106 protein-coding genes and 1 pseudogene (2 of these 107 cut by a window edge) are annotated in these 115,343 nt (G+C 62.6%); 64 read left to right on the top strand and 43 right to left on the bottom strand.

The window, feature by feature from the left end:
- A protein-coding gene (gene capB / locus JHL16_RS18665) for a caprolactamase subunit beta (protein ID WP_200186359.1) crosses the window boundary here: on the bottom strand, positions 1–678 show its 5' end (the start). It extends 1,077 nt beyond the left edge of the window; the window shows 678 of its 1,755 coding nt (coding positions 1–678); the start codon lies at positions 676–678; the stop codon falls past the left edge of the window.
- A 242-nt stretch (positions 679–920) separates the two neighbouring features.
- Here capB and JHL16_RS18660 point away from each other — a divergent pair, with 242 nt between their 5' ends.
- Complete coding sequence (locus tag JHL16_RS18660) at positions 921–1,889, top strand: AraC-like ligand-binding domain-containing protein (RefSeq protein WP_200186358.1); 969 nt, start codon at positions 921–923, stop codon at positions 1,887–1,889.
- Here JHL16_RS18660 and JHL16_RS18655 read toward each other — a convergent pair whose 3' ends face one another.
- From JHL16_RS18655 to JHL16_RS18630, 6 genes are all read right to left on the bottom strand, one after another.
- The gene (locus JHL16_RS18655) at positions 1,890–2,861 is read right to left on the bottom strand and encodes a 5-oxoprolinase subunit C family protein (protein WP_200186357.1); all 972 of its coding nucleotides are present in this window, start codon (positions 2,859–2,861) and stop codon (positions 1,890–1,892) included.
- Positions 2,851–3,726 (bottom strand): 5-oxoprolinase subunit B family protein, encoded by an 876-nt coding sequence (locus JHL16_RS18650; RefSeq protein ID WP_200186356.1) that lies wholly within the window; start codon positions 3,724–3,726, stop codon positions 2,851–2,853. The genes JHL16_RS18655 and JHL16_RS18650 overlap by 11 nt, the downstream gene beginning before the upstream one ends.
- 113 nt (positions 3,727–3,839) lie before the next feature.
- Positions 3,840–5,204 carry an acetyl-CoA carboxylase biotin carboxylase subunit gene (locus tag JHL16_RS18645; protein WP_200186355.1) on the bottom strand — a complete coding sequence of 455 codons (1,365 nt, stop codon included), beginning with the start codon at positions 5,202–5,204 and terminating at the stop codon, positions 3,840–3,842.
- A gap of 202 nt (positions 5,205–5,406) precedes the next feature.
- A complete protein-coding gene (locus JHL16_RS18640; protein ID WP_200186354.1) occupies positions 5,407–5,643 on the bottom strand; it encodes an acetyl-CoA carboxylase in 237 nt (78 codons plus the stop codon).
- A 22-nt stretch (positions 5,644–5,665) separates the two neighbouring features.
- On the bottom strand, positions 5,666–6,394 hold the full coding sequence (locus JHL16_RS18635) for a LamB/YcsF family protein (RefSeq protein ID WP_348647235.1): 729 nt from the start codon (positions 6,392–6,394) through the stop codon (positions 5,666–5,668).
- Between the two features lie 118 nt (positions 6,395–6,512).
- Positions 6,513–8,894, bottom strand: coding sequence for a xanthine dehydrogenase family protein molybdopterin-binding subunit (locus JHL16_RS18630; RefSeq protein ID WP_200186353.1), 2,382 nt, complete (start codon positions 8,892–8,894; stop codon positions 6,513–6,515).
- A gap of 113 nt (positions 8,895–9,007) precedes the next feature.
- On the opposite strand from JHL16_RS18630, the gene JHL16_RS18625 reads away from it, so the two are divergent.
- The 9 genes from JHL16_RS18625 to JHL16_RS18585 all read left to right on the top strand — a co-directional run bounded on the left by JHL16_RS18625 (position 9,008) and on the right by JHL16_RS18585 (position 32,258).
- Entirely contained in the window at positions 9,008–9,919 is a 912-nt protein-coding gene (locus JHL16_RS18625) for a LysR substrate-binding domain-containing protein (RefSeq protein WP_200186352.1), read from the top strand.
- Positions 9,920–9,933: 14 nt separating this feature from the next.
- Positions 9,934–11,223: an autotransporter outer membrane beta-barrel domain-containing protein gene (locus JHL16_RS18620; protein ID WP_200187182.1), complete on the top strand. Its 1,290-nt coding sequence runs from the start codon at positions 9,934–9,936 to the stop codon at positions 11,221–11,223.
- A gap of 221 nt (positions 11,224–11,444) precedes the next feature.
- Positions 11,445–12,305, top strand: coding sequence for a FecR family protein (locus JHL16_RS18615; RefSeq protein ID WP_200186351.1), 861 nt, complete (start codon positions 11,445–11,447; stop codon positions 12,303–12,305).
- A 31-nt stretch (positions 12,306–12,336) separates the two neighbouring features.
- Complete coding sequence (locus JHL16_RS18610) at positions 12,337–16,452, top strand: autotransporter outer membrane beta-barrel domain-containing protein (RefSeq protein WP_200186350.1); 4,116 nt, start codon at positions 12,337–12,339, stop codon at positions 16,450–16,452.
- Positions 16,453–16,587: 135 nt separating this feature from the next.
- Positions 16,588–17,700: a TIGR03032 family protein gene (locus tag JHL16_RS18605; protein ID WP_246770973.1), complete on the top strand. Its 1,113-nt coding sequence runs from the start codon at positions 16,588–16,590 to the stop codon at positions 17,698–17,700.
- 232 nt (positions 17,701–17,932) lie between these two features.
- Positions 17,933–21,625: an autotransporter outer membrane beta-barrel domain-containing protein gene (locus tag JHL16_RS18600; RefSeq protein WP_200186349.1), complete on the top strand. Its 3,693-nt coding sequence runs from the start codon at positions 17,933–17,935 to the stop codon at positions 21,623–21,625.
- Positions 21,626–21,991: 366 nt separating this feature from the next.
- Positions 21,992–25,870 (top strand): autotransporter outer membrane beta-barrel domain-containing protein, encoded by a 3,879-nt coding sequence (locus tag JHL16_RS18595; protein WP_200186348.1) that lies wholly within the window; start codon positions 21,992–21,994, stop codon positions 25,868–25,870.
- A gap of 130 nt (positions 25,871–26,000) precedes the next feature.
- Positions 26,001–29,069, top strand: coding sequence for an autotransporter outer membrane beta-barrel domain-containing protein (locus tag JHL16_RS18590; RefSeq protein WP_200186347.1), 3,069 nt, complete (start codon positions 26,001–26,003; stop codon positions 29,067–29,069).
- A gap of 285 nt (positions 29,070–29,354) precedes the next feature.
- A complete protein-coding gene (locus tag JHL16_RS18585) occupies positions 29,355–32,258 on the top strand; it encodes an autotransporter outer membrane beta-barrel domain-containing protein (protein ID WP_200186346.1) in 2,904 nt (967 codons plus the stop codon).
- A gap of 62 nt (positions 32,259–32,320) precedes the next feature.
- On the opposite strand, the gene JHL16_RS18580 is transcribed toward JHL16_RS18585, so the two are convergent.
- The 10 genes from JHL16_RS18580 to JHL16_RS18535 form a co-directional block, all read right to left on the bottom strand.
- Positions 32,321–32,743 carry a DUF5681 domain-containing protein gene (locus JHL16_RS18580; RefSeq protein WP_200186345.1) on the bottom strand — a complete coding sequence of 141 codons (423 nt, stop codon included), beginning with the start codon at positions 32,741–32,743 and terminating at the stop codon, positions 32,321–32,323.
- 194 nt (positions 32,744–32,937) lie between these two features.
- Entirely contained in the window at positions 32,938–33,852 is a 915-nt protein-coding gene (speB, locus tag JHL16_RS18575; RefSeq protein ID WP_210346062.1) for an agmatinase, read from the bottom strand.
- Between the two features lie 324 nt (positions 33,853–34,176).
- A complete protein-coding gene (locus JHL16_RS18570) occupies positions 34,177–35,805 on the bottom strand; it encodes a GMC family oxidoreductase (RefSeq protein ID WP_200186343.1) in 1,629 nt (542 codons plus the stop codon).
- Positions 35,802–36,335, bottom strand: a complete 534-nt coding sequence (locus JHL16_RS18565) for a gluconate 2-dehydrogenase subunit 3 family protein (protein WP_200186342.1) — start codon at positions 36,333–36,335, stop codon at positions 35,802–35,804. Before JHL16_RS18565 ends, JHL16_RS18570 begins: the two co-directional genes overlap by 4 nt.
- Entirely contained in the window at positions 36,335–37,801 is a 1,467-nt protein-coding gene (locus JHL16_RS18560; RefSeq protein WP_200186341.1) for an aldehyde dehydrogenase family protein, read from the bottom strand. The genes JHL16_RS18565 and JHL16_RS18560 overlap by 1 nt, the downstream gene beginning before the upstream one ends.
- A gap of 11 nt (positions 37,802–37,812) precedes the next feature.
- Positions 37,813–38,952 (bottom strand): amidohydrolase/deacetylase family metallohydrolase, encoded by a 1,140-nt coding sequence (locus tag JHL16_RS18555; RefSeq protein WP_200186340.1) that lies wholly within the window; start codon positions 38,950–38,952, stop codon positions 37,813–37,815.
- Positions 38,953–38,962: 10 nt separating this feature from the next.
- Entirely contained in the window at positions 38,963–39,988 is a 1,026-nt protein-coding gene (locus tag JHL16_RS18550) for an ABC transporter ATP-binding protein (RefSeq protein WP_200186339.1), read from the bottom strand.
- 12 nt (positions 39,989–40,000) lie between these two features.
- The gene (locus JHL16_RS18545; protein ID WP_246770972.1) at positions 40,001–41,890 is read right to left on the bottom strand and encodes an ABC transporter permease; all 1,890 of its coding nucleotides are present in this window, start codon (positions 41,888–41,890) and stop codon (positions 40,001–40,003) included.
- A gap of 65 nt (positions 41,891–41,955) precedes the next feature.
- The gene (locus tag JHL16_RS18540) at positions 41,956–43,257 is read right to left on the bottom strand and encodes an ABC transporter substrate-binding protein (protein ID WP_200186337.1); all 1,302 of its coding nucleotides are present in this window, start codon (positions 43,255–43,257) and stop codon (positions 41,956–41,958) included.
- A 297-nt stretch (positions 43,258–43,554) separates the two neighbouring features.
- A complete protein-coding gene (locus JHL16_RS18535) occupies positions 43,555–44,487 on the bottom strand; it encodes a MurR/RpiR family transcriptional regulator (RefSeq protein ID WP_200186336.1) in 933 nt (310 codons plus the stop codon).
- A gap of 107 nt (positions 44,488–44,594) precedes the next feature.
- Here JHL16_RS18535 and JHL16_RS18530 point away from each other — a divergent pair, with 107 nt between their 5' ends.
- The 7 genes from JHL16_RS18530 to mmsB all read left to right on the top strand — a co-directional run bounded on the left by JHL16_RS18530 (position 44,595) and on the right by mmsB (position 54,375).
- Complete coding sequence (locus tag JHL16_RS18530; RefSeq protein WP_200186335.1) at positions 44,595–46,253, top strand: AMP-binding protein; 1,659 nt, start codon at positions 44,595–44,597, stop codon at positions 46,251–46,253.
- 17 nt (positions 46,254–46,270) lie between these two features.
- Positions 46,271–47,440, top strand: a complete 1,170-nt coding sequence (locus tag JHL16_RS18525; RefSeq protein WP_200186334.1) for an isovaleryl-CoA dehydrogenase — start codon at positions 46,271–46,273, stop codon at positions 47,438–47,440.
- A gap of 173 nt (positions 47,441–47,613) precedes the next feature.
- Positions 47,614–49,221 carry a carboxyl transferase domain-containing protein gene (locus tag JHL16_RS18520; protein ID WP_200186333.1) on the top strand — a complete coding sequence of 536 codons (1,608 nt, stop codon included), beginning with the start codon at positions 47,614–47,616 and terminating at the stop codon, positions 49,219–49,221.
- 3 nt (positions 49,222–49,224) lie between these two features.
- Positions 49,225–51,207 (top strand): acetyl/propionyl/methylcrotonyl-CoA carboxylase subunit alpha, encoded by a 1,983-nt coding sequence (locus tag JHL16_RS18515; RefSeq protein ID WP_200186332.1) that lies wholly within the window; start codon positions 49,225–49,227, stop codon positions 51,205–51,207.
- 78 nt (positions 51,208–51,285) lie between these two features.
- Positions 51,286–52,431, top strand: a complete 1,146-nt coding sequence (locus tag JHL16_RS18510; RefSeq protein ID WP_200186331.1) for an acyl-CoA dehydrogenase family protein — start codon at positions 51,286–51,288, stop codon at positions 52,429–52,431.
- A 6-nt stretch (positions 52,432–52,437) separates the two neighbouring features.
- Positions 52,438–53,475, top strand: a complete 1,038-nt coding sequence (locus JHL16_RS18505) for an enoyl-CoA hydratase/isomerase family protein (RefSeq protein WP_200186330.1) — start codon at positions 52,438–52,440, stop codon at positions 53,473–53,475.
- Positions 53,476–53,490: 15 nt separating this feature from the next.
- Positions 53,491–54,375 carry a 3-hydroxyisobutyrate dehydrogenase gene (gene mmsB / locus JHL16_RS18500; protein ID WP_200186329.1) on the top strand — a complete coding sequence of 295 codons (885 nt, stop codon included), beginning with the start codon at positions 53,491–53,493 and terminating at the stop codon, positions 54,373–54,375.
- Positions 54,376–54,378: 3 nt separating this feature from the next.
- Here the strand turns inward: mmsB and JHL16_RS18495 are convergent, their stop codons facing one another.
- The gene (locus JHL16_RS18495) at positions 54,379–54,987 is read right to left on the bottom strand and encodes a glutathione S-transferase family protein (protein WP_200186328.1); all 609 of its coding nucleotides are present in this window, start codon (positions 54,985–54,987) and stop codon (positions 54,379–54,381) included.
- A gap of 27 nt (positions 54,988–55,014) precedes the next feature.
- On the bottom strand, positions 55,015–55,473 hold the full coding sequence (locus JHL16_RS18490; RefSeq protein ID WP_200186327.1) for an SRPBCC family protein: 459 nt from the start codon (positions 55,471–55,473) through the stop codon (positions 55,015–55,017).
- A gap of 98 nt (positions 55,474–55,571) precedes the next feature.
- Here JHL16_RS18490 and JHL16_RS18485 point away from each other — a divergent pair, with 98 nt between their 5' ends.
- Positions 55,572–56,090 carry a winged helix-turn-helix transcriptional regulator gene (locus tag JHL16_RS18485; protein WP_200186326.1) on the top strand — a complete coding sequence of 173 codons (519 nt, stop codon included), beginning with the start codon at positions 55,572–55,574 and terminating at the stop codon, positions 56,088–56,090.
- Here the strand turns inward: JHL16_RS18485 and JHL16_RS18480 are convergent.
- The 8 genes from JHL16_RS18480 to JHL16_RS18445 all read right to left on the bottom strand — a co-directional run bounded on the left by JHL16_RS18480 (position 56,087) and on the right by JHL16_RS18445 (position 62,423).
- The gene (locus tag JHL16_RS18480) at positions 56,087–57,634 is read right to left on the bottom strand and encodes an MFS transporter (RefSeq protein WP_420884549.1); all 1,548 of its coding nucleotides are present in this window, start codon (positions 57,632–57,634) and stop codon (positions 56,087–56,089) included. The genes JHL16_RS18485 and JHL16_RS18480 overlap by 4 nt on opposite strands.
- 72 nt (positions 57,635–57,706) lie before the next feature.
- Complete coding sequence (locus JHL16_RS18475) at positions 57,707–58,498, bottom strand: SDR family NAD(P)-dependent oxidoreductase (protein ID WP_200186324.1); 792 nt, start codon at positions 58,496–58,498, stop codon at positions 57,707–57,709.
- A gap of 25 nt (positions 58,499–58,523) precedes the next feature.
- Positions 58,524–58,877: a DUF1428 domain-containing protein gene (locus tag JHL16_RS18470; protein WP_200186323.1), complete on the bottom strand. Its 354-nt coding sequence runs from the start codon at positions 58,875–58,877 to the stop codon at positions 58,524–58,526.
- A gap of 32 nt (positions 58,878–58,909) precedes the next feature.
- Entirely contained in the window at positions 58,910–60,175 is a 1,266-nt protein-coding gene (locus JHL16_RS18465) for an RNA polymerase sigma factor (protein ID WP_200186322.1), read from the bottom strand.
- A gap of 102 nt (positions 60,176–60,277) precedes the next feature.
- A complete protein-coding gene (locus JHL16_RS18460; protein ID WP_200186321.1) occupies positions 60,278–60,703 on the bottom strand; it encodes a YciI family protein in 426 nt (141 codons plus the stop codon).
- 21 nt (positions 60,704–60,724) lie between these two features.
- Complete coding sequence (locus JHL16_RS18455; RefSeq protein ID WP_200186320.1) at positions 60,725–61,165, bottom strand: VOC family protein; 441 nt, start codon at positions 61,163–61,165, stop codon at positions 60,725–60,727.
- A 27-nt stretch (positions 61,166–61,192) separates the two neighbouring features.
- On the bottom strand, positions 61,193–61,606 hold the full coding sequence (locus tag JHL16_RS18450) for a YciI family protein (RefSeq protein WP_200186319.1): 414 nt from the start codon (positions 61,604–61,606) through the stop codon (positions 61,193–61,195).
- A 133-nt stretch (positions 61,607–61,739) separates the two neighbouring features.
- Positions 61,740–62,423, bottom strand: coding sequence for a DUF899 domain-containing protein (locus tag JHL16_RS18445; RefSeq protein WP_200186318.1), 684 nt, complete (start codon positions 62,421–62,423; stop codon positions 61,740–61,742).
- A gap of 137 nt (positions 62,424–62,560) precedes the next feature.
- On the opposite strand from JHL16_RS18445, the gene JHL16_RS18440 reads away from it, so the two are divergent.
- Positions 62,561–63,007: a MarR family winged helix-turn-helix transcriptional regulator gene (locus tag JHL16_RS18440; protein ID WP_200186317.1), complete on the top strand. Its 447-nt coding sequence runs from the start codon at positions 62,561–62,563 to the stop codon at positions 63,005–63,007.
- A gap of 15 nt (positions 63,008–63,022) precedes the next feature.
- On the opposite strand, the gene JHL16_RS18435 is transcribed toward JHL16_RS18440, so the two are convergent.
- The 4 genes from JHL16_RS18435 to JHL16_RS18420 form a co-directional block, all read right to left on the bottom strand.
- Entirely contained in the window at positions 63,023–63,799 is a 777-nt protein-coding gene (locus JHL16_RS18435) for a DUF899 domain-containing protein (protein WP_200186316.1), read from the bottom strand.
- Positions 63,800–63,830: 31 nt separating this feature from the next.
- Positions 63,831–64,307 (bottom strand): SRPBCC domain-containing protein, encoded by a 477-nt coding sequence (locus tag JHL16_RS18430; protein WP_200186315.1) that lies wholly within the window; start codon positions 64,305–64,307, stop codon positions 63,831–63,833.
- Entirely contained in the window at positions 64,304–64,639 is a 336-nt protein-coding gene (locus JHL16_RS18425) for an ArsR/SmtB family transcription factor (RefSeq protein WP_200186314.1), read from the bottom strand. Before JHL16_RS18425 ends, JHL16_RS18430 begins: the two co-directional genes overlap by 4 nt.
- A gap of 89 nt (positions 64,640–64,728) precedes the next feature.
- Positions 64,729–65,037, bottom strand: a complete 309-nt coding sequence (locus JHL16_RS18420; protein ID WP_200186313.1) for a putative quinol monooxygenase — start codon at positions 65,035–65,037, stop codon at positions 64,729–64,731.
- Positions 65,038–65,183: 146 nt separating this feature from the next.
- Here JHL16_RS18420 and JHL16_RS18415 point away from each other — a divergent pair, with 146 nt between their 5' ends.
- Both JHL16_RS18415 and JHL16_RS18410 read left to right on the top strand, forming a co-directional pair.
- Positions 65,184–65,822 carry a TetR/AcrR family transcriptional regulator gene (locus tag JHL16_RS18415; protein WP_200186312.1) on the top strand — a complete coding sequence of 213 codons (639 nt, stop codon included), beginning with the start codon at positions 65,184–65,186 and terminating at the stop codon, positions 65,820–65,822.
- Positions 65,823–65,844: 22 nt separating this feature from the next.
- Entirely contained in the window at positions 65,845–66,165 is a 321-nt protein-coding gene (locus JHL16_RS18410; protein ID WP_200186311.1) for a response regulator transcription factor, read from the top strand.
- Positions 66,166–66,169: 4 nt separating this feature from the next.
- Here JHL16_RS18410 and JHL16_RS18405 read toward each other — a convergent pair whose 3' ends face one another.
- Positions 66,170–66,667, bottom strand: a complete 498-nt coding sequence (locus tag JHL16_RS18405; RefSeq protein WP_200186310.1) for a CGNR zinc finger domain-containing protein — start codon at positions 66,665–66,667, stop codon at positions 66,170–66,172.
- A 139-nt stretch (positions 66,668–66,806) separates the two neighbouring features.
- On the opposite strand from JHL16_RS18405, the gene JHL16_RS18400 reads away from it, so the two are divergent.
- The 3 genes from JHL16_RS18400 (at position 66,807) to JHL16_RS18390 (ending at position 73,138) form a co-directional block, all read left to right on the top strand.
- A complete protein-coding gene (locus JHL16_RS18400; RefSeq protein WP_200186309.1) occupies positions 66,807–67,733 on the top strand; it encodes a branched-chain amino acid ABC transporter permease in 927 nt (308 codons plus the stop codon).
- Between the two features lie 9 nt (positions 67,734–67,742).
- The gene (locus JHL16_RS18395) at positions 67,743–68,213 is read left to right on the top strand and encodes a hypothetical protein (RefSeq protein WP_200186308.1); all 471 of its coding nucleotides are present in this window, start codon (positions 67,743–67,745) and stop codon (positions 68,211–68,213) included.
- Positions 68,214–68,368: 155 nt separating this feature from the next.
- Entirely contained in the window at positions 68,369–73,138 is a 4,770-nt protein-coding gene (locus JHL16_RS18390) for an NAD-glutamate dehydrogenase (RefSeq protein WP_200186307.1), read from the top strand.
- A 39-nt stretch (positions 73,139–73,177) separates the two neighbouring features.
- On the opposite strand, the gene JHL16_RS18385 is transcribed toward JHL16_RS18390, so the two are convergent.
- Positions 73,178–73,498, bottom strand: a complete 321-nt coding sequence (locus JHL16_RS18385) for a heavy metal-binding domain-containing protein (RefSeq protein WP_200186306.1) — start codon at positions 73,496–73,498, stop codon at positions 73,178–73,180.
- 203 nt (positions 73,499–73,701) lie between these two features.
- Between JHL16_RS18385 and JHL16_RS35295 the strand changes: the two genes are divergently transcribed.
- From JHL16_RS35295 to JHL16_RS18300, 17 genes are all read left to right on the top strand, one after another.
- Complete coding sequence (locus JHL16_RS35295; protein WP_200186305.1) at positions 73,702–74,847, top strand: calcium-binding protein; 1,146 nt, start codon at positions 73,702–73,704, stop codon at positions 74,845–74,847.
- Between the two features lie 203 nt (positions 74,848–75,050).
- Positions 75,051–75,626 carry a ribosome maturation factor RimP gene (gene rimP / locus JHL16_RS18375; RefSeq protein WP_420884548.1) on the top strand — a complete coding sequence of 192 codons (576 nt, stop codon included), beginning with the start codon at positions 75,051–75,053 and terminating at the stop codon, positions 75,624–75,626.
- A 1-nt stretch (position 75,627) separates the two neighbouring features.
- A complete protein-coding gene (gene nusA, locus JHL16_RS18370; protein WP_200186303.1) occupies positions 75,628–77,232 on the top strand; it encodes a transcription termination factor NusA in 1,605 nt (534 codons plus the stop codon).
- Complete coding sequence (locus JHL16_RS18365; RefSeq protein ID WP_200186302.1) at positions 77,229–77,822, top strand: RNA-binding protein; 594 nt, start codon at positions 77,229–77,231, stop codon at positions 77,820–77,822. Before nusA ends, JHL16_RS18365 begins: the two co-directional genes overlap by 4 nt.
- A gap of 83 nt (positions 77,823–77,905) precedes the next feature.
- Complete coding sequence (gene infB, locus JHL16_RS18360; RefSeq protein ID WP_200186301.1) at positions 77,906–80,464, top strand: translation initiation factor IF-2; 2,559 nt, start codon at positions 77,906–77,908, stop codon at positions 80,462–80,464.
- A 114-nt stretch (positions 80,465–80,578) separates the two neighbouring features.
- A complete protein-coding gene (gene rbfA / locus JHL16_RS18355) occupies positions 80,579–80,965 on the top strand; it encodes a 30S ribosome-binding factor RbfA (protein WP_200186300.1) in 387 nt (128 codons plus the stop codon).
- Positions 80,962–81,873: a tRNA pseudouridine(55) synthase TruB gene (gene truB, locus JHL16_RS18350; RefSeq protein WP_200186299.1), complete on the top strand. Its 912-nt coding sequence runs from the start codon at positions 80,962–80,964 to the stop codon at positions 81,871–81,873. Before rbfA ends, truB begins: the two co-directional genes overlap by 4 nt.
- A 19-nt stretch (positions 81,874–81,892) precedes the next feature.
- A complete protein-coding gene (gene rpsO, locus JHL16_RS18345; RefSeq protein WP_137857519.1) occupies positions 81,893–82,162 on the top strand; it encodes a 30S ribosomal protein S15 in 270 nt (89 codons plus the stop codon).
- Between the two features lie 165 nt (positions 82,163–82,327).
- Positions 82,328–84,481 carry a polyribonucleotide nucleotidyltransferase gene (gene pnp, locus JHL16_RS18340; protein ID WP_200186298.1) on the top strand — a complete coding sequence of 718 codons (2,154 nt, stop codon included), beginning with the start codon at positions 82,328–82,330 and terminating at the stop codon, positions 84,479–84,481.
- A 210-nt stretch (positions 84,482–84,691) separates the two neighbouring features.
- Positions 84,692–87,298, top strand: a complete 2,607-nt coding sequence (locus tag JHL16_RS18335; protein WP_200186297.1) for a bifunctional diguanylate cyclase/phosphodiesterase — start codon at positions 84,692–84,694, stop codon at positions 87,296–87,298.
- A gap of 265 nt (positions 87,299–87,563) precedes the next feature.
- The gene (locus JHL16_RS18330; protein WP_200186296.1) at positions 87,564–88,256 is read left to right on the top strand and encodes an alpha/beta fold hydrolase; all 693 of its coding nucleotides are present in this window, start codon (positions 87,564–87,566) and stop codon (positions 88,254–88,256) included.
- Between the two features lie 31 nt (positions 88,257–88,287).
- Positions 88,288–88,761, top strand: coding sequence for a Fur family transcriptional regulator (locus JHL16_RS18325; RefSeq protein ID WP_200186295.1), 474 nt, complete (start codon positions 88,288–88,290; stop codon positions 88,759–88,761).
- A 3-nt stretch (positions 88,762–88,764) separates the two neighbouring features.
- Entirely contained in the window at positions 88,765–89,538 is a 774-nt protein-coding gene (locus tag JHL16_RS18320; protein ID WP_200186294.1) for an ATP-binding cassette domain-containing protein, read from the top strand.
- Positions 89,538–90,335: an iron chelate uptake ABC transporter family permease subunit gene (locus tag JHL16_RS18315; protein ID WP_200186293.1), complete on the top strand. Its 798-nt coding sequence runs from the start codon at positions 89,538–89,540 to the stop codon at positions 90,333–90,335. The genes JHL16_RS18320 and JHL16_RS18315 overlap by 1 nt, the downstream gene beginning before the upstream one ends.
- A 5-nt stretch (positions 90,336–90,340) precedes the next feature.
- Entirely contained in the window at positions 90,341–91,558 is a 1,218-nt protein-coding gene (ispG, locus tag JHL16_RS18310; RefSeq protein ID WP_200186292.1) for a flavodoxin-dependent (E)-4-hydroxy-3-methylbut-2-enyl-diphosphate synthase, read from the top strand.
- 91 nt (positions 91,559–91,649) lie between these two features.
- Entirely contained in the window at positions 91,650–91,865 is a 216-nt protein-coding gene (locus JHL16_RS18305) for a hypothetical protein (protein WP_137857528.1), read from the top strand.
- 8 nt (positions 91,866–91,873) lie between these two features.
- Positions 91,874–92,719, top strand: a complete 846-nt coding sequence (locus JHL16_RS18300; protein ID WP_200186291.1) for an aldo/keto reductase — start codon at positions 91,874–91,876, stop codon at positions 92,717–92,719.
- Here JHL16_RS18300 and JHL16_RS18295 read toward each other — a convergent pair whose 3' ends face one another.
- A complete protein-coding gene (locus JHL16_RS18295) occupies positions 92,720–93,625 on the bottom strand; it encodes a polyprenyl synthetase family protein (RefSeq protein WP_246770970.1) in 906 nt (301 codons plus the stop codon). It abuts the gene before it with no gap.
- Positions 93,626–93,725: 100 nt separating this feature from the next.
- On the opposite strand from JHL16_RS18295, the gene mtgA reads away from it, so the two are divergent.
- The 6 genes from mtgA to JHL16_RS18265 all read left to right on the top strand — a co-directional run bounded on the left by mtgA (position 93,726) and on the right by JHL16_RS18265 (position 99,080).
- Positions 93,726–94,547: a monofunctional biosynthetic peptidoglycan transglycosylase gene (mtgA, locus tag JHL16_RS18290; RefSeq protein WP_200186290.1), complete on the top strand. Its 822-nt coding sequence runs from the start codon at positions 93,726–93,728 to the stop codon at positions 94,545–94,547.
- A 75-nt stretch (positions 94,548–94,622) separates the two neighbouring features.
- Positions 94,623–94,808, top strand: coding sequence for a 50S ribosomal protein L32 (gene rpmF, locus JHL16_RS18285; protein WP_119388249.1), 186 nt, complete (start codon positions 94,623–94,625; stop codon positions 94,806–94,808).
- Positions 94,809–94,967: 159 nt separating this feature from the next.
- A complete protein-coding gene (locus tag JHL16_RS18280) occupies positions 94,968–95,585 on the top strand; it encodes a glutathione S-transferase family protein (protein ID WP_200187179.1) in 618 nt (205 codons plus the stop codon).
- An 83-nt stretch (positions 95,586–95,668) separates the two neighbouring features.
- On the top strand, positions 95,669–97,015 hold the full coding sequence (locus tag JHL16_RS18275) for a lipopolysaccharide biosynthesis protein (RefSeq protein WP_200186289.1): 1,347 nt from the start codon (positions 95,669–95,671) through the stop codon (positions 97,013–97,015).
- Positions 97,012–98,154, top strand: a complete 1,143-nt coding sequence (locus JHL16_RS18270) for a GNAT family N-acetyltransferase (protein ID WP_200186288.1) — start codon at positions 97,012–97,014, stop codon at positions 98,152–98,154. Before JHL16_RS18275 ends, JHL16_RS18270 begins: the two co-directional genes overlap by 4 nt.
- The gene (locus JHL16_RS18265; protein ID WP_137857533.1) at positions 98,151–99,080 is read left to right on the top strand and encodes a cupin-like domain-containing protein; all 930 of its coding nucleotides are present in this window, start codon (positions 98,151–98,153) and stop codon (positions 99,078–99,080) included. The genes JHL16_RS18270 and JHL16_RS18265 overlap by 4 nt, the downstream gene beginning before the upstream one ends.
- On the opposite strand, the gene JHL16_RS18260 is transcribed toward JHL16_RS18265, so the two are convergent.
- The 5 genes and pseudogenes from JHL16_RS18260 to JHL16_RS35540 all read right to left on the bottom strand — a co-directional run.
- Complete coding sequence (locus JHL16_RS18260; protein WP_200186287.1) at positions 99,081–100,181, bottom strand: helix-turn-helix transcriptional regulator; 1,101 nt, start codon at positions 100,179–100,181, stop codon at positions 99,081–99,083. It lies immediately after the preceding gene.
- Positions 100,182–100,343: 162 nt separating this feature from the next.
- The gene (locus JHL16_RS18255) at positions 100,344–101,054 is read right to left on the bottom strand and encodes an outer membrane protein (RefSeq protein ID WP_200186286.1); all 711 of its coding nucleotides are present in this window, start codon (positions 101,052–101,054) and stop codon (positions 100,344–100,346) included.
- 142 nt (positions 101,055–101,196) lie between these two features.
- Positions 101,197–102,045, bottom strand: a complete 849-nt coding sequence (locus JHL16_RS18250) for a cytochrome c (RefSeq protein ID WP_200186285.1) — start codon at positions 102,043–102,045, stop codon at positions 101,197–101,199.
- 69 nt (positions 102,046–102,114) lie between these two features.
- A complete protein-coding gene (locus JHL16_RS18245; protein WP_200186284.1) occupies positions 102,115–102,567 on the bottom strand; it encodes a c-type cytochrome in 453 nt (150 codons plus the stop codon).
- A gap of 211 nt (positions 102,568–102,778) precedes the next feature.
- Positions 102,779–102,826 (bottom strand): annotated as a pseudogene (locus JHL16_RS35540) (hypothetical protein); the annotation flags it as partial.
- Positions 102,827–102,835: 9 nt separating this feature from the next.
- Between JHL16_RS35540 and JHL16_RS18235 the strand changes: the two are divergent.
- A complete protein-coding gene (locus JHL16_RS18235; RefSeq protein WP_200186283.1) occupies positions 102,836–102,985 on the top strand; it encodes a hypothetical protein in 150 nt (49 codons plus the stop codon).
- 169 nt (positions 102,986–103,154) lie between these two features.
- Here JHL16_RS18235 and JHL16_RS18230 read toward each other — a convergent pair whose 3' ends face one another.
- Together JHL16_RS18230 and upp are read right to left on the bottom strand one after the other, a co-directional pair.
- Entirely contained in the window at positions 103,155–103,553 is a 399-nt protein-coding gene (locus tag JHL16_RS18230; RefSeq protein ID WP_200186282.1) for a response regulator, read from the bottom strand.
- A gap of 242 nt (positions 103,554–103,795) precedes the next feature.
- A complete protein-coding gene (gene upp, locus JHL16_RS18225; protein WP_200186281.1) occupies positions 103,796–104,443 on the bottom strand; it encodes a uracil phosphoribosyltransferase in 648 nt (215 codons plus the stop codon).
- A gap of 94 nt (positions 104,444–104,537) precedes the next feature.
- Here upp and JHL16_RS18220 point away from each other — a divergent pair, with 94 nt between their 5' ends.
- Positions 104,538–105,338 (top strand): DeoR/GlpR family DNA-binding transcription regulator, encoded by an 801-nt coding sequence (locus JHL16_RS18220; protein ID WP_200186280.1) that lies wholly within the window; start codon positions 104,538–104,540, stop codon positions 105,336–105,338.
- Positions 105,339–105,510: 172 nt separating this feature from the next.
- On the opposite strand, the gene JHL16_RS18215 is transcribed toward JHL16_RS18220, so the two are convergent.
- Positions 105,511–105,906, bottom strand: a complete 396-nt coding sequence (locus JHL16_RS18215) for a hypothetical protein (protein WP_200186279.1) — start codon at positions 105,904–105,906, stop codon at positions 105,511–105,513.
- Between the two features lie 551 nt (positions 105,907–106,457).
- Here JHL16_RS18215 and JHL16_RS18210 point away from each other — a divergent pair.
- Entirely contained in the window at positions 106,458–106,694 is a 237-nt protein-coding gene (locus JHL16_RS18210; protein WP_200186278.1) for a hypothetical protein, read from the top strand.
- 127 nt (positions 106,695–106,821) lie between these two features.
- Positions 106,822–107,130, top strand: coding sequence for a hypothetical protein (locus JHL16_RS18205; protein ID WP_200186277.1), 309 nt, complete (start codon positions 106,822–106,824; stop codon positions 107,128–107,130).
- 527 nt (positions 107,131–107,657) lie between these two features.
- Here JHL16_RS18205 and JHL16_RS18200 read toward each other — a convergent pair.
- Positions 107,658–108,059 carry a helix-turn-helix domain-containing protein gene (locus tag JHL16_RS18200; RefSeq protein ID WP_200186276.1) on the bottom strand — a complete coding sequence of 134 codons (402 nt, stop codon included), beginning with the start codon at positions 108,057–108,059 and terminating at the stop codon, positions 107,658–107,660.
- A 128-nt stretch (positions 108,060–108,187) separates the two neighbouring features.
- On the opposite strand from JHL16_RS18200, the gene JHL16_RS18195 reads away from it, so the two are divergent.
- The 13 genes from JHL16_RS18195 to JHL16_RS18135 all read left to right on the top strand — a co-directional run.
- The gene (locus tag JHL16_RS18195; RefSeq protein WP_200186275.1) at positions 108,188–108,508 is read left to right on the top strand and encodes a helix-turn-helix domain-containing protein; all 321 of its coding nucleotides are present in this window, start codon (positions 108,188–108,190) and stop codon (positions 108,506–108,508) included.
- Positions 108,505–109,380, top strand: coding sequence for a ParB N-terminal domain-containing protein (locus JHL16_RS18190; protein ID WP_200186274.1), 876 nt, complete (start codon positions 108,505–108,507; stop codon positions 109,378–109,380). Before JHL16_RS18195 ends, JHL16_RS18190 begins: the two co-directional genes overlap by 4 nt.
- Entirely contained in the window at positions 109,377–111,491 is a 2,115-nt protein-coding gene (locus JHL16_RS18185) for a DDE-type integrase/transposase/recombinase (protein WP_200186273.1), read from the top strand. The genes JHL16_RS18190 and JHL16_RS18185 overlap by 4 nt, the downstream gene beginning before the upstream one ends.
- 67 nt (positions 111,492–111,558) lie before the next feature.
- The gene (locus tag JHL16_RS18180; RefSeq protein ID WP_200186272.1) at positions 111,559–112,329 is read left to right on the top strand and encodes an AAA family ATPase; all 771 of its coding nucleotides are present in this window, start codon (positions 111,559–111,561) and stop codon (positions 112,327–112,329) included.
- Positions 112,326–112,985 carry a hypothetical protein gene (locus tag JHL16_RS18175; RefSeq protein ID WP_200186271.1) on the top strand — a complete coding sequence of 220 codons (660 nt, stop codon included), beginning with the start codon at positions 112,326–112,328 and terminating at the stop codon, positions 112,983–112,985. Before JHL16_RS18180 ends, JHL16_RS18175 begins: the two co-directional genes overlap by 4 nt.
- A 176-nt stretch (positions 112,986–113,161) precedes the next feature.
- Positions 113,162–113,416, top strand: a complete 255-nt coding sequence (locus tag JHL16_RS18170; RefSeq protein ID WP_246770969.1) for a hypothetical protein — start codon at positions 113,162–113,164, stop codon at positions 113,414–113,416.
- Positions 113,406–113,663 carry a hypothetical protein gene (locus JHL16_RS18165; protein ID WP_200186269.1) on the top strand — a complete coding sequence of 86 codons (258 nt, stop codon included), beginning with the start codon at positions 113,406–113,408 and terminating at the stop codon, positions 113,661–113,663. The genes JHL16_RS18170 and JHL16_RS18165 overlap by 11 nt, the downstream gene beginning before the upstream one ends.
- Entirely contained in the window at positions 113,660–113,947 is a 288-nt protein-coding gene (locus JHL16_RS18160) for a hypothetical protein (protein WP_200186268.1), read from the top strand. Before JHL16_RS18165 ends, JHL16_RS18160 begins: the two co-directional genes overlap by 4 nt.
- Positions 113,934–114,464, top strand: a complete 531-nt coding sequence (locus JHL16_RS18155; RefSeq protein ID WP_200186267.1) for a host-nuclease inhibitor Gam family protein — start codon at positions 113,934–113,936, stop codon at positions 114,462–114,464. Before JHL16_RS18160 ends, JHL16_RS18155 begins: the two co-directional genes overlap by 14 nt.
- A gap of 96 nt (positions 114,465–114,560) precedes the next feature.
- Positions 114,561–114,911 carry a hypothetical protein gene (locus tag JHL16_RS18150; RefSeq protein ID WP_200186266.1) on the top strand — a complete coding sequence of 117 codons (351 nt, stop codon included), beginning with the start codon at positions 114,561–114,563 and terminating at the stop codon, positions 114,909–114,911.
- Positions 114,908–115,105 (top strand): hypothetical protein, encoded by a 198-nt coding sequence (locus JHL16_RS18145; RefSeq protein ID WP_200186265.1) that lies wholly within the window; start codon positions 114,908–114,910, stop codon positions 115,103–115,105. Before JHL16_RS18150 ends, JHL16_RS18145 begins: the two co-directional genes overlap by 4 nt.
- Positions 115,102–115,281: a hypothetical protein gene (locus JHL16_RS18140; protein WP_200186264.1), complete on the top strand. Its 180-nt coding sequence runs from the start codon at positions 115,102–115,104 to the stop codon at positions 115,279–115,281. The genes JHL16_RS18145 and JHL16_RS18140 overlap by 4 nt, the downstream gene beginning before the upstream one ends.
- Positions 115,278–115,343: the start of a gp16 family protein gene (locus tag JHL16_RS18135; RefSeq protein ID WP_200186263.1), read on the top strand. The gene runs 636 nt beyond the window's last position; only the first 66 of its 702 coding nucleotides appear in the window; it begins with the start codon at positions 115,278–115,280; the stop codon falls past the right edge of the window. Before JHL16_RS18140 ends, JHL16_RS18135 begins: the two co-directional genes overlap by 4 nt.

The raw sequence follows: 115,343 nt of genomic DNA, 5'->3' as shown, positions 1-115,343 counted from the left end.
GTCGGCCATGTTCAATAGCTCATCGATGCAGGTGTCGACGGTGGCGGCGCCATATTTGTCGACTATGGCGAGGAGATTGCGCTCGCCCACCTGACAGGCGCCGATCAGCGCGTTGAAATCACCTTCCTGATCGCGCCTCGCCCGCATATTGGTGAAGATCATATTGAGGACATCGTTGCGCGGCTTGCCCTTGTCCCAGATCTTCACCGGCGGGATGCGCAGGCACTCCGCATAGATCTCCTTGGCATTGGGATTGTAGCCGGCCGGCACCGGGCCGCCGATATCGGTCAGATGGCCCTTGCAAACCGTCCAGTAGGCGAGCTTCCCTTTGTAGAAGACCGGCTTGTACATGCAGGTGTCGATGGCATGGCTGCCGCCGAAGGCCGGATCATTGTGGAGGATGAGGTCGCCGTCATGTATGTCGTCGCCGAAATATCTGGCCACCGCCTTCATCGCCGGGATGAGGGATCCCAGATGGATCGGGATGTCCTGGCCCTGCAGGATCATTTCCGGCTTGGCGTTGAAAAGGGCGGTCGAATAGTCATGCGCCAGGTTGAACACCGAGGAGCGCGCGGTTTTTTCGAGCGTCAGCGTCATTTCGCGCTGGGTCGTCTCCAGCACGCCTCTGACGACGGAAAGGGTGATCGGGTCAACTTTGGATTTGCGGCTCGGCTTCATCGGGTCCTCGCGGATCGCTGAACCACGCCGAAAGCCGAAATGGCCGTGCCTGAAGCCGGCGGCTGTTTCCTCACCCTCGGCATGGCGTCTATCGCACCATTGCGGAGCGGGAGCCTAAGTCGCGGTGAGGACAGGAGTCTTTGCTGCAGGTGAACCGGCTTTTGATTTCCCGTGCAGTCCGCCCGGTTTCCATTGCGTCCACGCGCCCTACGCCGTAACATTTTCCGTATGCGGAGTGCGCTATGAAGAGACGTATCTCGACCAGCAGCGTGGCGCTCCACGAGCGCAGCCGGCATTGGCATGAAACGATCGCCAGCGCCTATTTCCCGCTCGACCTCACTTTCCGCGACCCGGCCCATTTCTCGGGTGAGATCACCGACTGGCATCTGGGCGGCCTGTCCTTGTCCAGGCTCACTTCCGAAAGCCTGTGCTACCGCCGCCTGCCGCATCATTTTCGCGCCGAGCGCGACGAGCATTTCCTGATCACGGTGCCGGCGCTGAGCGAGGTGTTCTTCTCGCAATGCGGCAAGGACGTCTATTGTGCCCCCGGCTCCTTCATCCTCGAGCGCAGCCACGAGCCTTACGAATTCAGCCACAGCGAGGCGTCCGATCTCTGGGTCATGAAGGTCGAGGCCAAGGCGCTCGCCGGGCGCCTGCGCGGGCCCGACCGCTTCTGCTCGCTGCAATTCGACGCCGCCAATGGCGCCGGCGGCTTCTTCGCCGACATGTTGCATCTGATCCCGGACCGCTTCGATGAAATGAATGACGAGACGCGCGCCACGGTCGGCCAGCAGCTCATCGATCTTCTCGTCCTGGCGCTCAAGGCGGACGAGCGGACGTTGACTTCCGGCGGCTCGACCATGCGGGCGGCGCATCTGATGCGCATCGAGACCTTCGTGCGCAAGAACCTGCGCAACCCGGCGCTCGATCCCGAAATGATCGCGCGCCATTGCGGTATTTCGCTGCGCTATCTGCATGAGCTCTTCCGCGACACCAACCAGACGCTCAGCGCCTGGATCCGCGACCAGCGGCTCGACGCCTGCCGCATGGCGCTCTGCGACCGCAATGTCACGCAAAGCGTCGGCGAGATCGCCTATCACTGGGGCTTCGGCGATCAAGCTCAGTTCTCGCGGACATTCAAGGCTCATTTCGGTATGTCGCCCAAAGAGTACCGTGACGAGGCGCGCCTCAAAGCGCGCCTCGATGCGTGATCAGGAAAGAGCTTCCCTCACCTTGTGAAGCAGACCTTCGCGCTCGTGACGCGCTTTCAGTGCGGTGTCCAGATCGACGCCGACGAAACGGGCCTGAGTATGCGGCTGCAATTGGCCGATCAGGTCCATGTCGGCCGAGATCACGGTGCCGACCATGAAATAGCCGCCGCCCGACACCGCGTCGCGGTGCAGGACAATCGGCTCGGTACCGCCCGGCACCTGGATCGAGCCATAGGGATAACAGGCGTCGACGATGTTGGAGGGATCTGAGCCGGCGCCGAAAGGCTGCTGGCGCGGCACGAAGTCGAGCGGCCTTCCGCCCTTGAAGCGATAGCCGATACGGTCGGCCTCGGGCGCCACCTTCCAGGTGTCGGCAAAGAAGTGTTTGCCGGCTTCGTCGGTGATGCGGTGCCAGTAGAGCCCCGGCACCATGCGCAGCTCCGCCGGATTGCCCGGCGCACGGCGCAAATTGGCCGGCACGCTGCGGCCGTCCCTGGCGCCCTTGCCGTGGCCCACCGGCAACTCATCGCCGGCCTCGAGCTTGCGGCCCTTGAAGCCGCCGAGCGCGCCCAAAGCATAGGTCGAGCGTGAGCCGAGCACGACCGGCACGTCGATGCCACCCGACACGGCGATGTAAGCGCGCGCCCCTTTCTTGAGGAACTCGAAGGAGAGCACCTGGCCCTTCTTCACCGTGAAGGAGGTCCAGCTGTCGCGCGCTGCGCCATCGAGCTTGGGCGGCAGGTCGGCGCCGGTGACGGCGACCGTCGCATCGGCGGTGAATTCGAGCTCGGGGCCCATGAACACCGCCTCGAGGACGGCCGCACCTTCGTCATTGCCGACCAGCATATTGGCGGTCCTGGTAGCGAGCCGGTCCATGCCGCCCGACAGCGGGATGCCGATATTGTAATAGCCGGGCCGGCCCAGATCCTGGACGGTGGTGGCGAGGCCGGGTTTCAGAACCTTAATGGCCATGGAGCACCTCATTGAGCTTGCGGTTCGAGGCGTCGATGTCCTTATGGAAATCGGCGAGCGAGAAAGTGACATTGCGCATCAAGGGCGCGAACTTGCCGGCATCGACATCGGCGACCGTGGCATCATATTGGGCGCGGTCGATCGGCTTCCATTTGACGATGTCGCCCGGCTTGAACAGGCACATGAAGTCGCGCAGGTAGCTGATCTTCTGATTGGGATCGTAGATCGGCATCGGCGTGATGCCGAACATCTGGTAGCCGCCGGCGCCTCTCACCGAATAGATGCAGCCGAAACAGCCGCCATGGCCGATGGTGAGCTTCGGCGTGTCGGTGCGCGGGCGCAGATATTTCGGCGCCTCGATCTGCCGCTGGCGATCCACCATCTGATAGAGGAAGGGCAGGCCGGCCACGAAGCCCACCATGGAGACGAACCAGGGGGCTCCCGAATGCGCCTTGATGAAGCCGTCCGGACCATCGAGATTGTTGATGCGCGCGGCATATTCGATGTCGGTCGATTTCGGATCCTGGTGGCGCTCACGGAAGCGCATCAGCGTCTCATGCGTCCAGGGATCGTTGTAATAGACCGGAATCTCGATGATGCGCGTCTTGATGACGGGCTCGGCCTTCTCGGCGACGCTCTCGAACTTCTTGAGCTCGCTCAGCATGTCGGCGGGCTTGATCACATCGGGATCGAACTTGATCTGCATCGAGGCATTGGCCGGGCAGATCTCGGTGACGCCCTTGATCTTCGCGTCCCTGACCGCGTTGGTGATGAACAGGGCCTTGAAGAAGGCGTCGAGCGACATCTCCTCGTCCATCTCGACGAAGATATGCTCGTCACCGCCATAGGAATATCGGGTCTTCATCGAAGCGCCACCTCCCTTATTCTTGTTATGCGTCGTCCCGGCGCAAGCCGGTCTTGAATGGGTCCCGGCTTGCGCCGGGATGACGGAGAAAAGCGTGTGCGTTCTTCACGCCCTCACTCCGCCAATTTCGCTGCGTTGGCCTCGAGCCAGGGCTCGAGCCAGCGTGTATGGAACTGTCCCCGCCGCACGGCGGCGTCATCGGCGAGCAGTAGATGCAGCGGCTTGGTCGTCTTGAGGCCGCCGATCTCGAGCTCGCCCAGCGCGCGCTTCATGCGGTCGATCGCCCGCTCGCGGGTCTCGTCCCAGACAATGAGCTTGCCGAGCAGTGAATCATAAAAGGGCGGCACCTGGTAGCCGTCATAAAGCATCGTGTCGAAACGGGTGCCAGGCCCGCCCGGCACACGCAGGCCTTTGACCACGCCGGGGAAAGGCATGAAGTTTTTGGCCGGGTCCTCGGCGTTGATGCGCACTTCGATCGCGTGGCCTGAACGTTTGATGTCGTCCTGCCGGTGCTTCAGCCGCTCACCGCCGGCGATGAGGATCATCTCGCGCACGAGATCGAGGCCAGTGACGAACTCCGTCACTGGATGCTCGACCTGGATGCGGGTATTCATCTCGATGAAGTAGAAGTCGTGGCTCTCGTCGTCATAGAGATATTCGATCGTGCCGGCGCCCTTGTAATGGACCGCCTCGGCGAGAGCGACGGCGGAAGCGCATAGTTTCTGGCGCACATTGTCGGGCAGGACGGGCGAGGGGGCTTCCTCCCACAGCTTCTGGCGGCGGCGCTGCAGCGAGCATTCGCGCTCGAAGCAGTGGATGGCGCGCTCACCGTCGCCCAGCACCTGCACCTCGATATGGCGGGCCTTGGTGATGACTTTCTCTATATAGAGTCCGCCATCACCAAAGGCTGCCTGGGCCTCGCCTTGCGCCTGCGGCAGGAATTGCGCGAATTCCTCGGCCGTATTGGCAATGCGGATGCCCCGTCCGCCGCCCCCGGCCGCGGCTTTGATCATGATCGGAAAACCGATGCGCTCGGCGATCTGCGTGGTCTCGGTCAAATCTTCGATGCGCCCGCCGCTGCCCGGCACCACCGGCACGCCGGCTTTTTCCGCGGCGATGCGGGCGGAGACCTTGTCGCCCATGGTGCGGATCGCGTCACCGCTCGGGCCGACGAAAATCATGCCTGCCGCCACGACCGCGTCGGCGAAGCCGGCATTCTCAGCGAGGAAGCCATAACCCGGATGGATCGCGTCGGCGCCCGCCTTCCTGGCGGCCTCGATGATGACGGGGATGTTGAGATAGGATTTCGCCGCATGCGGCGGGCCGATATTGACGGCTTCATCCGCCATCTTCACGGCGAGCGAGTCGGCATCGGCGACGCTATAGGCCTGGATGGTGCGGATGCCCAATTCGCGCGCCGCGCGGATGATGCGCACCGCGATCTCGCCGCGATTGGCGATGAACAAGGATTTCAACATGAGGCGTCCTTGCAACCCTCGCCCCGCTTCAGCGGGGAGAGGGGAGGGCCCCGACGCAAAGCGGCGGGAGGGGTGAGGGGCTTGTTGAATGAGAAGGCATGGTCTTGATGCAGGCCCCTCACCCTCCCCATTGCTGTGCAATGGGTCCCCTCCCTCTCCCCGCTGAAGCGGGGCGAGGGCAACTGGGCGACGAGCTTCTCCATCAAGCGATTTCCACCAGAGCCTGGCCGGCCATCACCGGCTCTTCATTGTCGGCGAGGAATCTCACGATCTTGCCGGCGACTTCCGCCTTCACCTCGTTGAAGGACTTCATCACCTCGATGAGGCCGATGACGTCGCCGACCGCGACCTCGTCGCCTTCGTTCTTGTACAGAGGCTTGTCCGGCGCCGGCCGGCGATAGAAGGTTCCGGGAAGCGGCGAGAGAAGTTCATGGGGCATGGGCGCTCTCTTCTATTCTATGTCAGGCGGCGTCGAGATAAGGGGCGACCGCCTTGCGGACGGCTTCGGCGATGGCGACGGCATTTGGCGTGTCGGAATGGATGCAGATGGTGGCCGAGCCGACCGTCACTTCCTTGCCGTTGACGCTCGTCACCTTGCCTTCGGTCACGGCGCGCAGGCATTTGGCGGCGGCCTCGTCGGGATCCTTGGCGTCATGCTCGCGGGTGATGATGACGGTGCCGTCGTCGCGGTAATCGAGATCGGCATAGAATTCCGGAATGAAAGTGTGGCCGCGCGCTTTGTAGATCTCTTCATGCAGCGTGCCGACCATGCCGAAGAGCGGCACTCTGAAGATGTCGGCGACGTCGGCGACCGCCTGCGCCATCTCCTCCTGCCGCGCCGCCATGCCGTACAGCGCGCCATGCGGCTTGATGTGGTTGAGCTTCATGCCGGCGGCTTCGAGAAAACCTTTGAGCGCGCCGATCTGATAGATGAGGCAATTGGCGAGCTCGTCGCGCGCGATCTTCATCTCACGCCGGCCGAAGCCCTGGAGGTCGGGGAGCGATGGATGTGCGCCCACCTTCACGCCATGCTTCTTGGCGAGCTCGACGGTGGTGCGCATATGGTTGAAGTCGGAGCCGTGAAAGCCACAGGCCACATTGGCGACATCGATGAGCGGCATCAGGCCGGCATCGTCGCCCATCTTATAGAGGCCGAAAGCCTCACCCATGTCACAGTTGATGGCTGTCACACTCACTCCTCCCGATGCGCCACTGACGGGCGTTCTTGTTTACGAATGCAAATATTGGGTGGGGGAGCGGATATTGTAAAATCAGAAAATCCGCTCTCAGGTATTTGAAAAAGAGATATCACGATTTTTGGGCATCCTGGCAGGCGCGCCACACTTTTTCCGCCGTCACCGGCATGTCGATGCTGGTGACGCCCAAAGGCGACAAGGCGTCGAGCACCGCGCTCACCAGGGCCGCCGGTCCCGCAATGGCGCCCGCCTCGCCGCAGCCTTTGACGCCCAGCGGATTGTTGCGGCAGGCGGTCACCAGGCTTTCGATGCGCATCGATGGAAGGTCGTCGGCACGCGGCATGGCGTAATCCATGAAGGAGCCGGACAGAAGCTGGCCGGTTTCGGGATCGAAGGCGCAATGCTCCAACAGGGCTTGCCCCGAGCCCTGCGCCAGGCCGCCATGGATCTGGCCCTCGACGATCATCGGATTGACCTGGTTGCCGAAATCATCGACCGCGGCCAGCGCCACGATGTCGATCTTGCCGGTCTCGGGATCGACCTCGATCTCGCAGATGTGACATCCGTATGGAAAAGTGAAATCAGGCGGGTCGAACCAGGTCGTCTCCTCGAGCCCCGGCTCGAGCTTGTCGAGCGGATAATCGGCGGGGTTATAGGCGGCCGCCGCGATCTCCTTGAAACTCTTCGAGCGGTCGGTGCCGGCGATGCGGTAGTGGCCATGCTTGAACTCGATGTCGCGGTCATCCGCCTCGAGCAGATGGGCCGCGATCTTGCGGCCCTTCTCCACCACCTTGTCGAGCGACAGCTTCATTGCCGAGCCGCCGACGGCGAGCGAGCGCGAGCCATAGGTGCCGATGCCATAAGCGACGCGGTCGGTGTCGCCATGGACGATCTCGATCGCCTCGAAATCGACGCCCAGCGTATCGGCGACGATCTGCGCATAGACCGTCTCATGGCCCTGGCCATGGGTGTGGCTGCCGGTCAAAACGGTGACGCTGCCGGTCGGGTTGACGCGCACCTGGCCCACTTCGAACTGGCCGCCGAGACAGCCTTCGCGGGCAAGCAGCTTGGACGGACCCATGCCGCAGGCTTCCATATAGAAAGCGAAGCCCAAGCCGCGATAACGGCCGCGCGCCAGCGCTTCCCGCTTGCGTTCGGCGATGCCGGCAAAGGCACCGACCTCCGCCGCGCGATCGAGCAGCTTGTGGAACTCGCCGACGTCATAGGTCCACAGCAACGGTGTCTTATAGGGAAAGGCTTCGGCCGGAATCAGATTGCGCCGCCTGATCTCGACGCGGTCGATCTTCATCTCGCGGGCCGCCGCATCCATGGCGCGTTCCAGCACATAAGTGCATTCGGGCCGCCCGGCGCCGCGATAGGCATCGACCGGCATGGTGGTGGTGAAAGCGGCGCGGGTGCGCACATGCACGGCGCGCACCTTGTAAGGGCCGGGCATAGGATAAGCATAGAAGAAAGACGGGATCGCCGGCGCGAAAGTGGACAGATAGGCGCCCATATTGGCGATCGTGTCGACCTTCAGCCCCTGAACGATACCGTCGGCGTCGAGCGCCAGAGACACTGTCGTGACATGGTCCCGCGCATGCGTGTCGCAGATGAAGGCCTCGGAACGATCGGCGATCCATTTGACCGGGCGCTTCAGCCGGTGCGCGGCAAAGACGCTCAGCACCTCCTCGGCATAGTGATAGATCTTCATGCCGAAGCCGCCGCCGACATCGGGCGCCACCACGCGGATCTTCTCTTCCGAGATCTTCAGCGTCGCGATCGACAGCAGCACGCGGATCACATGCGGATTCTGGTTAGAGGTATAAAGCGTGTAGCGGTCGCTCGAGGGATCGTAATGACCGATCGTGCCGCGTGTCTCCATCGGCGAGGCATGCACGCGGTTGTTGATCAGCTTGACGGTGGTGACATGGGCGGCCGTGGCGAAGGCGCGCTCGGTCGCCGCTGCATCGCCGACTTCCCAGTCGTAACAGAGATTGCCGGGCGCCTCGGTCCAGATCTGATGTGTTTCAGGATCTAACGCGGTCGCGAGATCGGCTACCGGTGGCAGCCGCTCATAGTCGATCGCGATCATCCGCGCGGCCGAAACGGCTTCGGCGCGGCTTTCGGCGACGACGAAGGCGACGGGATCGCCGACATGGCGGACCCGCTCCGTGGCCAGTACCGGATGCGGTGGCTGCGCCATCGGCCCACCCTTGGTATGGGGCACGATCCAGCCGACCGGCAGGTTGCCGATCCCGGCCGCGGCGAGATCGGCGCCGGTGAAGATGGCGAGCACGCCCGGCATCGCCGAAGCCTGCCCGGTTTCGATGGATGTGATCCGCGCATGGGCGTGCGGTGAGCGCAGGACCGCCGCATGGGCCATGCCGGGCAAGGCGATGTCGTCGACATAACGCCCCTCGCCGGTGATGAAGCGGCGGTCTTCCTTGCGGTGAATCCGTTGGCCGATCAGCGGCTTGGCCGGTGCGTGCATGGTCGTTTCTCTCCCGGTGCCGTCTATTGCGGCTGCTTGAGTGCCAACTATTGAGGTTCGGCCCAGCTATTGTAAAATCAGAAAATCTGCTCAGCGTTATCGGGAATTCAGATATGCCACTCTCGATCAAGCAAGTGCGTTACTTTCTGGCCGCCGCCAATGCCGGGCAGGTGAGCCAGGCGGCGATCGAGCTCAATGTCTCGCAATCGGCGGTGACGGCGGCGATCAAGCAGCTCGAGGAGGATCTCGCCGTGCGCCTGTTCGACCGCCTACCGACCGGCGTGTCGCTCACCGCCGAGGGCACCCGCTTCCTGCAGCATGCGCGCATCATCATGGCGGCGGTGAACGAGGCGATGAGCGCGCCTCTGACCGAGGACACGGCGCATTCCGGCCATATCAGGGTCGGCGTCTCCTATACGGTGGCGGGCTATTTCATGCCGCGCCATTACGCCCGGTTCCTGCGCAACTATCCGCGCATCAGCGTCGAATTGCGCGAACTGCCGCGCGAGGCGATCGAACGCGGCATCGTCGACCGCACCCTCGATATCGCGGTGATGCTGGTCTCCAATCTCGCCGACACGGCGCGGATCGCGTCCGAAACCCTGCTCAGGTCCAGGCGGCGGTTGTGGCTGCCGGTCGAGCATCCGCTCCTCAACCGCGAGAACATCACGCTCGCCGAAGTGGCGGCCGAGCCCTATGTCATGCTCACCGTCGATGAGGCGATGCACACGGCCGGCAAATACTGGGTCAAGGCCGGGCTCGAGCCCAGGATGGTGGTGAAAACCTCCTCCGTCGAGGCGGTGCGCAGCATGGTCGCCGCCGGCATGGGCGTCACCGTTCTCTCCGACATGGTCTATAGGCCATGGTCGCTGGAAGGCCAGCGCATCGAGACCCGCAATGTGATCGGCGACATTCCCAGCATGGATGTCGGCCTCGCCTGGAATCGAGCGGTGCAACAGGGGCCCGCCACCCGCGTCTTCCATGACTTCATGAGCATGACCTTCTCGGGCGCCGCGGCGATGTAAGACGTTGTGGTAAAATTGCCGCAGTCGGCGGTAAATGCGGTTGCCTGTCGATCGACGCCTTCCTCGGCGGTGCGGGATCGCTGGCGGACGTGCTCGATGTCGGCGGCAATGTGACCGGCGTGACCCAAGTCTTCGTGACCGACACCAATGCCGGGCCGGGCGTTTACAACCCGACCGGCATCCTGGTGGCGCATGCGGCGGGCACCACGGCCGTCGGTGATTTCGTGCTCGCCAATGGACCGATCGACAAGGGGCTGTTCGCCTATGACCTCGTCTTCGACGCGGCGAATGGTGAGCATCGTCTCGTCGGCCTGCCCGACCGCGAGGCCTTCGAGCCTCTGGCGGCGGTGGCGGGCGCGCAAGCGATCTGGCGTGAATCAGCCGATGCCTGGTCGACGCGCCAGGAAAACCTGCGCGACATGCTCGCCACCAGCCACACGGTGACGGCGGTCGCCGATCCACCGGTCGAAGGCAGCGATGCGCCCACCGGCGGCCTATGGGCGAGCGTCCTCGGCAGCTGGTCGAAGCGCGACGACGATGCCTCCTTCTCGCTCCTCGATGCGAATCTCGACTTCGACATGAGCTACAAGCAGGACATCTATGGCGTGGTCGGCGGCGCCGATTTCCGCACCGGCCTGGGCGCGGGCGGCGGCAGCCTGCTGTTCGGCGTCATGGCGGGTTATGTCGATTCGACCCTCGATTTCGACGAAGGCTCGACCAGCATCGACAGCAAGGGCGCGACGCTCGGTGCCTATGCCGGCCTCTTGAGCAACGGCTTCTTCGCCACTGTGCTGGTCAAGGCCGACCTGCTCAAGATGGACTATCAGGTGGGCTCGCTGGCTGTGGACGACAATGACGATGCCGATGTCACCTCGCTCGGCGCCCGCGGCGATCTGGGTTACCGTTTCGGCGACACGCTGTTCGTCGAGCCGATGATCTCGGTGGACGGGTTCTCGACCAAGATCGACGACTTCTCGGTCGGCGGCGCCGACATCGATGCCGGCACCAATGAGAGCTACCGGGCTGGCGCCGGCCTCAGGGCCGGCTATGGCGGCGAGACGGTGCGGGCGTCGGCGACGGCCAGGGTGTGGGACGTGTTTTCGACCGACAATGAAGTCGATGTCCTGGCGGGGGTGCCGCTCGGCCTCTCGGATGACGACCTGGAGGGCGTCTATGGCGATGTCAGCGGCCAGGTCGACGTCACCCTGTCGGCCAATATGACGGCCTATCTGAAGGGTGGCAACCTGTTCAGCGACGACGTCACCAAGCCCAATGCGTCCGGCGGCTTTGCCTTCTCCTGGTAACCGGCCGACCCGTAACCGGTGGTTGCGGGCTGGTCCCCCGGCATCCAGAATATCTTGAAAGAGACCTCCCGATTTGCCCGCTTTTGAGGCATTCGGGGACGGGACTGTAGCCCATTCGCAACGGTCGCCCGGCAAATGATATTGTCGGACGTTTGCCGATTGTGTTTTTTCCCAAATCCGGCCAAAAAGATAACTCGGGGGAAAATTGGCGGGGAAATCTTATGGCGCGGTTCGCCCGAGTCCTTATTGCGGCTGCTCTGAGCGCTGTCGCTTTGGCAGGTCCGGCGGAAGCCGCCGACCCGATCGGGAAGGTCGTCGCTGCGGTGGGGTCGCCCACGGGTTCCGGCCGGGCGCTCAGCCCCGGCGTTCCCATATTTGAGAGCGACAAGGTCGTCACCGGCGGCGGCAACGTCCAGATCGTATTTATCGACGACACCAGGCTGGTCGTCGGGCCCAATTCCACCCTGGTGATCGACCGTTTCCTGATGCGCGGCGGCAATCGGGCGCAGAAATTCTCCGTCGACGCCTTGCGCGGCACCTTCCGCTTCATCAGCGGCAAATCGGCCAAAAACGCCTATGACATCAGGACGGCGAATGCGACCATCGGCATCCGCGGCACCGCTTTCGATTTCTCGTCCGGCCGTGAGACTTTGATCGCGGTGTTCGAAGGGGGCGTCCGGCTTTGCGCCTCGGGAACATGCGAAAGCATCCCCGAAGGCTGCGGCGTCGGGCGGGCGCGGCGCAACGATGTCGATCAATTGGGCGGCCGGTCCAAGGGCCAGGCGCTGCGGAGCCTGCCTTACATCGTCAATCAGGGCTCGCTCAACCGGTCCTTCCGGGTCAATACGCGCTCCTGCCGTTCGAGCCTCGGTCTGATCCTCGATTTCCAGAACAACAACCAGGGCAGCGGCCAGCAAGGATCCGGTCCGAGCGGAGATACCGGCGGGGGATCGCCGGGCGGCAATCCGGGCGGTGGCGGCAGCAATCCCGGTGGCGGCAATCCAGGCAGCGGCACGGGCGGTGGTGGTGGCGGTACCGGCGGCGGTGGCACCGGCGGCGGCCCGAGCGGGGGAGGCCCCTGATGTCGAGCAGGTCCGGACGAGGAGATAGATAATGGGACAGCCGTTCGATTGGATGCCGACCGGCGGTCACGGCAAACGAAGCGTAGGGCGCGTCTTGCGCAACCGCCTGGCGGTGACCACGATCCTGGCCGTGGCGCCGTTTCTGGGTTATGGGCGCCAGGCCTATGCGGCTTGTGAACCTGCCGCCGCTCCGCTCACGCATCTTTGCACCGACGCGAGTCCGGGTCAGTTCTTCTTCGTCAACAATGCCAATTTCGCGACGGGGACTCCCACCTATGTGACGACGGGTGGCCTTGGAATCGAAGGCCTCGGCAATCAGCGTTTCACCGACAATCAAGCCTCCACCAGCATCACCAACAGCAGCTATTACAGCCGCGGCCTCTCCGTCGTCTCCACGGGAGATCTCGGGGAAACCCCTGGTGCGGTGACCATTTTCACGGATGGCACGATCGGCGGCACGGCCCATGGCATCTACGCCCGCAATGAAGGCAGCGGCGATATCACCATCACGGCGAATGGCAGCGTCACCGGCACGGATTTCGGCGGTGACACCTATGTCAAGAATGATGGCATCTACGCCAAGAATTTCGGCGCCAATCTCACCGTCACCACGGGCATCGGCAGCACGATCACCGGCGAGCACAATGGCATCGATGCGCGCAATTATGGCTCTGGCAATCTGACGATCACCACCAATGGCGATGTCACCGGAGACAAGTTCGACGCCATCTACGCGGTCAATTCCGGTGACGCCCTGAGCGTCACCGTCAATGCCCAAAGCGTCGTCAAGGGCTTCGGCAACGGAATAGGCGCTTTCAACAATGGCAGCGGCGATCTCGCGATCAAGGTCGACGGTTCGGTCACCAGCGAGGGTTATGACGGCATTCACGCCCGCAACGAAGGCGCCAATCTCATCATCACCACCGGCGTGGGAAGCAGCATCCGCGGCGAAGGGCCCAGCCCGGAAAGCGAGGATGAAGACTCCAACGGTATCGACGCGGTCAACGAGGGCAGCGGCTATCTCAAGATCACCGCCGACGGCGAGGTGTTCGGCAATTTCAATGACGGCATCTATGCGAAGAACGAAGGCACCGACCTCATCATCGAGACCGGCACGCAGAGCGTCGTCAAAGGCGGCGGCAACGGCATCGGCGCCTATAATTACGGCAGCGGCAATCTCAGCATCAATGCGCAAGGCGTGGTCGGCGGCTACAGCCAGGCGGGCGACGGCATCAAGGCCTATAATTCAGCCGATGGCGGCTATCTGAAGATCGTCACCGGCACGCAGGCCGTCACCGGCGGCGATGACGGCATCCAGGCCGAAAACCTCGGCGACGGCGATCTCACCATCACCATCAATGGCGCCGTCACCGGCAAGAACGGCAACGGCATCACCGCGATCAACAACGGCGATGAATTCTACAACACCGAGACCGAGGAATGGGAACCGGCCTTCGGCCGCAACCTGACCATCACCACCAATGCGGCGGTGACCGGCAAGTTCTACGGTATCGAAGCCCTCAACCACGGCACCGGCGACCTCACCATCACCGCGAACGGCAACGTCACCGGTCAGGAAGAGGACGGTATCTACGCCTATAATTCGGAGATCGGGAGAGGCGCCTCGGTGACGACGGGTGCTGCCGCCAGCATCACCGGCAAATACGATGGCATCGACGCGCGCAATTACGGCGAGGGCAATCTCGAGATCACCGCCGATGGTAATGTCACCGGCCAGAATGGCGACGGCATCTTCGCGCGCAATGTCGAAGAGCGTCTGTATATTGGAGCCGATGAAGAGGTCGAGGGCAATGCTCTCGCTTTGACGATCACAACTGGCCCCGCGAGCGTCGTAACCGGCAAGCTCAACGGCATCTACGCCCAGGACACCGGCATGGGCAATTTCGAGATCACCGTCAACGGCCGGGTCACGGGTGAGACCCGCGACGGCATCTATGCCTTCGACGGCAGTGAGGGTTACGACACTCAAATCCTCGACGTGAATGAAGATGCCTACCACTTCTCCATCTTCACCGGCGCGGCGAGCATCGTCACCGGCAAGGAAAACGGCATCAATGCTCTCAATTTCGGCAATGGCGACCTGAATATCGAGGTCAACGGCCAAGTCACCGGCTCCTCCAGGGACGGCATCCATGCGATAAACAACCCGTTCGGCGTCCATGACCTGACGATCGGCACCGGGCTGGGAAGTGTGGTCATCGGAGCCAAAGACGGCATCGATGCCACGCAAGGTAGCGGGGGCTCATTCGAGATCACGGTGGACGGCACGGTCACCGGCCTGGGCGAGAGCTGTAAGGACAGCAAAGATAGCAAGGACAGCAAGGACGACTGCAAGGACAGCAAGGACGATTTCGGCTTCGGCATCAAGGCCTTCAACGACCAGGGCGACAGCGCCACCGAAATCGAGATCGGCGCCGCGGGCCTGGTGCAGGGCAAGGCTGCCGGCGTCTATGCAAGGTCGTGGGATGGTCAGGGCATCACCATCACCAATGCCGGCATCGTGCGGAATCTATCGCAGCTGCCCGGCGATCTCGCGATCGTGACGAACGGCGGCGCAGCCGAGATCGGCAATACCGGTGCGATCATCGGCACGGTGTCGCTCAGCTCATTCGACGACACGTTCAACAATGACGGCCTGTGGTCGACCACCGGTGCGAACGAGTTCGGCGACGGCGAAGAGGACGAGGTCAACAATAGCGGCGTCCTCGTTGCCGCGGTCACGCAGGGCACAAGCGAAAATCCGACCCTCACCGGCCTCGAGCGGTTCAACAATTCCGGCGCGATCTCGCTTATCGACGGCGGCGCGGAAGACACGCTCGAGATCACCGGCGTGCTCGCCGGCCAGACCGAATATAAGAGCGAAGGCGGCCTGCTGGGCGTCGATGCCATCCTCGGCCCCGAGGGGAAAGCGGACGAGCTCCAAATCAGCGGCAATGTCACCGGCGTAACCAAGGTCCATGTCAATGTCGTGGGCGCCACCGGCTTCAATGACGAAGGCATCGCGGTCGTGCGCGTCTTCAGCGGCACCACCGGCGATGGCGATTTCGTCCTCGACGGGCCGCTCAATGCCGGCTTCTACACCTGGGATATGCGCTACGACGATACGTTGAAACAGCATGAGCTGTTCTCCTCCGGCGTCGGCATAGGGGCTGAAGAATTCGCCGGCGGCATGACCGCCACCCAGGACCTGTGGTTCCAGACCTTAGGGACGCTGCTCGGCCGGCAGATGGATCTGAGATCCTTGATCGGCGGCACAAGCGTCACGCCGGTCGCCGATTTCGCCGAGCCGGTCTCGCCGACGCCCGTCGCCAGGGTCACGCCGGGCTTCTGGGTCTCCGGTCTCGGCGCCTATCTGAAACGCGACGACGAGCAGGACGGCTTCACCCTCGACCGCACGCAGACGATCTGGGGCGGGCTCGCCGGCTTCGACTTCGGCACCCAGGATGTCGGCGACGCGCTGCTGTTCGGCGTCTTCGGCGGCTACATGTCCTCGAAGCTCAAATTCGACGAGACCAACACCGAATGGAATTATGAAGGCCCGACGGTCGGTGCCTATGCCACCTATCTCGACCGCGCCTTCTTCGTCGATGTCACGGTCAAGGCCGACTTCCTCGATATCGAGATCGATCCGGAAGATTTGGCGCCCGACGCCGATGACGGCGATACCGACGCGCTCAATATCGGCGGGCGCATCGACACCGGCTACAAGTTCGGTGAGAGCATGTTCGTCGAGCCGCAAGCGTCGCTCGCGGTGGTGCACAGCGAGATCGACGATGTCGATGTGTTCGGCGGCACGGTCCAGTTCGACGACGAGACGAGTGTGCGCGGCAGGCTCGGCCTGCGCGTTGGTTTCGATCATCAGGCGAGCGACATGACGGTCTTCACGGGCGACGTGATCGCCAGCGTGTGGGAAGATTTCTCGGGCGACAACAACGCCACCATCGCCGATCCGGCCCTGCCGTCCTTCGGCGTGTCGGACGATCCGGGCTCCACCATGGGCGATATTTCGGTGGGCTTCGGCGTCGCGGCACCGGAAGGCTGGTCGGGCTTCCTGCGCGGGAACTACCAGTTCGCCAATGACTACGACGCCTATAGCGGCAATGCCGGGCTCAGATATTCCTGGTAGAACGACATTGATCGGATGCCTTGAAGCGCGCTAGGTCTTCCCGCGATTCATTGTCTCAGAGCGCTTCCCGCCAAAGTTGCTCGACTTTGGCGATATGGAAGCGCTCCAGATAGTATGTAATTCGGGAATATTGTCTTGCCTCCATCTGATCCAGCGCCTTCCACCGAAGCCCAAGCGCCAGCCGACGACAAGCCGGCGGCCGACAAGGCCCCCGCCGTCAACTATTCGATGTCGGGCGGCTTTCCGCGCCTGCTCGCCCGCCTCGATCTGTCGCTCGGCTTCACCTCCTACCAGTCGGGCAAGCTCTATCTCCTCGGCCGCAATCCCAAGGGCGGCGGGCTGATGGTGGACGAGCGGCTGTTTCCCAAGGCCATGGGCCTCTATGCCGAGGGCCACACGCTGGCGCTCGCCACGTTGTTTCAGATCCAGCGCTTCGAGAACGTCCTTGACGCCGGCCAGGCGATCAACCACACCCAGGACGCCTGCTATGTGCCGCGCATCACCTACACCACCGGCATTCTCGACGCGCATGACATCGGCCTGATGGCCGACGGGCAGATCGTCTTCGTCAACACGGCCTATAATTGTCTGGCGGTGCCGTCGGAGCGCCACAGCTTCACGCCGATCTGGATGCCGCCTTTCATTTCCGCTCTCGTCAATGAGGACCGCTGCCATCTGAACGGCCTCGCCATGGAAAACGGCAAGCCCCGTTATGTCACCGCCGTGTCGCGCTCGGACACGATCGACGGCTGGCGCGACCGCCGCGCCGAAGGCGGCATCGTCATCGATGTCGAGTCGGGCGAGATCGTCTGCACCGGGCTGTCGATGCCGCATTCGCCACGCCTCGTCGACGGGCGCCTGTGGCTGCTGAATTCCGGCACCGGCGAGCTCGGCGAGGTCGATCTCGCGACCAAGTCCTTCCGCCCGCATATGTTCTGCCCGGGCTTCGGCCGCGGCCTCGCCATCAAAGGCCGGCATGCTTTTGTCGGCCTGTCGAAGCCGCGCTACAAGCGCTTCGAGGGGCTGGCGCTCGACGACAAGCTGAAGGCCGCCGATTCCGAGCCCTGGTGCGGCATCCAGGTGATCGATCTCGACAAGAAGACCTGTGTCGAATGGTTCCGCATCGATGGTGCGGTGGCCGAGATCTATGACGTGGCGGTGCTGTCCGGCATCGCCTGTCCGATGTCGCTTGGTTTTGCCTCAAATGAGATCCGCAATCTCATCACCCATGATCCGCTGGTGCGTTAGATTTACATCCATAAGTTGTGGCGTCGGATCCTTGAAACAAACCTGACGAATCGACATTCGATCTAGGATTTTGATCCTGCAATTGACTGTTGCTAGAGCGCCACACTCTCGCGATCACTTTTGAATTACCGAGGGGAATCTGTGGCGACTGTCGCACCTGTCAGTTAAACTCGGCGTAATGTGCGGTGATTTGAAATGCCGCGACCAGGCTGGGGACCCCATGGAACGGCGCTTGAAATCGGTAAATCCTGTAACGCGTGTCCTGCGCAATAGGCTGGCTCTGACGACGATCCTGGCCGCGGCACCCTTCCTGGCCTATGGCCGCCAGGCCCTTGCCGCCTGTACCCCCAACCCCGTGGCGCCGACCTATTCCTGCAGCGGCGCCAGCGGGGCGCAGTCCTTCAACCTGGTCAACAACGCCTATATCACGACAGAGCCGGGCTTCAGCGTCACCGCCGGTGGCGGCGACAATGGCATCACCATCACCGGCGATGGCCATCTGCGTTATATCGACAATAACGCCTCGCCCGTCACCAGCGCGAACTTCACCGGCATCTATGTCCGCTCGGGCGGCGCGGTGACCATCAGCACCGGCGGTGCGATCACCGGCGGCACGAACGGCATCTATGCCCGCAATGACGGGCTTGGCCAGGTTTCGATCACCGCCGATGGCGCCGTTACGGGACAGTCGGGCGATGGCATCTATGCCGTCAATTACGGCGTCGATCTGACGGTCGTCACCGGCGCCGGCAGCGCGATCGAGGGGGGCGACGAGGGCATAAATGCGCTCAACGGCGGTGCCGGCAAGCTCGACATCACCGCCAATGGCGAGGTCACCGGCGCCAATGACGCCATCCACGCCTTCAACTCCATCGATGGCACCGATGTCGTCATCACGACCGGCGTGAGCAGTGCGATCGAGGGTGGCAGCAACGGCATCCATGCCGAAAATCAGGGGCGCGGAAGGCTCGAGATCATCGCCAACGGCTCGGTCGATGGCGGCACCGGCGATGGTATCTATGGCCGTAATCAAGGCGGTGATCTGATCATCACGGCCAATGCGGGAAGCGTGATCGAAGGCAGCGACGAGGGCATCGACGCAGTCAATATGGGCTCGGGCGAGCTCAGGGTGACCGCCGACGGCAAGGTTACAGGCACTCAGGATGACGGGCTCCGCGCCTTCAATTCCGGCAACGGCACCAATCTCAAGATCACGACGGGTGCTGCGAGCGATATCACGGGCGAGAATACCGGCATCTTCGCCGACAATTTCGGCACCGGCGATCTCGACATCAAGGCCTATGGCAAGGTCACGGGCGACGATGGCGATGGCATCTATGCACGCAATTCCTATGGCACCGACAATGGCGTCAATCTGAAGATCACCACCGGCGTTCAGAGCGACATCACCGGCTCGCGCTACGGCATCAAGGCGAAGAGCTACGGCAACGGTGACCTGATCATCACGGCGGATGGGCAGGTCACGGGTGAGAGCGAAGACGGTATCTTCGCACATGCCTATTACGGTCAGAATCTGACGATCACCACCGGTGCCGGAAGCGACGTCAGCGGCCTCGACGAAGGTATCGATGTCGAGAACACCGGCGTCGGCGATCTTACCGTCACGGTCGGCGGCAAGGTGACCGGGACGGAAGGCAACGGCATTGACGCCTTGAATGAAGGTGAAGATCTCACCATCACCGCCGAGGCCGGGAGTGTGATCAAGGCTGAGCAGGAAGGGATCTGGGGCCGGAACCGGGGCACCGGCAATCTCACCATCACCGCCAATGGCGCGATCAGGACCGAGAGCAGCGGCGGCAACGGCATCGGCGCCGAGAACGAGGAGGATGGCGGCGACCTGACGGTCACCACCGGCGCCGGAAGCTATATCTCCGCCGGCGATGACGGCATCTATGCCGAGAACAACGGCCGCGGCAATCTCACCATCCTTGCCGATGGAATGATCGAGGGGCGCGGCGATGATGGCATCTATGCCGAAAACGAGGGCGCCAATCTGAAGATCACCACGGTGGCGGGCAGCGTGGTCAAGGGCGCGGATGACGGTATAGACGCGCGCCATGAGGGCGGCGGGACCTTCGAGGTGACCGTGAACGGTTCGGTCAGTGCTACGGAGTTCTATGGCGTCAAGGCCGTCAATGACGGCAACGCGACCACCCGCATCACCGTGGGCGGCGCCGGTCTCGTCGAGGGCAACGTGGCCGGCATCTTTGCCAGATCGCTCGATGAGCAGAACATCGCCATTACCAATGACGGCATTGTGCGCAATCTCTCCGGAGAAGCAAACGCGCTCGCCATCGAGACCACCGGCGGCGCCACAGCGATCGACAACAACAATCAGCTTATCGGCACGGTGAAAACCGCGACCGGGTTCGACGCCAAGCTGACCAATAATGGTGTGTGGCGCACGCGCGGGTGGAGCTACTTCAACGGCGGCGACGACATCGTTTTCAACAACGGCACCTTGGTCGCCGCCGCCGACGCGGCGGCTGCTGAGGTCGTAACCCTCCACGATATCGAGACATTCAACAATGCCGGGCTGATTTCACTGGTGGATGGTCAGACCGGCGATCGGTTCAACTTGGTGGACGTCACTACTTTTCCGGGCACCCGCTATGTGGGTGACAATGGCCGGCTCGCCGTTGATGCGGTCCTGGCCGAGCCGGGAACCGGTGCATCGGATCGAATCGCCATTGCTGGCGTGACCGACGGCACGACCAAGGTCGTGGTGAATATCCTCGACGCCACCGGGCCCAACTATCAAGGCATCCAGGTGGTCGCGGCGGTGGCGACCGGCGAGGAAGATTTCGATCTCGAAGGTGGCCCCCTCAATGCCGGCTTCTTCACCTGGGATCTGGTCGCCCGGAACGTGCCGTTCCTCGGCCCGTCTCAGATCCTGGTCACGACCGGTATCGGCGCCGGCGCGCAAGAGATGGCGGCCGGCATCACCGGCGGCCAGGATTTCTGGCACCAGACGACCGCCACGCTGCTGCAGCGCCAGGCCGATCTCCGGGCCCTGCTGGCGGGGCCCCAGGTCACGCCGGTCGCCGATTATACGGAACCGGTCGCCCCCACGCCCGTGGCCAACGTCACCCCCGGCTTCTGGTTCAAAGGTGTCGGCGCCTGGCTCGAGCGCGATCAAGGCAATGGGCCGACAAGCACGGACCGCAAGCAGTCTATCTATGGCGCACTCGCCGGCTTCGACTTCGGCACCGAAAGTGCCGGCGAGACCTGGATGTTCGGCTTGTTCGGCGGTTATCTGACCTCCGACCTCGATTTCGACGTCACCGACACAGAATGGAAATACAAAGGCCCGTCGGCCGGCGCCTATGTCACCTATCTCAATCAGGCCTTCTATGCCGATCTGACGGTGAAGGCGGACTTCCTCGATGTCGATATAGATGCCGAGGAGATCGGCGGGATATCGGGTGAAGCCGACACGGATCTCTTCAATATCGGCGGCCAGATCGATGCCGGCTACAAGATCGGCTTCGGCCAGGGCGCCTTCATCGAGCCGCAGGCCTCGCTCGTCGTGCTCCATACCGAGATCGACGATATCGACGAGATCTTCGGCGGTTCGGTCGACTTCGAGGACGAGACGAGCGTGCGTGGCCGGCTGGGCATCCGTCTCGGCGCCGACTACGAACAGGGTGGCGTGATCCTGACGCCCGATGTGACGGCCAGCGTGTGGCAATCCTTCACCGGCGACAACACCGCGACGGTGTTCGCGCCGCTCACGCCGGCTTTCGATGTCTCGGACGATCCGGGCGAGACGGTGGGCGATGTGTCACTGGGCCTAGGCGTGATGGCGCCCGACGGCTGGTCCGGATTCCTGCGCGGCAATTACCAGTTCGCCGAGGATTTCGAAGCGGTCACCGGCAATGCCGGGGTGAGGTATAGCTGGTAAAGATCAGGCGACGGGGGGAACTACCCACGTTTCCCCCTCTCCCGTCCGCAGGATGGGAGAGGGTGCCCGATAGGGCGGGTGAGGGCTCTTCCGCTTAGCACCGTTCCATCAAGGTAAGAGCCCTCATCCGGCCTTCGGCTACCTTCTCCCATTGCTTCGCAACGGGCGAAGGGAAAGGCGGGAGGACTTCTGTTCTCACATAGTATCTATGCGATAGCTCTCCATGCTCCGCAGGCCTGTCGCAGCCCCAAAACCTCGCTGCAAAACCTCGTGATGTAAGCGCCGCACCCCTCAAATGGGAGGCCCGGAAATCCCCTGACCCTGTAATTGTTTAAGAAGAAACAGGCTGGGACGGACGGGGGTAGAATGAGTTCGCTGGGAACGCCGCAAAAGGGGCAAGGCGGCAAGTCGGGGACGCGGCAGTTGCGCAACCGACTGGCCCTGACGACCATCCTCACCGTGGCGCCGTTCTTCGGCTATGGCCGCACCGCCTATGCCGCCTGCGATCCGGCGCCGGCGTCGCCGACCTTCGTCTGCACCGGCAATGCCAATGTCGTGACGCAGGCCATCACCGCCGACAATGCCGATGTCTCGACGGCGCCGGGCTTCAGTGTCATCGCGCCCGTCGGCAACGGCATCACCATCACCGGCGACGGCCATCTGCGTTTCACCGACGAGAACGCTTCGATCATCACCGGCGACGAGGACGGGCTGAGCGTGAGCGCGGCCGGCGACGCCGGCTCCACCCCCGGCACCGTCACCGTCACCGTGAACAGCACGATCACCGGCGGCTTCAATGGCCTCCGCGCCCGCAATGACGGCACCGGCGACCTCGTGGTGACGGCGGACGGCAAGGTCACGGGCCAGAATGGCTCCGGCATACTCGCCGGTGCGGGCGCGAGCGGGCGCGATCTGACCGTGAACACCGGGGCCCAGAGCGACATCGCCGGGGACAGGTTCGGCATCGATGCCCGCAGCTCCAGCACCGGCGATCTCTTCGTCAATGCCAATGGCAAGGTCACGGCGATTGATGGGGACGGCATGCACGCCTTCACGACCGGCCGAGACCTGACCATCACCACGGGGGCGGACAGCGTCATCACCGGCAGCAGGTTCGGTATGATCGGCCGCAATGACGGTACGGGCGACCTCGCGATCACCGTGAACGGGGATGTCACCGGGATGGTCCGCGAAGGCGTCTATGCGCTCGGCAATTCCACCGCCAACAATGTGACCGTCACCATCGCCGCCGGAAGTGTCGTCAAAGGCGGTTATGATGGTGTCGAGGCGCGCAATATCGGCCGCGGCGCTCTCAATGTGAATGTCTATGGCGACGTCACGGGCACGGTCCAGAATGGTGTCTGGGTCGTCAATTATGCCGGCACCGGCGCCACGGTCACCACGGGTGCGCAGAGCAAGGTCACAGGCTATGACGGCATCGGTGGCCGGAATGACAGCGGCGATTTCACCATCACCGCCAATGGCGAGGTCACCGGGACGGATCGCAACGGCATCTATGCCCGCAATCTCTCGAGCGGCGATCTGAAGATCGCCACCGGCGCGGCGAGCGATGTCAAAGGCCAGCAGAATGGCATCGATAGCCGCATGATCGGCACCGGCGACATCGAGATCATCGCCAATGGCAAGGTCACCGGCACGGAAGGCATGGGTATCTACGCCTTGAGCGCCGCGGGTGGCGGCGATATGACGATCACCACGGGCGCCGGCAGCACCGTAGCCGGTTTCAATTTCGGCATCACCGGCATGAACAAGGGCGCGGGGGATCTCACGATCACGGCCAACGGCAATGTCACGGCCCAGAACGGGGGCGGCGTCGCCGTCTATGGCCGTAACTTCGGTGACGCCGGCGATATCACCATTACGACCGGTGCGGGCAGCTATCTCAAGGGAGATGGCGGCATCCGTCTTCTGAACAACGCGGCAGGTGACGCCAAGATCGATGTCGGCGGGCGGGTGAATGCACGCTTCTACGGAATCGATGCCGGCAATGGGCTGGCGAGCGACAGGCTCGAGATAACCACGCGGGCCGGCAGTGACGTTTCGGGAGCGTTCTACGGCATTCACGGCCGCAACGCCGGCGGTGATCTCATCATCTCGGTTGCCGGTGACGTCACGGCGAGCGCCGGCCATGCGATCATGGCGCGCAATCAAAACACGGCTGACGATCTCATCGTCACCGTCGAGGCCACGAGCACCGTCGAGGCCCAGAGCGGCGGCATCATCGCCACTAATCGCGGCACCGGCGTGACCGAGATCACTGTGCGCGGTGTCGTCGAAGGAATGGACGGCACCGGCATCCATGCCACCTCGACGACTGCCGGCGGCGGGGTCATGATCGCTACCTCGGCAGGAAGCCGGGTCACCGGTGGCCTAACCGGCATACAAGCCTTTGACGAGAATGATCTCGCCATCGACATCACGGTAGACGGCGACGTCCGCGGGGTGGACGAAAATGGTGTCTATGCCCGCAATTTTGGTTACGGAGGTGCCGACATCAAAGTCGGCGCGACCGGCCGCGTCCAAGGCATGGTGGCGGGCATCGATGTGGCCTCGACGGGCGGCAAGACGGTCGTCGACAATGCCGGCCTGATCACGGCCACCAATCTGATGGCGATCAATGTCAAAGGAGCGCCCGCGGAGATCACCAATATCGGCGTGATCAATGGTCGTGTCGATCTGACCGGTGGGGACGACAGGCTCGACAATCTGACGGGCGGCGTCTTCACGGCGTACAACTCCGACTTCGGCGCAGGCAATGATGTCGTGAACAATGCCGGCCTGGTGCAGGCGGCCCATGGCATCGCCGAATTTGAGAATACGACTCTCTGGAATCTCGAGGCCTTTAACAATTCGGGAACGATATCGCTGGTCGATGGCCTGCAGAATGATGGCTTCAGCGTTGGTCCAGCCGCCAAATATGTGGGCTATGGCGGACGGCTCGCCGTCGACGCCTTCCTGGCGCCGGGAGTGCCCGGCAAGTCGGATCTTCTCATCATCAACGGCGACGCAAGCGGAACGACAAATCTCGTCGTCAATCTCACCAATCCGATCGGCAGCGCCCCCAATATCGACGGTATTCGGGTGGTGATCGTGAGCGGCAATTCGCTCGAGGAGGACTTCAATATCGAAGGCGGTGTGCTCAATGCCGGCTTCTTCGCCTGGGACCTGCGCCGTGTCGAAGAGGGCGGCGATGTCGTCCATGAGCTCTACACCGCAGGCCTCGGCGCCGGCGCTTACGAATTCGCCGCCAGCATCACCGGCGCCCAGGATATGTGGCAGCAGACGACCGGCACGCTCCTGCAGCGCCAAGCCGATCTACGGCCGCTGCTGGGTGCCACACAGGTGACGCCGGTCGCCGATTTCGCCGATCCGGTCGACCCGACGCCGGTCGGGCGCGTGACACCCGGCCTGTGGTTCAAGGCGGTGGGCGGCTGGCTCAATCGCGACGGCGACACCGACAACAATGTCGTGCTCGACCGCAGGCAGACCGTGTTCGGCGGCATTGCCGGCTTCGATTTCGGCACCGAGAATGTGAGCGGGCAGGGCGACGCGCTGCTGTTCGGCCTGTTCGGCGGCTATCTCACCTCGAAGCTCACTTTCGACTCCACCAATACGGAGTGGAAGTATGACGGCCCGACGATCGGCGCCTATGCGACCTATCTGAAAGACGCCTTCTATGCCGATCTGGTGGTCAAGGCCGATTTCCTCGACATCGATATCGACGCCGATGACCTGGCGCCCGATGCGGAAGCCGACACGAATGCGACGAATATCGGAGGTCAGATCGATCTCGGCTACAAGATCGGCTTCGGCCATGGTGCCTTCATCGAGCCGCAGGCGTCACTGTCGGTGCTCCACACCGAGATCGACGATATCGACGACATCTTCGGTGGGTCGGTCGAATTCGAGGATGAGACGAGCGTACGCGGCCGCTTAGGCTTGCGTCTCGGCGCCGACTATGAGCATGACGGTCTGCTGCTGACGCCCGATGTGACGGCAAGCGTCTGGCAGTCCTTCAGCGGTGACAATAATGTTACCGTCTTGGCGCCGCTGACCCCGGCGAGCGATGTCTCCGACGATCCGGGCGAGACCATGGGCGACGTCTCGCTCGGCCTCGCGGTGACGGCGCCCGACGGCTGGACCGGCTTCCTGCGTGGCAATTACCAGTTCGCCGAGGATTTCGACGCCATCACCGGCGCCGCGGGCTTGCGCTACGCCTGGTGATCTGACCTGTGGTTGCATGAAAACGCTGGCCGTCTGACTATTTTTGGGGGCATTGCAACCCGTTCTTGAGCGAGGCGATTTGCCCGCGTTACCTCCTTGGCGGAAATCCGGAATCCGCCTGGGGGATAATGTGAAGTCGAAGAACCTGTTCCGCCGCCGTCTCGCCGTGACGACGTTCCTGACCGTAGCGCCGTTTTTCGGCTATGGCCGCATGGTCCATGCCGCCGGCTGCGACCCGGTGACCTTGCTGTGCTCCGGCGAGACGTCCGATACCCAGGATCTGTCCGGCATCGACAATGTCCATGTCGTCACGGCGCCCGGCTTCAAGCTGGAGGCTGAGAACGACGCTATCCTCCTCAATGGCTATGGCGACATGCGCTTCACCGACGAGAATGCGGCGCTTGTCGACGGCGGCTATAACGGCACGGGCCTCTCCATCCGCGTCAAGGGCGATAGCGAGGACATACAAGGCGCCATCACCATCACGACCGATGGCACGGTCAAAGGCCATCTGGGCGGCCTCAACGCCATCAATATGGGATCGGGTGATATCGTCATCACTGCCGACGGCGAGGTTTCCTCGACCGGTGGCAAGGCCATCTTTGCCCGCAACGCCGCTGCCGGCGGCAAGCTCGTCGTCACCACCGGGATTGGAAGCGAGATCAGCGGATATGCCATCGGCATCGATGCCCGCAATCAGGGCTCGGGCAATCTCGAGATCACCGCCAATGGCCAGGTGACGAGCGAGACGGCGACCGCGCTCCAGGGCATCCATACCGGCAAGGGCGACGGCAAGCTTATCATCGTGACCGGCGAGGGAAGCGAGATCACCGGCGCCCGCGGCATCTATGGCCAGAATTCGAGCGGCGGCGGGCTCGAGATCATCGCCAATGGCAAGGTCACCGGCAATGGCGACAGCGACCAGCAGGAGCGCGACGGCATCTTCGCTTATAACAGCGAGGGCTCGGCCACGATCACGACCGGCGTCAACAGCGAGGTCTCGGGCTCCGACGGCATCGTCGGCATCAACAAGGGCGCCGGTGGGCTCAGCATCACGGCCAATGGCAAGGTCTATGGCACCGGGCGCTCCGGTATCGTCGTCGAGAATCTCGAGGGCGGCGGCGGGGCCACCGTCACCACCGGGGCCGGAAGTCTCGTCAAAGGAAAATCCTACGGTATCAAGGGAAGCAATGAGGGCGATGGTGATTTCATCATCAACGTCCAGGGCGATGTCATCGGGGGCTGGCGCGGCATCGAAGTCCGGAACAGCTCCTATAGCGGCGCGCTCTCGATCACCAGCGCGGCGGGAACCTCGATCAAGGGGAAAGCCTCCGGTATCCATGCCTTACATGCGGGCTCGGGCGATCTCGAGATCACCGTCGGGGGCGAGGTCAGCGCGGAAAAATACTACGGCATATTCGCCTATAATGGCGGTCAGGGAGACACCGTCATAAGAGTCGGCAGCGGCGGCCTCGTGCAAGGCGGCTATACCGGCATTCTCGCCCGTTCGAATGACGGACAGTACATCGCGATCACCAATTACGGCGAGATCCGCAATTTCTCGGGCAAGTCCTATGATCGCGCCATCGAGGCGAGTGGCGGCCCCGCCAGGATCGACAATTTCGGCAAGATCATCGGCACGATCCAGTTCGACGACGAAGGTGATATTTTCACCAATCTGGGTGTGTGGGACACGAGCGGCAGCGTCGAAGGCTTCGACCGGAGCGATTTCCTCGGCGGGCATGACGTCTTGAACAACAAGGGCACGCTGATCGCCGCCAACAATGCCGCGGTCGAGGAGCGCTCCGAGATCGCTGATCTCGAAGTCCTCAACAATTCGGGACTGATCACGCTGGTCGACGGGCAGGCGGGCGACGCACTGCTCATCGGCTCCTATGACGGTCATGATTATGTCGGCCAGAATGGCCGCGTCGCTCTCGACGCAGCCCTCGGCGCCGGCGAAGACGGCAAAGCCGACCGCCTGTTCATCGCCGGTAATGTCAGCGGCGTGACGACGGTCTCCATCAATGTGACGGCGCTGGCCGGCGTCAATTATGACGGCATCGCGCTCATCACCGTGGGGGGCGATGCGACGGAGGGCAATTTCGTGCTCGAAGGCGGTGTGCTCAATGCCGGCTTCTTCGCCTGGGGCCTGCGCCTCGACGAATGCGGCTGCTCCAGCGTCTATGAGCTCTACACCAAGGGCATCGGCGCCGGCGCTCATGAGTTCGCCGCCGGCATCACCGGCGCCCAGGACATCTGGCAGCAGACGACCGGCACGCTGTTGCAGCGCCAGGCCGATCTGCGCGCGACGATCCAGGCGACGCAGGTGACGCCGGTCGCCGACTTCACCGAGCCGGTTTCGCCGACCGCCGCCGGCCGGGTCGGCCCGGGCTTCTGGTTAAAGGCGCTGGGCGGCTATCTCGAGCGCGACGCCGAGACGAACGGGTTTGCCCTCGACCGCAAGCAGACGGTGTTCGGTGGTCTCGCCGGCTTCGACGTCGCCACGGATACTCTCGGCGACACGGTGCTCCTGGGCCTGTTCGGCGGTTACCTCACCTCCGATCTCAAATTCAAATCCACCGGCACCGAATGGGACTTCGAGGGCCCCGCGCTCGGCGCCTATGCGACCTGGCTGAATGAAGCCTTCTATGCCGATCTCACCGTCAAGGCGGATTTCCTGTCGATCGACATCGATGCCGACGATCTGGGGCCGGGCCAGGCCGACACCAATGCGATCAATCTCGGTGGCCAGCTCGATATGGGCTACAAGATCGGCCTCGCGCATGGTCTCTTCGTCGAGCCGCAGGCCTCGCTGTCGGTTCTCCATACCGAGATCGACGATATCGATGACATCTTCGGCGGCGCGGTTGCCTTCGACGACGCCACCAGTGTCAAAGGGCGTCTCGGCCTGAGGCTTGGGCATAATTTCACCTCGGGTAATTCTGTTGTCTATTCATCGGATGTGACGGCGAGCGTCTGGCAGGATTTCTCGGGTGACAACAACGCCACCATCACGGCTATCGATTTTCCGGCGACGGAAGTGGCGGACGATCCCGGCCAGACGATCGGTGACCTGTCGCTCGGCTTCAGCATGACGGCGTCCGAGGGTTGGTCGGGCTTCCTGCGCGGCCACTACCAGTTCGCGCCGGATCTTGACGCGGTCGTCGGCAATGCCGGGTTGCGTTATGCGTGGTGAATAACTTCACCGCTGCAATGTTCTGCATCACAACCTCAGATACGTCCGATCGAATCAAGTGTGGGAATTCGCCAACGGAAATGTGATCGCTTCCGTGGCAAAATGGCGCGCGGACCCAAAATTTCTGTTGCAGTAATCCAATGTCAGTTTAATCCTGTCCGCCAATAGGCGCCGATTTGCGCCGCAGTGCATATTTTTGGGGGGCGGTACGTGATACGGAAAACCTGGACGGCATCTTCGGATGCTTCTCGCGCGCAACGTGCAAGCCGCGCATTTCGCAATCGATTGGCTCTGACGACGGTCCTGACCGTGGCGCCGCTCGTGAGCTATGGCCGCCAGGCCGAGGCGGCCTGCGCGCCCGACCCGGTGGCGTCGAGCTATTCCTGCAGTGGCGCCAATGCGACGCTGAGCTTTCTCAATATCGACAGCGCCGCCATCACGACGGTGGCCGGCTTCAGCGTAACCGCCACGGGGGTCGAGCACGGCATCATCATCACCGGCGACGGCCAGCTGAGCTATATCGACACCAACGCCTCGCCGATCACGAGCGAAAACGGCACCGGCCTCGTCGTCCATGCGACGGGCAATGTGGAAGGCGAGGTCGGCGAGGATGGCGGGATCGTCATCGATACGAACGGCGCCATCACCGGCGCCGCCGGCATCGATGCCCGCAATGACGGCGCCGGCGATGTCTCGGTGACGGTCAGCGGTGAGGTGACGGGGAGAACCAGTGACGGCATCTATGCGCGCAATTACGGACGCGATTTGACGATCGCCACCGGCGCGGGCAGCGTCACTGGCGGTAACGACGGCATCGAAGCCCGCAATGACGGCTCCGGGGATCTCGAGATCACCGCCGAAGGTGAAGTCACCGGCCGCAGCGGCGCTGGCATCGAGGCCGAGAACTCCTCCGACGGCGTCAATCTGACAATCATCACCGGCACGCAGAGCGTGATAACCGGCTCCGACAGCGGAATCTACGCGCGCAATCGCGGCGACGGCGATCTCGACATCACGGTCGATGGCCAGGCTACCGGGTTGGACAATGACGGAATATTTGCCGAGAACGGCAGCTATGACGGAAACGAATACAGTGTCAGGGGTGTCAATCTTACCGTCAGGACCGGCGCTGAGAGCGTGGTCGTCGGGGCCAGCGATGGCATCGACGCGGAGAACTATGGTCGTGGCAAGCTCGAGATCACCGTCAACGGCGCGGTGACCGGGATCGAGGACAACGGCATTGAAGCGGAAAATTCAAGTGACGGTACCCATCTCACGATCACCACAAATGCCGGCAGCGTTGTTCGCGGCGGCGATGACGGCATCAATGTCGAAAACAATGGCGACGGCGATCTCACCATCACCGTCAATGGCAGGGTAACCGGCGAGGAGGATGGCATTGACGCCGAGAATGACGGATCCGGCGACACGAGGATCACGATAGGAGAGAGCGGTGTCGTCGAGGGCAGATATTCCGCGATCGATGTTGATTCCGACGATAATCAGGATATCTGGATCACCAATTACGGCTCGGTCAGGACTCTGTCGGGCGATTCGACCGCCGTTGCCATCACGACCTATGGCGGCGATACGGTGATCGAGAATCACGGCATCATCACCGGTGTGCTGCGTTTCGCCGAAAACGACGATGATCTCGACAATTACGGCGTCTGGAACACCGCCGGCGGCCGCAATGAATTCGGCCTCGACACCGACCGCGTTTTCAATGAAGGCGTGCTGGTGGCGGCGAATGACGCGCAGGCCAATGAGACGACCGAGCTTCTCGATCTCGAGGAGTTCCACAATAACGGCGGCCTCGTCTGGCTGGCCGACGGCGCGGTCGGGGATACTCTCCGGATGCGCGGCGAGATCATGAACGAGTTCGATGACCCTCTGCGCTACTCTGGCGAGGATGGCTATCTGGCGGTCGACGCGGTGCTCGGCGCCGGCGTGGCCGGTGAATCGGACATCCTCGAGATCATCGGCAATGTCGATGAGGAAAGCTCCACCACCATCGCGGTCAATGTCGTCGGCGTGTCGGGCGTCAATCTGATCGGCATTCCGGTGGTCAAGGTCATCGACGGCGATACCGGCCCCGACAATTTCAGCCTCGATGGCCCGGTCCATGCCGGTCTCTTCGCCTGGGACTTGAGATTCAACGACGAAGAGAACTGGTACGAGCTCTTCACCTCAGGCATCGGCATCGGGGCCTATGAGATGGCGGCCGGTCTCTCGGGCGCCCAGGATATCTGGCACCAGACCACCGGTACGCTGGCGCAGCGCCAGGCCGATCTGCGCCCGCTGCTCAACGGCACGCAGGTGACGCCGGTCGCCGATTTCGCCGAACCGGTCGCGCCGACGGCCGCGGGCCGTGTCGGACCGGGCTTCTGGTTCAACGCGGTGGGTGGCTGGCTCGACCGTGATGCCGAGAGTGACGGCTATACGCTCGACCGCAAGCAGTCGATCTATGGCGGTCTCGCCGGCTTCGATTTCGCCGCGGACGGCGAGGGCAGTGGAACCTGGCTGTTCGGCCTGTTCGGCGGCTATCTCAGCTCGACGCTGAAGTTCAGCGAGACCAACAGCAAGTGGACCTATGACGGCCCGACCATCGGTGCTTACGCCACCTATCTGAACGATGCGTTCTATGCCGATGTGACCGTCAAGGCCGACTTCCTGTCGATCGACATCGAGCAGGATGACCTGGGTGCCGATGACAGCGATACCGACGGTATCAATCTCGGCGGCCGTATCGATGCCGGCTACAAGATCGGCGGCGGTGCGGGCGCCTTCGTCGAGCCGCAGGCCACCTTGGCTATCGTCAACGCCGATATCGACGACGCCGAAGTCGGCGGTGCCGATGTCGACTTCGACAGCGAGACCAGCGTCAAGGGCCGGCTCGGCCTGAAGCTCGGCTATGACCACACCGCCAGCAATGAGATGATCTTTTCGTCGGACCTGACGGCGAGCGTCTGGCAGGAGTTCAACGGCAGCAACGATGCGACGGTCTCGGCGGCGGGCCTCGGTGACTTCGGCGTGTCGGACGACACGATCGAGACGCTCGGCGACATCTCGCTGGGCTTCAGCGTCACCGCGACCGAAGGCTGGTCGGGCTTCCTGCGCGCCAACTACCAGTTCGCCGAGGATTTCGAGGCGATCACCGGCAATGCCGGGTTGCGGTACTCCTGGTAGAGCTGCCGCCGGCAAAATGATTCCCTCTCCCGCATGCGGGAGAGGGAAAGGATATTCAGTCACTATTTCGGCGGCACGGGATCGACGATCCTGAAGATCACCTCCCTCGGCTCCGAAGCGTCGGGTTCGAATGTGCCGAAGTCGTCCGTTCCGGATGCAGCATCTGTCTCGCTGTCGCTCACCATCTTGAGGAAGGCGGCCTGGGCGCGCAGGTCGCCTTTCGCCGCGGCGGCGATGAGCGATCTGATCACCGCGCGGGCGATTGGCATTGCGACGTCCCTGCCATCCTCATCGATGTCGATCAGGCGATAGGCTTCCTCGCTGACCAGCATGTCGAACGGCTTCTGTGGTTTTTCCTGTCGGGGCTTGTTCCGGCTGCCTTTGCGCCGTCCCGACGGATTGCCGGACTGGCCTTTCTGGAAACGCTTTCCAACTGGCGGCCGGCGATAGCCGATGCCCGGAGAGGAAGTTTTGTCGTCGCTCATCACACGCCTCCGAATTCTCTTCACTTCGTGGGCTTGTCTTGCCTATGAGTTCACGAAGTCAAGGCGGTGGCACGAAAGAGAAAGGGCTCCGCTGCTTTCAGGAGCGAAGCCCAAATCCCTGTAGATCCCTGCAGATCCGCTGCAAATCCCCTGCTGAGTCCGCTGCAAAAGAACAGCGGAACAACAGCGGAAGGTCAGGCCCGGCGCTTCACGCCCGGCAGCACGCAGAGCATCTCGAAGAGGAGATTGGCGCCGGTCAGCGCCGTGTTGCCGCTCGGATCGTAAGGCGGCGACACTTCGACGAGGTCGCCGCCGACGAGGTTGAGGCCGTAAGCGCCGCGGATGATCTCCAGGCCCTGGATGGTGGTGAGGCCGCCGATCTCCGGCGTGCCGGTGCCGGGCGCGAAGGCCGGGTCGAGGCTGTCGATGTCGTAGCTCAGATAGACCGGGCCATCGCCCATCTGCTTGCGCACTTCTTCCATCAGAGGGGTGAGCGACTTGTGCCAGCATTCCTCGGCCTGGACGACGCGGAAGCCCTGCTGGCGCGGCCAGTCGAAGTCATCGGCGGCGTAGCCCGTGGCCCTGAGGCCGATCTGGATGCAGCGCTTAGTGTCGAGCAGACTGTCCTCGACGGCGCGGCGGAACGGCGTGCCATGGGCGATCTTCTCGCCGAACATGTTCTCATTGATGTCGGCATGGGCATCGACATGGATGAGGCCGACGGGGCCGTATTTCTCGGCCATGGCGCGGAGGATCGGATAGGTCAGCGTATGGTCGCCGCCGAGCGTCAGAGGCTTACAGCCATTGGCAATGATGCCGCGATAGGCATCGGTGATGATGTCCATGCATTTCGGCAGGTTGAACGTGTCGATGGCGACATCGCCGATATCGGCCACCATCAGGCTGTCGAAGGGGGCGGCCCGCGTCGCCATGTTGTAGGGACGGATGAGGCAGGATTCGGCGCGGATCTGGCGCGGCCCGTAGCGCGTGCCGGCGCGGTTCGAGGCGCCGATATCCATGGGGATACCGACGAAGCAGGCATCGAGCCCCTCGGTGCCGACCTGTGTCGGCAGGCGCATCATGGTGGCCGGGCCACCGAAGCGCGGCATCTGATTGCCGCCCAAGGGCTGGTTCAATGTACGTGTCACTTTGGCACCTCTTTTAGGCTGGATTTCGGCCCACAGGTGACACGCCGGAGAGGCTTAGGCAAGAGCCCCCTACCAATATCCGCTACTGCAAAGGTTTTCCCTTCTCCCGCTTGCGGGAGAAGGTGGCCGAAGGCCGGATGAGGGTGTTTTCTCAGCTTCTATGATGCTGCAAGCACCGGGTGGCGTCGGGATTCCTGATGGGTTGTCGCAAAATTGAACCAACACCCTCATCCGCCCTTCGGGCACCTTCTCCCGCAGGCGGGAGAAGGGGGGATTTTCAGGCTGCTACGTCAGCTCCGCCGCCTTGGTCGTGCGCGTGAGCTCGGCAAAATTGTCACGGATATAAGCGGCCGAGCGCAATGCCAGCGCCGAGATGGTCGGCGTCGGGTTGACCACGCCGCCGGTCGCCAGCACGCTGCCGTCCATGATGAAGAGATTGGGCACGTCCCAGCTCTGATGCCATTTGTTGACGACCGAGGTCTCGGGATCGGCGCCCATCCGGCAGGTGCCGATCATGTGCCAGGCGGGCGTGCGGTAGACACCTTCCGCATCGCGATAGTCCTGCAGATGATATTCGAAGGCGCCCGCCGCCTTGAAGATGTCCTCGATGCGGTCGAGCATGTAGTTCATCATGCGCTTGTCGTTTTCACCCGGCGCATAATGCGTCTCGGCGGCCGGCACGCCGTCCTCGTCGGTCAGCGTCTTGTGCAGGCTCACGCGGTTGTTGGGATTGGGCAGGTCGTCACCAATGGCGAAGACCCCGATGCCATGGCCGAAATGGCGCTCGAACCATTTGTGATGGTCCTTGCCCCAGGGCGCCTTGGAGCTCGAGAACCAGCCGGCCGCGGTCTCGCCCGCCGAGCCGGTCGAGGTGATGCAGTTGAAGTTGAAGCCGTTGACGAAGCCGCGCGAGATGTCGGTCTCGGCGAATTCGCGCGAGATCATCGAAGCGACATAGCCGGTATGGCCGTCGACCGCCTCGTCGACGAACATCTCGCCCGCCACCAGCGTATGGTGGAGCAGGTTGCGGCCGACCTGGTCGGAGCTGTTGGCGAGATTGTCGGAAGCGAGCAGCATACGCGGCGTGCCGACGCCATTGGCGGCGACGAGCACGACACGCGCTTTCTGCATATGCGTGTGGCCGGTATTGCGGTCGATATAGAGCGCGCCTGTGGCGCGGCCGTCGGCACCCTTTTCGATCTTCAGCACGCGCGCATTGATGCGCAATTCGGTGCCGGCCTCGAGCGCCTTGGGAACGATCGACATCGAATATTTGCTCATCGAGCCGCGCGGGCAGCCGCTGCACGAGCCGCAGCCATTGCAGGCGGGACGGCCGTCATAGTCTTCCGAGATGACGCCGGCCTCGCATGGCCACCAATGCCAGCCGAGCCGGTCGAAGGCATCGCCAAGCCGCTTCGACACTTTCGACGGCGGCAAGGGGCCGGTGGGCGCAGGCGGGCGCGCCGGCATGGCGAGATCGCCATTGAGACCCGACACGCCGACCAGGCGGTCGGCTTCCTCATAGAAAGGCGCCAGGTCTTCGTAGCTCATCGGCCAATCGGGCTGCAGACCGTGCTCTGTGCCCTTGCGGAAATCGGACGGGCGGTAGCGCGGCCAGATCGCGCCATAGACATTGGTCGAGCCGCCGACGCCGTTCCACATCAGGATCTGCGACGAGTCCGACTTGACCGGATAGTCGTCGGGATGGCGCCTTTTGGCGACATCGGGATTCCAGATGGTGCGGCGCTGCCAGGCCCAGTCGGCATGGAGCTGGGGATGGTCCTTGGCTTCGACCCAGGAGCCCTGCTCGAGGCAGACGACATCGAGGCCGGCGCGGGAGAGGACGAGGGCTGCCAGCGAGCCGGTGGCGCCGGCGCCGATGATGAGGACGTCACAGACGCGTTGCGTGGTCATCTCTTGAGCCCCCAATTTTCGGTGCGGCTGGTGGCGAGATCGAGCGAGGAGATATCGATGCGTTTCACCCGGTCGGTCGGCACATAGGCGCCGCGCGCATGTTTCGGTCTGTCGCGCTCGATGTCGAAACGCTGGCGCGGATAGCCGCTTTTGTGCGGGCTCATCTGATAGGGCCGGCCCGACTGGCGGATCGCTTCGGCGACGATCGGGCTTTCATAATAGGCGAAGACCGCCGCGGAGCGGATGCGGTCGAAGAGATCGGGCTCCTGCGTCGCCAGTGCCTCGACGATGGCGCGGCGCTCAGCTTCGCTTTTGCCGGTGAAGGGGGCACCGGCGGCGAGGAGGGCTGCGGTGAGACGCAACACGTCCTTCTCGCCGTTCTCTTCCGCAAAGCGCAGCAGCATGATGCCCTGCACGCCGATGCTCGCGGCGGAGGGCCAGGTGTCATCGCCCGGTATCAATTCATCGGCCAGTTGGGCAAAAAGGGCCGCGAGCTCCCTGGGACTGGTCTGGGTCGCTTGGGCGGACATTATTTCGAGGCTCCGGATTTGTGGGTGATGGTGATCATCTTGAGCTCGGTCATGGCTTCGAGCGTATGCATGCCGCCGAGCCGGCCGATGCCGCTTTTGGTGCCGCTGCCACCGCCGAAGGGCAGGTGGATTTCCCAATAGGTGCTGCCGGCATTGATGTTGACGATGCCGGCGGGAATGGCTTTGGCAATCTCGATGCCTCGCGCGATGTCACGGGTGAAGATGCCGACGCTCAGTCCGTAATCGGTGTCGAGCGCGATCGACAGCGCCTCGTTCGCATCCTTGAAGGGGATCACCGGCACCACAGGGCCGAAGGTCTCCTCATGCGCGACGCGCATCTGCGGCGTGACGCCGGTCAGGATGGTCGGCTCGAAATAGAACTGACCACCAAGATCGGGCCGCGCTTTGCCGCCCGCCGCGGCGCGCGCCCCTTGGGCCACCGCGTCGTCGACATGTTCCTTCACCTTGGCCGCCACCTTGGCGTTGTTGAGCGGCCCCATGGTCGTGCCCTGGTGGAAGGGATCGCCCAGCACATGTTTCTTGGCGCGTTCGACCAGCATGTCGCCGAGCTTGTCGGCGATCGAGGCCTCGGCGAGAACGCGGCCCGTCGCGGCGCAGACCTGGCCGGCATTGAAGAAGGCGCCGCCCGCCGCGGCATCGGCCGCCAATTCGAGATCGGCATCGGCGAAGATGATCACCGGGCCGTTGCCGCCGAGCTCGAGCAGCAAGGGCTTGCCGGCGCCGCGCTCGGCGATGCGCCGGCCGGTGGCGGCGCTGCCGGTGAAGCCGATCGCCACGACATCGGGATGCGTCACGACCGCATCGCCGGCGGTGGCGCCTTCGCCGATCACCAGATTGACGACGCCCTTGGGCAGTCCCGCTTCCGCGATCACCGCCATCAATTCGGCGGCGACGAGCGATGTGGTCGGCGCCGGCACCCAGACGATGGTGTTGCCGGTGGCGATGCCGGGGGCGAGATATTCGACCGGGATATTGACTGGGAAGTTCCACGGCGTGATGACGCCATAGACGCCGCGGGCCTGGCGGATGGTCATGGCGAGCTTGGTCGGATCCTCGGTCGGCAGCGTCGAGCCGCCCATCTGCTTGACGAGCTCGGAAGCGAGACGGAAGCCGTCGGCGGCTTTCGTCACTTCACCTGTCGCCTCTTTGAGAATCTTGCCTTGCTCGAGCGACAGCGTGCGGGCGAGCCGGTCGCGATTGGCATCGATGGCCGACGCGATGGCGACGCACAAAGCGGCGCGCTGGAAAACCGGCACCTGCGCCCATGAACGGGCCGCTTTGGCGGCGGCGACGGCCTGGTTGACCTCTTCCGCGCTGGATTTGGGCAGGCTGGCAATGGCTTCCCCGGTCACGGGATTGATCGCCTTCATGGTCTCGCGTGCGGCGACCCATTCGCCGCCGATGAAGTTGCGCACCTGGCGCTGGTCCTGGCTTCTGTTGTCCATTTGATGTCCTCCTAGTTCGATGAAGGGCTTGCAACCGTCCGGCCATTGACGATCAGGCCCGCCGCAAAAAGCCGTTTGTCGGCGACGACCGTCTCGCCCCGCGAATCGGTGAGCGGGAAGGAGCCGTCGCGCAGCTCGAGAACGCTGGCATCGCCGGCCGAGCCGATCTTGAACGTGCCGAGATCGGGCCGCTTCAGCGCCTGCGCCGCATTTATGGTCGAGGCGGCGATGACCTCCTTCAGCGAGAAGCCGAGCTTCAGAAATTTCGACAGCGTCGTCACCTGGTCGAAGACCGGCCCGTCGAGATTGAGCGCATGAATGTCGGAGGAGATCGTGTCGGGGCGGAAGCCCTGCTTCAGCATCGCATAGGCGGTCTTCCAGCCGAAGGAGCCCATGCCATGGCCGACATCGAAGATGACGCCCCTCTGGCGCGCCGCCAGCACTTGCGGTTTCACCTTGCCGTCGGCCGTCACCGGCGCGTTGGGGAAGGGACGGCAGCAATGGGTTAGAATATCGCCGGGGCGCAGATGCTCGACAAGCTCTTCATAGGAAGGCGGCGGCTCGTCGATATGGGCCATCAAGGGCAGGCCGGTCTCGTCCGCCACCTGGAGCGCCACATGAAGCGGTGCGATACCGGCGGCGCCGCTCGCCTTGGCGCCGATCCTCACCTTGATGCCGATGATCACATCCTTGTTGGCATTGGCGACTTCGACCGCATCGCGAGCGCTCAACAGGCGCAGATCATGGCCTTCGCCCACCATGATATTGTGCGAGAAGGCATAGATGCCGGCGAAGGACACATGCAGATAGGCCAGAATGCGCACGTCGGAGCGTTCGATCACATGCTTGCGGAAACCGGGGAAATTGCCGGGGCCGGCGCTGCCGGTGTCGACGCAGGTCGCCACCGCGCTGGCGCGGCCGAAGGCATCAGGATCGACGCCGAGCGAAGTGCCGCCCCAATAAACATGGGTGTGGAGGTCGATGAGGCCGGGCGTCACGATGCGGCCCGACACGTCATAGCTCTCCTTGCCTTCGAGATCCTTGCCGATGGCGGCGACCTTGGCATCGGCGAAGGCGATGTCGGCGACGCGATCGAGATTCTGCGAAGGATCGAGCAGGCGGCCGTTCTTGAGGACGATATCGTATTGCATGGTCTCGTTTCTATTGTGGTTTGATGCGGTTGCCGCTTTGGGCGTCGAAGAAGCAGGCGGAACGGGGATCGGCGGTGAGTGTCAATTGCGCGCCGGGGGTGAGGCCGGAGGGATCGGCGCAGGCGCCCTTCACCATATGATCGCCCACCATCACTTCGAGGAAGTGGATGGGGCCGGCCGATTCGACGAAAGCCAGCTCGCCGGTGAGGCTGATGCCGTCGGCACGTCCAGCGGCAGCGGGGGAGAGGTCATGCGGGCGGATGCCGATGATCGTTCCACCATTGTCGTTGCGCCCGGCGAGGGCTGAGGGAAGGAAGTTCATCTGCGGACTGCCGATGAAGCTCGCCACGAACTGGTTGGCGGGCTCCTTGTAGACCGTCATCGGGGACGCGACCTGCTGGATGACGCCGTCCTTCATCACCGCGATCCGGTCGGAAAGCACCAGCGCCTCCTCCTGGTCATGGGTGACGAAGATCACCGTCATCTTCAATTCGCGCTGCAGGCGGCGGATCTCGGAGCGCATGCGCACCCGCAGGCTAGCATCGAGATTGGAGAGCGGCTCGTCCATCAAAAGCGCCGCCGGGTTGCGCACGATGGCGCGGCCGACCGCGACGCGCTGGCGCTGGCCGCCCGACAGCTCATTGGGCAACCGATCGAGCAGCGCCTCAAGGCCGAGCGTCTCGGCGGCCCAGTCGACCTGGCGGCGGATGAGGTCAGGCGTTACCTTCTGCTGGCGCAACGGGAAAGCGATATTGTCGCGCACTGCCATATGCGGATAAAGCGCGTAATCCTGGAAGACCAGCGCGATATTGCGCTCGCGCGGCGACAATTCCGTCATGTCCTGGCCATCGAAGGCGATGGTGCCGGTGTTGATGTCCTCGAGGCCGGAGATGCAATAGAGCAAGGTCGACTTGCCGCAGCCGGACGGGCCGAGGAAGGAAATGAACTCACCATCGGCGATCGAGAGGTCGAGCTGCTTCAGGATGTCGACCTTGCCGTAGCTCTTACCGATGCCGGAGAGGGTGATGGAAGCCATGTTTCCTGTGTCCTAACCTTTGACCGCGCCTGAGAGCGCGCCTTGCACCAGGTAGCGCTGGAAGAAGAAGGCTACCACGACCGGCGGAATGATCGAGAGCACGCTTGCGGCGAAGAGCGGGCCATATTCGTAGAATTGCGCCTGGTTCAGGAAACCCGAAATGACGACGGGAATGGTCTGCGCCTTGGGCGTCGAGGTGAGGATCAAAGCGAAGAGGAACTCGTTCCAGGACACGAGGAAGCAGAAGATGGCGGCGGCGATGACGCCCGGCCTGACCACCGGCAGCAGAACCTTGATCAGCATGGCGAAGCGCGAGCAGCCGTCGACGAGCGCGGCGCGGTCGAGACTTATCGGCACGCTTTCGAAGGTCGCCTTCATCATCCAGGCGCTCAATGGAAGAAGGAAGGACGAATAGGAGATGACGAGCGCCATGCGGGTGTCGAGCAGGCCCAGCGTCTTGAAGGTGATGAAGAAGGGCAGCACCAGGGTCAGGCCGGGGATCATGCGGGTCAGCATCAGCGCCCACAGCGAGCCGGCGAAGAAACGTTCCTTGGCGTGGCGCGCGAAGGCGTAGCCGGCAAGCGTGCCGAGCGCCACATTGATGACCGAGACGATGGCGCCGACGATGAAGCTGTTCATCAAGGACAGCGGCACACGCTTGGCCTGGGCGCTGGTGGTGTGGCCCTCGGCGGCGAGCACCGATATGAAGTTGTCGAAAGTGAGCGTCGTCGGGATGACGGTTGCCGGCGTGCGGATGAGATCGGCGGCGGGCGACAGGCTCATCAGGATGAGTGCCAGCACCGGCAGCACCGACCAGAGGAAGATCACGATGGCGACGAGGGCGAAGAGGGCGGGCGCCAGCACGCGGGTGACGCGGGCGGGCAGGAGGCTGTGCGGGCGATAGGCCGGCAGCGTCACCATGGCATTGCGCTGCGCCCGCTTGGCATGCCAGGCCATTTCCGAGGGTGTGGCTCCATCCATCATGTGCTCGGCGCTGCGGCGCTGGCGAAAGATGAAGAAGTAGATGATCGCCAAAGCGAGGCTCGCCAGCGTGAGGACATAGAGGATCGCCGCGCCCTCACCGAAGCGCAGGAACGAGAAGGATTGCAGATAGCCGAGCCAGGACAGGACCGTCGTGGCGGTTCCCGGTCCGCCGCGCGTCATGATGAGCAGGATGTCGAAGGTCATCAGGGCGTTGATGGTGGCGATGATGGCGATGAAGAGGTAGCTCGATTTGAGCCAGGGGAGCGTGATCGAGAAGAAGCGGCGGATGGGGCCGGCGCCGTCGAGGATCGCCGCCTTGTGCAGATTGCCGGGCATCGACTGGAGGCCGGACAGGATCATCAGCGCGGTGAGCGGTGCCTGGTTCCAGACATGGGTCAGCGCCACGAGGTTGAGGGCGCGGAAGCCGTCGCCGAGCCAGGCGGCGGTGAGAAAGCTGAGGCCCAGATCATTGAGAAGGCCGTTCAACAGGCCGAAGCTGCCGGCAAAGACGAAGGACCACAACACGCCGATCGCCACCGGCGCCATGGCCCAGGGCACCAGCACCGCGCTGCGCAACAGTCCGCGGCCGGGAAAGCGCTCATTGAGGACGAGAGCGATGATGGTGCCGAGAATGGTCGTGCCGGCGACGGAGATGACCGCAAAATAAGCGGTGCGGCCAAGCGCCCCCCAGAACTCGGCGTTGTCGAGGAGCTTGGCGTAGTTGCCCAGTCCCACAAACACCCAGCGCTTGGTGATGGGGTTGGTGGTGTTGAAGGAGAGATAGAGGCTGTAGAGCAGCGGCAGGCCCGCCACCAGGAAGACGATGAGCAAAGCGGGGGCGACCGCGCCATAGGAAAAGGCCGGTACGCGCCGCGTCTTGCGCCTGATGGTGACGGAGGTGTCGAGAGCCGTCGTCAATTTGTGCCCCGCAAAGACCATGAGAGGCCGGAGCCTATGAGGCTCCGGCCATGCTCATCTATGGATCACTGATACTGCTTCTGGAGCTCGGTCGCCTTGGCGCCGAGATCGGCGACCAGCTTGTCGATGGGCGAGCCGGAACGGAAGGTCTCCTGGGCCTGCTGCATCATGTAGAGATCCCATTCGGGGAACCAGATCGCCTTGCCGATCTTGCGAGCGGTGCCGTTCTCCACCTGCTTGCCCGAGATGGCAAGGTCGCGCCATTTGGAGAAGCTCTCGACCACTTCAGGGTCGCTCATCACTTCCTTGTAGGCGGAGCCGAGGCCGAATTCGAGCGCCCAGCGTTTGATCACATGATACTTGCCGTCCTTGGCCTTGCCGCCGAAGAACTGCAGCATGTTCCACACCCGATCGACATCGCTCGGCTGCGATCCCATCAGATAAGCGGCGGTCCACGCCATGGTCGAGTGGGTGGCGCCCGGCATCAGGGCGTTCTTCACCTTACCGGCGGCTTTCGATACGGCCGGGTCGTTGGTGACTTTCTGGTCGTAGTCATGCAACACCATGAAAGTGTGCCGGCCGGTGCAGTAGCTGGGCACGCCTTCGCCCGGCAGCGTCATGATGTCCTCGGCGACCAGCTTCTCCTGATAGAGCTTCTGGTGCACCTCGAGAACCTTGCGCAGAGCCGGCTCGTCGACGAAATTGCCGTCGGCGTCGAAGACCTTGGCGCCTTCCGAATACCAGCAAGAGAACAGGCTCCAGGATAGCTCGGCCCATTTCTGGCCCCAGGCCGAATTGTAAGGCGCATCCGAAATGCCGTCCTTCTTCAGCTTGCGGCAGGCTTCGAGCAACGCGTCCCAGCTCTCGGGCACGCCGATGCCGGCCTTGGAGAGATGTTCCTCATTGTAGATGAAGGAGTTGTGGCCGGCATAATAAGGCATGCCGGCGAGCTTGCCGTCATTGAGCGACAAGGATTCGATGCAGACCGGGAACATGCTGGCCTTGATTTCATCGACGCCGGCGAGGCCCTCGAGATCGCGGATCCATTCCGCCGCATGCCAGCGCGCGATGCGATCTTCCTCGGCATAGAGCATGTCGATCTTCTGGCCGCCGGTGAGCTTGGTCTCGGCGAGCGGATGATAATCGCCCGTCACCAGCTCATAGGTGACATTCTCATCATAGAGCTTGGAGAAGATCTTGACGTTCTCTTCGACGATCTGCGGCTGATACTGCCAGCCGACGAAGGTGATCGGCGTCGAAGGTGCTGCGAAAGCGCGTCCACCCAGCATCGTGCCGGCGGACAGTGCCGCGGCACCTTGCAGGACTCTGCGGCGGGACAAAAGATAGCGGTCGAGCGGCGATGTCATGGCAAGTTCCCTCCTCTGTTATTCGAGCGAGGTGTCTGGCTTCGGGCTCGACCGAACTCAGTCATGACGGACACGTGTTTGCGGCCGGCGCAAACCAAATCCAACGAACCCTCGACAGACGTGACGAATTCACCTCGCAGGATTTGTGTGTCTTGTTATGTGCGTGAGTATGCGCGCAATCCGAGTGAAGGCAATGAAATTTTCATTTTCTTGTCAAATCTGAAGATAAGCCTCAGAAAATTTGCATTTTGCCCCTGCAAATGATCCGGAAATAAAACTTTGGAGAAAATATCAGTTTCAGTCGCTCAAAGGCTGCGGCGTGTCCGTATCGGCGAAAGTGAGGACCTGCTGCTTGATGCGGCGTAATTTTTCGCGCGCCGCGCCGTTGCGATGGAGGGCGGAGCCGTAAGCCAGAATGTCGATGGCGATCATGAAGGCGTAACGCATCGAGGTCGGGCCCAATATGTCGCCGTCGTCGCGCGCCTTCACGCTGAGGGGCAGATCCACCGCCGCGGCGACCGGCGACTCGGCGCTGGTGAGGGCCAGCGTCGTCGCGCCATATTCGCGCGCTACGCCGATGGCGCGCAGCAGCTCCTGGTTGCGGCCGCTGAGCGAGATGCCGAGCACCACGTCGCCGCGCTCGACGGTGGCGGCGAGCATCATCTGCATCTGGTTGTCGGCGGAGGGCACGGTGCGCACGCCGAGGCGGAAGAAACGGTTCTGCACTTCGTCCACCAGCCAGGACGAGACGCCGCCGCTGCCGAAGGCATAAAGCGTGCGGCAGTTGCTGATCAGCTCGATGGCTTTTTCCGCGGCGACTAGATCGAAATGCTCGTGCGCATTGGCGATCGAATTCTGGGCCCGTTTCAGGACGCGTTCGGCCGCCTCGTTGAGCGCGGTGGCGGGTGTCGTCAATTCGAGATAACGCGGCCCGACCCGCATGGAGCCCATGATCTTGAGCTTCAGGTCGCGCAAGCCCTCGCAGTCGAGCGAACGGGCGAAACGGGTGATGGTGGGCGCCGAGACGCCCAACCAGCCGACCAGCTCCTCCACCGGCTTCTCGACGAAGCTGCGGGGCTCGCTGACGATCGCCTGGGCGATCTTGCGGTTGGTGCGTGACAAGGTCGGTTCGCGGTCGAGCACCACGGCGATGATGTCGGGCGAGGCCTGGCCGTTGCGCGGCGCTTGCGGCTTGCCCCGGTTCTGCGCGGTCGAAGAGAAGGACGCCATGATTTCAAGCTTGCGCCAGGTGGCAGGTCGGAGACAAGCTTAGACTTTCGGTCGCGCTGGTTGAAACTCGGCTCATATTCCTATTTGGTAACTTTATGAGAGGATCGATGGCCAGGCTGACACAAAGCTATGTGCACGGGGTCAGCGATATCCCGCTGATCGGCCAGACCGTCGGCGCGTTCTTCGACGCGGCGGCCCGGCGCTGGGCGAAAAGCGATGCCCTCATCGTGCGCCATCAGAAAGTGCGCTGGACCTATGCCGAGCTGAAGCGGAAGGTCGATGACTTCGCCGCGGGCCTCCTGGCGCTCGGATTCGTTCCCGGCGACCGGGTCGGCATCTGGTCGCCCAACAATGCCGAATGGGTGATCACCCAGCTCGCCACCGCCAAGGCCGGCCTGATCCTGGTCAATATCAACCCGGCCTATCGTCTCGCCGAGGCGGATTACGCGCTCAACAAGGTCGCCTGCAAGGCGCTCGTTACCGCCAGCCAGTTCAAGACCAGCGACTATGTCGGCATGCTCAACCAGCTCACAGCCGAAGGACGGCTGCCGCATCTTCAGACGATCATCCGGATCGGCGGCGCTGCATCCGGCATGCTGGGCTTCGACGATGTGCCGGGGCTCGCTGGCCCCGAGCATCACGAACGGCTCACCCAACTTGGCGAAGAGCTCCAGTTCGACGAACCGATCAATATCCAGTTCACCAGCGGCACCACCGGCTATCCGAAAGGCGCCACGCTCACCCATCACAATATCCTCAATAACGGCTTCTTCATCGGCGAGACGATGAAGCTCTCAGAGAAAGACCGCGTCTGCATCCCGGTGCCTCTGTATCATTGCTTCGGCATGGTGCTGGGCAATCTCGCCTGCATCACCCATGGCTCGGCCATGGTCTATCCGGGCGAAGGCTTCGATCCCCTGGCGGTGCTGGAAACCGTCGCTGAGGAGAAATGCACCGGGCTCTATGGCGTGCCGACGATGTTCATCGCCGAGCTCGGCCATGCCGACTTCAAGAAGTTTGATCTCTCGTCCCTGCGCACCGGCATCATGGCGGGGTCGCCCTGTCCGATCGAGGTGATGAAGCGGGTGGTGAGCGAGATGCATATGGAGGACGTCACCATCTGCTATGGCATGACGGAGACGAGCCCGGTGAGCTTCCAGACCTCGCCCGCCGACCCGCTCGAAAAACGCGTCGGCTCGGTCGGGCGCATTCATCCCCATGTCGAGGTCAAGATCGTCGATGCGGAGGGCCGTATCGTGCCGCCGGGCGAGACGGGCGAATTGTGCACGCGCGGCTATTCGGTGATGCGCGGCTATTGGGACGACGCCGAGAAGACCAGCGAGGCAATCGATGCCGCACGCTGGATGCATACCGGTGATCTCGCCAGGCTCGACGAAGAGGGCTATTGCAACATCGTCGGGCGCATCAAGGACATGGTGATCCGCGGCGGCGAGAACATCTATCCGCGCGAGATCGAGGAATTCCTCTACAGGCATCCGAAAGTGCAGGACGTGCAGGTGATCGGCGTGCCCGACCCGAAATATGGCGAGGAGCTCTGCGCCTGGATCAGGCTCAAGTCAGGTGCCGCCTGCACGGAAGAAGAGATACGTGGTTTCTGCCAGGGCCAGATCGCCCATTACAAGATCCCGCGTTATGTGAAATTCGTCGACGCCTTCCCGATGACGGTGACCGGCAAGATCCAGAAATATCTGATGCGCGAAGAGGCCCGCCGGGAGCTGGGCCTCGTGGAAGAGAAGACGGCATGATGGGAGTTGAGTGAGGCATGGCACAGAGCAATTTCGGCCTCGATTTCGACCTTGGCGAAACCGCCGAGATGATCCGCGACACGGTGTCGGTCTTCGCGCAGGCGGAGATCGCGCCCAGGGCGGCCGAGATCGACAAGAGCAATGAATTTCCGCGCGACCTGTGGCCGAGGATGGGCGAGCTCGGCCTCCATGGCATCACGGTCGAGGAGGAATTCGGTGGCTTGGGGCTCGGTTATCTCGATCATGCGGTGGCGGTCGAGGAAGTGAGCCGGGCCTCGGCCTCGGTGGCGCTCTCCTATGGCGCCCATTCCAATCTGTGCATCAACCAGATCCGCCGCAACGGCACCGATGACCAGAAACGGCGGTATTTGCCGAAGCTCATTTCGGGCGAGCATGTGGGGGCGCTTGCCATGTCGGAGCCGGGCTCGGGCTCGGACGTCGTCTCGATGCGCACCAAGGCCGAGAAAAAGGGCTCGAAATACATTCTCAACGGCAACAAGATGTGGATCACCAACGGTCCCATCGCCGACACGTTGTTCGTCTATGCCAAGACCGATCCTGCCGCCGGGGCCAAGGGCATCACCAGCTTCCTGATCGAAAAAGGCTTCAAAGGCTTCCGCACCGCGCAGAAGCTCGACAAGCTCGGCATGCGCGGCTCCGATACCGGTGAGCTCATCTTCGAGGACTGCGAAGTGCCGGAGGAGAATGTCGTCGGCGAGGTCAACAAGGGCGTGCGCGTCCTGATGTCGGGGCTCGATTATGAGCGCGCCGTGCTTGCCGCCGGCGCCGTCGGCATCATGCGCACCGCGCTCGATGTCGTGCTGCCTTATGTGCATGACCGCAAGCAGTTCGGCCAGCCGATCGGCACGTTCCAATTGGTGCAGGGCAAGCTCGCCGACATGTATGTGCTGATGAATGCGGCGCGCTCTTACGTCTATACGGTGTGCAAGGCCTGCGATCAGGGCCGTGTCACCCGCGAGGATGCGGCGGGCGCCATCCTCTTCGCCGCCGAGAAAGCAACACAAGTGGCGCTCGATTCGATCCAGCTTCTGGGCGGCAATGGCTATATCAACGACTTCCCGACCGGGCGGCTGCTGCGCGACGCCAAGCTCTATGAGATCGGCGCCGGCACCAGCGAAATCCGCCGCATGCTGATCGGGCGGGAATTGTTCGAGAAGTCGGTCTAGGGGATGAGGACTCGGATGAATCCATTGGCGCCGGCGGATTTCCCTCACCCTTGTGGGGAGGGATTAAGGGTGGGGGTCGGAAGATCTTTCCGGGTAGACCACCCGACCCCCACCCCAGCCCCTCCCCACAAGGGGGAGGGGAAAGAAGTCTGTGCGTTTCGGAAGCACTCTCCATGACCCATCTCAAAAGCGATATCGATCCCGGCTCCGACAAGTTCCAGCGCAATACCGAGCATATGCAGAGTCTCGTCGAGGACCTGCGCAAGGTGTCCGGCCATATCATGCAAGGCGGGCCCAAGGCGTCGCGCGACAAGCACGAAGCGCGTGGCAAGCTGCTCCCCCGGGAACGTGTGCTCAGGCTGCTCGACCGCGGCTCGCCCTTCCTCGAGGTAGGTCATCTTGCGGCGCATAAGATGTATCACGGCGAAGTGCCCTCGGCCGGTCTCATCGCCGGCATCGGGCGGGTCTCGGGCCGCGAATGCATGATCGTGTGCAATGACGCGACGGTGAAGGGGGGCACTTACTACCCGCTCACCGTCAAGAAGCATCTTCGCGCCCAGGAGATCGCCGAGCAGAACCGGCTCACTTGCGTCTATCTGGTCGATTCCGGCGGCGCCAATCTGCCCAATCAGGACGAGGTGTTTCCCGATCGCGACCATTTCGGCCGCATCTTCTTCAACCAGGCCAATATGTCGGCCAAGGGCATCCATCAGATCGCGGTGGTGATGGGCTCCTGCACGGCGGGCGGTGCCTATGTGCCGGCGATGGCGGATCAGAGCATCATCGTGCGCGAGCAGGGCACGATCTTTTTAGGCGGCCCTCCTTTGGTGAAGGCGGCGACCGGCGAAGTGGTGAGTGCTGAGGATCTGGGCGGCGCCGATGTCCATACACGACTTTCGGGCGTCGCCGATCATCTGGCGCAGAATGACGAGCACGCGCTTCTGCTCGCCCGGCGCGCCGTCGCCAATCTGCAGATCCGCAAGCCCGGCGATCTCGTGCTGCGCGAGGCGAAACCGCCGCAGTATGATCCTGCCGAGCTCTATGGCGTCATGCCGCCGACCTCGCGCGAGCCCTTCGATGTGCGCGAGGTGATCGCGCGCCTCGTCGATGACAGTGCGTTCGATGAGTTCAAGGCGCTTTATGGTAAGACTCTGGTCTGCGGCTTTGCGCATATCGCCGGCATGCCCGTCGGCATACTCGCCAATGACGGCATCCTGTTCTCGGAATCGGCGGTCAAGGGTGCGCATTTCATCGAGATCTGCTGCCAGCAGCGCATCCCGCTTCTGTTCCTGCAGAACATCACCGGCTTCATGGTCGGGCGCAAATATGAAAATGAAGGCATCGCCAAACATGGCGCCAAGCTCGTGACCGCGGTGGCGACCGCGCAGGTGCCGAAGGTCACGGTGATCATCGGCGGCAGCTTCGGCGCTGGCAATTACGGCATGTGCGGCCGGGCCTATTCACCACGCTTCTTATGGATGTGGCCTAATGCGCGCATCTCGGTGATGGGCGGCGACCAGGCTGCCAATGTGCTGGCCACCGTCAAGCGCGACGGCTTTGCGGCGAAAGGCGAAAGCTGGAGCGCCGAGGACGAGGAAGCTTTCAAGGCGCCGATCCGCGAGCAATATGAACATCAGGGCCACCCCTATTTCGCCTCGGCGCGCCTGTGGGACGATGGCGTCATCGATCCCGCCGAGACGCGCCGGGTGATTGCGCTCAGCCTGTCGGCCGCGCTCAATGCACCGATCCCCGAAACCCGCTTCGGCATTTTCAGGATGTAGCCCATGCTGAAGTCAGTTCTCATAGCCAATCGCGGCGAGATCGCCTGCCGGGTCATCAAAACGGCGAAGCGCCTGGGCTTGCGCACCATCGCGGTCTACTCGGATGCCGACGCCGATGCGCTGCATGTCGCCCTGGCCGACGAGGCGGTGCGGATCGGCGGGCCTTTGGCGCGCGACAGCTATCTCAAGATCGATGCCGTCATCCAGGCGGCGAAACAGACCGGCGCGCAAGCCATTCATCCGGGCTATGGTTTCCTCTCCGAGAACGCAAAATTCGCCGAGGCTTGCGCCGAGGCGAAGATCGCCTTTGTCGGGCCGCCGGCCTCGGCCATCCGCGCGATGGGCGGCAAGAGCGAGGCCAAAGCGCTGATGGCCAAAGCGGGCGTGCCTCTGGTGCCCGGCTATCACGGTGAAGATCAGGATCCGGCGACGCTCGAGGCGGCCGCCGACAAGATCGGCTACCCCGTGCTGATCAAAGCCTCGGCCGGCGGTGGCGGCAAAGGCATGAAGGTGGCTGAGAGCAAGGGCGAGTTTCGTGACCAGCTCGCTTCAGCCAAACGTGAGGCGCTGAATTCCTTCAGCGACGATCGCGTTCTCGTCGAGAAGTACTTGGCGCGGCCGCGCCATGTGGAGATCCAGGTCTTCGCCGACAGCCATGGCAATTGCGTCTATCTGTTTGAGCGCGATTGCTCGATCCAGCGTAGGCATCAGAAGGTGATCGAGGAGGCCCCGGCTCCCGGCATGACGGCGGCGCTGCGCCAGCGCATGGGCGAGGCTGCGGTCACGGCGGCGAAATCGATTGGTTATGCCGGCGCCGGCACGGTCGAGTTCCTGCTCGACGTGGACGGTTCCTTCTATTTCATGGAGATGAATACGCGCCTCCAGGTCGAGCATCCGGTGACTGAGTTCATCACCGGCCTCGATCTCGTCGAATGGCAGCTGCGGGTGGCCTCCGGGGAAAAACTGCCGCTCGCGCAGGATCAACTCGTCCTCACCGGACATGCGCTCGAAGTGCGGCTCTATGCCGAGGATCCCGACCGTGAATTCCTGCCGCAGACCGGACGCATCAGCCATCTGCGCTTCCCCACCGAAAATGCGCATGTGCGTGTCGATACCGGCATCACCGAAGGCAAGGCGATCAGTACTTACTACGACCCGATGATCGCCAAGCTCATCGTCTGGGACCACGACCGCGACGCGGCGTTGGCGCAATTACGCCGGGCGTTGGGAGAGACCGAGATTGCCGGCCTCGTCACCAACACCGCTTTCCTCATGCGGCTCGCTGCGAATAAATCCTTTGCCAAGGCCGAACTCGATACCGGCTTCATCGGCCGGCATGAGAAAGAGCTTCTGCCCAGCGTGCCGCCGGCGGGCGATGAGGTGCTGATGCTCGCCGCCACCGGCCTTTTGCTGAGCGAACGAACCGATTCCGCTGACGACCCCTGGTCGCAAAGGGACGGCTGGCGGCATTATGGCGGCAGCCAGGACCATCTGAATCTCATCGATGTGAGCGGCGGCCAAGCGATCCACAAGGTCGTCTTCGACTATGCCAAAGACGGCTTCGTCTTCCATTTCAAAAAGGCGACTGTCGCGGTGAAAGCCACGCTGTCGTCCGAAGGCCGTCTCATTGCCGATCTCGGTGGGCGCCGTCTAGCCGCCGGCTTCGCCCGTAAGGACGATGACATCACGCTTTTCCTCGATGGCGTGAGCTATCGGCTGAAACAGGCGCCGATCGCCATCGAAGAAGAAAGTGGCGAGGCGACGGCCCTCAAGATCACCGCCCCCATGCCCGGCCGAATCATCGCCGTCCATGTGGCGGCGGGCACACAGGTCGAGAAAGGGGCGCCCCTCATCGTCCTGGAAGCGATGAAAATGGAGCATGTGCTGAAGGCAGGACATGCCGGCAGGATCGAAACCATCGGCTGCAAGCCGGGCGATCAAATTCGCGAGGGCCAGGAGCTTGTACGCTTTGCTGCGCCGGCCTGAGGCTGACATGAGCGTCAGGCACATCGGATGATCGAAAAGCGCTTCGCACTTTTCATTCCGATGCTCTAAGGTCGACCTATGGATTTCGCGCTGACAGACGATCAGGCCCAGATCAGGGACATGGTGCGGGGGTTCGCGGCCGAGAAGATCGCTCCTTACGCCGCGCAATGGGAAAACGAAAAGGCCATTCCACGCCAGATCCTCAAGGAGGCGGCGGAGCTGGGCCTTGCGGCGATCACGGTCCGCGAGGAAAGCGGCGGCTCCGGCCTGTCGCGGGTCGAGTCGGTCCTCATTTTCGAAGAACTTTCCTATGCCGATCCGGTGGTGGCGAGCTTTCTCTCCATCCACAATATGTGCGCCTGGATGATCGACAGCTATGGGTCGACCGAGCAACGTCAGGTCTGGTTGCCCAAGCTTTGCGCCATGGAGCAGGTGGCGAGCTATTGCCTGACCGAGCCCAGCTCGGGCTCCGATGCGGCGGCGCTCAAGACGAAAGCGGTCAAGGACGGCAACAGCCATTACCGCCTCACCGGCTCAAAGGCCTTCATTTCGGGTGGCGGCTATTCCGATCTCTATCTGGTCATGTGCCGCACCGGCGAAGAGGGGCCCAAGGGCATCTCCTGCATCCTCGTCGAGACCGGCACCGAGGGTCTAAGCTTCGGCGCCAATGAGAGAAAAATGGGCTGGCATGCCCAAGCGACGGCGATGGTCAATCTCGATCAGGCGCGCGTCCCGGCGACCCATCTGATCGGGGCCGAAGGCCAGGGCTTCTCGATCGCCATGAACGGGCTCAATGGCGGCAGGCTCAATATCGCCGCCTGCAGCCTCGGCGCAGCGCAGTCCGCCCTCGACAAGGCGCTCGCCTATATGAAGGAGCGCAAGGCCTTCGGCCGCAATCTGGCGCAATTCCAGGCCCTGCAGTTCAAAATCGCCGATATGGAGACGGAATTACAGGCGGCGCGCGTCTTTCTCTATCATGCCGCCTGGAAACTCAGCACCAATGCTCCCGATGCGCGGAAATTCTGCGCCATGGCCAAACGTTTGGTTACCGACACGGGCTTCCGGGTCGCCAATGAGGCGCTGCAGATCCACGGTGGCTATGGCTATCTTGCCGATTTCGGCATCGAAAAGATCGTGCGCGACCTGCGCGTCCATCAAATCCTCGAGGGCACCAATGAGATCATGCGGCTTATCGTTGCGCGCGACATGCTGGGTGGTGATTAGCCCGCGATGACAGCCGATATCATTGCCCGCGTCGACGGCGCCGCCGGACGCATCACCCTGAACCGGCCCCGAGCGCTCAACGCCCTCAATCATCCGATGGTGCGCGCCATTACGGCGGCGCTCACCGAATGGCGGGACGACGACCGGGTCAAGCATGTCGTCATCGACGGCGAGGGCGAGCGGGCTTTCTGCGCCGGCGGGGACATCCGCGCCGTCTATGAAATGATCCCGACCGCCCCCGACGCGGCACGCCAATTCTGGCGTGAGGAATATCAGCTCAATGCGATGATCGCGCGTTATCCCAAGCCCTATGTGGCGATCATGGATGGCTTCTGTCTCGGCGGCGGTGTGGGACTGTCCGGCCACGGATCGCACCGTATCGTCACCGAGCGCTCGGTGGTCGGCATGCCGGAAACGGCGATCGGCTTCACGCCGGATGTCGGCGGCTCGCTGTTGCTGGCGCGGGCGCCCGGCCATGCCGGTGAATATATGGCGGCGACTGCCTATCGGATGACCGCGGCGGACGCGATCTATGCCGGTTTCGCCGATACTTTGATCTCCGGCGCCGACCGGGTGGGCCTCACCGCGCAGCTTTGCGAGGGACGCGCCGCCGATGAGGCCCTCGCCGCGGCCGCCATCTATTCGGGCTTGAGCGATCTCGCCGCGCGGCAGGCGCGGATCGACCGCGCCTTTGGCGCAGCCACGGTCCAGGAGGCGGTCCGCCGTCTCGAGGAAATGGCAGAGCCCTGGGAGCAGGAAGCGCTCAAGAAGGTCGCCGTACATTCGCCGACGGCACTCGCGGCGGCACATGTCTCGGTGCGGCAGGCCCGCAATTTCACGACCATCGAACAAGCGCTCGATCATGAATATCGCTATGCCTATCGCGCCGTCGATCTGCATGATTTCCGCGAAGGGGTGCGGGCGCTGATCGTCGACAAGGACGGCAAGCCCGACTGGCGTCCGCCGCGGCTTGCCGATATATCGATGCATGATATCGAAGCCCTGTTCGCGCCGATCGGCGACAACGAATTGGGGCTCGCTTAGGGGAGTTGCTTCGCCATGAGGATAGCATTCATCGGTCTCGGCAATATGGGTGGACCCATGGCGGCGAATCTCGCCGCCAAGGGATTCGCGGTGAAAGGCTTCGACATCGTGGCGGCCAATCTCGACAAGGTCGCCGAGCAGGGCGTGGTGGCGGCGCGCAGCGCGGTTTCCGCGGTCAAGGATGCCGAGGTCGTGATCACCATGGTGCCGGCCGGGCAGCATGTGCTCGATCTCTATCGCGCCATCCTGCTGCCGGCGCCACGCGGGGCGCTGTTCATCGACTGCTCGACCATCGATGTGGCGAGTGCGCGCGAGGCGCATGCGATGGCGAAAGGCGCCGGCATGCAGAGCCTCGACGCACCCGTGTCGGGCGGCACCGCGGGTGCTGCCGCGGCGACCCTTACTTTCATGGCAGGCGGCGATGCCGAGGCCTTCGAGCGTGGCAATCCCGTTCTGGCGGCGATGGGCAAACGTATCGTCCATTGCGGCGGTCCGGGCGCCGGCCAGGCGGCGAAGATCTGCAACAACATGATCCTCGGCATATCGATGATCGCGGTGTCCGAGGCCTTCGTGCTGGCGGAGAAACTCGGTCTCGAGGCGCAGGCGCTTTACGACGTCGCCTCGGCCGCGTCCGGCCAGTGCTGGTCGCTCACCACTTATTGCCCGGTGCCGGGTGTCGGGCCCGCATCGCCTGCCGACAATGGCTACAAGCCCGGTTTTGCCGCCGCCCTCATGCTGAAGGACCTGGCGCTCGCCCAGCAGGCGGCGGAGGCCTCGGGGGCGGCGACGCCGCTCGGCGCCCATGCCGAGCAGCTTTATCGTGAATTCAACACGGCCGGCGGCGGGGAGAAGGACTTCTCAGCCATCATCCGTCATCTCGCCGCGGCGCCGCGGAGCTAAGTCTCAGGCGTTCCAGCTTGGACGCTCATGCAGGCTCTTGCTCCAGCGCTGCACATGCGACAGCGTTGCCGGAACCTCGAAGTCGAAGACCTCGGCTATCCACAGCGTGACCATGCCGCTGATATCGGCCATCGAGAATTCATCGCCGGCGAGATAGGGCCGGCCGTCGCTCATTTCGCGGTCGAGCCAGGCCCATTTCACCGGGATCGCCTGGCGCTGCGCCTCGGCGAAGGCCGGGACCTGGGTTTGGCGCTCCTTGAAGAATTCATCGGTGTGGAGGACGACATTGCCCATGGTGGCGAATACTTCCTGCTCCATGCGGCGGTTCCACATCTCGACCTTGCCCTGGCTCTTGGCGTCGGCGCCGAACAGCGATGGCGTGGGATGGAGGGCTTCCAGAAACCGGCAGATGGCGACGCTTTCGGTGACGACGTCGCCGTCATCGAGCTCGAGCACCGGTACCTGGCCCAGTGAATTGAGCTTCAGAAATTCCGGCGATTTGTGCTCGCGCGTGCCGAAATCGATCGGAACGATCGGCAGCTCGATGCCTTTCTCGGCCATAAAAATGCGGACGCGATAGGAATTGGGGCCGGGGGCCGAATAGAGCTTCATGTCTTCCTCCTTTGAAATTTAAGCAGATCACTGCTGCGTGAGAACGCGGCCGAGCGTGTCGAGCAAATAGCTGCAACCCTCCTCGCGGCTTTTGCAGGTGTCGGCGCCATCGAGAAAGGACGCCTGCTCGGTATAGATGAGCTTTGTGCCCTGGCCGTCAGGCAGGAATTCGACTGTGGCAAGAGAGGCCGAAATCCGCTTGCCGTCGATGATCATGCAATAGGACAGGACGAGGCGCTTGTCCGGCACGACGTCGAGATAGATCGTCTCGTTGCGTATGGGCGCGCCACCTTCGAAGCGGAAGGTGCCTTCCTCTCGGCCGCCTTCGCGGACATCGAGCGTGTAGCTGTCGGTGGTCCAGCCTTCGCCCTCGGCGAACCAGCGGCGCTTGATGTCGATATCGGTGAAGGCCTGGAAAACCTGGGCCGGCGCTTGGTAAAAGCTACGCTCGAGGGTGAAAGTCGCGGGTTCGACGGTGCGGTTCATGCTGAAAATCCCCTGTTAACCAGTTGTGAAAAGCAACTGGTTGCAAGATATCTAAACTGGTGAGATAATGCAACCGGTTTTTTGGAGATTTTCATTTCATGAGCGCTGATCACCGGTCTGACTGTCCCATCAATCTCACTCTCGAAGTGCTGGGCGACAGATGGAGCCTGCTGATCATCCGCGACATCATCTTCGGCAATAAGCGGCACTTCCGCGAGCTGCTCACCCAGTCGATCGAGGGCATCGCGTCGAACATCCTGGCCGACCGGCTGAAGCGTCTGGTCGAGGAGGGCGTGCTCAGCAAGGCGGATGATCCGAGCCATAAGCAGAAGGCGGTCTACAGCCTCACCGAAAAAGGCATCCAGCTTCTGCCGGTGCTGGCGCAGATGGCGGTCTGGGGCCGCAAGCATATGCCGGCGAGCGAGGAGCTCGCGATCCGGGCGCAGCTTCTCGATGAAGGCGGCCCGCCGCTGTGGGCCGACTTCATGAAGGAATTGCGCGAGCGTCATCTGGGCATCCCGTTGAAGGCGCCGCGCGGCTATGTCCCTGTGTTCCAGCGGCTGCAGGCGGCCTATGAAGAAGTGGTCGCCCGCCAGAAAGCCATGCAGCGAAGCTAGTTATGATGCGCGGCGGGCTCTACCCGGCGCAGCATGAAGGCGGCGAGCAAAGCGGCGGTGAGCGCAATAACGGCGCAGATCACCGCGGTGATCACCAAAGCTTCGGTGAAAGCCGTGCGCGCCGCGGCGAGGATGAGGGCGCCCGTTTCTCCCGGCAGTTCAGCCGCGACGGCGACGGCGCCGCCGAGTGTGCCTAAGGCTGCTTCCGCCGCTTCATGCGGCAGGTCGGCTGGAATCACTTTGCTCATGGCGCCGCGATAGATCGCCGTCATGATGCTGCCCAGGACCGCGATGCCGAGCGCGCCGCCGAATTCGGCGCTGGTCTCGGAAATCGCCGCCGCCGCGCCGGCGCGTTCGGGCGGTGCCGCATTCACCACCAGATCGGTGGTGAGGGTGAAAGCGGGGGCGAGGCCCAGCGACATCAGGATGAAGCCCGCGATCAGGATGGCAAGCCCGTAAGTGCTGTCGATCTGGGTGAGCAGCAGGCAGGCGAGGCCGGCAATGGCGAGGCCGCCCGCCATGACATAAGCGGGGTGGAAGCTGCGCACGATCTTCGGCGCCAGCATCGAGCCCAATATGAAGGAGAGGCCGGAGGGCAGCATCCACAGGCTCGCCTCGAGCGGCCGCATGGCGAGGACGAGCTGGAGATATTGCGAGATGAACAGGAAGAAGCCGAAGGCGACCAGCACGCCCAGCATATAGACGGTGAGCGAGGCGCTGAAGGCCGGCTTGCGGAAAAGCGTGAAATCGATCAACGGGTGGCTGAGCTGCCGCTGGCGCCTGGCGAAGAGGAGGGCGACGGCAACGCCGACGATGACCGACAGGGCAGGCTGCCAGCCCATACCATGCTCGGCGAATTGCTTGAGGCCGTAGATGACCGCCAGGACCGCGATGAGCGACATGGCGGCGCTCGCAATGTCGAGTGGCGTGGCGGTCTCGTCGCGGAATTCCGGCAGCAGGACCGGGGCCACGGCGAGCAGCAGGATCATGATCGGCACATTCACCAGGAAGACCGATCCCCACCAGAAATGCTCGAGCAGCACACCGCCGAAAAGCGGCCCGATGGCGCCACCGACGGAGAAGGCGGCGACCCAGATGCCGATGGCGGTGGTGCGCTCGCGCGGGTCATGGAACATGTTGCGGATGAGCGAAAGCGTCGAGGGCGCCAGCGTCGCGCCGGCGATGCCGAGGATGGCGCGGGCGATGATGAGCGTCACGGCATCGGAGGCAAAGGCGGCGAAGATCGAGGCCAGGCCGAAAGCGACAGCGCCGATCATCAGCAATTTGCGTCGGCCGATGCGATCGCCGAGATTGCCCATGATGATGAGTGAGCCGGCGACGAAGAAGCCGTAGATGTCGATGATCCACAGAAGCTGCGATGCCGAGGGCTTGAGCTGCTCACTCAGCTGCGGCACCGCCAGGTTGAGGACGGTGAGATCCATCGAATAGATGACGCATGGCAAGGCCAGCACGGCAAGGCCGATCCATTCGCGGTTGCCGGCCTTGGCCGGTGCTTCGGTCGTCGTGGTCATCGGTATTTCCAATAGGCTCGTTCGTGAGCGGGCAGTCTAGATAGCGGCTCGCCCGGCACTTGTCAGGAGGCTCGTGTTGCGATTTTAATCCACTAGCGCTCCGCAGGTGAGATTGGCGACGGTGCCGGTCATCGCGCCGGCGCGGTCGGAGGCCATGAAGGCGGCGGTCTGGGCCACCTCGGCAAGCGTCGGATAACGTTTCAGCAATGTCTGCGCCGGCCCGGCCAGCATCTGATCGACCGTGATGCCGGCCTGATCGGCCGAAGGTTGGAATACCGCGCGGGCATGCGACTGGAGCGCCAGCGCTTCCGGCAAGGCATGCGGGCGCAGGCAGACGACGCGGATGCCGGACGGCGCCAATTCGCAGGCGAGAAGGCGCGAAAAGCCTTCGACGGCGGCGCAGGCGGTGCCGAAACCCAGATAGCCGGTGCCGGCGAGACGGCTGCCTGGCGTCGACAAAGTGAGGATCACGCCTGATTTCCGCTGCGCCATGTGCCAGGCGACCGCCTTGGCGGTGATAAAGTTCATCTGCGCGTAAGCCGTAATCGGAAAGGCGAAGTCATCGAGGGAGAGATCGGTGAAGCTCTTGCCCTGGACGTGAAACAGGCCCACTGCGTTGAGCGCGATGTCGATCGCGCCGGCCTTGGCGGCCACGTCATCGGCATGCGCCTTGACCGCTTCCTCGTCCATGACGTCCAGCACCGTGATCTCAGGCCTGCCGCCCTTGGCGGAAATATCGTCTGCCACCTTTTCGAGCTTGGCGAGATTGCGTCCGGCGAGAAAGACCGAAGCACCTTCCGTTGCGAAAGCACGCGCCACGGCGCCGCCCACAGCTCCTCCGCCGCCATAGATGATGGCGGTTTTGCCCTTCAACATGGGATTCCCTCTCTTGAGTCGTCGTCTAGATTTCGAGAAAAGCTTTGAACCCGCCATAGATCAGGCGTTTGCCGTCGAAGGGCAGGTTCTTGTTGTCCATCTGCAGGCGGGGATCCGCCATCACCTTCTTGACGATCCGGTTGCGTTCGGCCCGCGACTTGTAGGTGACCCATGAGAAGATCACCGTTTCGTCGGGCTTCTGCTTCACGCTGCGCGGGAAGGACGTGACCTTGCCCATCGGCACATCGTCGGCGATGCATTCGACATAGCTGACGGCGCCGTGCTCGCGCCACACCTTGCCGGCGCGTTTCGCCATCTTGCGATATTGGGCCATGTTCTTCTTCGGAACGGCAACAATGAATCCATCGACATAGGTCATGTCCAGTCTCCTTCAGATCGGATTGTGATCGGTTATGAATGCCGGCAGGCGTCGGCGCGTCTGAGCAGCAAGGAACGCTCGCGGGCATTCTGCGTCAACGCTGCGGCATGGCGGAACTCCGCCTCGGCCTCGGCGTGGCGGCCGAGCTTCATGAGAAAGTCGCCCCTGACGCTCGGCAACAGATGATAGTTCTTGAGCGTTTCCTCGCCGACAAGCGCATCCACCAGATCGAGCCCGGCTTGCGGTCCGCTCCTCATGGAATGCGCGACGGCACGGTTGAGTTCCACCACCGGCGAGGCTTCGCGCGCCGCCATGATGTCGTAGAGGGCCGCAATGCGTCCCCAATCGGTATCGGATGCCTTGGCGGCGCGGGCGTGACAGGCGACGATCGCCGCCTGAAGGCCATAGCGGCCAAGCTCGGGGTCCAGCGCTTCGGCGCGCGCCAATGCGGCAAGGCCGCGCCGGATGAGAAGCTGGTCCCACAAGGCTCGATCCTGGTCGAGCAGCAGGATCGGCTCGCCGTCGGGTCCGCTGCGCGCATTGAGGCGCGAGGCCTGGATCTCCATCAGCGCCACCAGGCCATGTACCTCGGATTCTTCCGGCATGAGCCCGGCCAGGATACGGCCCAGCCGCAAGGCTTCCTCGCAAAGCTGCGGGCGCATCCAGTCGTCGCCCTGCGTCGCCGCGTAACCTTCGTTGAAGATGAGATAGAGCACCATGAGAACTGAATCGCGGCGTGCCAGCAGCTCGGCGCCGCGCGGCAATTCGTAAGCCACCTGCTTCTCGGCAAGGGTGCGCTTGGCGCGCACAATGCGCTGCGCGATGGTCGTTTCCGTCTGCAGGAAGGCGCGCGCGATCTCCTCGGTGGTGAGGCCGCCGATGAGACGCAAGGTCAAGGCGGTGCGGGCTTCGGTGCTCAGCACCGGATGACAGGAAATGAAAATGAGGCGCAGGAGATCGTCGCCGATCGTGTCGTCGAGGGCCGCGTCCAGTGCTTCGAGCGCTTCCTCCTGCTCGGCATCGCGGCTGCGGCCGATCTCGGCATGTTTGCTGTCGGCCAGCTTCGCCTTGCGGATCTTGTCGATGGCGCGGTTCTTGGCGGCCGTCATCAGCCAGGCGCCGGGTTTTTCCGGAATGCCAGATTTCGGCCATTGCTCGAGCGCCGTCAGCAACGCTTCCTGGGCCAGCTCCTCGGCTTGGCCGATATCGCGGGTGAAGCGCGTCAGGCTGGCGATGAGCTTCGCCTGCTCGATCCTCCAGACGGCGTCGATCGCGCGATGAGTGTCGGACATTGACATGATGCCCGATCAGACCATCTTCGCTCCGATATCGCAAGTTTCGCTTCATTACCAACGCCTTGGGGTTGCCGCCCGCGGCCGGAGCCACGGGCGGATCTTGCGTCACGACTTGGCGAGCTTGTGGGCTTCGGACATGAGCCTTTCCTCCTGCGCCCGAAGCTCGGGCGTGAAGGCCTCGCCGAAATCGTCGGCCTCGAAGACCTGGCGGATTTCAAGCTCAACACCATCGCTCATCGGGCAGCGCTTGACCCATTCGACGGCTTCCGCCATCGACTTCACGCGCCACATCCAGAAGCCGGCAATGAGCTCCTTGGTCTCGGCGAAGGGGCCATCCGTGACCTTGGGCTCGGCTTTGGTGAATTTCACCCGCTTGCCCTTGGAACTCGGATGCAGACCGTCACCAGCCAGCATGATGCCCGCCTTGACCAGCTCCTCGTTGTAATTGCCCATAGCGGCAAGTTCCTCGGTCGTCGGCATGATGCCGGCTTCCGTGTCCTTGTTGGCCTTGACGATCACCATGACTTTCATTCTGCTATTCCTTCTCAATAATCAGGGGGTGGCCGCGGCGACGATCATCCAGCCCACGCCGAACTTGTCGGCGACCATGCCGAAGCTGGTGGCGAAGAAGGTCTTGATCAGCGGCTGCTGCACTTGGCCGCCGGCGCTCAAAGCGTCGAACAGCCGTTTTGCTTCTGCGTCATCCTTGGCCTGAAGGGCCAGCGAGATGCCGGTGAAGCTGGTCTTGCCGGAGCACATGCCGTCGGTCGCCATGATCAGCGTATCGCCGACCTTGAACTCCGAATGCATGATCTTGTCGCCGGGCGGCATGGCGCCCATGTCGGCGCAGCCTTTATCCATTTCCATGGGCTCCATCGGCGGCGCCTCCTGGAAGCGCATCTTCACGCCGACCTTGGCGCCGATCGCCCTGGCGTAGAAATCGAGCGCTTCGTCGGCGCGGCCTTCGAAAGACAAATAGGGTTGGACCTGCATCTTCATACTCCTCTTGCTACGTGATTGTTAATTTCGGGCGCCGCCCACTTCCATCGCGCGGAAACGTTCGATGGCCTCGCCTGGGGTAAAATCCTCAAGCTCGAATAGTTGGCGGATTTCGATTTCACCGTCCTCATTGTGCGGATTGGGGAAACGGCGGGCCCATTCGAGCGCTTCTTCGCGCGACTTCACCTGGATGATGGTGTAGCCGGCGATGAGCTCCTTAGTTTCCGAGAAGGGACCATCGACGACGCGACGCTTGCCGCCTTCATATTTGATGCGGAAGCCTTGCGCCGTCGGATGCAGCCCATTGGCATCGAGCAGGATGCCCGCTTTGGCGAGCTCGGCGTGATAATCCGCCATGGCGCTGAGGAGGGACTCCTCGGGCATGACGCCCGCTTCCGAATCCTTGCTGGCCTTGACGATGATCATGAAACGCATGGGTCTAGATCTCCTGTTCCGGTGAGGGAGCCTTGCCGGCTCTACCTCCACGACGTGCGAGGTTCGACGAAATCGACAGGCGGGCAAAGAAAATCAAAAGATTTTTTTTCGGCCTGCGGAAGTCTTTGAATTTTCAGGCGCCTTGGCGTCCGAGCGGTGTCAAATCGAGATAATGCAGCACCGGGACGACAGGTTCCACGCCACGCGCATAGGTCGAGTAGGTGTGGAAGATCTCATCGCCTTCGCGCAGGAAGACGCTGATGCCGTGATGCTCGCCATCGGCGAACCACGGCTCGTTGTTGGCGATGTGCTCGGCGCGCGGACGGTAGTTGTATTCGGAGGGCGCCACCTTCTCGTCGGTCGTCGCCTGGAAATCGTAATTGAAATCACCGCCGAAGGACGAATAGAGCGGGATGTCCCAGCCTTTCGCTTGCGCATAGGCCTTGAGCTTCGCCTGCGGGGCGCGCGCGATGACGGCGAGCGAGGTGTCACGCTCATGCAGTCCCTTCAGAACCGGGAGGTCGTCGACGAAACCGGTGCAGCCGGAGCAGGCCTTTTCCCAGTCGGGATCGTACATGAAGTGGTAGACGATGAGCTGGCGGCGGCCGTCGAACAAATCGAGGAGGGAGGCCTTGGCGTCCGGACCGTCGAAGACATAGTCCTTGTCGAGTTTGACCATCGGCAACCGGCGGCGCGCCTCGTTGAGCGCATCACGCTCACGGGTCAGCTGCTTTTCCTGGTCGAGCAGCGCCTTGCGGGCGGCAAGCCATTCGGAACGCGATACGGTCTTCGGCAGTGCTTTCGGAGTCTCAAGCATACAAACCTCCCTGGTTCCCGGTTAGTGGGCGGAAGCCCGCCGGGCCATTACGTCCGACATAATCGATGCGACGATGCGTCCCTGATCGCGCGGTTCAATTACCTTGACAAATAGGTTGATATCAACATAATTAGCGCATGTCAACTCGGCTGGGCCCGTCTCTCGAAGAAACTCTTCACGTCCGTGATCATTGCCTGTGTCTCCATGTGCAAAGGGCGGCGCGAGCGCTGGCGCGGCGTTTCGACGACGCCTTGCGCCCGCTCGGCATCAATCAGGGACAATTCTCGCTGCTGATGTCGCTCAACCGTCCGGACGCGCCGACGATCAGCCGGGTGGCGGCCTTTCTGGCGATGGATCGCACCACGCTCACCGCCGTCCTCAAGCCGCTGGAGCGGCGCGGTCTCCTGACGATGGCGGTCGACACGGAGGACCGTCGCAACCGGCGGCTGACCCTGACCGACGCCGGACGCAAGCTGCTGCGCGACGCGCTGCCGATCTGGACGAAGACACATGCCGCGGTCGACGCGATGCTTGTCGAACAGAAATCCGACAATCTGCGCGGCGTGCTCGCGCTCCTGGCCTGAGGCGCGCGCCATCGCTCAGGCGCCCGTCGAGCCGCAGCAGCCTCCCGCCTTGGCGGCGGAATTCTTCTCACCAGTCAGACCTTCCGGTTCATAGCGGTCATGCCGCCTCACCCAATCGGTGAGGTTGTAATTGGGGCCGGTCTCATTGCGGCCTTTGGGAGTCATATCCAGAAACATATAGGCGCCGAGGATCTCCTCGCCGCCGCGCCCGAAGGTCGAGTAGGTGTGGAAGATCTCGCCTTCTAGCGTCTTGTAGAAAACGCTCAGGCCGGAAAGATCCTCGATGCCGACATCGGTCGTCTCGTAATTGTAATAGGCCTTGCCCGAGGCGACCTCATCCTGGGTGAAGGATACGTTGAAGTCGTAATTGAAGTCATTGGCATGCGAGGACACGAAAGGGAAATTCCAGCCCATGCGCCGCCGATAGGCTTCGATTTCGGCAATCGGCGCGCGGGCCACCGAGGCGAAGGCGACATCATGGTGGCGGAAATGCAGGAGCGCGCCCGCGACATGGTCGACCTCGAAGGAGCAGCCGACGCAGCCTTCCTTCTGTCCGGGAGCCAGCATGAAATGCTTGATGATGAGCTGGCTCTTGCCCTCGAAGAGATCGGCCAGCGTGCATCTTCCCTGCGGCGTGTCGAAGACATAGGTCTTGTCGATCCTCACCCAAGGCAGCTCGCGCCGCGCGGCGCTGAGCTTGTCGCGCAAATGGGTGAATTCCTTCTCCTTTTGGAGAAAGGCTTTGCGGGCGGTGGTCCACTGATCGCGGCCGACGACTTCATGCTCGATCATGGGGCTCTCCTTTTCGATTTACAGAAAGGGTTCAGGCCGCCTCGGCGGTGACCACATAGGCGGTGAGCTTGTCGAAGGCTTCGCTCCAGCCGCCCTCGTGACCATCGCGTTCCTCGACAGACTGGAAGGGCGCCTGCTTGAAGGTCATGCGGGTTTTGCCGTTCTCTTCGGTGAAGGTGATGGTGATCAGATTTTCCAGGCCGCGCTCGCCGTCCTCTTCCCAAGCGAAAGTGAAGACGAGGCGTTTGTTCTCGACAACCTCGCGATAGACGCCGTGGAACCAGTAGTCCTTGCCTTCGGGAGAGCGGATCAAGGCGCGGTACTGGCCGCCCTCGCGCACATCGAGCTTCGCCGACGGGGCGGTGAAGCCCTTGGGGCCCATCCAGCGCACCATGTGCTCAGGCTCGGTCCATACTTTGTAGACAAGCATCGGCGGCGCATCGAGCACGCGGGTGATCACCAGTTCGAGCCGGTCTTCCCGCACGTCCTTGTTGTTCACGAGATTCATGACGTGCCTCCCTTGGATTGCAGGTCCTGCAGATAGGTTTCGAGACGGTCGAAGCTCGCCTCCCAGAAGCGGCGGTAATGCTCGAGCCAATCCGCCGCTTCCTTCAGCGGGCCGGGCTCGAGGCGGCGCGGCCGCCATTGTTTCTCGCGGCTCTGGGCGATCATGCCGGCCTTCTCCAGCACTTTGAGGTGCTTGGAGATTGCCGGCAGGCTCATCTCGAACGGCTCGGCGAGCTCGGTGACCGAAGCCTCGCCCAAAGCCAGCCGGGCCAGAATGGCGCGCCGGGTCGGATCGGCGAGAGCAGCGAAGGCGGTGCTGAGGCGGTCGGTCATTTACTGAACCAGTCAGTTAATTAATCATTTGGTTAAATAATGGGAGTGACTACTCTTGTCAAGGCTGACGCTGGGTTGGGGAAGGCTGGTTAGTGCGCGCCTTCGCGTGGCAGGCCGAAACCGCCGACGGGCTCGGTCCGGGTGGCGCTGTCGAAGCCGGCGATCATCGGCATGGCTTCGGTGATCGCCGCCCGCACCTGCGGCAGGCTCAAAGAGCCCTTGTGGCTCGCCTCGCTGTCCCAGACTTCGGTGATCCAGATCGCGTCGGCATCGGCCGGGTCCTTGGCGATAATGTAATTCAGGCAGCCAGGCATCTTATCGGTGCCACGCAACAGAATGGCGAGCAAATCATCGCGTTTACCGGGCTTTGCCCGCATTTTTCCGATCAGACCAAACATCGAGAACTCCTTATGCCCGGATCATGTCGGGTGCGACGGGCGCTGTCGAGCCGCTCATGTTTAGAAACAAACGCTTGTTTGTTTAATCGAGTGTGCTAAGATCCGCTCAAGGACGGGGAAAACCCGCAAAGACAAAGGGAGGACTGATGGCTCGGACCCGTGGATCGGTCGGCGCCGAAACCGAAAAGGCAATCCGCAAGGCCGCCGTCGAGCTCATCGCCAAACATGGCTTCGAGGCCATGACGCTGCGCGACCTCGCCGAGCATGTGGGCCTGCAGCCGGGCTCGATCTACCGCTACATCGCCACCAAGGACCAATTGCTGGTCGACATCATGGCCGAGCATATGGAGACGCTGATCGCCGCCTGGCGCGCCGCCGACCGTCCCGATGCCGATCCGCGTCTCAGGCTCGAGGGCTTCGTCGACTTTCACATCCGCTACCATTTCCAGCGGCAGAAGGAAGTGGTCATCGCCAATCTCGAATTGCGCAGCCTGACGCCCGATGCGCGGCGCGCCTGCGTAGGCTTGCGCAAGACCTATGAAGGCGAGCTGCGCGGCATCCTCGAAGCCGGCATCACACAAGGTTTCTTCTCGCCGACCGACAGCGGCATCGCCACCAATGCGATCATCTCCATGCTGACCGGCGTGTGCTTCTGGTACAGCCCGAAAGGCAAGCTTTCGGCCGACGACATCATCGCCATTCACAAACGCCTGGTGCTCGGTGGACTCTCCGGCACACCGCGCGGCGAAGCAAAGATCATTCCCCTGGCAGCAGGACGCAACTGACATGAAGGACGAGGAGGCGATCATGGATCATTTGGTAACGGACGCGCATCACGCCGCTCTTTCACTCGATGATTTTCATGCGGTGCCCAAATTGCGCCGCCGGCTCAGTGAGATCCGCACCTATGGTTACCGCCCGACGCCGGCGCGGCTGACCGGCCAGCAATTGCTGATCGCCCAGCTCACCGCGTTGGGTCTCGCCAACAAGGAGATCGCCTATCTCGCCGATATTTCGGAAACGACGGTGAAGGCGCATATCAGCGCCGCCTTGCGCAGCCTCAATCTGAAACGGCGCACCCAGCTCTGCCGCTACATCTTCGAAGCCGGACTGCTCGCAGCCGAGTAACGCGTCACGTCGATGCGCTGATCCGTTCCTTCTTGCGCGCATAGTAACGCCGCGCCTTGGCGCGGCTGCCGCAGACGCCGGTGATGCACCAGCGCTTATTGGCGTTGCGGGTGCGGTCGATGAACAGCCAGCCGCAATTGCCGCACACCCGCACACGTTTCGCATCGGGGGAGAAGGCGAGCGTCATCGCCTGATGCAGGATGGTGGTGAGGAACGTATCGCGGTTTTCGGTCAGGGTCTCGGCATAAAGAGTGGCGAGAGCCGGCCAGCCGGCGCCCGAGCGGAAATAGCCGTCGATCGCCTCGCGGGCCGCTACGCAACGGTCGACCGAGGACATTGGCGGGCTCAGCCCGGCAAAAACGGCCCAGCCGGCCAGATTTTCGGCTGATCCCCCGCGATCCTCCTCGCGGCCGGGCTGGCCGCGCCAGACCACCATATTCGCGAAATCGAGCGCCGGCTGACGGTTGATGAAATGATGGTCGTGCCAGTGGAAGCCGGTCATGGTTGCAATTGACAGGGAGAAGTCCCAGCGTCATTCTTACTAGCAAACCATGGTTAGCCCGTCAAAATGGATTGTCATTCTCCTCTCCGGGGCAGGGGCATGCCTCCTTTTGGCGGAGCCCGCCGCTGCCGAGAGCGCAATGCGCTCCACCGGCTATGTGATCCAGCAGATGGTCAATGCCAGCCTGGTCGGGGCGCTCTACAGCCTGCTCGCCGTCGCCTATGCCCTCCTTCACGGCATCACCAACCGCATCGTGCTCTCCTTCGGCGACATCGCGACCTTTGGCGCCTTCAGCACGATCTATATGATGCTGCTCATGCTGGCTTCGAACTGGCAGGTCGGACTCGCCATCGGCATGGTTTTCGTGATCGCGGTGGTGTCGACCGCGGCCTTCAGCGCCATGCTGCAGAAGCATGTGTTCTCGCCTTTGGTGCGCTCGCCGACCCAGGCGATCATGATCGCCTCCATCGGCGTGTCCATCGCGCTGCAAGAGGGCTTGCGGGTGAAGTCGTCGGGGCGCGAGCAATGGCTGTCGCCGATCTTCGCGAGCTCTGTGGTCAATGTCGATTTCGATGGCTTCACTCTCCATGTCACCGGCATGCAGTTGCTCATTCTCGCCATCGCGGCGACATTGCTGAGCGGCCTCACTTTGGTGCTGACGCGCAGCCAGGCGGGCAGGCTGTGGCGGGCCTGCTCGCAGAATATCGCACTGGCCCAGCTCTGCGGTATCGACACCAGCCGCGTGCTCACCTGGACAGGCGCCACGGCAGGCGCTTTCGCCGCCGTCTCCGGCTGGATCATCGCCGTCGGGTATGGCGGGGTGAGCTTCTATATGGGGCTGGTGCTGGGCCTCAAGGCGCTGTTCGCCACCATCATCGGCGGCTTCGGCACGATTGGCGGCGCCATCGTGGGAGGCTTCCTGCTCGCCGCCATCGAGACCTTGTGGAGCGCCTATTTCCCGATCGTCTATCGCGATGTCGCGGTGTTTTCGATCGTCATTTTGATCTTCATCATCAAACCCGACGGGTTGCTGAGCGTCGATCTCCGGCGCGACAGTGAAGTGTGAGGTAATGCCATGATACCGCGTAAGATTATTGGCCTGGCCGCCGCTCTCTTCCTCACCGCCTGCGGCGAGGATCCGAATGCGCCCTACCTGAATTTCGCCGGCGGTGGGTTCGTCTTCAACTATCGCAATGCGGAGGCGTTTTACGGCTTCGTCGCCAAGCCGGTGCGGACCCTTCCGGAAGGCGGATCGATCGAGGCGCAGTTCGAGGTGCCGGGCAGTGCCGAACCGGCGACGGTGACGGAAAAGGTCGTCGCCGGCCAGGTCCAGTATTCATTCAAGTCGCCCAATCTCACCGGCATCCAGCCCAAGCATGATTACAAGGCGGTGATGCGCCTGCTCGATTCCGCAGGTAAGGAAGTTGCGCGCTATGAGCAAAATTTTCATACCGATGTCGACCAGTCGACCATGCCCAATCAGCCGCTGGTCGTCGGGCCGGGTTACGAAAAGAATCCGGATCTGAAGCCTGGGACTCTCAACTGACGAGGGCTCGCGGCAACTAAAATGTTTGTCGGGCCTGCATTAAGCGTTTTGATCAAAAGAATGGGGCGCTTTCGACGCGCCTTATTCCTGTAGCTCTTCTGTCGCAATGCTCCTAAAGGATGGCGTCGATTACCGCCTTCTTATGGAGTTTCGCGATGTCGCCGCATGATCCCCTGGTCGCCCTGATACGCACGACGGAGGGAAAGGTTAAGGGCGAACGGGAAAAGCTGCTGGCGCGCCTGCTTCTGGAGAAGGCGCCGCCCGAGGACCTGCAGAATCATCCGGCCGACGACCTGGGCCAATTGGTGTCCGGCCGCATGGCGTTTCTGGCCGATCGCAAGCCCGGGCGCACCAAGATCGCCGTCACCAATCCGGAAGGACCCTTCGGCGCCGTCACATTGGTCGACATCCTCAATGACGACATGCCGTTCCTGGTCGATTCGACGATCAGCCTCCTCACCGAGCGCGGTTATGACGTTCGCCTCGCTCTGCATCCCGTCCTGTCGGTGAAGCGCGACGGCGACGGCAAGCTCACGGCGCTCGAGGCGAAGCCCAGCTCCGATGCGCATACGATGCGCGAGAGCTTCATGCATTTCCATCTGGCGCGCATCAATGCCGACGAGGCATGGGCGCTGGAAGAAGACCTCAAGGCCATCTTCGCCGATGTGCGCGTCGCGGTGCTGGACTGGCGCGCCATGCAGCAGCGTCTGCGCGAAGCGATCACCAGCTACCAGAAGAATCCGCCGCCCTTGCCGATCGAGGAGCTTACTGAATCGATCGCCTTCCTGCAGTGGCTGCTGGACAATCATTTCACCTTCCTCGGCATGCGCGAATACAAATTCGAAGGCGGCGCCAAGAAGGGCGTGCTCGAGCCGATCGCCGAGACGGGGCTCGGCATATTGCGCCAGCCGGAAATGGAAGTTCTCCGGCGCGGCAATGAGAAGGTCGCGATCTCGCCGCAGATCCGCGAATTCCTGATGCAGCCCGCAGCGCTGGTGATCACCAAGTCCGACATGCGCGCCAATGTCCATCGCCGTTCGGCCATGGACTATATCGGCGTCAAGCTGTTCGACGCCGAAGGCGAGCTCTCGGGCGAATTGCGCGCCATCGGCCTCTTCACTTCATCAGCCTATACGCAGAACCCCAACGAGATCCCGCTTCTGCGCAAGAAGCTTCAACAGGTCGTCCAGGCCTCGGGCTTCTCGCCATCCGGCCATTCCGGCAAGGCGCTAGTCGCGGTGCTGGAAGGATTCCCCCGCGACGAGCTGTTCCAGATCGATGCCGACGTGCTCGCCGACATGGCGGCCGGCATATTGCGGCTCGAGGAGCGTCCGCGCACGCGCCTGTTCGTCAGGCGCGACAAGTTCGACCGCTTCGTCTCGGCCTTCGTCTTCATTCCGCGCGATCGGTTCGATTCGGACGTACGCCGCAAGGTCGGCGACATGCTGGCGGAAGCCTTCGACGGACGGGTGGCGAGCTTCGCGCCGTCCTTCGGCGAAGGAACGCTGGTGCGCGTGCATTTCATCATCCTGCGCAATCTCGGCAAGGATCCCAAGCCCGATCTCGCTTCGCTCGAGCAGCGCATCGTCGAAGTGGTGCGCAACTGGGACGATCGCCTCGAAAGCGCGCTCGTCGCCAAGGGCGCCGATCAGGCGACGATCGCGCGCTGGCGCGGCGCCTTCCTGCCGGGCTATCGCGATTCGACCGATCCCGCGTCCTCGCTCAAGGATATCGAGGAGATCGATGCGCTCGCCGAGAATGAGAGCATCGGCGTCGAGTTCATTCGAACGGAAGGCGACGGCCCGCGCGAGCTGCATTCGCGTCTCTATCATCAGGGCGACGCCATCGCACTTGGCCGCCGGCTGCCCATCCTCGAAAATCTGGGGCTTCAGGCCATTTCGGAAACGACCCATATTCTCTCGCCGGGCTCGTCCGCAGGCCGCACGCGCGCCGTCATCCATGACGTGCTGCTGCAGGCGCCCGCCAATGCCACGATCGACGATCCGGCAACGCTCAAGGCGCTGGAAGAGGCGTTTCTCGCGGTGTGGACCGGCATGGCCGAAAATGACGGCTTCAATGCGCTCACCTTGCGCGAGGGCCTCGGCTGGCGTGACGTCTCGCTGCTCCGGGCACTGGGGCGCTACATCCGCCAGTCGGCGGCGTCCTTCTCACCCGATTACATGGCGCAGACGCTGGTCAAATATTCGCCGATCGCGCGCCAGCTGGTGACCTTGTTCTACGCGCTGTTCGATCCCAGGTCGCCGGACGAGAAGGCCGCGGACACCGCCAAGGAGAAGATCGAGAAGGCGCTCGTCGATGTCTACAATCTCGATGAGGACCGCATCATCCGGCGCTATGTGAATCTCGTCAGCGCCGTGCTGCGCACCAATTTCTTCCAGCCGGCCAAGGCCGACGGCGAACCGCCGCTCATCAACTTCAAGATCAGCTCCAAGCTGGTGGAGGGCATTCCCGAGCCCAAGCCCTTCGCCGAGATCTTCGTCTATGCGCCCGATGTCGAGGCGGTGCATTTGCGCGCCGGCCCGATCGCGCGCGGCGGCATCCGATGGTCGGACCGGCCGGAAGATTTCCGCACCGAGGTTCTGGGGCTCGCCAAGGCGCAGAACGTCAAGAATGCGGTGATCGTGCCGGTCGGCGCCAAAGGCGGTTTCGTGCCGAAGCGCCTCAAGATCGGCGACAGCCGCGAGGCGATCCAGGCGGAAGGGGTGCGCGCCTATAAACGTTTCATCTCGAGCCTGCTCGACATCACCGACAATCTGAAGGGCGACAAAGTGGTGGCGCCCATCGATGTGGTGCGGCGCGACAAGGACGATCCCTATCTGGTCGTCGCCGCCGACAAGGGCACGGCGACCTTCTCCGATACCGCCAATGGCATATCGGCCAGCCACGGCTTCTGGCTCGACGACGCTTTCGCCTCAGGCGGATCGGCCGGGTATGACCACAAGAAGATGGGCATCACCGCCAGGGGCGCCTGGGAGGCCGTGAAACGGCATTTCCGCGAGATCGACGTCGACATTCAGACGACGCCCTTCAGCGTGATCGGAGTCGGCGACATGTCGGGCGACGTGTTCGGCAACGGCATGCTGCTCTCGCGCGAGATCAGGCTCCTCGCCGCTTTCGATCACCGCGACATCTTCATCGATCCCGAACCCGACACCGAAAAGTCGTTCAAGGAACGCGAGCGGATGTTCGCGCTGCCGCGCTCGAGCTGGCAGGATTACGACAAGGCGCTGATCAGCAAAGGCGGCGGCGTGTTCTCGCGCTCGCTCAAGGCCATCCCGCTCAGCCCGGAGATGAAGAAGCTCACCGGGCTCGCCGGCGACAAGGCGACACCACAGGAGCTGATGCGGGCACTGCTGCTCGTTTCCGCCGATCTGTTGTGGTTCGGTGGCATCGGCACCTATGTGAAGGCGTCGAACGAGACGCAGGCCGATGCCGGCGATCGCGCCAATGACGCGCTGCGCGTCGATGCCGATGAGCTCAAGGTGAAGGTCATCGGCGAGGGCGCCAATCTCGGCGTGACGCAGAGAGGCCGCATCGAATTCGGGCTCAATAGCGGGCGCATCAATACCGATGCGGTGGACAATTCCGCCGGCGTCAACTCCTCCGACATCGAGGTGAACATCAAGATCGGCCTGTCGCGGGCCGAAGCGCAGGGGCGGCTCAAGCGCGAGGCTCGCAACGAGCTCCTGGCCGACATGACCGAGGATGTCGCCGGTCTCGTGCTGCGCAACAACTATCTGCAGACGCTCTGTCTCTCGCTGGCGCTGGAGCAGGGCACGACGGAAAACTCCTACGCCATTCAGCTCATGCAGCGGCTGGAGAAATCAGGCGAGCTCGACCGCAAGCTCGAGGCGCTGCCGACCGACACGGTCGTCATCGAACGCGACCTCAAGGGCGGCGGCCTGACCCGGCCCGAGCTCGCGGTGCTCATGGCCTATGCCAAGATCTCGCTGTTCGGCGAAATCGTCGCCAGCGACGTGCCCGACGATCCCTATCTGTCGCGCGAGCTCAAGCGCTATTTCCCCAAGGCGATGCAGGAACGTTTCGCCGACGATATCGAGCACCACAAGCTGCGCCGTGAGATCATCGCCACCATGCTGGCCAACAGCATGATCAATCGCGGCGGCCCGAGCTTCATCGCCTATGTGCTGGGCGAAAGCAGCGCCGGGCCCGCCGATATCGCCGCTGCCTATGCGGCGGCGCGCGACAGCTTCGATTTCCTCGAGCTCAACACGATGATCGACGGGCTCGACGCGAAAGTACCGGGCACTCTCCAGAACAAGCTCTATGCGGGGCTGCAGCGTCTGCTGCGCTGGAGCACGGTATGGTTCCTGCGCCATGAGAAGCTCGATGACGGCCTGCAGCAGCTCATCGAACGTTATCGCGACGGGCTCGCCAAGGTCGAAGCGGTTTTGGCCAAGACGGTGCCGGCGGCCGATCTCGAGCAGATGAAGGCGCGGCAGAGCGAGCTCGAAAAGCAGGGCGTGCCGGCGAAGCTCGCCGCCAAGCTCGCCAGCCACCGCTTCCTGCAGCGAGCGCCTGACATCGTGAAGATCGCCGAGCGCACCGGCGCCGGCATCGATGCGGTCGCCGCGGTGCTGTTCGCCACCGCATCGGAACTGGGTGTCGAAAGACTGATCGAGGAAGGCAACGCGCTGCGGGCCCGCGACCTGCTGGAACGTCAGGCGATCAACCGGCTCAGGGCGCAGGTCTTCGAGAACCATCGCGGCATCGTCACCCGCATCGTCGAAAGCAAGACGAGCTGGGCCGACTGGCGGGCGAAGAACGAGGCGCGCGCTGCGGCCGTAATCGAAAACATGGATACGATCCTGGCGAGCAAGCCCTTCGACATCGCCCGCTATGCGGTGGCGCAGGGTACGCTGGCCGATCTGGCGATCAGATAGAAAACTCCCTCCACCGCCGAAGGCGGGGAGGGTGGTTCTTTACTCGATCCGGACCGCGGTGCCTGCCGCGGTCACCATCAGCATGCTGCCATTGGAGCCGATCGTCTCGTAATCGAGATCGACGCCGATCACCGCATTGGCGCCCAAGGCGGCGGCCTTGTCGGTCATCTCGCCGACGGCGGTCTGGCGCGCATCGTTCAGCACCTTCTCATAGGAGCCGGAGCGACCGCCGACGATGTCGCGGATCGAGGCGAAGATATCGCGGAACAGATTGGCGCCGAGGATCGCCTCGCCGGCCACCAGGCCCTTATATTCGAGGATACGACGGCCTTCGATGGCGTTGGTCGTGGTGACAAGCATGGCGATTTCTCCTCCTGACGAAATTCACACGAGCACGACGGCTCGGATGTCAAATGTGATCTTCGCCGCCAGTTGCAAGTTTTTTCGAAATGCAACCGATGAGGCACGACGGCGGCTGAATAGAGGCTGAACGAAGACCGCCGCTCAGGTTCAGCCGATCGGAATTATTCTGCCGTTTTCAGAGCAATGTCATGGAGGCGCATATGGGTATCGACAAGGGCGATCCAGGTACGACCAATCCATACCGCTTGATCAAAGGAACACGCGTCGATGATGTTCTCGTCGGCGGCAGTGGCCAGGATCATATCATTGGCTACAGCGGAAATGACCGGCTTTATGGCCAGGATGGCGATGACATGTGCGATCCCGGCCTCGGTATTGATCTTGTTTCCGGTGGCGCCGGCAATGATACTGTTACTTACGCTAACGCCGAGGGTGGGGTGTCCGTTTTTCTCGATCAGGGATATGGCGGCCGTTCATCGCTCGATGCGGCCGACAAGGACAGCCTGTTCAGCATCGAGAACGCTATCGGCTCGGCCTATGACGATTATCTCATCGGCAATGGCGAGGCCAATATTCTGCGCGGTGGCGGCGGCGCCGATGTGCTGTTCGGCAATGGCGGCAATGACCGTCTCTTCGGCGAAACCGGCGATGACCGCATCGAAGGTGGCTCAGGCCATGACATGATCGATGGTGGAAGCGGTGTGGACCGGGCCGGCTACACGGTCGAGACCGGCGGGATGACGGTCGATCTCGAACAAGGCCGGGCCTACAAGACAGCACTTGGCTTCGACAACGATCCCGACGCCGACACCCTTGCCAATATCGAGGATGTCGCGGGCTCGGCCTATGCCGACATTCTCAGAGGCGACGGCAACGCCAATCTCCTGATCGGTAATGGCGGCAATGATACGTTGCTCGGGCGCGGTGGCAATGACGTTCTCCTCGGCGCCAACGGTGATGACGAACTCGTCGGCGGCGACGGTGACGACCGGCTCGAGGGTGGCCGGGGCAACGACATGCTGTCGGGTGGCGCCGGCACCGACACGATGACGGGCGGCGATGGCAATGACCTGTTCTATTTCTTCGCCAGCGCCGATGCGCCGCTCGGCTATGACGTGATCACCGACTTCACTGACGGCGACAAGATTTCGATCGAGACCTATGAGGGCTTGAGCTTCATCGGCATGGCGGGCTTTTCCGGGTCCGGACAGGGTGAAGTCAGCTATACCCATGCCCATGACGGGCGGACGGTGATCGTCATCGATGTGGATGGCGATGCCATGGGCGACCAGACGATCTGGCTCAGCCGGACGATGAATCTGCAGGCGGACGACTTCGTCCTGTAGTGGCCCGCCCGGCCGGAATCGGTGCCCGCCACCAGCCTCCTGGCGGCGGCTTGCCTTTTCCCAGGGGGAGGCCTATATGAGGCCAACTTAGGTTCATCCACATAGCTAGAGTTATGAGGGTGGGTCCCAGCCGGGGCCCGCCATTTTTGTTACCTGAAATGAACGATCAGAGACTGACACGTGAGACAGGACCCGCTTTACGGGTGGCTAAACTGGTCGAGCCGGTGCTCGACGGGCTCGGCTTCCGCTTAGTGCGCGTCAAGTTGAGCGGCTCGACCTTGCAGATCATGGCGGAGCGCCCGGATGGCAGCTTCACCATCGACGATTGCGAGCAGGCGAGCCGCGCCATCTCGCCGATCCTCGATGTCGAGGACGTCATTTCAAACCGTTATTTCCTCGAAATGTCCTCACCCGGCATCGACCGGCCGCTGGTGCGCTCGGAGGATTTCGAGCGCTGGGCCGGGCATGAGGCGAAGATCGAGATGGTCGTGCCGCAGGCTGGCCGCAAGCGCTTCCGCGGCGCGCTCGAGGGTTATGCCGATGGCGAGGTGCGCCTCTTCGTCGACAATCCGGAAGGCGGCGCGGAGAAGTTACTGATCGGCGTGCCCTTCGCCGATATCGGCGACGCTAAACTGGTCCTCACCGACGCCCTGATCGCGGCGGCGAAGGAGCGCAAGGCCGGCCAGGCGATGGCCGACGGCAGCGACTGGACCGAAGACACCGAGAACGACGACCCAGCAGATTCAAAGACAACGGATTTGGACGACAGGAGACACTGACATGGCCGAAGCCGCCGTTAGCGCCAACAGGCTCGAACTTCTACAGATTGCCGACGCCGTCGCGCGCGAGAAATCCATCGACAAGTCGGTGGTGCTGGCCGCCATGGCGGAAGCCATCCAGCGTGCCGCGAAGTCGCGCTATGGGGCCGAGAACAACATCCAGGCCGAGATCGATCCGCGCACCGGCGAGACGCGTCTCAACCGGCTCCTGGACGTGGTCGAGAAGGTCGAGAACGAGGCGACCGAGATCAGCCTCAATGAAGCCCAGCGGCGCAATCCGGCCGCGGCCATCGGCGATCAGATCGCCGATCCCCTGCCGCCGATCGAGTTCGGCCGCATCGCCGCCACCAACGCCAAGCAGGTGATCGTGCAGAAGGTGCGCGATGCCGAGCGCGAGCGCATGTATGACGAATACAAGGACCGCATCGGCGAGATCGTGCACGGCTCGGTCAAGCGCGTCGAATATGGCAATGTGATCGTTGATCTGGGCCGCGGCGAAGCGATCGTCCGGCGCGACGAGACGCTGCCGCGCGAGACTTTCCGCCCCGGCGACCGCATCCGCGCTTATGTTTATGACGTGCGGCGCGAGCAGCGTGGCCCGCAGATCTTCCTGTCGCGCACCCATCCCGAATTCATGTCCCGTCTGTTCGGCCAGGAAGTGCCGGAAATCTATGACGGCGTGGTCGAGGTCGTCTCGGTCGCCCGCGATCCGGGCTCGCGCGCCAAGATCGCGGTGCGCTCGAAGGACGGCTCGATCGATCCGGTCGGCGCCTGCGTCGGCATGCGCGGCAGCCGCGTCCAAGCTGTGGTCAACGAGCTCCAGGGCGAGAAGATCGACATCATCCCGTGGTCGGCCGACGTCGCCAATTTCGTCGTCAACGCGCTCGCCCCCGCCGAAGTGGCGAAGGTCGTGCTCGATGAAGAGGCCGAGCGCATCGAGGTCGTCGTTCCCGACGAGCAGCTCTCGCTGGCCATCGGCCGGCGCGGCCAGAATGTGCGCCTCGCTTCGCAACTTACCGGATGGGATATCGATATCATGACTGAGGCCGAGGAATCGGAGCGCCGCCAGAAGGAATTCGCCGAGCGCACCCAGCGCTTCGTCGAGGCGCTCGATGTCGACGAGATTCTGGCGCAGCTGCTCGCTTCCGAGGGCTTCGCTACCGTGGAAGAGATCGCCTATGCCGACTCCCAGGAAATTTCGAGCCTGGAAGGCCTCGACGAGAATACCGCGCAGGAACTGCAGACCCGGGCGCGCGATTATCTCGACAAGATCACCGCCGAGCAGGATCAGCGGCGCAAGGATCTGGGCGTCGCCGATGACGTCGCCGAGGTTGAAGGCGTGACGTTGCCGATCATGGTGGCGCTGGGCGAAGCCGGCATCAAGACGGTCGAAGACCTGGCGGACTGCGCCACCGACGATCTGACCGGCTGGACCGAGCGCAAGCCGGGCGAGACGGTCAAGCACAAAGGCGCCTTCTCCGATCTCGATGTGTCGGCGGCGGAAGCCGAGGCCATCATCATGGCGGCCCGCGTCAAGATGGGCTGGATCGAGAAGGTGGAAGAGGTAAGCGCCGAACAGGCTGGCGAGGAGGCGCAGGACGCTTGAGCCAAACCGGGACCGAGGCAGAGGAGATTGTGGCCGAGCGCATGTGCATCGTGACCAGAGAGGTCATGGATGAGGCGCAGCTCATTCGCTTCGTACGCGGTCCCGACGGTTCGGTGGTTCCTGATCTCAACCGGAAGTTGCCGGGCCGTGGTGTCTGGGTCGGCCTCAAGCGGACCCGGGTCGCCGAGGCGGTGAAGCGTCGGGCCTTCTCGCGAGGGCTCGGTGAAGGAAGCGTCGCTAGGGAAGAACTTCCCGATCAGATCGGGGGGCTTCTCCGCAAGGCGGCGCTCGCTTATATATCCTTGGCAAAAAAGGCTGGCGGAGCGGTAGCCGGAGCCGCTAAGGTCGAGGAAATGTTGGCAGCCGGGCGGGCGCGGCTTGTCATTCATGCAGTAGAAGCAGCCCAAAATGGCCGGCAGAAGATCGACGCTCATTCGGGGCCAGGTGTGGAAACCCTGGGTTTCTTCACCTCGAACGAATTGGATTTGGCCTTTGGCCGGACAAATGTGATACATGCGGCAGTGGCCAAGGGGGCGCTCGCGGAAAAGCTCCTTCAGGCCGTGCATCGCATAGAAGCTTACGAAGGCTAGAGCGCTTTGCGAGCCTTTTCCGCCCGGGTCGGCTTGACCCGGGCGGAAAAGGCTTTAAAGCCGACCGCAAACTGGCAGGACGAATGACGGATACGAACGATACCAATGATCGCAAGCTCGGTGGCGCCGGACAACAAGGCCGGACCTTGAGCATGCGCCGCCCGGTCGAGCAAAGCCGGGTGAAACAGAATTTCTCCCATGGCCGCACCAAGACCGTGGTCGTCGAGACGCGCCGCAAGCGTCCAGGCGGCCCTGGCGGCAAGGACGAGGAACAGCAGCAGCGTCCGGCTCAAGAGGCGGCCAAGCCGCAGTTCCAGGCGCAGCCACGCGTCGCTCCGACGCATGCCGACAGGCCGCGCCAGAACGAGCAGCAGCGCTCCGGCGTCGTGCTGCGCACGCTCACCCCCGAAGAAAAGGAAGCCCGCGACCGGGCGCTCGCCGATGCGCGTCTGCGCGAGGCCGACGAGCGCAAGCGCCAGGAAGCCGAAGCGCTGCGCCGGCGCGAGCAGGAAGACCGTGAGCGCAAGGAACGTGAGGCCGCCGAGCGCCGCAAGGCGGATGACGATGCGCGCCACCGTTCCGAGGAAGAGGGCCGCAAGAAAGCCGAGGAAGCAGCCAAGAAGCTTCCCACCCAGCGTCCCGTCCAGACATCGGATGAGGATGAAGCCAAGACCAAGCCGCGCCCGGGCCTCAGCGTCAAACGCGAAGTCAAGGTTCCGGCACCGACGCGCACCAAGGGCGATGCCGATAAGCGCCGTGGCAAGCTGACGCTCTCCAATGCGCTGGACGAGAACGACGACCGTTCGCGTTCCATCGCCGCCTTCCGGCGCCGCACCGAGCGCCAGAAGAAGCAGGCGCAAGGCTTCCAGATGCCGACCGAGAAGATGGTGCGCGACGTCACCATCCCCGAGGCGATCACCATTCAGGAACTGGCCAACCGCATGTCGGAACGGGCCGTGGACCTGATCAAGCTTTTGATGAAGCAAGGCCAGATGCATACGATCAATGACGTGATCGATGCCGATACGGCCCAGATCATCACCGAGGAAATGGGCCATCGGGTCCGTCGCGTCGCCGAAGCCGACGTGGTCGAGGGCCTGGCCGGCGATACCGATGCCGCGGAGACGCTCAAGCCGCGCGCTCCGGTCGTCACCATCATGGGCCATGTCGATCACGGCAAGACGTCGCTGCTCGACGCGATCCGCAAGACCAATGTGGTCGCCGGCGAAGCGGGCGGCATCACCCAGCATATCGGCGCCTATCAGGTCGAGACCAAGAATGGTCTCGTGACCTTCATCGACACGCCGGGCCACGAGGCCTTCACCTCGATGCGCGCCCGCGGCGCCAAGGCGACGGACATCGTCGTGCTGGTGGTCGCCGCCGATGACGGCGTCATGCCGCAGACGGCGGAAGCCATCAATCACGCGCGCGCCGCCGAAGTGCCGATCATCGTGGCGATCAACAAGATCGACAAGCCGCAAGCCAATCCCAACCGCGTCCGCACCGGGCTGCTCCAGCACGAAATCGTGGTGGAAAGCATGGGTGGCGAGGTGCTGGAAATCGAAGTGTCGGCGCTCAAGGGCACCAATCTCGACAAGCTGCTGGACACCATCCTGCTGCAGGCGGAAGTGCTCGACCTCAAGGCCAATCCCGATCGTGAGGGCTCCGGCATCGTCGTCGAAGCGCAGCTCGACCGCGGCCGCGGCCCGGTCGCGACCGTTCTGGTCCAGCGCGGCACGCTGCATCTGGGCGACATCTTCGTCGCCGGCTCCTCCTGGGGCCGGGTGCGCGCCCTCATCAATGACAAGGGCGAGCATGTGAAAGAGGCTGGGCCTTCGGTTCCGGTCGAGGTGCTGGGCCTGAATTCCGCGCCGGAAGCGGGCGACCAGTTCGACGTCGTCGCGAACGAGGCGCGGGCCCGCGAGATCACCGATTATCGCGACCGCAAGCGGCGCGAATCGCGTGGCGTCGCGAGCGGCCGTGCGTCGCTCGAGCAGATGATGTCGCAGCTCAAGGAAGGCGCCCGCAAGGACTTCCATATCCTCGTCAAGGCGGATGTGCAGGGCTCGGCGGAAGCGATCGTCCAGGCGCTGGAGAAGATCGGCAACGAAGAGATCGGCGCCCGCGTCATGCATTATGGCGTCGGCGGCATCAGCGAATCGGATGTGCAGCTCGCTGCCGCGTCCGGTGCGGTGATCCTCGGCTTCAATGTCCGCGCCAACGGCCAGGCTCGCGCCGCGGCCGAGCGCGACGGCATCGAGATCCGCTACTACAACATCATCTACGATCTGGTGGACGACATCAAAAAGGCGATGTCGGGCCTGTTGGCGCCCACCTTGCGCGAAACCTTCCTCGGCAATGCGGAGATCCTCGAGATCTTCAACATCACCAAGGTCGGCAAGGTCGCCGGCTGCCGGGTCACCGAGGGCTCGGTGCAGCGCGGCGCCAAGGTCCGCCTCATCCGCGACAACGTCGTCATCCACGAAGGCACGCTGTCGACGCTCAAGCGCTTCAAGGACGAAGTCAAGGAAGTGCAGGTCGGCCAGGAATGCGGCATGGCCTTCGAGGGCTACCAGGATATGCGGGCGCGCGATGTCATCGAGTGCTTCCGCGTCGAGAAGGTACAGCGCACGCTGGATTGATCATGAACCTCGAACCGAGGTGACCGCTTACCCAATCCGTCATGGCCGCCGCAAAGGGCGGCCATGATGAGTGGGCGAGAATGGCACGTCAGAGGTTGATCCGGAGATATCCCCATGACCACATCGAAAGCCCCCTCGCAACGCCAGCTGCGCGCCGGCGAACTCATCCGCCATGCGCTGGCGGATATTCTCTTACGCGGTGAAGTGGGCGATCCCGAACTCGAGCGCTTGGGTGTCGGGGTCCATGAAGTGGCGATGTCGCCCGATCTGCGTATCGCGACCGTTTATGTGCGGCCCTTGCTCGACGGGAAAAAGGACCGTGCGGTGAAGCTCCTCGCCGAGCATGCCCGTTACATAAGGGGACTGCTGGCGCCGCGCGTCGACATGAAATTCATGCCGGAACTGCGCTTCCGCATCGATACGGCGGCCGATTATGCCGACAAGATCGACCGGCTGCTGAAGGATCCGGCGGTCGCCCGCGATCTGCCTGAGAAGAAGTGAGCAAACGTCAGAATATCCATGGCTGGATAGCCCTCGACAAGCCGGAAGGAATGGGATCGACCCAGGCCCTGGCCAAGGTCAAGTGGCTGTTCAACGCCGCCAAGGCCGGGCATGGCGGCACCCTCGATCCGCTCGCCTCGGGCCTGCTGCCGATCGCGCTCGGTGAGGCCACCAAGACCGTTTCCTGGGCCATGGATGGGCGCAAAACCTATCGCGTGCTCGTTCAGTGGGGCGAGGCGCGCACCACGGATGACCGGGAAGGCGAGGTCAGCGGCCAGTCCGACCGGCGTCCCACCGAGAGCGACATCGCCGCCATCCTGGGCCGGTTCGAGGGCGAAATCCTCCAGACGCCCCCCAAATTCTCGGCCATCAAGATCCAGGGCGAGCGGGCCTATGACCTGGCCCGGGCGGGTGAGGAGGTGGCGCTCGCCGCCCGTCCCGTCCATATCGAGAAAATCGCGCTCCTGGCTCAGCCGGATGCGGATCATGCCGAATTTTCAGTCACTTGCGGAAAGGGGACCTATATCCGCTCGCTCGCCCGCGACATGGCGGAGGCGTTGGGAACACTCGGCCACGTGGCTGCCTTGCGGCGCACCGCGGTCGGGCCATTTACCGAAAATGACATGATTTCGCTGGAAAAGCTGACTGAACTGAGCCATAAGGCGGCCGGCGACAACGCCATGGAAGGGGTTCTCCGACCCATCGAGACCGTGCTGGACGGCATCCCGGCACTGGCCGTGAAGGACGCGGAGGCCCAACGCCTGAGACAGGGCCAATCAGTTCTGCTCAGAGGCGCAAGCGCTCCCATCGCACAAGATGCGGTTCTCGTTATGTGGGGTCAAAGACCCCTGGGGATCTGCTCTATCGAAAAGGGCTCGCTCAAGCCGAAGCGTCTGTTCAACCTATAACTTATTTGGAGATGACCGAATGACGATGACCCAGGAGCGCAAGAACGCGCTCGTGAAGGAATATGCCACCAAAGCCGGCGACACCGGCTCACCCGAAGTCCAGGTCGCGATCTTGACCGAGCGTATCAACACGCTGACCGACCACTTCAAAGCCCACAAGAAGGACAACCATTCGCGCCGCGGCCTCCTGAAAATGGTCAGCCAGCGCCGTGGTCTCCTCGACTACCTCAAGAAGGTCGATGAAAGCCGTTATCAGACGCTGATCAAGCGGCTGGATATCCGCCGGTAGTCGGAAACGAAGTCAGTATGAGCGGGCGGATCACCGATTTGCCGCCCGCGATCCCCGAAGTGGCGTCCGGCAATAGGGCCGGCGCCAGAAGGCCCAATGGGGATGCCGTCCACGGTGTAGGTGAACGCAAATCTAGCGGCGGCCAAGGGCAATCAGGAAAATCACATGTTCAATATCGATGTTGAAGAAATCGAATGGGGCGGCAAGAAGCTCAGGCTCGAAACCGGCCGCATGGCACGGCAGGCCGATGGCGCCGTGCTCGCGACTTACGGTGAGACCACCGTTCTCGCCACCGCGGTAGCAGCCCGCTCGGAGAAGCCTGGAATCGACTTCTTCCCGCTCACCGTCAACTACCAGGAAAAGACCTACGCCGCCGGCAAGATTCCCGGCGGCTATTTCAAACGTGAAGGCCGCCCGACCGAGCGCGAGACGCTGATCTCCCGCCTCATCGACCGGCCGATCCGTCCGCTCTTCGTCGAAGGCTTCCGCAATGAGACGCAGGTCATCGCGACCGTGCTCTCCTACGACCTCGAGAACGATTCAGACATCGTCGCTTTGGTCGCCTCGTCGGCGGCGCTCACTTTGTCCGGCATTCCGTTCATGGGCCCGGTCGGCGCGGCGCGCGTCGGCGTCGTCAATGGCGAGTATGTCCTCAATCCGACGATCGAGCAGATGAAGACGTCGGAGCTCGATCTCGTCGTCGCCGGCACGCAGGACGCCGTGCTGATGGTCGAGTCGGAAGCGAAGGAACTCACCGAAGAGAAGATGCTCGGCGCCGTCATGTTCGGCCATGCACATTTCCAGCCGGTGCTCGAAGCGATCATCCGCCTGGCCGAGCGTTCGGCCCGCCAGCCGCGCGACTTCACGCCGCCGGATCAGGAGACGCTGTTCAACTCGGTCAAGCAGATCGCCGAAGCGGACGTGCGCGCCGCCTATGCCATCGCCAAGAAGGAAGACCGCCAGGAAGCCGTCGCCAAGGCGAAGGACAAGGTGCTGGCCGCTCTCGTGGTCGAAGGCAAGGAAGACGCTCCGGCTCCCAACAAGGTCGGTGAAGCCTTCAAGCATCTCGAGAAGGACGTCGTCCGCAACAACATCCTCGATACCGGCCACCGCATCGACGGGCGCAATCTCGTCACCGTGCGGCAGATCATTGCGGAGGCTTCGGTCCTGCCGCGCACGCATGGTTCGGCGCTGTTCACCCGTGGCGAAACCCAGGCGCTGGTGGTCACCACGCTCGGCACCGGCGAGGACGAACAGTATATCGACTCGCTTGAAGGGACCTACAAAGAGACCTTCATGCTGCATTACAACTTCCCGCCCTTCTCGGTCGGCGAAACGGGCCGCCTCGGCGGCGCCGGCCGGCGCGAGATCGGCCATGGTAAGCTCGCCTGGCGCGCCATCCATCCGATGCTGCCGCCGGCGGATCAGTTCCCCTACACGATCCGCGTCGTCTCGGAGATCACCGAGTCCAACGGCTCGTCCTCGATGGCCTCTGTCTGCGGCGCCTCGCTGTCGCTGATGGATGCGGGCGTGCCGCTGCGCGCTCCGGTTGCCGGTATCGCCATGGGCCTCATCAAGGAAGGCGAGCGCTTCGCGGTGCTCTCCGACATCCTGGGCGATGAGGATCATCTCGGTGACATGGACTTCAAGGTGGCCGGTACCGCCAATGGCGTGACCTCGCTGCAGATGGACATCAAGATCACCGGCATCACCGAAGACATCATGAAGACGGCGCTGTGGCAGGCCAAGGACGGCCGGCTCCACATCCTCGGCAAGATGGCGGAAGCGCTCGAGAAGGCGCGTCCGGGTCTCGGCGAGCATGCCCCGCGCATCGAGGTGATCACCATCCCGACCGACAAGATCCGTGAAGTGATCGGCACCGGCGGCAAGGTGATCCGCGAGATCGTCGAGAAGACCGGCGCCAAGATCGACATCTCCGATGACGGCACCGTCAAGGTCGCCTCGTCCTCGGGACCGGCGATCGAAGCGGCGATGAAGTGGATCAAGTCGATCGTGTCGGAGCCGGAAGTCGGCGAGATCTATGACGGCAAGGTCGTCAAGGTCGTCGATTTCGGCGCCTTCGTGAACTTCTTCGGCGCCCGCGACGGCCTCGTCCACGTGTCGGAACTGGCGCCGCGCCGCGTCGCCAAGGTCTCCGACGTCGTCAATGAAGGCGATATCGTCAAGGTGAAGCTGCTCGGCTTCGACAATCGCGGCAAGGTCCGCCTGTCGATGAAGCAGGTCGACCAGCAGACCGGCGAGGACCTGTCCAAGAAGCAGGCGGAAGAGCAGCCGGAAGCGGAAGCCAGCAACGACTGAGACCGCTCAAGGTCCAAGAATTGAGAAGGCGCGGGGTAACTCCCGCGCCTTTTTTGGTTGTATTTATCCAAAGTTAACTACGCGAATATCCTTTTTTCCAACCGAAGGTAATTTTAAGCGCGTTTTGCATCTCAGCTGCAATGATTGGGGCGGAATAGCAAATCATAATAAGAAGTTACACCGCCTTGGAGAGATATGCCGGTCGGAGACATGACGAGCCCAGTTGCCGAGACCCAACAGACCGAGGCCTTTGAGCAAGAGCGGCTCCGCCGACTTGGGCAGTACAGGATTCTGCGGACGCCACCGGAGCCGGCATTTGATGATATCGCGAGACTGGCGGCGGATCTGTTCGAGGCGCCGATCGCCTATCTCTGCCTGACCGAAGCCAGGCACCACTGGTTCAAGGCCCGGATTGGATTGGACCTGCAGGAAGTGGAGCGTTCCGTCAGCTTTTGCGATCATACGCTGCCATATCAGGACGTGATGGTCGTTCAGGACGCGAGCAAGGATGAGCGGTTTGCCGACAATCCATTCGTAACCGGACCATACGGCGTCAGATTCTATGCGGGAGTCGCTCTCAGAGATGCCGATGGCTTTCCCCTGGGCACGCTTGCCGTGGCGGACGTAAAGCCGCGCGCGATCACCGAACAGCAGAAGAATTTCTTACGGAGCCTGGCAAGCATCGCCCTGGACAGAATGGAACTCCAGAAGGTCAAGGCCGACCTTCAGGAAACCGTTACGGCGACCGAGGCGGCGCGTCAGGATGCCGTCACCAGCCACGCCGAATTGCGGCAGGTCATCGAGTGCCTGCCGCAAGCCATTGTTCTTCTGGATGCACAGAACAACCTCATTCTGTGGAATAAGAACTATGAGATGATGTTCCCCGAGGTGGCTCCCCTCGTCAAACCGGGAGTCAATATAGAATCGCTCTACCGCAACGCCTTCGAAAAGATAAGCGGCCTTTCCGACCAGGACGAGGCTCGCGCCGAAACATGGATTCAGCGGCGAATGGACCTCCTCAACCATAGTGCTTCCTATGTCGAACGGAATCTCAGCGACCACAGATGGATCCGCTACGACCAGCATGTCACCGATGACGGGAAAAAGGTGTTTGTCAGGACCGATGTCACCGACGACAGGAACGCCGCCGAGTCCTTCCGGCTGCTGTTCGAAAGCAATCCGGTTCCGATGTGGGTCGTCGAAAGAGAAAACCTGAAATTTCTGGACGTCAACGCCGCCGCTATCGAGCATTACGGCTATTCGCGCGACCAGTTCCTGAACATGACGTCGCTGGAAATACGGCCGGCCTATGAACGCCAGAGGGCGCTCGACGACGCCACGAACAACTTCTCCGCCGACAGCGGCGAAAAGGACTGGATCCACAACAAGGCGGACGGCACGGAGATACTGGTCGGCAGCTATGCCAAGCCGATCAAATATAGCGGCAAGGACGCGGCGATCGTTTCCGTCGTCGATGTTACCGAGCGCCGCAAGCATGACGCGCGCATCAAATACATGGCTGAGCATGATGCGCTGACCGGCCTTCCCAACCGGCGGCTGTTCCTCGAAATGCTCGAGAACACGCATCTTCAGAAGACGCAGAAGCCCGGTCTCTGGTCGATCATTCTGGTGGATATCGACGACTTCAAGAATATCAACGACACCCTCGGGCATCATGTGGGTGATAATCTCATCACCGCGGTAGCCAACCGTCTGGAAGAGTGCGTGGGCGATACCGGAATTGTCGGCCGTCTCGGGGGCGATGAGTTTGCGGTGCTGCTTCCGGCGATCGCCGATCCCTCCGACGCTCACACCACTGCGAGCGAACTCGTCAAGGCTTTCAGCAGTCCTCTCAAGGTCCGCGAATACGAGATTCTGGTCGGCGTGAGCGCCGGAGTGAGTGTCGGCCTCGACAAGTCGCTCGATGCGTCCACCATGCTGAAGAACGCCGATCTCGCCCTCTATAAGGCGAAGTCGGATGGCCGCGGCGTCTGCCGGATCTATGAGCCGCATATGTCGCTGCAGATGATCGTGCGCCGCGAGATGGAGCGCAACCTGCGCCAGGCATTGGTCGAGGAGCAGTTCGAGATTCACTATCAGCCTTTGCTGGAGCTCACCGGTTGCAAGGTAATCGGCTTTGAGGCCCTGCTGCGCTGGAACCATCCGGACGAAGGCATGATCCCGCCCTCGACTTTCATTCCCGTCGCGGAATCGAGCGGATTGATCGTTCCCATCGGCGCCTGGGTGCTGGAGCAGTCCTGCAGGCTGGCCACCACGCTGAGAGACGATCTGACGGTAGCGGTGAACATCTCTCCGGCCCAGTTCAAGTCAGGTAAGCTTGTCGAGGTCGTATCCGGCGCGCTTGAGAAATCTGGTCTTGCCGCGCGCCGGCTCGAGCTTGAGATCACCGAATCCTGCCTGCTGGAGAAGACATCCGAAACACTGCAGACCCTGAAGGAGCTGAAGGAACTTGGCGTGTCCATCGCGCTCGATGATTTCGGCACCGGCTATTGCGGGCTCGGATATCTGGGCAGCTTTCCGTTCGACAAGATCAAGATCGACCAGTCCTTCGTCAAGGATGTCGAGACGACGCGCAAATCCGCCGAGATTTTCCGGGCGGTGATCAATATCGGCCACAGCCTCGGCCTCATCACGCTTGCCGAGGGCATCGAAACGACCGAGCAGCTCGAGTTCCTGCGCACGCTCGGATGCCAGCAGGGCCAGGGTTTCCTGTTCAGCTCGGCAGTTCCCGCGCGCGAAATCGCAGCCGAGCTGAAGCTCAAAGGGAAGTCACATTCCACCAGACCGTCCGCCTGACGAGTAACGCCTGAAATAGGATATTTCAGAATGGCGGAGGTTGCTGGCAATTATCCAATTCAATTTCGGCCGATTGCATCGCCTCCATCGTCGCTTATCTGATCTCGCGCTCCTCAAGCCGTCATCCCGACGAAAGTCGGGATCCACAGAAGTAGTGACGCGCGTCAAGCGCTGGCCTGGTTGCCCTCATTGAATGGATCCCGGCTTGCGCCGGGATGACGGTTACTTGATTGACCTGATCGCCTCGGCTTAGTAAGCCGGAATCATGCTCCCCCTCGTGATGATACCGGCATTGTGCTGCGACGAAGGCCTTTACGATGATGTGAAGGACAGCTTCGCCGAACTCGTGACGACGCAGATCACTGTCCCCTATGAGGACAGCCTGGCGGCTTGCGTCGACAAGGTGCTCGGCGCCGTCGATGGCGACTTCATCGTGATGGGCACGTCCTTCGGCGGCCATGTGGCACGTGAGACGGCTTTCGTGGCTCCGGAGCGGGTGAAGGGCCTGTGGATCATCGGGGCAGGGGCGGGCGCCGTCGCCAATCCGCAATTGGGCTTCGAGCGCAGCGCCAAATTGCGCGACGGCCGAGCCGATGAAGTCTATCGCCAGTTCTTTCAGACCATCACCCATCTCCCAGGCGAGCGTGGGCAGGAGGCGGCCGACCGGTTCCTCGCCATGGCGCGCCGTGCCGATCCTCAGAAGGTGGCGCGCCAGTCGGATGCCCTTGCGGTAAGGCCCGACCGCTGGGCCGATCTGCCGAAGATCACCTGTCCGAGCCTCCTGATGTGGGGTGTCCACGACCAGTTTTCCCCGGCGGCGGACGGCCTGCGCATGGCCGGGCTCATTCCCCATGCCCGTTATGTCGAGATCGCCGAATGCGGCCATCTGCCGTCCTTCGAGACCCCCGAAGAGGTGGTCGAGGCGGGCCGCCATTGGCTAGCCGATCTGGACATTTGATATTTCGCTCGACTGTTATAATATAACAGTCATGTCTTTCCCCGATCCCCGCCATAATCACGAGCACTGCACCGCCGATCTGGTGAAGCGGGCCGAGCGCATCTGCGCGCGCCGCGGCTCCAAGCTCACGGCCCAGCGCCGCGACGTGCTCGATTGCGTGGCCCAGAGCCATCAGGCGGCCGGCGCCTATGAGATCATCGAGCGCATGGCCGCCAACGGCCCGCGCCCGGCTCCCATCACCGTCTACCGCGCCCTCGACTTCCTGCTGGCGCATGGGCTGGTGCACAAGATCGAGAGCCGCAACGCCTTCATCGCCTGCTCGCACGCGCATGAGGGGGAGCCCGCCGCGCTCCTCATCTGCGAGGCATGCGGCATCGTCGCCGAGCTCGACAGTCCCGACACCTTCGCGGCACTCGGCCGGCAGGCGGCGGCCCAGGGCTTCAAGGCTGAACGTACCGTGGTCGAGATCTCGGGCCGCTGCGGCCACTGCGCCGGGAGCGCCTGAGCCATGGACGCATTCGTGCCGAGCCAACCCTTGATCGAAGGCCTGGACCTTTCCCTCACCTACGGCAAGCGCGTCATTCTAGATCACGTCGATATCGAGGTGATGCCGGGCGAGATCGTCACCCTCATCGGTCCCAATGGGGCGGGCAAGTCTTCGCTGGTCCGCGTGCTGCTGGGCTTGCAGAAGCTGAGCGGCGGGCGCATCAAACGTAAACCCGGCCTGCGCGTCGGTTATGTGCCGCAGCGCTTTCCCTTGACATCCAATGTGCCGCTCGATGTGAAGCGGCTGCTGTCGCTCACCTTGCGCGCCGCACCCGCCGATATCGATGCGGCGCTCGCCGAAACCGGCATCGCGCATCTGAAGGACGCCGCCGTCGCCTCGCTGTCGGGCGGTGAATTGCAGCGGGCGCTGCTGGCGCGGGCGCTTCTCCGCAAGCCGGAGCTGCTGGTGCTCGACGAGCCGGTGCAGGCGGTCGACTTCATCGGCGAGACGAAGCTCTATGAGCTCATCTCGCAGATCCGCCGGACCCATGGCTGCGGCATATTGATGGTGAGCCACGATCTCCACATGGTGATGGCGGAAAGCGATCGCGTCATCTGCCTCAACGGCCATATCTGCTGCGAGGGCGGGCCGGAAACCGTGCGCCACGATCCCGAATTCATCAAGCTCTTCGGCCCACAGGCGGCGCGGGTCATCGCCGCCTATTCGCATCATCACGACCATGACCACGAGAGTCATGCTCAGCACGACCACAAGCATCATAATCATAAGCACTGATGGCCATATTCTCCGAACCCTTCTTCATCCGCGCCCTGATCGCGGGTCTCGGCGTCGCGCTCATCGCAGGTCCCATCGGCTGCTTCATCGTGTGGCGGCGCATGGCCTATTTCGGCGAGACGCTCGCTCATGCCTCGCTTCTGGGCGTCGGCCTGGGACTTCTATTCGGCGTCGATCTCACTCTGGGCGTCATCGCCACGACGGTCGCCGTCGCGGTGGCGCTCCTGGCGCTCCGGTCGCAGCGCGAGCTTGCCACCGACACGCTGCTCGGCATCCTCTCGCATGGGGCGCTCGCCGCCGGCATCGTGGTGGCAAGCCTCCTCACCTGGGTACGCTTCGACCTGATGAGCCTGCTCTTCGGCGACATTCTCACCGTGTCGGCGAGCGACATTCTCTGGGTGTGGCTCGGCGGTGTGGCGATGATGATCGGGCTGGCTTTTCTGTGGCGCGATCTTCTGGCGCTGACCGTGCATGAGGAGCTGGCGACGGCCGAAGGCGTCAAGGCGCAAAGAGTGGAAGTCGGCTTCGTGCTGCTCATCGCGGTGTTGATCGCGGTCGCCATGAAAATCGTCGGTATTCTCCTCATCACCGCGCTTCTCATCATTCCGGCGGCGGCGGCCCGGCGCATGGTGCGCTCGCCCGAGGGCATGGCGGTTTGGGCGAGCCTTCTCGGCATGATCGCCGTGGTCGGGGGCCTCGTCTTATCGGCGACCTTCGACTCGCCCTCGGGCCCCTCGATCGTGCTGATGGCTGCGGCGCTGTTTGTCTTGACCTTGGCCCTGCCCAAGGCCACTTAACCTCCATGCTTTTACCGCGCAGACCCTCCATCGGCGTTTCGACCGGTTCCGTCCAGATCGGCGGCGGGGCGCCCATCGTCGTCCAGTCGATGACCAATACCGATACGGCCGATATCGAGGGCACCGCCCGGCAGATCGCCGCCCTCAACCGGGCCGGGTCCGAGATCGTGCGCATCACCGTCGACCGCGAGGAGGCGGCCGCCGCGGTTCCCCATATCCGTGACAAGGTCGCGGCCAAGGGCCTCGATGTCCCGATCGTCGGCGACTTCCACTACAACGGCCATATGCTGCTCAGCCAATATCCGGCCTGCGCCGAGGCCTTGGCCAAATACCGCATCAATCCCGGCAATGTCGGCTTCAAGGAAAAGAAGGACCGCAATTTCGGCATGATGATCGAGACGGCGCTGCGCTTCGACAAGCCCGTCCGCATCGGCGTCAATTGGGGCTCGCTCGACCAGGCACTGTTGACAGAGCTCATGGACCGGAACGCCAAATCGGCGGCCCCCATCGAAGCGCGCGCGGTGATGCATGAGACGGTGGTGCAATCGGGCGTGCTGTCGGCGGAACGGGCGCGTGAACTGGGCCTGGGCGCCGACAAGATCATCATCTCGGCGAAATGTTCGGAAGTGCAGGACCTGATCGCCGTCTATCGCCTGCTCGCCAAACGCTGCGATTACGCGCTGCATCTGGGGCTCACCGAAGCGGGCATGGGCTCGAAAGGCATCGTCGCCTCGACGGCGGCGCTTTCGGTGCTGCTCCAGGAAGGCATCGGCGATACGATCCGCATTTCGCTCACCCCCGAGCCCGGCGGCGACCGCACCCGTGAGGTGACGGTGGCACAGGAAATCCTCCAGACCATGGGCCTGCGCTCCTTCGCGCCGATGGTCATCGCATGCCCCGGCTGCGGGCGCACGACTTCGACCGTGTTCCAGGAACTCGCGCAGGACATCCAGACCTATGTGCGTGACCGCATGGTCGACTGGCGGCGCGACTATCCGGGCTTCGAGACCTTGTCGCTCGCGGTCATGGGCTGCATCGTCAATGGCCCGGGTGAATCGAAACATGCCGATATCGGCATCTCGCTACCGGGAACCGGCGAGCTGCCGTCGGCGCCCGTCTATGTCGACGGCAAGAAAGTCGCCACCTTGCGCGGCGCCGATATCGGCAAACAGTTCCAGGGCATTGTCGAGAATTACGTCAAGGAGCGTTGGGGGTCGGCGTAATTCGTCGCTTGAACGCAAATTGGCGATTGAACTTTGTTCTCTTATTGTTCTATGATCCTGCTTCCCCAATCAGTGTGAAGCGAGGCCCCTCATGACCCGTCCTTTCAGCTTTTCCGACCGTCAGCATTTCGTCCAGTGCCTGGCTATCGTGCGCAATCTGTCCATCGCCTGCGCGCGCGGCGAACGCCCCGATTCGGAACTCGGCAAACGCTGCGATATGCTGGTGACATCGGTCGATGATGTTATGGGTGAGCTCGTCGGCGATTCCGCTTATTTCCACGTCCAGGACGGGGCCAATCGAGCATAGAGGCAGGCATGCAGAAAAGGCGTTTCGGCGCGGCCGGTGGTGAAGTCGCGGTCATCGGCCAGGGCAGCTGGTATATCGAGCATGCGGCGCGTGCCGATGCCATCGCGGCGCTGAGGCGCGGCGTCGATCTCGGTCTGACACATATCGACACGGCCGAGATGTATGGCTCGGGCGAAGCCGAGACGATCATCGGCGAGGCGCTGAAAGGGCGGCGCGACGAGATCGTCATCGTCTCCAAGGTGTTGCCCAGCAACGCGTCAAAGGCCGGCACGAAACGCGCCTGCGAAGCATCCTTGAAACGGCTCGGCACCGACCGGCTCGATTGCTACCTGCTGCATTGGCGTGGGCAATATCCGCTCGCCGAAACTTTTGCGGCCTTCGAGGAGCTAAAGCGCGACGGCAAGATCCTCTCCTGGGGTGTCAGCAATTTCGATGAGGACGATCTCGCCGAGGCCTTATCCGTCGCAGGATCCGGCAAGATCGCCTGCAACCAGGTGCTCTATCATCTCGAAGAGCGCGCCATCGAACATGCGGTCATTCCGTGGTGTGAAAAGCATGATGTCGCCGTCGTCGCCTATAGTCCCTTCGGCCATTCGGGCTTTCCGGATGCGGCGGGTAAAGGCGGCAAGATTCTGGCCGAGATCGCCAAGGCACATGGCGCCAGCCCGCGCCAGGTGGCGCTCGCCTTCCTGACACGGCGACTGGCGCTCTTTGCCATACCGAAAGCGGCGAAGCTCACGCATGTCGAAGACAATGCCAAAGCAGGCGATCTCGTTTTGAGCGCCGGTGATATCCAGCGCCTCGATGATGCCTTCCCGCTCGGCCGTAAGCCGCGCGGGTTGCCGATGATCTGATTACTTTCGCCGGCTCACGACGTAATCGGCGGCGGCGATGAAGATTTCCGCCTTGGCGCCGAAAAGCTGCATCGCGTCTTTCGCTTCCCGCACCAGCTTGCCCGCTTCGGCCTTGGCGCCGTCGAGACCCAGAAGATCGACATAGGTCGCCTTGCCGGCGACCTTGTCCTTGCCGGCTGTCTTGCCGAGCGTGGCGCTCGAAGCCTCGACATCGAGAATGTCGTCGGCGATCTGGAAGGCGAGGCCGATATGGTCGGCATAGAGAGCGAGCGCCGCACGCTCTTTCGCGCCGGCCTTGCCGAGGACGGCGCCGGCGTTCACGGCGAAGCGGAAGAGGGCGCCGGTCTTCATCGCCTGCAAGGTGACGATGCGGCCGAGATCGGCGACCTTCTCGCTTTCGGCCTGCAGGTCGAGCATCTGGCCGCCGGCCATGCCGTCCTTGCCGGCAGCCTGCGCCAGCTGGGCGATGAGCTCGCCGCGGATCGCTGCGTCGGAATGCGTCGCCTTGTTGCTCAGGATCTCGAAAGCGAAAGTGAGAAGCGCATCGCCGGCGAGGATCGCGGTCGCCTCGTCGAAGGCCTTATGCACGGTCGGGCGCCCGCGGCGCAGGTCGTCATCGTCCATCGCCGGCAGGTCGTCATGGACAAGCGAATAACAATGCACACATTCGATCGCCGCGCCCGCCTGCAAGGCGTGGATTTCCGCGACGTCGAAAAGCCGGGCGCTCTCGGCCACGAAGAACGGCCTGATCCTTTTGCCGGGCGCTAGCAGGGCATAACGCATCGCCTCGACGAGGCGCGGCGCCCTGGCATCCTCGACCGGCAGGAGGCGATCGAGATGACCCGCGATCGTCCCGGCAAATCCGGTCAGATGCCGTTCGAACTCGGTTTGCGGGAGTGACGCCAAGATGCTGTCCTGTGCTAGGGTTTGGGCAAGGTCAAAAGGTCTAAAGAGAAGGACAGGGAAACTCAACCTATGGGGCGCGGCTTATTGCACAGATCCGGCCATGACTGATATCGGGGTCAGGCGGCGGGCGCTGTTCCAGAGGCGCGCAGACCAGCCGGCGGCCGGCGCGGATGCCGACAACAGCGACGAGGCTTCCCCTGTGCCCCGAAAGATCTGGCGTATCAGCACCTTTCTCAAGCGATACGATCCCTGGCCGCGCCGGATCGCCACGGTGGCCGTGATCGCAGCGCTGTGGCCGATCGTGATGACGTTCGTCTATGCGGTGGTGCCGCCGCCCGCCTCCAATCTGATGATCACCCGCTTGGTCAACGGCAATGGCATCACCTATGACTGGGTGAGCCTCGACGAGATTTCGCCGCATCTGCCGCGCGCCGTCGTCTCCTCCGAAGATGCCCGCTTCTGCTCGCACAATGGGGTGGACTGGATCGAGTTCGGCGACGTGCTGGACGAGGCGACCGATGGCGACGGCGAGGGCCCGGTCCGCGGCGCCAGCACCATTTCCATGCAGGCCGCCAAGAACCTCTTCCTATGGGATGGCCGCAGCCCGGTCCGCAAGGCCCTGGAACTGCCGCTCGCTTACTGGATGGATCTGATCTGGACGAAGCGCCGGATGATAGAGATCTATCTCAATATCGTCGAATGGGCGCCCGGAGTTTACGGAGCGGAAGCTGCGGCGCAATATCATTTCAAGAAGCCGGCCGCCAAACTGTCGAAACGGGAGGCCGCTCTGCTCGCCGCCGTCCTGCCCAACCCGATCAAACGGAACGCCGGAAAGCCCTCCAAACGGGTCAATCGCATCGCCCAGCGGATCATGGCCCGGATGAACATGATCGGTCCCTATGTGACTTGCCTCGGGCTCTGAAGCCCGCTATAAGCCGCCCAGATTTGGCGCCCCGGCCCGGCCGGGTTTGCGCCTTTTGTTTGATGGAGAGTTTCAATGGCCGTTCCACGCAAGAAAATGTCCCGCAGCCGCATCGGCATGCGCCGCTCGGGCCATAAGCTTCAGACTGTCACCTGGATCGAAGACAAGAAGTCCGGTGAGCTGCGCCGTCCGCATCATGTCGATCTCAAGACCGGCATGTATAAGGGCCGCCAGATTCTGGAACCCAAGAGCGACTTCTGAGCGCTCACGCTCAAGGTTTATCGAGCGGGTTCTGAGGGGAATTCGTTCAAAGCGGGGGCCGGCGCTTGCGCCGGCCTTAGCCTTTAGGGCATGCCTCATCCGGATTTCTTGCCGATGTCGCCGTGACGTTCGACATCGGCACCCAAGAGAGGCCCGATGATGAAGCTCTATTATCAAACCCATTCACCCTATGCGCGCAAGGCGCTGGTCTTCGCCCATGAGGCAGGGCTCAAGGGTCGAATCGAGGTCATCCACCACGAAACCAGCCCGACCCGCCGCAATGCCGCGGTCTTCGCCGAAAATCCGCTCGGCAAGGTGCCGGTCCTCATCCGGCCCGGTCTCGCGCCGATCTTCGATTCGGACGTCATCTGCGCCTATCTCGATACGCTGGCGCCGGACCGCCGGCTGATCCCCAAAGAGGGCGAGGCGCGCTGGGACGCGTTGCGCCTCCAGGCGGTGGCGCAAGGCCTCTGCGATGCCGGCATCGCGCTGCGCTGGGAGACGGTGCGGCGGCCGGAGGAACTGCGCTACGCGGCGTTGCGCGACGGCTACACCGAGAAGCTGATCGCCAGCTATGGCTGGCTCGAAACGGCGCTCGACATTGCGGGTCCCGTCCATGTCGGCCATATCGCCCTCGCGACCGCGCTCGACTGGATCCGGTTCCGCGATCTGCCGGCCTTCCGGGAGGGCCGGCCGCGGCTCACCGTTTGGTTCGACGCCTTCAGCTTGCGCCCTTCGATGCGGGCGACTCCCTTGTCGGGAGAAACCCAGGATTAGCCGTTAACCATCCCGCCAAAGGGAAGCTTAGGCATTGGCCCTTACCTTGCGCCCAGTCTGAAAGGCGAAGGCGCTAGGGCGGAATGGATCGGTTGCTGAAATTGATGCCGTCGACTTTGCGACGGCAGGCCGAGACGCTGCTCACCGGCAGCGGCGAAGGCGCGCGCTCGGGCCGTGGCGCCCTGACGGCCTTCGCCATCCGCATCGTTTCGGCCTTGCTCGCCTTTGTCAGCCAGATCCTGCTCGCCCGCTGGATGGGCGCCTTCGAATTCGGGGTCTTCTCCTATAGCTGGGTGTGGGTGCTGGTGCTGGGTTCGCTGGTATCGATCGGCTTCGCGACCTCGGTGATCCGCTTCCTGCCCGAATATCGCGAGCAGGGAAGATGGGATCTCTTCCAGGGCTTCCTGCGGGCCGGACGCGTGATCGTCATCCTGCTCGGGGCCGTCATCGCCACGTTGACCGTGCTCTTCATCGAGGACTGGAATGGTCTCCTCGAGCCTGTCTATGTCGTCCCCTTGTGCATCGCGCTGCTGAGCCTGCCCGCCTATGGCCTCACCGATTTCCAGGACGGCGTCGGGCGCGCGCAAGGCTGGATCGATCTGGCGCTCATTCCGCCCTATATCGTGCGGCCGCTTCTGCTCTTCGCCTTCATCGGCATCTTCTATTGGGCGGCGCGTCCGCCTGATGCCGCAACGGCGGCGCTGGCCCTGGTTTTCGCCTGCTGGGTGACCGCCATCGTGCAGTATCTCGCCTTGCAGCGACGCCTCAAGCTGGCGGCGCCCAAGGCGCCATCCAGTTTCGCGCTCAAGCTGTGGCTGCGCACGTCGCTGCCGCTCTTCATGATCGACGGCTTCACGCTCTTCATCCTCAATCTCGATGTGCTGCTGCTCGAATATCTGCGTGTGCCTCCCGACCGGATCGGCATCTATTTCGCGGCACTGAAAACGATCTCGCTCATCGCCTTCGTGCATTTCTCGATCAGCGCGGTGGCGATGCCACGTTTCGCCGCTCTCCATGCGCGTGGCGAATTGGCGGAGCTGCGCGGTTTCCTCGCCCGCATGCAGGCCTGGTCCTTCTGGCCCTCACTCCTCGGCGCCGGCATCCTGCTCATTCTCGGCAAACCGCTGCTCTGGCTCTTCGGGCCTGACTTCATGGCCGCCTATCCGGTGATGTTCATCCTGGCCATAGGCCTCCTCATCCGCGCCTATGCCGGTCCGGCGCAGAACTTGCTTGCCGTCTCCGGGCATCAGGACAAGGCGGCAATGATCTTATTTGCAACACTTCTGCTCAATGGCGGATTGGGGTTGGCACTCATCCCGCGATGGGGCATCGAGGGGGCGGCGGTCGCCATCTCCGCCGCTTTCGCCTGCGAGGCCATCGCCACCCTTATCCTTACGAAGCGTCTTTTCCCAACCGAGATACGGCCATGAATATGATGGTGGTGATGTCGAGCGCGGAAACCATCAGGGTCGAGAAGCTCACCAAGCCGGCGGAGATCGATGGACTCTCGGCGGCCTGGCGGTCGCTTGGCGCCAACAGCTTCGCGCCGGCAGGCTCCTTTCTGCAGCCCTGGCTCGCCCCGGCGCTCAAAGCCTATGGACCGAAGCACCCCGCCGAAATACTGGCGCTGTGGCAGGGCAACGAACTCTGCGGGCTGTTTGCCCTCCAGACCGGCGGCGGCCCCCTCAAGCGGGCCTGGGTCTCGCCCTTGAGCTTCTCAGGCACCCCGCTGATTGCAGCGCATGACCCCGCTTCGGTGCTTCAGGCCTTTCTCGGCGCCCAGCGTGGCCGCGCCATCCAACTGCGCACGATCCCGGCTTCCGGCCCATTTTGGGACATGCTGGTCACTGCCGCTGCGTCAGTAGGCGGGGCCGTCGAGATCCTGAACCGCTGGGAACGCGCGGCGCTTGCGGCACAGCCGAGTTTCGAAGACTGGTTCTCAGGCAATTTCGAGCGCAAGCGGCGCAAGGAATTTCGTCGGCTGCGGTCAAGGCTCGGCGAGGAGGGCAGGCTCGAGAGCCTTGCCTGGGCGCCGGGCGACCCGGTCGATCCCTGGGTGGACGAACTGATCGCGCTCGAGGCGCTCGGCTGGAAAGGCCGGCGCGGCACGGCTCTTGCTACCGATGTCGTCATGGCAAATTCATTCCGTGACGCGCTTCATCATCTGGCCGGCGAGGGCAGCCTCCGGTTCTGGAAGATCGCCTTCAACGGCAAGCCGATCGCCATGATGTCGGGCATCGTCAAGGGCGACCAAGGCTGGCTCGGCAAGATCGCCTATGACGAGAGCTTCGCGCGTTATTCGCCAGGGGTCATGCTGATCCTCGATGCGACCGAGAGGCTGATCGACAAGGAGCGTCTGGCGCTCGTCGATTCCTGCGCCATTCCGGGCCATCCGATGATCAGCAATATCTGGCGCGACCGCATCGCGCTTTGCGATGTGATGATCCGCGGGCCCGGGCTGCCGGCGCCGGCTTTCCGGCTGCTGGTCGAAGCCGAGAAGGCGCGTGTCGCGGCGCGCGCCATGGCCAAGAGCTTTTTCTATCGCGTTATGAGGAGAAAAGAATCATGAGCATCGTCACCTTCGACGCGCAAGTGGCGCGCGAGAAATTCCTCAAGGCCCCCTTCGCGCTCCAGCACGGCCTCGCCGATCATCCGCTGTTCACGCTCGAGCGCCTGATCCAGCTCGCTCAGTCGATGCCGCGCGACCGCATCGAATATAATTCCGGCAAGCTGCTGCCCGGCCAGAAGCCGGAAGACATCCCGACCATCGACATGGCGCCGGCTGAAGTGATCAAGCGCATCGAGGAAGCCAATGCCTGGATGGTGATCAAAGGCGTCGAGGTCGATCCCGATTATGCGGCGATCCTCAAGGGCTTCGTCGATGCGGCGCAAGCGGCGGCCGGCAAGAAGGCGGACGATTACAGCGACCTACAGGGCTACATCTTCGTTTCGTCGGCCAATTCGACGACGCCCTTCCATGTCGACGCCGAGGAGAACATCCTGATCCAGATCCGCGGCGACAAGTTCGTCCATATCTTCGAGAACGGCGATCGCACGCTGATCTCCGAGGAGGCGCTGGAGATTTCTCCCTCGAAGCATCGCAACCAGCATTACGATCCGTCCTTCGAGGCGCGTGCCCAGGTCTTCGCCATGAAGGAGGGCGATGCGGTGCATCTGCCCTATATGTGGCCGCATTGGGTGCGCACTGGCGGGCGCTATTCGGTGTCGATGGCGATGACCTGGAAGACGCCGGAGGTCAACCGCCTCAACAAGATCCGCCTGATGAACGGCACGCTGCGCCATTTCGGCTTGCCGCAGCGCGCACCCGGCGTCTCGCCGGCGATGGACGGCATCAAGGTCGCCGCCCATGACGCAATGCGCGCCGTCATCGATCCGTTGCGCAAGTCGGAAGGCATGCGCCGCCTGCTGCGCGGCGCCATCTATGGCAAGAAGGCCAATTACTACTACGGCAAGGACGAGAAGAAGCCCGTCTGATCATCTTCTTTGCAAAGGCTGGACGTTCTTCAGCAGGGCCACGAGCTGGCTCTGCTGGCGCATTCCGGTCTTCTGGAAGATGTTCTCGAGATAATGCCGCGCGGTGCTGAAGCGGATATCCTGCAGCTCGGCCGCTGACTTGAGCGATTGGCCGGCGCAGAGATTGGCGGCGAGGCGCGCCTCGGCCGGGGTGAAATTGAAGATCGCCCGCAAATGCACATCGAAGCCATCAGGCAGTTGCGGCGCCACTTCACGCAGTATGACCGCCGCCATCGGTTCCCAGGCCGGGCCGAAGTCCTTTCGGTTGGCGAGCGGCGTCACCGAGATCATCAGATTGCCGCTCCTTCCATTCAACGCGGGCTGACGGAGCAGGAGATCGAAACTCGCCGGCATTTCGCCGGGCGACGCCATACGCGCATCAGCGATGGCGCCACGCAATACTCCGTCATTGGATGATGTCGAGACCAGGCGTCCGGCCTCGATCCGCAAGCCGCTGCCGGGCCGCGACAGCAGCGCTTCGGCGTTTTCGTTCATCTCGATGATATGCTGCTCGGCGCCGACCAGCAGAATGCCGAAAGGCAGCTGATAGAAGGAAGACGTCAATGCCTGCGCGGTCTGCCTGTGGCGGCTGATGCGCATCGCACGCGTGAGATGTGGCAACAGCTGCTGCAGCAGCGTGATCTCGGCAGCGCCGAATTCCTCCTGCTTGCGGCCGCGCTGGACATTGAACGCCCAGACGGACGAGTCGGAAATCCAGATCTTGCAGAACATGCCGCCATACATGTCCTGCGGCGCCATCCATTCATTCCAGTAGCGGCTGGTGCGCAATGCGTCACGGTCGAACAATGTGCGGTCGGTGAAGACCTTGCCGGTTTCAGCCCGCATCGCGCTCTGAATGAAGGGGTTTGCTTCGGTCGCGAATTCCGCGACGAAGCTGTGCAGGAAAACCGGGTCGGTTCCCATGGTGATGAGGTCCTGGGGGCCGATATCGGGGCCGTGGCGCACGAAATTCGCGCTCGAACCGTGAAAGAGGCGGCGCAGCGTTTCGATCGCCACTGTCCATTCCACCTCGCCGGCGGCAGCGCCATAGAGAGTGTCCATGGCATTCGCCATGCCGTCCGAATAGCCCCCAAGCATACAAGCCGCCCCCAATGCGTCTGCCCCGGTTCTCCGGTTGCGCCAGAGTTCCCCTTACCTGTGACGAAAAAAGGGCGCCCACTGTGAGAGGCGCCCTGCAAAGTCTACGAGGGAGAGACTCTTCTTCTAGAAGTGCCAGCTCAGGCCGGCGCGGACCGCATGGAAAGCGGTGTCGGCCTTGCCATCATCATCGTCGCCATTGTCGGCATCGATGTCGCCAAGATCGGTATAGCGATATTCGATCCGGGCGCTGAGATCGTCGGTGACGGCATATTCGATGCCGCCGCCCAGCGTCCAGCCCCAGTTCGTCTCGCTATTGCTGGCGAATTCATCGCCATCGCTGTCCTTCAAGGTGAGCTCGACGCCGCCGACAGCCAGACCACCGGTGGCGTAGAAGAGTGCGCGGTCCGCCGCAAATCCGGCGCGCAATCTGAGCGACCCCAGCCAGTCGATCTCCTGCTCGACCTCGCCGACCTTGATTCCATTGCCGTTGATGACATCGGTGTCGCCGTTGATGTCGGCGAATTCGATGTCGCCCTCGATGCCGAGAACCAGGGCGTCCGACTGCCAGTTATAGCCGGCATGGAGGCCGCCGACGAAACCGTCGAGATCCATATGCCCGTCACGGCCATTCAGCACCGCGGCGCGCCCGAGCACTTCTTCCGTCGATTCCGTCCCCGTCGAGCTGACATCGTTTTCGCCCCAGGCATAACCGCCCTGGAGGCCGACATAAGGCCCGGTCCAGTCATAGGCTTCAGGCGCCACAATATCGGCGGCCTGCGCGGCCGAGACGACGAACAGCGACGCGGCGCCGGCCAAAAGCACGTTCTTCAGCATGGAAATCCCCCGGAAAAGATAGTCTGCAACCTGGCCGGAAGATAACCGGGGAATGGCCGGTGCGCCTACCCGGCATATGACGGGGCTCCGACCGCTTTTCGGACGGGTGTGATAATTAGGCCACAGGAGCAGGTCGCCCCACTTATTTCAGGCTGACGAGATATTCGGCGATGGCCTGCACGTCGGCTTCCGGCAGCTTCGACAGATTGGTCTGGACGGCGCCCATGCCGCCCGAGGACAGCTTGTCATAGCCGAAGGTCTCGCCGAACTGCATGGCCGAGACGAGGTCCTTGGCGTCCTTGTAGCGGCCACGTTCGATGAGGCCACGCAGCGAAGGGACATTGCCGTCACCTTCGGGATGCGGACCGCCGGCGAAGGCGCGCGTCTCATCGAGTGTCATGAAGAGGGTCCGTGGCGTGTGGCACTGGGCGCAGTGGCCGGGACCGTTCACCAGATAGGCGCCGCGGTTCCAGCTCGCCGTCTCTCGCGGGTCGGGTTGCCATTTGGCCGTGGAGAGGCCGAGATAGTTCCACAGGCCGACACCGCGACGGAGGAAGAAGGGCAAGGGAATATCATCCGGCTTGTCCTCCGCCCGCACCGGGGTGAGCGACATCAGAAAGGCGCGAATGTCGAGAACGTCCTCGGTGCGCATGAGCGCATAGGACGTATAGGGGAAGGCCGGTATGGCGTGGTCGCCTGAGGGCGACAGGCCGCGTTCGAGCGCGTTGACGAAATCGAGCTCGCTCCATTTGCCGATGCCGGTTTCCGGGTCGGGCGTCAGATTGGGCGGAAACAGCGTGCCGATCGGCGTCTTGAGCGGTGCCCCGCCGGACGGCAGGCCGGCATCGGCGGAAGCATTGGCGGGATCGGGTCTATGGCAGTTGAGGCAGCCGCCGATATTGAACATCAGCGCGCCGTTGGCGAGATCGGCCTGATGCTGGGGAATGGCGTCCGGGCCTAAAGGCCTTGGCGCCGAGAGAAACCAGAACACTGCTCCGCCCAGCAGGACGAGGCCTGCCAGGCCGAGCAGCGTCGATCGTTTCGTAACAGCCAGGTTGAGTTAATCCTTCGGCCGGCGATATTTGGTGTGGCAACCCTTGCAGCCTTCGCCGAGACCGGCAAGTGCCGTCTTGAAGCCCGCCTCGTCGGTGGTCGCCGCCATGGCCTCGACCGCTTTCAGCGCCGTATCCTCGGCCGCCTTGACGCCTTCCGGGTCGCTCCAGATCTCAGGCTTGGCATAGGTCTCGGGCGGACCTTTTTCACTGCCTGGGGTGAAATTGGCGAAAGCCTGCTTCATGCCGGCGAGCATGGCATCGGCGTTGGTCTTGACGACGGCCGCATCGTATGGGGCTTCGCCCTTGGCGATACCGGCGAAGGCGCCCATGGCCTTGCCGACCTGTTTCATCCCCGCCTGACGGTCCTCGATCGGACCGGCAAGGGCAAAAGTGGCGCCCAGTCCCGCCAGGACGGCAAGAACAGGCATCGTCTTCAAGATTGTGGCTGGCTTCACCATGTATGTCTCCCGAATGGCATTGGCTCGCAACAGGAGTATACGCACAGGAACCTGTGGCAATTTCATCACGAATTATTGTTTTTTTCCTTCGCCATGAAATGGCCCGGCTTCAGCCGCGCGAGCGCCCGTCTCGACTCCCATCTTTACTCATGAACGCAGAATGAACCGCTCATTCGGATGTGAGTCAGTCATTGCGGCGTAGTAACAGGTCTTAGGTAATTCTTAGATTTAGCGTGTTATGAGCAAAAATACCGAAGGAGAAGAAGTTATGCGTAGCCTCGAGGCGTCAGACCGAACGGAGCCCTATCAAGGGCATGTCAACCGGCCGGCACGTGTGAGCCCCGAACTCGCGGAATTCCTCCATATGCTGAATTCGCTCGAGAATCATCTGGTCGAGAAGACCAACAGAACGGACTGAGCAGCTTCGTCCGTTGCCAGCCTGCGCCATGGCGCAGGCTTCACTTTTTGTCATCATGCTTAACAATGCGTGATCGGCCGCGCGGCGAAGAGTTCCGCCCTTGCGCGCAAAGCGTCAAGCTCTCAAACAATTGAAATGATGTTGGCGAGCGCCCGCTGAAAGGCGGCGTTCAGCGCAGGATCTTCTGGATCGCCGACTGCAGCTCGCTGCGGCCCGCGGGCTTGGGCAGCGCCATGTCGAAACATTCATGCCAGTTGCCGCCCTTGTGCCAGTCGGCGAGATAGGCCGAGAGCGCCATCAGGGGGGTGCGCGCGGCACATCCGCCCAGAGCACGGATCTCGCGCGCCGCGATCATTCCGTCCATCACCGGCATTTCGATATCGAGCAGAACCAGATCATAGGTCTGGGTGCGCACCTGCTCCAGCGCTTCCTCGCCATGCTCCACCGCATCGACATCGCAGCCCATGCGCCGCAGAAGTGCCGCGGTCACCAGGCGTACCGTGTCGGAATCCTCAGCGAACAGGATGCGCGGCCGCGATCCATTGGTGCATTTGAGCTGGGTCTGCATTGTCGGCGCCATATCCTGTGTGGTCTTCTGTTCTTGGGCGTTCCCTTGTCGCGAAAGTCGAGCAACTTTCGCGGGGAGCGCTCTAGGGACCGGATTGTGCCTGCCAATTCCTGCCTAAATATTGTCGAAACCAAAAAGCGCAACGCATAGCTAACGAAGGGTAACTGACGCCGCGGCATCAATTCCTTGTCGCTTGGATGGCCGGGTCGAGCCCGGCCATATGCTTTTCCTGCCGATGCGGCTTACTTCGTCCCGAACATGCGGTCGCCGGCATCACCCAGGCCCGGCACGATATAGCCGTGGCTGTTGAGCTTGCGGTCGACCGCGGCGGTGAAGATCTGCACGTCGGGATGATCGGCATTCACATGTTTGATGCCTTCCGGCGCCGACAGGAGGCAGACGAGCTTGATGTCCTTGGCGCCCTTGTCCTTCAGGCGCTGGATGGCGGCCGACACCGAATTGCCGGTGGCGAGCATCGGGTCGACGACGATCACGCGGCGCTCGGCGATGTCCTCGGGCACCTTCATGTAATATTCGACCGGCTGCAGCGTGTCGGGATTGCGGTATATGCCGATATGGCCGACACGCGCCGAGGGCATCAGATCGAGCATGCCTTCGAGCAGGCCGTTGCCGGCCCTGAGGATCGAGACGATCACGAGCTTCTTGCCCTTGAGGATGGGCGCCTCCATCTCGGCGAGCGGCGTCTCGATGGTCTGCGTCGTCATCGGCAGGTCGCGCGCCACCTCATAGGCGAGCAGCAGGCTGATCTCGCGCAGCAGCTGGCGGAACACCGCCGAGGGCGTGTGCTTGTCGCGCATCAGGGTCAGCTTGTGCAGCACCAGCGGATGGTCGACGATGACCAGGTTCGCGGGCAGATCGGCTTTGCTCATGGAGGTCTCCTTAACCGCCTTTTCTTAGAGGGTCGGGCGCTCTAAACTCAAGCCGGACTGTGGGCAAATTCGCCTTCATCCACCGGAAAAGCCCATGACATCGCTCAATTTCCGCCAGCATGAAATCCTGCTCATCGCCCGCCAGAGCGGCAAGGTGACGGTCGACGGACTGGCCGAGCGTTTCGACGTCACCCCCCAGACCATCCGCAAGGACCTGAACGACCTGTGCGAGCAGCGGCTCCTGACCCGTACCCACGGCGGGGCGTTGTTGTCCTCGGGCGTCGAAAACGTCGCCTATGAAGCGCGCCGGCTGCTGGCCGAATATGAAAAGCAGCGGATCGGCGAGCGGGCGGCACAGCTCATCCCCAACAACTGCTCGCTCTTCGTCAATATCGGCACGACGACCGAGGAAGTGGCGCGCGCCCTCGTGAAGCATGAGGGGCTACTCGTCATCACCAACAACATCCATGTGGCGACCACACTGACGCCGTGCCCGGGCGTCGATGTCATCGTCATCGGCGGCATGGTCCGGCGCTCGGATGGTGGCATCGTCGGCGAGGCGGCGGTCGATTTCATCCGCCAGTTCAAGGTCGATTACGCGGTGATCGGCGTGTCGGCGATCGACGATGACGGGGCGCTGCTCGATTTCGACTATCGCGAAGTGCGCGCGGCGCAGGCGATCATCGCCAATGCCAGGCGCACCATCCTGGTCTCGGACGCGATGAAGTTCACCCGGTCGGCGCCGGTGCGCATCGGGCATTTGAGCCAGATCGATACGTTCGTGACCGACCAGCCGCCGCCCGATACGATCGTCGATATCTGCCGCCATCACGGCGTGACGCTCGAAGTGGCGCAGGCCGCGGAAGAGCCAGCCAGCGGCTTGTCGGCGGCCTGATCCGCTGTTCTTCCGCTGTAAATAACAGCGGAATTATCAGGGGATTATCAGCGGATCTGCAGGGATTTGCAGGGATCTTCGAGAAGGCGGCGGAACAGCGGAATGGTCCCTGTCAACGCGATCTTCGCAATTTCCAACAAATGTGCCCGAGGAATCAAGGGCAGTCGGCGGTTCAGCGAGGTGTATCCTTGAAGGGCAAAGCGACGACCTGAAATTCGTCTTCGTAGAGAATGTAGCCGGGCCGCGTTGTGCGCAGCTCCTGCACCTGGACGCCAACGCCGTCCAGCAGGTCTGCTATTCGGCGTAAGCGTCTCATGTGATCGGCCGCCGATGAGCGAATCCAGCTGATTCCCGAATGTTTTCCGTTGTGCTGTCGTGACGCTGCGAAACGATCGGGGACCGGCAGATTGTCGCTGAACCAGAGGAGGAGATCGCAAAGCTCGTCGTGGCGGCCGGAGGCAAGCCAATTCTCCCGACGCGCTTTATATGCGCTCGGAAAGATACCGGTGCGATGGCCATAGGGTAGATGGCGGCCATCCGTCACGAAGCGGATCAGATCGTCTGCCATGGGCTTGTCGATGGTTCATCAGGTGCCTTTCGCGCTGTTGCATAGTCAAAACCATTGGGAAAAGCCAGCTAAAACAAGGCCCTGAGAATGGCCTCCGGGAGAGTGATGTCACCCGACAGTTTACCTGGCACGTGGGGGACCATGCGGGATTGACCGGGATTAACCGGGACCACGCGGGCGAAACTCAATAGACACAAGGCTTTTGCAGCCATCGGGGCGCATCCAAAACGACGCGCGCGAGATGCTGTACCGGCGACAGAATTCCCCGTGGAGGCTGCCAGAACGCGTGGCACGGCCGATTAAGGCCCTATGCCACGGAAACCCCGTTAAAAAGGGCCTCGAAGCGCCCTCAACCGGCCTTCGATCGGTCGGCTTGGCAGGTCAGACGAGGTGGAGAACTGGCCTGAAAGCAGGTCAGATGACACCTAACAGGCCAGATGGCCGATTTCGGCTTAGAATTTAGTGACTTAGGGCGAAAGGCGGGCCTAAACTGGCCGGTGAGAACTGACCTGCTCACTAATCGACTTTCAGCCAGGCGCGAGGGTGCCGCGATGCCCACCTATACCCAGGAACATGAGGTCTATCACGGACTGACAAGGCGGGATCGGCCGGTCAGAGTATTCGTCACCTGCCCAATGCAAGTGATCGAGCATCTGGACACCGAAATTCTGGCGAATATCGCGATCGACATGGCCGACAAGGGCTTCACCATCATCTTCAAGGTAGAGGAGATCGAGGCCGCTAAAAATACACGTCCGACGGGGCGGAAAAAGAAGCGGCCAAGATGAGGGAACGTTGCCTGATCGACGAGTTCCCAAAAGTCGCCTCGGCGGCACCACAATACTCGGCTCGCTGCTTGTCACAGCGAGCCTTTTTCATTTGACTTGATGGTCCGGCCGTTCTCAGTCTGTTCCGATGGACTGGTTTCATCGTTTAGACCTTCACCGGATCGATCCCGATACCCTTACCTTGCGAAGGGTGTTCGAGATGCAGCTCAACTATCAGATTGAGCTGGTGCTGATCTGCAGGACGCCCGATTGCCGGCGACGAGCGAAGGTCGACATGATCACACGCATCGACAAATACGGCTCCGCTTCGACGCTGGGGCATATGCGCAAGCGATCGCGCTGCAGCGGATGCGACATGCCCGAGCCTGATGCTTACTTTTTGATCGAGAGCCCGCGCCGATTCGAAGATCAATGGTTCCCGCGCCGGCCATCTTGAAGGTGGTAATATTGTCCGCTTGGTCCCCATGAGTAATTGCCTCGCGCATAGCCTGAGAAGGAAGTGACGGAAAAACCGAGCACGAGCGCATGCACCACCGCGACGATGATCGCGAGAGCTGCGCAGTAGAAGAATTTGCGGCGGTAGGGCCAGGGAGGCGGAGGCGGGCGCGGCGCTAGACCATTGTGCGCTGGCTTTGCCGATCTCTTCCGGCGTCCGCGCGCTCCTGGCTTCCTCGGCGAGCGTCGTCGAGCGGACGGCGGCGGAAGCTCGGGGCGATTGTCATTCGCCGTCCGCGCCGCAATCAAAATTTGACGCACCTCATCCTCGAAAGACACTGCCAACGACCTCCTCGGTCAGCCGGCAAAACGAATCGTGCTGACGAGGCGGAACGGCCGGCGAGGAATTCTCACTTCTGGTTAGATGGGCAGCAAGGCCACATCTCCCCGTCACGAACAGGCAGAGGAATTCAGCGTTAACCAGGATATGTCGGAATTCTTCGAATTATTACTAGTTGTGATTTTGCGTCAGCCGACCTTCTTTGCCGACGCGGCGGGTATTGGACTCGCGGTCAGCTTCAGGTGGCGATTGTAGAAGCCGGCGATCAAGCGCGCCTTCGAATCGGTGTCGAGCTTCGGCGTTTCGTCTTCGATCGCCCGGACGATTCCTGCGAGAATCTCGGCATCGATTGGTGCCGGCGCGGCGGTGCGCTCATCTCCGTCGGCGAGCCAATCAAGGCTTATGCCGGTCACTTCGCGGACGCGAATCAACAGGTCCAGATCCGGCGAGCGTTCCTCGCTTTCATAAAGGCTCCAGCTGGTCTTGTTACTGCCGACCTGGGCAGCAAACGCGACCAGCGAGGCGTTTCCTCGCGCCTGCCTAAGCCTTTGCCCCACATCGCCTTTTTTTCTCTTCTTCTTATCGATCACAACTCATTTCCCTAAACGCGGAAATACCCGTTGAGAGAGGCAACGAACGATGCCTATAATGGCATCGAACGTTGCCGATTCGGCACCGTTCATTTCCGCCGCCGCTGTTGGCGGCAACGAGGTTGGGGATGAGCAAGTCGAAAAAGCCGAAGAAGCCAGAACCAGAAAAGATGTGGGACGAGTACGCCATAAAGGCGGAAATCCGCCGTAACGGCCAAACTCTGACATCGCTCGCGAGAGCAAACGGTTACGAGCCGTCCACCTTTCGCGCAGCGTTCAAAAAACCCATCTCCGGCGCAAATCGCGCCATGGCTCAGTACCTCGGCCAACCGGTGCAAGCGTTATGGCCGAAGTGGTTCGACGATCACGGCGAGCTCATCCCCGCCCGTCAGCGAAACTCTACTCACAAAATAGGTTCCGGGGAAAGGCCCGAGCGGGTGGCGGCATGAAGCTCGTCGAAGTCCGCCTCTTTCCGATCGAGGATATCGAGGTCGGGGATCGTATCCGCGAAGTCAACGATGCCAAGGCCGCTGTTATGGCCGAGACGATCAAGAAGAACGGCCTTCTGCAGCCGATCGAGATCGTTAAGCGCGGCAACAAGCATGTCCTGGTCTTCGGTGCTCACCGGCTGGCCGCGCACAAGCTCCTCGGCATGGAAGAAATCTCGGCTCGCGTCGTGGAATGCGAGACCGACAAGCCGGACCTTGAAATCCGCCTTCGCGAATGTGTTGAGAATGTCGGGCGCGAAGAGCTGACGGCGCTTGATCGCGCTGGCCACCTGGCCGAGCTGAAACGGGTCTATGAGGAGCTTTACCCCGACAGCCGGCGCGGCGTCGCGGGCGCGAAAAAGAAGCATGATGCTGCAACTCCGATCTTTGGAGTCGCAGACGAGATCGCCAGCAAGGCGGGCCTGAGCAAGCAGACATTCTTCGCGGCCGTCGCAGTCTGGAACGGCCTCGCACCGGAAACTCGCAAGGCCGTCACCGGCACTTGGCTGGCCGACAACGGAGCCCAGCTAGCCCAGCTCGCTAAGGTCGAGCAGAAAAAGCAGGGCCGAGTGCTTTCCCTGGTGCTGCCGGCGAAGGAGGGGGAGAAGCCCAAGGCGGCGTCGATCTCCGATGCCGTGTCCATCATCGACAACAAGGTCGATCCCAAGTCCGCCGATGAAGCGGCCTTCGCCGCGCTGGTGAAGGCTTGGCACAAGGCCCCGCACAAAGCGCAACGGCAGTTTGTCGAGTATCTGCGCCAGCATAAGGCGCTGAGCCTCACTCCGACGAAAAAGCCCCCCGCCGCATCGAAGAAGAAGAGGGCCAGCAAGTGAAAGAGTGGCTCACTGCCGCCGAGATCGCCGCGCGGAAACTGCCGGGACTGCCCGGCTCTAAATCCAACATTCAATCGATGGCCGATCGGGAAGGCTGGAAGTCCGCCAAGGCGAGTGACGGTGAGCCGCTGGCGCGCCGGAGAAAAGGGCCTGGCGGCGGCTTCGAATACCACATTTCGGTCCTCCCGGCTTCTGCTCGCGTTGCAATGAAGAGCGAGGAGTTGAAGGTCGACGTGATCGCGACTCCAACAACAGAGATCGCACCGCCACCCCCGGTATTCACCGAGAAGAATATGCTTCGGAGAGACTCCCGACTGGCGCTGCTGAGCCTGGCTGATGCCCACTATTCCGCGAACCTGGCGCTTGGCCGCGCGGCGGCCGACTACGACTTCGCTGGCCGCTACAATCAGGGCCTGATCGAAATACCCGGCTGGATCAAACAGCAAATAGCCTATGCGTCCGGTCGCTCGATCAAGCGCTGGCGCATGCTTCGCGACGCCGGACATTGGCATCAGATCGGCAATGGCGTTTCAAAACGGGGCCGGAAGAGCACCCTCGGCACTGCCGACGACGGTGAGATCGCAATTTATATCAGTGGGCTGCTCGTCGCGCAGCCTCATCTGACCGCCGACCACATTCGCGATCTCGTCGAAGCGAAATTCGCGCCGGAGACCCTTCCTTCGATCCGGTCATTCCAGCGCTATATTTCGACCTGGAAGTCCAGGAACGGCGCGGTGGTGGCGAAGCTCACCAATCCCGATGGCTTCAGGAACAGCATCCGTCTTTCAGGCTCCGGCGCCTATTCCCATATTCGTCGGCTCAATGAGCTATGGGAGATCGACGCGTCCCCGGCCGACGTCCTCCTGAAGGATGGTCGCTACTCGATCTATGTCGCAGTCGACGTCTGGTCCCGGCGCATGATGACTTATGTCACCCGGACGCCCAGGACCGAGGCGGCGCTGCTACTCATCCGCCGCGCGATCATCGCCTGGGGAGTGCCGGAGCAGATCAGGACGGACAACGGCGCGGACTTTACCAGCTACCACTTCAAGCGCGCGGTGCATTCGCTCGGGATTGGTCACGACATCACCAACCCCTTCTCGCCTGAAGAAAAGGGCATTGTCGAGCGGCACATCGGAACTCTGCAGCGCGGTCTCATGCCGCTTCTGCCTGGGTTCATCGGCCACAATGTGCAGGATCGAAAGCAGATTGAGGCCCGCAGGGCCTTCGCGGCGCGCCTGGGCGAGAGCGACGCAAAGACGTTCTGCGTCGACCTCGATCACGACGAGCTACAGCGCGCCATGGATGCCTGGTGCACCGACAAGTTTGCGCACTCGCCACATAAAGGGCTCGACGGACAGACGCCCTTCCTGCGCGCTCAGGCTTACAATGGCGCGCTTCGGAAGATCGAGAACCTGCGGGCGCTCGATCTGCTCCTCGCGCCGGTCGCCGGCAGCGACGGCTATCGAACGGTTACGAAGCAAGGCATCCGCCTGGATTATGGCTACTATATTGCGCACGAGCTGATGGCGGGCGCGAAGGTCTATTGCCGGCAGGACCCGGAGGACTTGGGACGGCTCTATATCTTCGAGTCCGAGACCGGTGCCTTCCTCGCCGAAGCCATCTGCCCCGAACGCTCCGGCGTCAATCCGCGCCAGCTCGTTGCAGCAGCTCGGGCGGCGCAGCAAGACCTTATCCGTGAGAGAACCCAAGAGATCCGTCGCGAAGCTCGCCGGATCAAGCCGCGCGACATGATCGATGACGTGCTCGGGCTGGCGAAGAGCAAGAACCGCAACATCATGCCTTTCCCCAAGCCGGCCGACACACACAGCTCGCCAGCATTGGATGAGGCCGCTTCGGCTCTTTCAGCTCCGATTGCGATGCCGGGGCAATTGCCGATCGCACAGGCGACGACAAACGTCGTTTCCCTGCCCGAGACCGCAAAGCAGCGGTTCCGCCGCGCGATTGCGATCCAGGAAGCAATGACGAAGAGCGATGCCGTCGACGCGGACGCTGCGCGCTGGCTGACCAGCTACGTGCAGAGCGCCGAATTCAAGGCGCACATCGCGATGTTCGAGGACTTTGGACGTGAGTGGCTTGAGGAAGCGTGAGTGAAAACCCGCGCTCGTGGATCAGACGAGCGCGGGCGGAAGGCAAAGCAATATGGAAAGGCAAATCATGACTACCGGAACGAAGAAAGTCAATGCAAGCGTCGGAGGGACCGCGCCGCTTCGCAACGTCACGCTCTGTCTGCAGCTCATCACTCGACTGAGCGAGAGGCCGGCGCATCTTCCCGGCATCGGCGTTTTCTATGGGCCGAGCGGCTTCGGCAAGACGACGGCCGCTGTTCACGGCGCGCAGCGGCATAATGCCTATTACGTCGAGTGCGGTTCATCATGGCATGCATCCTCGCTTGTCGATGCCATCCTGCACGAGCTGACCGGTCATCCTAGCAAGGGAACGGTCGCGACGAAGGTTGAGCGGATCATTCAGCTACTGGCACAGGACCCGAAGCCGCTGATCATCGACGAGGCCGATCACCTGGTCAAAAAAACGATGGTCGACGTCGTTCGCGAGATCTCGGACAAGTCCGCCGCGCCTGTCGTTTTTATCGGCGAGGAGCAACTGCCGCAAAAGCTCATCGCCTTCGAGCGCGCTCATAATCGCGTTCTCGAATGGGTGCCGGCCGAGCCGGCCGATATCAACGACGCGAAATCTCTGGCGAAAATCTATGTGCCGGAGCTGGCGATCCACGACGATCTGTTGAAGCACATCGTTGAGACGACGGACGGGATCACGCGCCGACTGGTGATCAACTTCGAGAGCATCCGCCAGGTTGCGCTTCAGAAGAACCTCTCAAAGGTGGGGCTATCGGATTGGGGGGACCATGACGTCTATACGGGCTCGCCCAAGCCGCGCGCTCGTCAGCTTCGGCGGAGGGCGTCATGAGAGCAGCGCAAAGCTTGGCGACGGTTCCTGCAAAAGGCGCGACTTTCGCCCTATCTGCCGCCACGCCGGAAATCATGTGGGCGGCAATTCTCGCGGTCAGTGAGAACGGCGCGCCGTTCTCGATCGCCGATGCGGTTCAAGCTGCGACGGCTATTCCCATGGGCAATGTGAGCTGCATTGTCACGGCCGGCGCGATGGATAGCTATGTCCACCTGCTCATCCAGGCGCGCGTCGCCTCCTACGCCGGCATCGGCGTCGATCGGACGAAGCTCTACACGATCATCAAGCCCCGGCATCTGCCTCACTTCCTGGACGGGGCAGGGAACGTTTGCCCGCGATATCAAGTCATGGATCTGATGTGGCGGGCGATGAAGATGCTGAAGTCGTTCAATGTCCGAGAGCTTGCCCTTCAATCCACGCTTCCTGGCGTCTTGACCGTGTCGGAGGCGATAGCGGAGACCTATGTCTCGCATCTTATCGAAGCGGGATATCTTCGGCGCGTCAACAAATACGGCACCAGCCCGGTCTATGGGCTCGCCCCTGGCATGGCAACAGGACCAGTGCCGCCGCGCATCATGACCGGTCGCCTTGTCTATGATCCGAACCGCCGATCAGTCGTGAACGATGTAATTCACGTCGACGAGGTGCCGCTGTGAGTGCGCGTGGACCAAAGCCCGGTACCAGTGCGCCGCGCGTCTCGCTTGCCAATGCCACCGATGCATGGGGCGACGCTATGCCCGATTGGATCAGATGCTTGGCTGAAGCTTGCGATCGCTCTTCGCAGAGCGCAATCGCGAAGCGACTCGGGGTCTCGGGCTCCGTGGTCTCGGGAGTGCTGCGGCAGACCTACGCCGGCACCTATGAGACCGTCGAGAAGGCGACTCGCGGCGCGCTGATGGGTGACACGCTCGTGTGCCCGGTACTCGAAGAGATACCGGCGCATGTCTGCCTAGATCATCAGAAGCGCGCCAGGAATTTTTCTTCGGCGTCCTCCCTCCGCGTGAAGCTCTATCGGGCTTGTCGCGGCGGCTGCATCCACTCCCGGATCAAGACAACGAGCGCGGAGGAGGGCGGCAATGCTGAATGAAGCGGACCCCTTCAGCGAACGCCTGGCCGTGCTCGCCGATGATCTCCTGACGCTTTCCGCGCGAGGCCTGTCCATGACGCCGGAAGCACTCGCCGTCATGGGCCTGCTCGTCCGCGAAATGGCTGGCGAGGCTGCCGATCTCGAAAAGGGCGCGGGGATGGTCGTTCCCGCGCCGGCAAACAGTACTCCGCCGCTTCGGCGGCGGCCGGCGCTCCTCCTCATCATCAACAACATGGACCAAGCATGACTCGCGAGGCCGATCCATACGCCGCCGCCGCGCGCGCGCTCGGCGGCGATATCCGCCTAATCACCGGCATTTCGATCAACGACATAAAGGCCATGGGCGGCCTGATCTACGGGCAGAACGAGCTGCTCTCGGAGATCGCCGTCCTGGCAGAACAACAGTGTGTGGCGTCTGCATCCGGACAGCAGGTTGCCCGAGCCATTCTCGCAACGATGGTCAGGCACGGCTTCTTTGATCCCCAAATCTATCGACAGCTCTCCGAGGTAACGCCGCATGACCAAGACTAAATCGAAGGCCAGCAACGCGCCGGTCCCGAAAGACCGGAACGAGGCTTCAGACTTCATCGCCGAGATCGGCTCGATCGACCTGGCGATCGTCCGCCTGGATGCGGACTTGAAGGAGGAGCTGGCTGCGATCAAGGCGCGGGTGGAAGCGAGAGCGCTTCCGCTAGTCACCCGTAAGAGTGCCCTGGTGAAGGGCATTCAAATCTACTGCGAAGCGAACCGCGCAACTCTCACGGACGGCAAATCCAAGACGATCAGCTTCGCGGCCGGGAAGGCTAGCTGGCGACTTCGGCCGCCCTCTGTGTCGATCGGGAAGATCTGGAAGCTCGACGACCTGGTGAAGCGGTTGCTCGAGTTGAGGCGGCGGAAAGCCCTTCGCCACAAATTCGAGATCAACAAGGAGGCCATTCTGGCCAATCCCGCCCTGATCGACGGCATAGATGGGGTGAAGGTCAAGTCAGAGGGCGAGGACTTCATTGTCGAGCCATTCACGCCCGAGGGGCTGGAGGCAGCGCAATGACCGGGCACCTTGTTCTCGTCGCCCTGCAAATCGGCTGCATTGCCTTTGCCATCCTGCCTTACTGGATGCTGCTCTCGGCGCGGAAAGGGGGCGGCAATGGCGAACGCTGACCAGGATTGCAGCCCCACACTCGTTGGGAGCACCTACATTCACGCCGACGATTGCCAGCGCGCCAAGGAGCTTGGCTTGCCGCGCTGGTCGGATATGAACCCGCGCCCTGAGACGCTGCCGGCGCTCTTCCCCGATCACCGATTTGGAAGCCGACACACTCGTGAAATGACCTTCACGGTGGGCGCAGGCAGCCATGCCCGAAACCTCATGGTGATCGACCAAAGCATGTCGGCGATCCGCGCGGAGCTGGTCGCGATCGCAAGTGACGTGATCGAGGAGGGTGGCGAAACAACGGTGACGTTCAGCATCACGTTCGACCATAGGGGCCGGCAATGACGATCCTGAAGGGAAAAATACTCACCTGCCTGGCCGCCTTTGCCATCGCGCAGGAAGCCCAGAAGGCCGGTGCGAGCAGCGGCTCATTTCCCTGCCCTGGCTGTAGTCAGCCGCTCGCTTGGAGCGCTGCGCCGGGCAACGGCCACCTTTGGGGCCAGTGCAAGACAGAAAACTGCGTGAGGTTCATGCAATGATCATCGACAAGGAAGCTCTGCTCCGTCAACTCACCTATTTTCGCGACGCGCGCCTGAAGGACCGGCCCGAGCAGCTCGAAGAGATGCCGACCGAAGACGGAACCGTCTATCTCTTCGACACTTTGCAGGTGGCGATCTGGCTCGTCGAAGGCGATCGCAGCGGGGGCGCGTCATGATCGCGCTCGCCCCCAGGAACAAGATGCTCGCCAAGGTCCATGTCGCCAAAAAAGAGTTGGGC

Source organism: Taklimakanibacter albus, from assembly GCF_016595235.1.
Classification (GTDB): Bacteria; Pseudomonadota; Alphaproteobacteria; order Rhizobiales; family Aestuariivirgaceae; genus Taklimakanibacter; species Taklimakanibacter albus.
Note: the sequence above shows the minus strand (reverse complement) of the source record. Positions and strands in the feature narration are given on the sequence as shown.

What these genes read in the sequence shown, in the direction of transcription:
- JHL16_RS18510 (WP_200186331.1), top strand. Translation starts at nt 51,286, where the DNA reads ATGGATTTCGCGCTGACAGACGATCAGGCCCAGATCAGGGACATGGTG.
- JHL16_RS18475 (WP_200186324.1), bottom strand. Translation starts at nt 58,498, where the DNA reads ATGTTGAAGGGCAAAACCGCCATCATCTATGGCGGCGGAGGAGCTGTG.
- JHL16_RS18455 (WP_200186320.1), bottom strand. Translation starts at nt 61,165, where the DNA reads ATGCAGGTCCAACCCTATTTGTCTTTCGAAGGCCGCGCCGACGAAGCG.
- JHL16_RS18395 (WP_200186308.1), top strand. Translation starts at nt 67,743, where the DNA reads ATGATACCGCGTAAGATTATTGGCCTGGCCGCCGCTCTCTTCCTCACC.
- JHL16_RS18530 (WP_200186335.1), top strand. Translation starts at nt 44,595, where the DNA reads ATGGCCAGGCTGACACAAAGCTATGTGCACGGGGTCAGCGATATCCCG.
- JHL16_RS18270 (WP_200186288.1), top strand. Translation starts at nt 97,012, where the DNA reads ATGAATATGATGGTGGTGATGTCGAGCGCGGAAACCATCAGGGTCGAG.
- JHL16_RS18460 (WP_200186321.1), bottom strand. Translation starts at nt 60,703, where the DNA reads ATGAAAGTCATGGTGATCGTCAAGGCCAACAAGGACACGGAAGCCGGC.
- speB (WP_210346062.1), bottom strand. Translation starts at nt 33,852, where the DNA reads ATGCCGCGCTTCGGTGGCCCGGCCACCATGATGCGCCTGCCGACACAG.
- JHL16_RS18230 (WP_200186282.1), bottom strand. Translation starts at nt 103,553, where the DNA reads ATGCAGACCCAGCTCAAATGCACCAATGGATCGCGGCCGCGCATCCTG.
- JHL16_RS18445 (WP_200186318.1), bottom strand. Translation starts at nt 62,423, where the DNA reads ATGCTTGAGACTCCGAAAGCACTGCCGAAGACCGTATCGCGTTCCGAA.
- JHL16_RS18140 (WP_200186264.1), top strand. Translation starts at nt 115,102, where the DNA reads ATGATCATCGACAAGGAAGCTCTGCTCCGTCAACTCACCTATTTTCGC.
- JHL16_RS18190 (WP_200186274.1), top strand. Translation starts at nt 108,505, where the DNA reads ATGAAGCTCGTCGAAGTCCGCCTCTTTCCGATCGAGGATATCGAGGTC.
- pnp (WP_200186298.1), top strand. Translation starts at nt 82,328, where the DNA reads ATGTTCAATATCGATGTTGAAGAAATCGAATGGGGCGGCAAGAAGCTC.
- JHL16_RS18565 (WP_200186342.1), bottom strand. Translation starts at nt 36,335, where the DNA reads ATGTCCGCCCAAGCGACCCAGACCAGTCCCAGGGAGCTCGCGGCCCTT.
- JHL16_RS18535 (WP_200186336.1), bottom strand. Translation starts at nt 44,487, where the DNA reads ATGGCGTCCTTCTCTTCGACCGCGCAGAACCGGGGCAAGCCGCAAGCG.
- mtgA (WP_200186290.1), top strand. Translation starts at nt 93,726, where the DNA reads ATGACTGATATCGGGGTCAGGCGGCGGGCGCTGTTCCAGAGGCGCGCA.
- JHL16_RS18505 (WP_200186330.1), top strand. Translation starts at nt 52,438, where the DNA reads ATGACAGCCGATATCATTGCCCGCGTCGACGGCGCCGCCGGACGCATC.
- rpmF (WP_119388249.1), top strand. Translation starts at nt 94,623, where the DNA reads ATGGCCGTTCCACGCAAGAAAATGTCCCGCAGCCGCATCGGCATGCGC.
- JHL16_RS18235 (WP_200186283.1), top strand. Translation starts at nt 102,836, where the DNA reads ATGCGTAGCCTCGAGGCGTCAGACCGAACGGAGCCCTATCAAGGGCAT.
- JHL16_RS18335 (WP_200186297.1), top strand. Translation starts at nt 84,692, where the DNA reads ATGACGAGCCCAGTTGCCGAGACCCAACAGACCGAGGCCTTTGAGCAA.
- JHL16_RS18260 (WP_200186287.1), bottom strand. Translation starts at nt 100,181, where the DNA reads ATGGACACTCTCTATGGCGCTGCCGCCGGCGAGGTGGAATGGACAGTG.
- JHL16_RS18525 (WP_200186334.1), top strand. Translation starts at nt 46,271, where the DNA reads ATGGCACAGAGCAATTTCGGCCTCGATTTCGACCTTGGCGAAACCGCC.
- JHL16_RS18195 (WP_200186275.1), top strand. Translation starts at nt 108,188, where the DNA reads ATGAGCAAGTCGAAAAAGCCGAAGAAGCCAGAACCAGAAAAGATGTGG.
- JHL16_RS18325 (WP_200186295.1), top strand. Translation starts at nt 88,288, where the DNA reads ATGTCTTTCCCCGATCCCCGCCATAATCACGAGCACTGCACCGCCGAT.
- JHL16_RS18580 (WP_200186345.1), bottom strand. Translation starts at nt 32,743, where the DNA reads ATGAGCGACGACAAAACTTCCTCTCCGGGCATCGGCTATCGCCGGCCG.
- JHL16_RS18420 (WP_200186313.1), bottom strand. Translation starts at nt 65,037, where the DNA reads ATGTTTGGTCTGATCGGAAAAATGCGGGCAAAGCCCGGTAAACGCGAT.
- JHL16_RS18435 (WP_200186316.1), bottom strand. Translation starts at nt 63,799, where the DNA reads ATGATCGAGCATGAAGTCGTCGGCCGCGATCAGTGGACCACCGCCCGC.
- JHL16_RS18265 (WP_137857533.1), top strand. Translation starts at nt 98,151, where the DNA reads ATGAGCATCGTCACCTTCGACGCGCAAGTGGCGCGCGAGAAATTCCTC.
- nusA (WP_200186303.1), top strand. Translation starts at nt 75,628, where the DNA reads ATGGCCGAAGCCGCCGTTAGCGCCAACAGGCTCGAACTTCTACAGATT.
- JHL16_RS18415 (WP_200186312.1), top strand. Translation starts at nt 65,184, where the DNA reads ATGGCTCGGACCCGTGGATCGGTCGGCGCCGAAACCGAAAAGGCAATC.
- JHL16_RS18465 (WP_200186322.1), bottom strand. Translation starts at nt 60,175, where the DNA reads ATGTCAATGTCCGACACTCATCGCGCGATCGACGCCGTCTGGAGGATC.
- JHL16_RS18210 (WP_200186278.1), top strand. Translation starts at nt 106,458, where the DNA reads ATGCCCACCTATACCCAGGAACATGAGGTCTATCACGGACTGACAAGG.
- JHL16_RS18645 (WP_200186355.1), bottom strand. Translation starts at nt 5,204, where the DNA reads ATGTTGAAATCCTTGTTCATCGCCAATCGCGGCGAGATCGCGGTGCGC.
- JHL16_RS18650 (WP_200186356.1), bottom strand. Translation starts at nt 3,726, where the DNA reads ATGAAGACCCGATATTCCTATGGCGGTGACGAGCATATCTTCGTCGAG.
- JHL16_RS18470 (WP_200186323.1), bottom strand. Translation starts at nt 58,877, where the DNA reads ATGACCTATGTCGATGGATTCATTGTTGCCGTTCCGAAGAAGAACATG.
- JHL16_RS18300 (WP_200186291.1), top strand. Translation starts at nt 91,874, where the DNA reads ATGCAGAAAAGGCGTTTCGGCGCGGCCGGTGGTGAAGTCGCGGTCATC.
- JHL16_RS18275 (WP_200186289.1), top strand. Translation starts at nt 95,669, where the DNA reads ATGGATCGGTTGCTGAAATTGATGCCGTCGACTTTGCGACGGCAGGCC.
- JHL16_RS18330 (WP_200186296.1), top strand. Translation starts at nt 87,564, where the DNA reads ATGCTCCCCCTCGTGATGATACCGGCATTGTGCTGCGACGAAGGCCTT.
- JHL16_RS18655 (WP_200186357.1), bottom strand. Translation starts at nt 2,861, where the DNA reads ATGGCCATTAAGGTTCTGAAACCCGGCCTCGCCACCACCGTCCAGGAT.
- JHL16_RS18400 (WP_200186309.1), top strand. Translation starts at nt 66,807, where the DNA reads ATGCGCTCCACCGGCTATGTGATCCAGCAGATGGTCAATGCCAGCCTG.
- JHL16_RS18145 (WP_200186265.1), top strand. Translation starts at nt 114,908, where the DNA reads ATGACGATCCTGAAGGGAAAAATACTCACCTGCCTGGCCGCCTTTGCC.
- JHL16_RS18520 (WP_200186333.1), top strand. Translation starts at nt 47,614, where the DNA reads ATGACCCATCTCAAAAGCGATATCGATCCCGGCTCCGACAAGTTCCAG.
- JHL16_RS18180 (WP_200186272.1), top strand. Translation starts at nt 111,559, where the DNA reads ATGACTACCGGAACGAAGAAAGTCAATGCAAGCGTCGGAGGGACCGCG.
- mmsB (WP_200186329.1), top strand. Translation starts at nt 53,491, where the DNA reads ATGAGGATAGCATTCATCGGTCTCGGCAATATGGGTGGACCCATGGCG.
- upp (WP_200186281.1), bottom strand. Translation starts at nt 104,443, where the DNA reads ATGAGCAAAGCCGATCTGCCCGCGAACCTGGTCATCGTCGACCATCCG.
- JHL16_RS35295 (WP_200186305.1), top strand. Translation starts at nt 73,702, where the DNA reads ATGGGTATCGACAAGGGCGATCCAGGTACGACCAATCCATACCGCTTG.
- rpsO (WP_137857519.1), top strand. Translation starts at nt 81,893, where the DNA reads ATGACGATGACCCAGGAGCGCAAGAACGCGCTCGTGAAGGAATATGCC.
- JHL16_RS18385 (WP_200186306.1), bottom strand. Translation starts at nt 73,498, where the DNA reads ATGCTTGTCACCACGACCAACGCCATCGAAGGCCGTCGTATCCTCGAA.
- JHL16_RS18315 (WP_200186293.1), top strand. Translation starts at nt 89,538, where the DNA reads ATGGCCATATTCTCCGAACCCTTCTTCATCCGCGCCCTGATCGCGGGT.
- JHL16_RS18405 (WP_200186310.1), bottom strand. Translation starts at nt 66,667, where the DNA reads ATGACCGGCTTCCACTGGCACGACCATCATTTCATCAACCGTCAGCCG.
- JHL16_RS18430 (WP_200186315.1), bottom strand. Translation starts at nt 64,307, where the DNA reads ATGAATCTCGTGAACAACAAGGACGTGCGGGAAGACCGGCTCGAACTG.
- JHL16_RS18440 (WP_200186317.1), top strand. Translation starts at nt 62,561, where the DNA reads ATGTCAACTCGGCTGGGCCCGTCTCTCGAAGAAACTCTTCACGTCCGT.
- JHL16_RS18495 (WP_200186328.1), bottom strand. Translation starts at nt 54,987, where the DNA reads ATGAAGCTCTATTCGGCCCCCGGCCCCAATTCCTATCGCGTCCGCATT.
- JHL16_RS18450 (WP_200186319.1), bottom strand. Translation starts at nt 61,606, where the DNA reads ATGCGTTTCATGATCATCGTCAAGGCCAGCAAGGATTCGGAAGCGGGC.
- JHL16_RS18320 (WP_200186294.1), top strand. Translation starts at nt 88,765, where the DNA reads ATGGACGCATTCGTGCCGAGCCAACCCTTGATCGAAGGCCTGGACCTT.
- JHL16_RS18205 (WP_200186277.1), top strand. Translation starts at nt 106,822, where the DNA reads ATGGACTGGTTTCATCGTTTAGACCTTCACCGGATCGATCCCGATACC.
- JHL16_RS18485 (WP_200186326.1), top strand. Translation starts at nt 55,572, where the DNA reads ATGAGCGCTGATCACCGGTCTGACTGTCCCATCAATCTCACTCTCGAA.
- JHL16_RS18540 (WP_200186337.1), bottom strand. Translation starts at nt 43,257, where the DNA reads ATGACATCGCCGCTCGACCGCTATCTTTTGTCCCGCCGCAGAGTCCTG.
- JHL16_RS18640 (WP_200186354.1), bottom strand. Translation starts at nt 5,643, where the DNA reads ATGCCCCATGAACTTCTCTCGCCGCTTCCCGGAACCTTCTATCGCCGG.
- JHL16_RS18550 (WP_200186339.1), bottom strand. Translation starts at nt 39,988, where the DNA reads ATGGCTTCCATCACCCTCTCCGGCATCGGTAAGAGCTACGGCAAGGTC.
- JHL16_RS18570 (WP_200186343.1), bottom strand. Translation starts at nt 35,805, where the DNA reads ATGACCACGCAACGCGTCTGTGACGTCCTCATCATCGGCGCCGGCGCC.
- JHL16_RS18660 (WP_200186358.1), top strand. Translation starts at nt 921, where the DNA reads ATGAAGAGACGTATCTCGACCAGCAGCGTGGCGCTCCACGAGCGCAGC.
- JHL16_RS18255 (WP_200186286.1), bottom strand. Translation starts at nt 101,054, where the DNA reads ATGCTGAAGAACGTGCTTTTGGCCGGCGCCGCGTCGCTGTTCGTCGTC.
- JHL16_RS18555 (WP_200186340.1), bottom strand. Translation starts at nt 38,952, where the DNA reads ATGCAATACGATATCGTCCTCAAGAACGGCCGCCTGCTCGATCCTTCG.
- JHL16_RS18215 (WP_200186279.1), bottom strand. Translation starts at nt 105,906, where the DNA reads ATGGCAGACGATCTGATCCGCTTCGTGACGGATGGCCGCCATCTACCC.
- JHL16_RS18490 (WP_200186327.1), bottom strand. Translation starts at nt 55,473, where the DNA reads ATGAACCGCACCGTCGAACCCGCGACTTTCACCCTCGAGCGTAGCTTT.
- JHL16_RS18615 (WP_200186351.1), top strand. Translation starts at nt 11,445, where the DNA reads ATGGCGCGGTTCGCCCGAGTCCTTATTGCGGCTGCTCTGAGCGCTGTC.
- JHL16_RS18155 (WP_200186267.1), top strand. Translation starts at nt 113,934, where the DNA reads ATGACCAAGACTAAATCGAAGGCCAGCAACGCGCCGGTCCCGAAAGAC.
- JHL16_RS18165 (WP_200186269.1), top strand. Translation starts at nt 113,406, where the DNA reads ATGCTGAATGAAGCGGACCCCTTCAGCGAACGCCTGGCCGTGCTCGCC.
- infB (WP_200186301.1), top strand. Translation starts at nt 77,906, where the DNA reads ATGACGGATACGAACGATACCAATGATCGCAAGCTCGGTGGCGCCGGA.
- JHL16_RS18410 (WP_200186311.1), top strand. Translation starts at nt 65,845, where the DNA reads ATGGATCATTTGGTAACGGACGCGCATCACGCCGCTCTTTCACTCGAT.
- JHL16_RS18160 (WP_200186268.1), top strand. Translation starts at nt 113,660, where the DNA reads ATGACTCGCGAGGCCGATCCATACGCCGCCGCCGCGCGCGCGCTCGGC.
- JHL16_RS18630 (WP_200186353.1), bottom strand. Translation starts at nt 8,894, where the DNA reads ATGCACGCACCGGCCAAGCCGCTGATCGGCCAACGGATTCACCGCAAG.
- JHL16_RS18280 (WP_200187179.1), top strand. Translation starts at nt 94,968, where the DNA reads ATGAAGCTCTATTATCAAACCCATTCACCCTATGCGCGCAAGGCGCTG.
- JHL16_RS18305 (WP_137857528.1), top strand. Translation starts at nt 91,650, where the DNA reads ATGACCCGTCCTTTCAGCTTTTCCGACCGTCAGCATTTCGTCCAGTGC.
- JHL16_RS18515 (WP_200186332.1), top strand. Translation starts at nt 49,225, where the DNA reads ATGCTGAAGTCAGTTCTCATAGCCAATCGCGGCGAGATCGCCTGCCGG.
- JHL16_RS18560 (WP_200186341.1), bottom strand. Translation starts at nt 37,801, where the DNA reads ATGGACAACAGAAGCCAGGACCAGCGCCAGGTGCGCAACTTCATCGGC.
- JHL16_RS18220 (WP_200186280.1), top strand. Translation starts at nt 104,538, where the DNA reads ATGACATCGCTCAATTTCCGCCAGCATGAAATCCTGCTCATCGCCCGC.
- JHL16_RS18390 (WP_200186307.1), top strand. Translation starts at nt 68,369, where the DNA reads ATGTCGCCGCATGATCCCCTGGTCGCCCTGATACGCACGACGGAGGGA.
- rbfA (WP_200186300.1), top strand. Translation starts at nt 80,579, where the DNA reads ATGACCACATCGAAAGCCCCCTCGCAACGCCAGCTGCGCGCCGGCGAA.
- JHL16_RS18610 (WP_200186350.1), top strand. Translation starts at nt 12,337, where the DNA reads ATGGGACAGCCGTTCGATTGGATGCCGACCGGCGGTCACGGCAAACGA.
- JHL16_RS18245 (WP_200186284.1), bottom strand. Translation starts at nt 102,567, where the DNA reads ATGGTGAAGCCAGCCACAATCTTGAAGACGATGCCTGTTCTTGCCGTC.
- JHL16_RS18425 (WP_200186314.1), bottom strand. Translation starts at nt 64,639, where the DNA reads ATGACCGACCGCCTCAGCACCGCCTTCGCTGCTCTCGCCGATCCGACC.
- JHL16_RS18150 (WP_200186266.1), top strand. Translation starts at nt 114,561, where the DNA reads ATGGCGAACGCTGACCAGGATTGCAGCCCCACACTCGTTGGGAGCACC.
- JHL16_RS18595 (WP_200186348.1), top strand. Translation starts at nt 21,992, where the DNA reads ATGAGTTCGCTGGGAACGCCGCAAAAGGGGCAAGGCGGCAAGTCGGGG.
- ispG (WP_200186292.1), top strand. Translation starts at nt 90,341, where the DNA reads ATGCTTTTACCGCGCAGACCCTCCATCGGCGTTTCGACCGGTTCCGTC.
- JHL16_RS18175 (WP_200186271.1), top strand. Translation starts at nt 112,326, where the DNA reads ATGAGAGCAGCGCAAAGCTTGGCGACGGTTCCTGCAAAAGGCGCGACT.
- JHL16_RS18625 (WP_200186352.1), top strand. Translation starts at nt 9,008, where the DNA reads ATGCCACTCTCGATCAAGCAAGTGCGTTACTTTCTGGCCGCCGCCAAT.